The 113,834-nt window shown below is 64.8% G+C and carries 98 protein-coding genes, 3 tRNA genes and 4 pseudogenes (1 of these 105 running past the window's edge); 49 read left to right on the top strand and 56 right to left on the bottom strand.

The genetic code is table 11. From position 1 onward, the window contains the following. The 6 genes and pseudogenes from ACUCV0_RS16735 to ACUCV0_RS16710 form a co-directional block, all read left to right on the top strand. Positions 1 to 529, top strand: a pseudogene (locus ACUCV0_RS16735) (2Fe-2S iron-sulfur cluster-binding protein); it begins 1,497 nt to the left of the window's first position. A 76-nt stretch (positions 530 to 605) separates the two neighbouring features. Then, the gene (locus ACUCV0_RS16730; RefSeq protein WP_482213195.1) at positions 606 to 1,508 is read left to right on the top strand and encodes a LysR family transcriptional regulator; all 903 of its coding nucleotides are present in this window, start codon (positions 606 to 608) and stop codon (positions 1,506 to 1,508) included. Between the two features lie 141 nt (positions 1,509 to 1,649). Next, a complete protein-coding gene (locus ACUCV0_RS16725; protein WP_482213194.1) occupies positions 1,650 to 3,113 on the top strand; it encodes an NAD-dependent succinate-semialdehyde dehydrogenase in 1,464 nt (487 codons plus the stop codon). A gap of 143 nt (positions 3,114 to 3,256) precedes the next feature. Next, on the top strand, positions 3,257 to 4,546 hold the full coding sequence (gabT, locus tag ACUCV0_RS16720) for a 4-aminobutyrate--2-oxoglutarate transaminase (protein WP_482213193.1): 1,290 nt from the start codon (positions 3,257 to 3,259) through the stop codon (positions 4,544 to 4,546). 196 nt (positions 4,547 to 4,742) lie between these two features. Beyond that, the gene (locus ACUCV0_RS16715) at positions 4,743 to 5,432 is read left to right on the top strand and encodes an HAD family hydrolase (RefSeq protein WP_454252938.1); all 690 of its coding nucleotides are present in this window, start codon (positions 4,743 to 4,745) and stop codon (positions 5,430 to 5,432) included. Positions 5,433 to 5,461: 29 nt separating this feature from the next. After that, the gene (locus tag ACUCV0_RS16710) at positions 5,462 to 5,953 is read left to right on the top strand and encodes an Lrp/AsnC family transcriptional regulator (RefSeq protein WP_007161776.1); all 492 of its coding nucleotides are present in this window, start codon (positions 5,462 to 5,464) and stop codon (positions 5,951 to 5,953) included. 52 nt (positions 5,954 to 6,005) lie between these two features. Here the strand turns inward: ACUCV0_RS16710 and ACUCV0_RS16705 are convergent, their stop codons facing one another. Further along, positions 6,006 to 6,719, bottom strand: a complete 714-nt coding sequence (locus ACUCV0_RS16705; protein WP_482213192.1) for a cupin domain-containing protein — start codon at positions 6,717 to 6,719, stop codon at positions 6,006 to 6,008. Between the two features lie 231 nt (positions 6,720 to 6,950). Between ACUCV0_RS16705 and ACUCV0_RS16700 the strand changes: the two genes are divergently transcribed. Next, the gene (locus ACUCV0_RS16700) at positions 6,951 to 7,877 is read left to right on the top strand and encodes a 2-hydroxyacid dehydrogenase (protein WP_482213191.1); all 927 of its coding nucleotides are present in this window, start codon (positions 6,951 to 6,953) and stop codon (positions 7,875 to 7,877) included. Between the two features lie 18 nt (positions 7,878 to 7,895). Here the strand turns inward: ACUCV0_RS16700 and argE are convergent, their stop codons facing one another. The 11 genes from argE to ACUCV0_RS16645 all read right to left on the bottom strand — a co-directional run bounded on the left by argE (position 7,896) and on the right by ACUCV0_RS16645 (position 21,407). Continuing rightward, positions 7,896 to 9,047: an acetylornithine deacetylase gene (argE, locus tag ACUCV0_RS16695; protein WP_482213190.1), complete on the bottom strand. Its 1,152-nt coding sequence runs from the start codon at positions 9,045 to 9,047 to the stop codon at positions 7,896 to 7,898. Further along, positions 9,044 to 10,204, bottom strand: coding sequence for an NAD(P)/FAD-dependent oxidoreductase (locus ACUCV0_RS16690; protein WP_482213189.1), 1,161 nt, complete (start codon positions 10,202 to 10,204; stop codon positions 9,044 to 9,046). The genes argE and ACUCV0_RS16690 overlap by 4 nt, the downstream gene beginning before the upstream one ends. After that, on the bottom strand, positions 10,201 to 11,616 hold the full coding sequence (locus ACUCV0_RS16685) for an FAD/NAD(P)-dependent oxidoreductase (RefSeq protein ID WP_482213188.1): 1,416 nt from the start codon (positions 11,614 to 11,616) through the stop codon (positions 10,201 to 10,203). The genes ACUCV0_RS16690 and ACUCV0_RS16685 overlap by 4 nt, the downstream gene beginning before the upstream one ends. After that, positions 11,601 to 11,906, bottom strand: a complete 306-nt coding sequence (locus ACUCV0_RS16680) for a (2Fe-2S)-binding protein (protein ID WP_059314807.1) — start codon at positions 11,904 to 11,906, stop codon at positions 11,601 to 11,603. Before ACUCV0_RS16680 ends, ACUCV0_RS16685 begins: the two co-directional genes overlap by 16 nt. Continuing rightward, a complete protein-coding gene (locus ACUCV0_RS16675) occupies positions 11,903 to 13,747 on the bottom strand; it encodes an ABC transporter ATP-binding protein (RefSeq protein WP_482213187.1) in 1,845 nt (614 codons plus the stop codon). The genes ACUCV0_RS16680 and ACUCV0_RS16675 overlap by 4 nt, the downstream gene beginning before the upstream one ends. A 1-nt stretch (position 13,748) precedes the next feature. Then, positions 13,749 to 14,651 (bottom strand): ABC transporter permease, encoded by a 903-nt coding sequence (locus ACUCV0_RS16670; RefSeq protein ID WP_482213186.1) that lies wholly within the window; start codon positions 14,649 to 14,651, stop codon positions 13,749 to 13,751. Beyond that, complete coding sequence (locus tag ACUCV0_RS16665; protein ID WP_059314804.1) at positions 14,648 to 15,604, bottom strand: ABC transporter permease; 957 nt, start codon at positions 15,602 to 15,604, stop codon at positions 14,648 to 14,650. Before ACUCV0_RS16665 ends, ACUCV0_RS16670 begins: the two co-directional genes overlap by 4 nt. Positions 15,605 to 15,677: 73 nt before the next feature. Continuing rightward, on the bottom strand, positions 15,678 to 17,315 hold the full coding sequence (locus ACUCV0_RS16660; RefSeq protein WP_059314803.1) for an ABC transporter substrate-binding protein: 1,638 nt from the start codon (positions 17,313 to 17,315) through the stop codon (positions 15,678 to 15,680). Positions 17,316 to 17,775: 460 nt separating this feature from the next. After that, on the bottom strand, positions 17,776 to 19,068 hold the full coding sequence (locus tag ACUCV0_RS16655) for an NAD(P)/FAD-dependent oxidoreductase (protein WP_482213185.1): 1,293 nt from the start codon (positions 19,066 to 19,068) through the stop codon (positions 17,776 to 17,778). 27 nt (positions 19,069 to 19,095) lie between these two features. Next, positions 19,096 to 19,767: a haloacid dehalogenase type II gene (locus ACUCV0_RS16650; protein WP_059314801.1), complete on the bottom strand. Its 672-nt coding sequence runs from the start codon at positions 19,765 to 19,767 to the stop codon at positions 19,096 to 19,098. Between the two features lie 164 nt (positions 19,768 to 19,931). After that, on the bottom strand, positions 19,932 to 21,407 hold the full coding sequence (locus ACUCV0_RS16645) for an aldehyde dehydrogenase family protein (RefSeq protein ID WP_482213184.1): 1,476 nt from the start codon (positions 21,405 to 21,407) through the stop codon (positions 19,932 to 19,934). 183 nt (positions 21,408 to 21,590) lie between these two features. Between ACUCV0_RS16645 and ACUCV0_RS16640 the strand changes: the two genes are divergently transcribed. Beyond that, entirely contained in the window at positions 21,591 to 22,436 is an 846-nt protein-coding gene (locus tag ACUCV0_RS16640; RefSeq protein WP_482213183.1) for a GNAT family N-acetyltransferase, read from the top strand. A gap of 70 nt (positions 22,437 to 22,506) precedes the next feature. Here the strand turns inward: ACUCV0_RS16640 and ACUCV0_RS16635 are convergent, their stop codons facing one another. The 7 genes from ACUCV0_RS16635 to ACUCV0_RS16605 form a co-directional block, all read right to left on the bottom strand. After that, positions 22,507 to 22,911 (bottom strand): hypothetical protein, encoded by a 405-nt coding sequence (locus tag ACUCV0_RS16635; RefSeq protein ID WP_482213182.1) that lies wholly within the window; start codon positions 22,909 to 22,911, stop codon positions 22,507 to 22,509. A 79-nt stretch (positions 22,912 to 22,990) separates the two neighbouring features. Further along, the gene (locus ACUCV0_RS16630; RefSeq protein WP_482213181.1) at positions 22,991 to 24,127 is read right to left on the bottom strand and encodes a glycerate kinase; all 1,137 of its coding nucleotides are present in this window, start codon (positions 24,125 to 24,127) and stop codon (positions 22,991 to 22,993) included. A gap of 87 nt (positions 24,128 to 24,214) precedes the next feature. Beyond that, complete coding sequence (locus ACUCV0_RS16625; protein ID WP_482213180.1) at positions 24,215 to 25,303, bottom strand: CdaR family transcriptional regulator; 1,089 nt, start codon at positions 25,301 to 25,303, stop codon at positions 24,215 to 24,217. Between the two features lie 90 nt (positions 25,304 to 25,393). Beyond that, positions 25,394 to 26,473 (bottom strand): 4-hydroxyphenylpyruvate dioxygenase, encoded by a 1,080-nt coding sequence (hppD, locus tag ACUCV0_RS16620; RefSeq protein ID WP_482213179.1) that lies wholly within the window; start codon positions 26,471 to 26,473, stop codon positions 25,394 to 25,396. A gap of 137 nt (positions 26,474 to 26,610) precedes the next feature. Beyond that, complete coding sequence (maiA, locus tag ACUCV0_RS16615; RefSeq protein ID WP_323148056.1) at positions 26,611 to 27,249, bottom strand: maleylacetoacetate isomerase; 639 nt, start codon at positions 27,247 to 27,249, stop codon at positions 26,611 to 26,613. 102 nt (positions 27,250 to 27,351) lie between these two features. Continuing rightward, the gene (locus ACUCV0_RS16610; protein WP_482213178.1) at positions 27,352 to 28,611 is read right to left on the bottom strand and encodes a dihydrolipoamide acetyltransferase family protein; all 1,260 of its coding nucleotides are present in this window, start codon (positions 28,609 to 28,611) and stop codon (positions 27,352 to 27,354) included. Between the two features lies 1 nt (position 28,612). Further along, a complete protein-coding gene (locus tag ACUCV0_RS16605) occupies positions 28,613 to 30,709 on the bottom strand; it encodes an alpha-ketoacid dehydrogenase subunit alpha/beta (RefSeq protein ID WP_482213177.1) in 2,097 nt (698 codons plus the stop codon). Between the two features lie 148 nt (positions 30,710 to 30,857). Here ACUCV0_RS16605 and ACUCV0_RS16600 point away from each other — a divergent pair, with 148 nt between their 5' ends. Beyond that, entirely contained in the window at positions 30,858 to 31,340 is a 483-nt protein-coding gene (locus ACUCV0_RS16600; protein ID WP_482213176.1) for an Lrp/AsnC family transcriptional regulator, read from the top strand. Positions 31,341 to 31,343: 3 nt separating this feature from the next. On the opposite strand, the gene fahA is transcribed toward ACUCV0_RS16600, so the two are convergent. Then, on the bottom strand, positions 31,344 to 32,642 hold the full coding sequence (gene fahA / locus ACUCV0_RS16595; protein ID WP_482213175.1) for a fumarylacetoacetase: 1,299 nt from the start codon (positions 32,640 to 32,642) through the stop codon (positions 31,344 to 31,346). Beyond that, a complete protein-coding gene (hmgA, locus tag ACUCV0_RS16590) occupies positions 32,639 to 33,961 on the bottom strand; it encodes a homogentisate 1,2-dioxygenase (protein WP_482213174.1) in 1,323 nt (440 codons plus the stop codon). Before hmgA ends, fahA begins: the two co-directional genes overlap by 4 nt. Positions 33,962 to 34,059: 98 nt before the next feature. Here hmgA and ACUCV0_RS16585 point away from each other — a divergent pair, with 98 nt between their 5' ends. Both ACUCV0_RS16585 and ACUCV0_RS16580 read left to right on the top strand, forming a co-directional pair. After that, the gene (locus ACUCV0_RS16585; RefSeq protein WP_482213173.1) at positions 34,060 to 34,833 is read left to right on the top strand and encodes an IclR family transcriptional regulator; all 774 of its coding nucleotides are present in this window, start codon (positions 34,060 to 34,062) and stop codon (positions 34,831 to 34,833) included. Between the two features lie 152 nt (positions 34,834 to 34,985). Beyond that, entirely contained in the window at positions 34,986 to 36,017 is a 1,032-nt protein-coding gene (locus tag ACUCV0_RS16580) for a GGDEF domain-containing protein (RefSeq protein ID WP_482213172.1), read from the top strand. 18 nt (positions 36,018 to 36,035) lie between these two features. Here ACUCV0_RS16580 and ACUCV0_RS16575 read toward each other — a convergent pair whose 3' ends face one another. Continuing rightward, positions 36,036 to 37,706: a methyl-accepting chemotaxis protein gene (locus ACUCV0_RS16575; RefSeq protein ID WP_482213171.1), complete on the bottom strand. Its 1,671-nt coding sequence runs from the start codon at positions 37,704 to 37,706 to the stop codon at positions 36,036 to 36,038. 162 nt (positions 37,707 to 37,868) lie between these two features. Between ACUCV0_RS16575 and ACUCV0_RS16570 the strand changes: the two genes are divergently transcribed. After that, on the top strand, positions 37,869 to 39,068 hold the full coding sequence (locus ACUCV0_RS16570; protein WP_482213170.1) for an MFS transporter: 1,200 nt from the start codon (positions 37,869 to 37,871) through the stop codon (positions 39,066 to 39,068). 7 nt (positions 39,069 to 39,075) lie between these two features. On the opposite strand, the gene ACUCV0_RS16565 is transcribed toward ACUCV0_RS16570, so the two are convergent. Together ACUCV0_RS16565 and ACUCV0_RS16560 are read right to left on the bottom strand one after the other, a co-directional pair. Next, positions 39,076 to 39,339 (bottom strand): hypothetical protein, encoded by a 264-nt coding sequence (locus ACUCV0_RS16565; protein ID WP_271654749.1) that lies wholly within the window; start codon positions 39,337 to 39,339, stop codon positions 39,076 to 39,078. A 49-nt stretch (positions 39,340 to 39,388) separates the two neighbouring features. Then, complete coding sequence (locus ACUCV0_RS16560) at positions 39,389 to 39,841, bottom strand: MarR family winged helix-turn-helix transcriptional regulator (protein ID WP_059314783.1); 453 nt, start codon at positions 39,839 to 39,841, stop codon at positions 39,389 to 39,391. A gap of 178 nt (positions 39,842 to 40,019) precedes the next feature. On the opposite strand from ACUCV0_RS16560, the gene ACUCV0_RS16555 reads away from it, so the two are divergent. Further along, positions 40,020 to 41,252 (top strand): MFS transporter, encoded by a 1,233-nt coding sequence (locus ACUCV0_RS16555; protein WP_059314782.1) that lies wholly within the window; start codon positions 40,020 to 40,022, stop codon positions 41,250 to 41,252. A gap of 89 nt (positions 41,253 to 41,341) precedes the next feature. Continuing rightward, a complete protein-coding gene (locus tag ACUCV0_RS16550) occupies positions 41,342 to 41,998 on the top strand; it encodes an ion channel (RefSeq protein WP_271654748.1) in 657 nt (218 codons plus the stop codon). On the opposite strand, the gene solA is transcribed toward ACUCV0_RS16550, so the two are convergent. From solA to ACUCV0_RS16505, 9 genes and pseudogenes are all read right to left on the bottom strand, one after another. Next, complete coding sequence (gene solA, locus ACUCV0_RS16545) at positions 41,995 to 43,164, bottom strand: N-methyl-L-tryptophan oxidase (RefSeq protein ID WP_482213169.1); 1,170 nt, start codon at positions 43,162 to 43,164, stop codon at positions 41,995 to 41,997. The two genes, ACUCV0_RS16550 and solA, sit on opposite strands and share 4 nt — an antisense overlap. A 292-nt stretch (positions 43,165 to 43,456) precedes the next feature. Then, a pseudogene (locus ACUCV0_RS16540) lies at positions 43,457 to 44,730 on the bottom strand (TRAP transporter large permease). Further along, the gene (locus tag ACUCV0_RS16535) at positions 44,727 to 45,368 is read right to left on the bottom strand and encodes a TRAP transporter small permease (RefSeq protein ID WP_271654745.1); all 642 of its coding nucleotides are present in this window, start codon (positions 45,366 to 45,368) and stop codon (positions 44,727 to 44,729) included. The pseudogene ACUCV0_RS16540 and the gene ACUCV0_RS16535 overlap by 4 nt, the downstream one beginning before the upstream one ends. A gap of 55 nt (positions 45,369 to 45,423) precedes the next feature. Then, the gene (locus ACUCV0_RS16530; protein WP_271654744.1) at positions 45,424 to 46,425 is read right to left on the bottom strand and encodes a TRAP transporter substrate-binding protein; all 1,002 of its coding nucleotides are present in this window, start codon (positions 46,423 to 46,425) and stop codon (positions 45,424 to 45,426) included. A 91-nt stretch (positions 46,426 to 46,516) separates the two neighbouring features. Continuing rightward, a complete protein-coding gene (locus tag ACUCV0_RS16525; RefSeq protein ID WP_482213168.1) occupies positions 46,517 to 47,380 on the bottom strand; it encodes an HpcH/HpaI aldolase/citrate lyase family protein in 864 nt (287 codons plus the stop codon). After that, positions 47,377 to 48,576, bottom strand: a complete 1,200-nt coding sequence (locus ACUCV0_RS16520) for a CaiB/BaiF CoA transferase family protein (protein ID WP_482213167.1) — start codon at positions 48,574 to 48,576, stop codon at positions 47,377 to 47,379. The genes ACUCV0_RS16525 and ACUCV0_RS16520 overlap by 4 nt, the downstream gene beginning before the upstream one ends. A gap of 16 nt (positions 48,577 to 48,592) precedes the next feature. Beyond that, on the bottom strand, positions 48,593 to 49,942 hold the full coding sequence (locus ACUCV0_RS16515) for an MmgE/PrpD family protein (protein ID WP_482213166.1): 1,350 nt from the start codon (positions 49,940 to 49,942) through the stop codon (positions 48,593 to 48,595). Between the two features lie 10 nt (positions 49,943 to 49,952). After that, positions 49,953 to 51,116 carry an acyl-CoA dehydrogenase family protein gene (locus ACUCV0_RS16510; RefSeq protein ID WP_434776495.1) on the bottom strand — a complete coding sequence of 388 codons (1,164 nt, stop codon included), beginning with the start codon at positions 51,114 to 51,116 and terminating at the stop codon, positions 49,953 to 49,955. Positions 51,117 to 51,150: 34 nt separating this feature from the next. Next, positions 51,151 to 51,978, bottom strand: coding sequence for an HTD2 family dehydratase (locus ACUCV0_RS16505; RefSeq protein ID WP_482213165.1), 828 nt, complete (start codon positions 51,976 to 51,978; stop codon positions 51,151 to 51,153). A gap of 125 nt (positions 51,979 to 52,103) precedes the next feature. Between ACUCV0_RS16505 and ACUCV0_RS16500 the strand changes: the two genes are divergently transcribed. Continuing rightward, positions 52,104 to 53,018, top strand: coding sequence for a LysR substrate-binding domain-containing protein (locus ACUCV0_RS16500; RefSeq protein ID WP_271654739.1), 915 nt, complete (start codon positions 52,104 to 52,106; stop codon positions 53,016 to 53,018). Between the two features lie 273 nt (positions 53,019 to 53,291). Here the strand turns inward: ACUCV0_RS16500 and ACUCV0_RS16495 are convergent, their stop codons facing one another. Beyond that, the gene (locus ACUCV0_RS16495; protein ID WP_482213279.1) at positions 53,292 to 54,188 is read right to left on the bottom strand and encodes a fatty acid desaturase; all 897 of its coding nucleotides are present in this window, start codon (positions 54,186 to 54,188) and stop codon (positions 53,292 to 53,294) included. A 408-nt stretch (positions 54,189 to 54,596) separates the two neighbouring features. Between ACUCV0_RS16495 and ACUCV0_RS16490 the strand changes: the two genes are divergently transcribed. From ACUCV0_RS16490 to ACUCV0_RS16480, 3 genes are all read left to right on the top strand, one after another. After that, complete coding sequence (locus tag ACUCV0_RS16490; RefSeq protein ID WP_482213164.1) at positions 54,597 to 54,938, top strand: hypothetical protein; 342 nt, start codon at positions 54,597 to 54,599, stop codon at positions 54,936 to 54,938. Further along, positions 54,935 to 56,158 carry an acyl-CoA dehydrogenase family protein gene (locus tag ACUCV0_RS16485; protein ID WP_482213163.1) on the top strand — a complete coding sequence of 408 codons (1,224 nt, stop codon included), beginning with the start codon at positions 54,935 to 54,937 and terminating at the stop codon, positions 56,156 to 56,158. The genes ACUCV0_RS16490 and ACUCV0_RS16485 overlap by 4 nt, the downstream gene beginning before the upstream one ends. 103 nt (positions 56,159 to 56,261) lie before the next feature. Further along, positions 56,262 to 56,396, top strand: coding sequence for a hypothetical protein (locus ACUCV0_RS16480; protein WP_257721115.1), 135 nt, complete (start codon positions 56,262 to 56,264; stop codon positions 56,394 to 56,396). Between the two features lie 103 nt (positions 56,397 to 56,499). Here the strand turns inward: ACUCV0_RS16480 and ACUCV0_RS16475 are convergent, their stop codons facing one another. Then, the gene (locus tag ACUCV0_RS16475) at positions 56,500 to 56,871 is read right to left on the bottom strand and encodes a response regulator (RefSeq protein WP_059314778.1); all 372 of its coding nucleotides are present in this window, start codon (positions 56,869 to 56,871) and stop codon (positions 56,500 to 56,502) included. Between the two features lie 337 nt (positions 56,872 to 57,208). Here ACUCV0_RS16475 and ACUCV0_RS16470 point away from each other — a divergent pair, with 337 nt between their 5' ends. From ACUCV0_RS16470 to ACUCV0_RS16425, 10 genes are all read left to right on the top strand, one after another. Further along, the gene (locus ACUCV0_RS16470) at positions 57,209 to 58,330 is read left to right on the top strand and encodes a mechanosensitive ion channel family protein (protein WP_482213162.1); all 1,122 of its coding nucleotides are present in this window, start codon (positions 57,209 to 57,211) and stop codon (positions 58,328 to 58,330) included. 345 nt (positions 58,331 to 58,675) lie between these two features. Continuing rightward, positions 58,676 to 60,259, top strand: a complete 1,584-nt coding sequence (glgA, locus tag ACUCV0_RS16465) for a glycogen synthase GlgA (RefSeq protein ID WP_271654735.1) — start codon at positions 58,676 to 58,678, stop codon at positions 60,257 to 60,259. A gap of 159 nt (positions 60,260 to 60,418) precedes the next feature. Further along, positions 60,419 to 62,224, top strand: a complete 1,806-nt coding sequence (gene treZ / locus ACUCV0_RS16460) for a malto-oligosyltrehalose trehalohydrolase (protein WP_482213161.1) — start codon at positions 60,419 to 60,421, stop codon at positions 62,222 to 62,224. Then, positions 62,221 to 64,287: a 4-alpha-glucanotransferase gene (gene malQ / locus ACUCV0_RS16455; protein ID WP_482213160.1), complete on the top strand. Its 2,067-nt coding sequence runs from the start codon at positions 62,221 to 62,223 to the stop codon at positions 64,285 to 64,287. Before treZ ends, malQ begins: the two co-directional genes overlap by 4 nt. Then, positions 64,284 to 67,091: a malto-oligosyltrehalose synthase gene (treY, locus tag ACUCV0_RS16450; RefSeq protein ID WP_482213159.1), complete on the top strand. Its 2,808-nt coding sequence runs from the start codon at positions 64,284 to 64,286 to the stop codon at positions 67,089 to 67,091. Before malQ ends, treY begins: the two co-directional genes overlap by 4 nt. After that, a complete protein-coding gene (locus tag ACUCV0_RS16445) occupies positions 67,088 to 67,576 on the top strand; it encodes a DUF2934 domain-containing protein (protein ID WP_482213158.1) in 489 nt (162 codons plus the stop codon). Before treY ends, ACUCV0_RS16445 begins: the two co-directional genes overlap by 4 nt. A 249-nt stretch (positions 67,577 to 67,825) precedes the next feature. Next, entirely contained in the window at positions 67,826 to 70,015 is a 2,190-nt protein-coding gene (glgX, locus tag ACUCV0_RS16440; RefSeq protein ID WP_237140591.1) for a glycogen debranching protein GlgX, read from the top strand. Further along, complete coding sequence (locus ACUCV0_RS16435; protein ID WP_059314772.1) at positions 70,012 to 70,773, top strand: endonuclease/exonuclease/phosphatase family protein; 762 nt, start codon at positions 70,012 to 70,014, stop codon at positions 70,771 to 70,773. The genes glgX and ACUCV0_RS16435 overlap by 4 nt, the downstream gene beginning before the upstream one ends. Beyond that, complete coding sequence (gene clsB, locus ACUCV0_RS16430; RefSeq protein WP_482213157.1) at positions 70,770 to 72,017, top strand: cardiolipin synthase ClsB; 1,248 nt, start codon at positions 70,770 to 70,772, stop codon at positions 72,015 to 72,017. The genes ACUCV0_RS16435 and clsB overlap by 4 nt, the downstream gene beginning before the upstream one ends. After that, complete coding sequence (locus tag ACUCV0_RS16425; RefSeq protein WP_482213156.1) at positions 72,014 to 73,063, top strand: lysylphosphatidylglycerol synthase transmembrane domain-containing protein; 1,050 nt, start codon at positions 72,014 to 72,016, stop codon at positions 73,061 to 73,063. The genes clsB and ACUCV0_RS16425 overlap by 4 nt, the downstream gene beginning before the upstream one ends. 7 nt (positions 73,064 to 73,070) lie before the next feature. On the opposite strand, the gene ACUCV0_RS16420 is transcribed toward ACUCV0_RS16425, so the two are convergent. The 8 genes and pseudogenes from ACUCV0_RS16420 to ACUCV0_RS16385 form a co-directional block, all read right to left on the bottom strand. Continuing rightward, positions 73,071 to 73,799: a polysaccharide lyase family 7 protein gene (locus tag ACUCV0_RS16420; RefSeq protein ID WP_482213155.1), complete on the bottom strand. Its 729-nt coding sequence runs from the start codon at positions 73,797 to 73,799 to the stop codon at positions 73,071 to 73,073. A gap of 86 nt (positions 73,800 to 73,885) precedes the next feature. Continuing rightward, positions 73,886 to 76,105: a 1,4-alpha-glucan branching protein GlgB gene (gene glgB, locus ACUCV0_RS16415; protein ID WP_482213154.1), complete on the bottom strand. Its 2,220-nt coding sequence runs from the start codon at positions 76,103 to 76,105 to the stop codon at positions 73,886 to 73,888. Continuing rightward, entirely contained in the window at positions 76,102 to 79,431 is a 3,330-nt protein-coding gene (gene treS, locus ACUCV0_RS16410) for a maltose alpha-D-glucosyltransferase (protein WP_482213153.1), read from the bottom strand. The genes glgB and treS overlap by 4 nt, the downstream gene beginning before the upstream one ends. Positions 79,432 to 79,565: 134 nt before the next feature. Next, positions 79,566 to 81,569: an alpha-1,4-glucan--maltose-1-phosphate maltosyltransferase gene (locus tag ACUCV0_RS16405; RefSeq protein ID WP_313647576.1), complete on the bottom strand. Its 2,004-nt coding sequence runs from the start codon at positions 81,567 to 81,569 to the stop codon at positions 79,566 to 79,568. 459 nt (positions 81,570 to 82,028) lie between these two features. After that, on the bottom strand, positions 82,029 to 82,859 hold the full coding sequence (nadE, locus tag ACUCV0_RS16400) for an NAD(+) synthase (RefSeq protein ID WP_482213152.1): 831 nt from the start codon (positions 82,857 to 82,859) through the stop codon (positions 82,029 to 82,031). After that, the gene (locus tag ACUCV0_RS16395) at positions 82,856 to 83,365 is read right to left on the bottom strand and encodes a CinA family protein (protein WP_059316868.1); all 510 of its coding nucleotides are present in this window, start codon (positions 83,363 to 83,365) and stop codon (positions 82,856 to 82,858) included. The genes nadE and ACUCV0_RS16395 overlap by 4 nt, the downstream gene beginning before the upstream one ends. A 210-nt stretch (positions 83,366 to 83,575) precedes the next feature. Beyond that, positions 83,576 to 84,013: pseudogene (locus ACUCV0_RS16390) on the bottom strand (nucleotidyltransferase family protein); the annotation flags it as partial. 2 nt (positions 84,014 to 84,015) lie between these two features. Next, positions 84,016 to 85,005 (bottom strand): XdhC family protein, encoded by a 990-nt coding sequence (locus ACUCV0_RS16385; RefSeq protein ID WP_434776481.1) that lies wholly within the window; start codon positions 85,003 to 85,005, stop codon positions 84,016 to 84,018. Between the two features lie 145 nt (positions 85,006 to 85,150). Between ACUCV0_RS16385 and ku the strand changes: the two genes are divergently transcribed. From ku to ACUCV0_RS16355, 6 genes are all read left to right on the top strand, one after another. Next, positions 85,151 to 86,026 carry a non-homologous end joining protein Ku gene (gene ku / locus ACUCV0_RS16380; protein WP_482213151.1) on the top strand — a complete coding sequence of 292 codons (876 nt, stop codon included), beginning with the start codon at positions 85,151 to 85,153 and terminating at the stop codon, positions 86,024 to 86,026. A gap of 11 nt (positions 86,027 to 86,037) precedes the next feature. Further along, positions 86,038 to 88,614, top strand: coding sequence for a DNA ligase D (ligD, locus tag ACUCV0_RS16375; RefSeq protein WP_482213150.1), 2,577 nt, complete (start codon positions 86,038 to 86,040; stop codon positions 88,612 to 88,614). Between the two features lie 117 nt (positions 88,615 to 88,731). Then, complete coding sequence (locus ACUCV0_RS16370) at positions 88,732 to 89,745, top strand: acyl-CoA dehydrogenase (RefSeq protein WP_420480515.1); 1,014 nt, start codon at positions 88,732 to 88,734, stop codon at positions 89,743 to 89,745. After that, entirely contained in the window at positions 89,733 to 90,494 is a 762-nt protein-coding gene (locus ACUCV0_RS16365; RefSeq protein ID WP_313647570.1) for a PIG-L family deacetylase, read from the top strand. Before ACUCV0_RS16370 ends, ACUCV0_RS16365 begins: the two co-directional genes overlap by 13 nt. Next, positions 90,491 to 91,090 carry a methyltransferase gene (locus tag ACUCV0_RS16360; RefSeq protein ID WP_482213149.1) on the top strand — a complete coding sequence of 200 codons (600 nt, stop codon included), beginning with the start codon at positions 90,491 to 90,493 and terminating at the stop codon, positions 91,088 to 91,090. The genes ACUCV0_RS16365 and ACUCV0_RS16360 overlap by 4 nt, the downstream gene beginning before the upstream one ends. Continuing rightward, on the top strand, positions 91,087 to 91,743 hold the full coding sequence (locus ACUCV0_RS16355; protein WP_482213148.1) for a glycosyltransferase family 2 protein: 657 nt from the start codon (positions 91,087 to 91,089) through the stop codon (positions 91,741 to 91,743). The genes ACUCV0_RS16360 and ACUCV0_RS16355 overlap by 4 nt, the downstream gene beginning before the upstream one ends. A 3-nt stretch (positions 91,744 to 91,746) precedes the next feature. Here ACUCV0_RS16355 and ACUCV0_RS16350 read toward each other — a convergent pair whose 3' ends face one another. Beyond that, a complete protein-coding gene (locus ACUCV0_RS16350) occupies positions 91,747 to 92,541 on the bottom strand; it encodes an AraC family transcriptional regulator (protein WP_482213147.1) in 795 nt (264 codons plus the stop codon). A gap of 76 nt (positions 92,542 to 92,617) precedes the next feature. Here ACUCV0_RS16350 and ACUCV0_RS16345 point away from each other — a divergent pair, with 76 nt between their 5' ends. After that, positions 92,618 to 93,625 (top strand): bile acid:sodium symporter family protein, encoded by a 1,008-nt coding sequence (locus tag ACUCV0_RS16345; protein WP_482213146.1) that lies wholly within the window; start codon positions 92,618 to 92,620, stop codon positions 93,623 to 93,625. A gap of 23 nt (positions 93,626 to 93,648) precedes the next feature. Here the strand turns inward: ACUCV0_RS16345 and gorA are convergent, their stop codons facing one another. Both gorA and galU read right to left on the bottom strand, forming a co-directional pair. Then, on the bottom strand, positions 93,649 to 95,022 hold the full coding sequence (gene gorA, locus ACUCV0_RS16340; protein ID WP_313647568.1) for a glutathione-disulfide reductase: 1,374 nt from the start codon (positions 95,020 to 95,022) through the stop codon (positions 93,649 to 93,651). Positions 95,023 to 95,148: 126 nt separating this feature from the next. Next, entirely contained in the window at positions 95,149 to 95,979 is an 831-nt protein-coding gene (galU, locus tag ACUCV0_RS16335) for a UTP--glucose-1-phosphate uridylyltransferase GalU (RefSeq protein WP_059314756.1), read from the bottom strand. 239 nt (positions 95,980 to 96,218) lie between these two features. On the opposite strand from galU, the gene ACUCV0_RS16330 reads away from it, so the two are divergent. Both ACUCV0_RS16330 and ACUCV0_RS16325 read left to right on the top strand, forming a co-directional pair. Then, on the top strand, positions 96,219 to 96,701 hold the full coding sequence (locus ACUCV0_RS16330; protein WP_482213145.1) for a hypothetical protein: 483 nt from the start codon (positions 96,219 to 96,221) through the stop codon (positions 96,699 to 96,701). Between the two features lie 151 nt (positions 96,702 to 96,852). Continuing rightward, on the top strand, positions 96,853 to 97,227 hold the full coding sequence (locus ACUCV0_RS16325) for a hypothetical protein (protein ID WP_482213144.1): 375 nt from the start codon (positions 96,853 to 96,855) through the stop codon (positions 97,225 to 97,227). Here ACUCV0_RS16325 and ACUCV0_RS16320 read toward each other — a convergent pair. From ACUCV0_RS16320 to ACUCV0_RS16310, 3 genes are all read right to left on the bottom strand, one after another. Beyond that, complete coding sequence (locus tag ACUCV0_RS16320) at positions 97,193 to 97,534, bottom strand: antibiotic biosynthesis monooxygenase family protein (protein ID WP_482213143.1); 342 nt, start codon at positions 97,532 to 97,534, stop codon at positions 97,193 to 97,195. The genes ACUCV0_RS16325 and ACUCV0_RS16320 overlap by 35 nt on opposite strands. An 11-nt stretch (positions 97,535 to 97,545) precedes the next feature. After that, positions 97,546 to 98,250 (bottom strand): glutamine amidotransferase-related protein, encoded by a 705-nt coding sequence (locus ACUCV0_RS16315; protein WP_482213142.1) that lies wholly within the window; start codon positions 98,248 to 98,250, stop codon positions 97,546 to 97,548. Positions 98,251 to 98,447: 197 nt separating this feature from the next. Continuing rightward, positions 98,448 to 99,485 carry an NADP(H)-dependent aldo-keto reductase gene (locus tag ACUCV0_RS16310; protein ID WP_059314751.1) on the bottom strand — a complete coding sequence of 346 codons (1,038 nt, stop codon included), beginning with the start codon at positions 99,483 to 99,485 and terminating at the stop codon, positions 98,448 to 98,450. A gap of 192 nt (positions 99,486 to 99,677) precedes the next feature. Here ACUCV0_RS16310 and ACUCV0_RS16305 point away from each other — a divergent pair, with 192 nt between their 5' ends. From ACUCV0_RS16305 to tcyN, 5 genes are all read left to right on the top strand, one after another. Further along, positions 99,678 to 100,331 carry a 7-cyano-7-deazaguanine/7-aminomethyl-7-deazaguanine transporter gene (locus ACUCV0_RS16305; protein WP_482213141.1) on the top strand — a complete coding sequence of 218 codons (654 nt, stop codon included), beginning with the start codon at positions 99,678 to 99,680 and terminating at the stop codon, positions 100,329 to 100,331. 68 nt (positions 100,332 to 100,399) lie between these two features. After that, on the top strand, positions 100,400 to 101,392 hold the full coding sequence (locus ACUCV0_RS16300; RefSeq protein WP_482213140.1) for a D-cysteine desulfhydrase: 993 nt from the start codon (positions 100,400 to 100,402) through the stop codon (positions 101,390 to 101,392). Positions 101,393 to 101,503: 111 nt separating this feature from the next. Continuing rightward, complete coding sequence (tcyJ, locus tag ACUCV0_RS16295) at positions 101,504 to 102,301, top strand: cystine ABC transporter substrate-binding protein (RefSeq protein ID WP_434776469.1); 798 nt, start codon at positions 101,504 to 101,506, stop codon at positions 102,299 to 102,301. Further along, the gene (gene tcyL / locus ACUCV0_RS16290) at positions 102,298 to 102,972 is read left to right on the top strand and encodes a cystine ABC transporter permease (RefSeq protein WP_059314747.1); all 675 of its coding nucleotides are present in this window, start codon (positions 102,298 to 102,300) and stop codon (positions 102,970 to 102,972) included. Before tcyJ ends, tcyL begins: the two co-directional genes overlap by 4 nt. Next, positions 102,969 to 103,733: an L-cystine ABC transporter ATP-binding protein TcyN gene (tcyN, locus tag ACUCV0_RS16285; protein WP_482213139.1), complete on the top strand. Its 765-nt coding sequence runs from the start codon at positions 102,969 to 102,971 to the stop codon at positions 103,731 to 103,733. Before tcyL ends, tcyN begins: the two co-directional genes overlap by 4 nt. Here tcyN and epsC read toward each other — a convergent pair. Further along, positions 103,724 to 104,668 (bottom strand): serine O-acetyltransferase EpsC, encoded by a 945-nt coding sequence (gene epsC / locus ACUCV0_RS16280; protein WP_059314745.1) that lies wholly within the window; start codon positions 104,666 to 104,668, stop codon positions 103,724 to 103,726. The two genes, tcyN and epsC, sit on opposite strands and share 10 nt — an antisense overlap. Before the next feature lie 114 nt (positions 104,669 to 104,782). On the opposite strand from epsC, the gene sseA reads away from it, so the two are divergent. The 6 genes from sseA (at position 104,783) to ACUCV0_RS16250 (ending at position 109,498) form a co-directional block, all read left to right on the top strand. Further along, on the top strand, positions 104,783 to 105,634 hold the full coding sequence (sseA, locus tag ACUCV0_RS16275) for a 3-mercaptopyruvate sulfurtransferase (RefSeq protein ID WP_434776467.1): 852 nt from the start codon (positions 104,783 to 104,785) through the stop codon (positions 105,632 to 105,634). 168 nt (positions 105,635 to 105,802) lie between these two features. Then, positions 105,803 to 106,366, top strand: coding sequence for an alkyl hydroperoxide reductase subunit C (gene ahpC / locus ACUCV0_RS16270; protein ID WP_482213138.1), 564 nt, complete (start codon positions 105,803 to 105,805; stop codon positions 106,364 to 106,366). Between the two features lie 83 nt (positions 106,367 to 106,449). Then, complete coding sequence (gene ahpF / locus ACUCV0_RS16265) at positions 106,450 to 108,009, top strand: alkyl hydroperoxide reductase subunit F (RefSeq protein WP_482213137.1); 1,560 nt, start codon at positions 106,450 to 106,452, stop codon at positions 108,007 to 108,009. Positions 108,010 to 108,221: 212 nt separating this feature from the next. Beyond that, a complete protein-coding gene (locus tag ACUCV0_RS16260; protein ID WP_482213136.1) occupies positions 108,222 to 108,887 on the top strand; it encodes a gamma-glutamylcyclotransferase in 666 nt (221 codons plus the stop codon). Then, on the top strand, positions 108,884 to 109,111 hold the full coding sequence (locus ACUCV0_RS16255; RefSeq protein ID WP_482213135.1) for a TIGR02450 family Trp-rich protein: 228 nt from the start codon (positions 108,884 to 108,886) through the stop codon (positions 109,109 to 109,111). The genes ACUCV0_RS16260 and ACUCV0_RS16255 overlap by 4 nt, the downstream gene beginning before the upstream one ends. A 126-nt stretch (positions 109,112 to 109,237) precedes the next feature. After that, positions 109,238 to 109,498 (top strand): hypothetical protein, encoded by a 261-nt coding sequence (locus ACUCV0_RS16250; RefSeq protein WP_059314739.1) that lies wholly within the window; start codon positions 109,238 to 109,240, stop codon positions 109,496 to 109,498. Between the two features lie 43 nt (positions 109,499 to 109,541). Here the strand turns inward: ACUCV0_RS16250 and ACUCV0_RS16245 are convergent. The 6 genes from ACUCV0_RS16245 to gacA form a co-directional block, all read right to left on the bottom strand. Next, positions 109,542 to 109,628 (bottom strand) — tRNA-Leu (locus ACUCV0_RS16245). Positions 109,629 to 109,733: 105 nt separating this feature from the next. Beyond that, positions 109,734 to 109,807, bottom strand: a tRNA-Cys gene (locus tag ACUCV0_RS16240). A 36-nt stretch (positions 109,808 to 109,843) separates the two neighbouring features. Then, positions 109,844 to 109,919 (bottom strand) — tRNA-Gly (locus tag ACUCV0_RS16235). 61 nt (positions 109,920 to 109,980) lie between these two features. Beyond that, complete coding sequence (pgsA, locus tag ACUCV0_RS16230; protein ID WP_059314738.1) at positions 109,981 to 110,541, bottom strand: CDP-diacylglycerol--glycerol-3-phosphate 3-phosphatidyltransferase; 561 nt, start codon at positions 110,539 to 110,541, stop codon at positions 109,981 to 109,983. A 31-nt stretch (positions 110,542 to 110,572) separates the two neighbouring features. Continuing rightward, positions 110,573 to 112,399 (bottom strand): excinuclease ABC subunit UvrC, encoded by a 1,827-nt coding sequence (gene uvrC, locus ACUCV0_RS16225; RefSeq protein ID WP_482213134.1) that lies wholly within the window; start codon positions 112,397 to 112,399, stop codon positions 110,573 to 110,575. A gap of 1 nt (position 112,400) precedes the next feature. Continuing rightward, on the bottom strand, positions 112,401 to 113,045 hold the full coding sequence (gacA, locus tag ACUCV0_RS16220) for a response regulator transcription factor GacA (protein WP_059316865.1): 645 nt from the start codon (positions 113,043 to 113,045) through the stop codon (positions 112,401 to 112,403). 362 nt (positions 113,046 to 113,407) lie between these two features. Here gacA and ACUCV0_RS16215 point away from each other — a divergent pair. Then, positions 113,408 to 113,515, top strand: a pseudogene (locus tag ACUCV0_RS16215) (tRNA 5-methoxyuridine(34)/uridine 5-oxyacetic acid(34) synthase CmoB); the annotation flags it as partial. Between the last annotated feature and the right edge of the window lie 319 nt (positions 113,516 to 113,834).

Here is a 113,834-nt window from a genome sequence, read left to right as displayed (position 1 = left end):
GAGCGATCCCGCGGACGCCATCGCTGAGGTCGACTATGACGCCGCCGGCCGGATCGATCCGGCCCTGCTCGGGCGCTACCTGCCCTTCGGCGACTACGACTTCTACCTCTGTGGTCCGGCCGCCTTTACCCAGGGCCTCTACGACGGCCTGCGGGGTCATGGCATCGAGGATGGCCGTATCCATGCCGAAGCCTTCGGTCCGGCCGGGCTGGTGCGCACCCTTGCCGCAGCTACGCAGCCTGCACGTCCCGTGGCGTCCACGGCAGCCGTCCCGGTGCGCTTCACGGCGTCCGGCCGGGAGACCCAGTGGATACCCGCCACCGGCAGCCTGCTGGCGTTGGCCGAGGCCCAGGGACTAGAGCCTGCGTTCAGTTGTCGCGAGGGGCACTGTGGCAGCTGCCGCACCCGGCTGCTCAAGGGCGTCGTTACCTACGCCAAGGAACCCGCCGCGGCGGTGACCGCCGAGCAGGCCCTGCTCTGTTGCGCACTGCCGGCTGCCGGGTCCGCGCCGCTGGAATTCGACCTCTAGGCTGGTCAGCCAGGGCGTGTCGACTACCATGGGCGTCTGGCCGGCCCTCTCCGGCGTCGTGAGGAAAACCCCGCAGATGGATCGTTGGCAGGCGATGCGCGTGTTCGTGAAGGTGGCCGAAACCGAGAGTTTCGCCCGTGCGGCCCGGGAAATGCACCTGAGCGCCCCGGCGGTGACGCGCCTGGTGGCCGGCCTGGAGGCGCTGGTCGGCGCCCAGCTGCTGGTGCGTACCACCCGTTCGGTGAAGCCCACCGAGGCCGGTGCCCGCTATCTGCAGGATTGTCGGCGCATCCTCGGCGAAATCGCCGAGGCGGAACTGGCGGCCGCGGGACACCAGGCCAGGCCCTCGGGAACCCTGGCGATCACCGCGCCCATGTTGTTCGGGCAACTGCACGTGCTGCCCCTGGTGCTGGACTTTCTCGCTCGCTATCCGGAGATGCGTGTCCGTACCTTCTTCGTCGATCGCCAGGTCAATCTGCTGGACGAAGGCATGGACGTCGCCTTGCGCATCGGCCAACTGCCGGACTCGGGTTTCACCGCCGTCCAGGTCGGCCGCGTGCGGCGGGTGGTGTGCGCCGCCCCTGCCTATCTGGACGCCCAGGGCATTCCCACCACGCCGGCAGCTCTGCGCGAGCACCGCATCCTCGCCTGCCAGGGTGCCTGGGCGTCGCCGGAATGGCGTTTCGCCCAGGGTCAACGGGTAGTGGTGGATCCGCTGCTGCTGTGCAACACCAACGAGGCCGCCATCGCCGCTGCCCGGGCTGGGTGGGGCCTTACCCGGGTGCTGCACTACCAGATCGCCCCAGCGCTGGCCGACGGCTCCTTGCGCCTGGTGCTCGAAGCCCATGAAGAGGCGCCTCTGCCGGTGCATCTGGTCTATCCGCAAGGCCGTCAGGCGGCGGCCAAGGTCAGACTCTTCGTTGCGCTGGCGGCGGCCGCGCTGCGTGCCGATCCGCTGTTTGGCGAAATGCCCGGTTGACCAAGCCGGATAGCCGCCGCACAAACTGCGGCCAGGGCGCGCCGAACGCGTTCTCCCGCCGCTCGCATGGGGCCAATTCGGCATCCGCCGCCGCCGCCGCTCCCTAGACTCAGGGCCTGACCTGCCATTGGGAGCGCCACCATGCCGCTGCACCTCGATCTGCAAGACCCCCGCCTGTTCAAGGAATCCGCCTATGTCGACGGCCACTGGATAACCGCCGACAACGGCGCCACCTTCGCCGTGGAAAACCCTGCCACCGGCGAGACCATCGCCCAGGTAGCGGCCCTGGAGGCTGCGGAAACCGCCCGCGCCATCGCCGCGGCGGAAGCCGCCTGGCCAGCCTGGCGCGAGCGTCCGGCGGCCGAGCGCGCGGCGTTGCTGGAGCGCTGGTACGCCCTGATGCTGGAACACCAGAACGATCTGGCTCTGCTGATGACCCTGGAACAGGGCAAGCCGTTGGGCGAGGCCCGTGGCGAGATCGCCTATGGCGCCAGCTTCGTCAAATGGTTCGCCGAAGAAGCCCGGCGCGCCTATGGCGATATCCTACCCGCCCCGGCGCGCGATCGCCGTGTGCTGGTGCTCAGGCAGCCGGTGGGCGTCGCCGCCGCCATTACCCCGTGGAATTTCCCCAACGCCATGATCACCCGCAAGGCCGCGCCGGCCCTGGCGGCCGGCTGCCCGGTGGTGATCAAGCCTTCGGACCTCACCCCGCTCTCGGCCCTAGCGCTCGCCGAATTGGCCGACCGCGCCGGCTTTCCGCCCGGCGTATTCAATGTGCTCACCGGCATGCCTGCCGGCATCGGCGGCGAACTGACCCGTAATCCGGCGGTACGCAAGCTGTCCTTCACCGGCTCCACCCGCATCGGCCAGCTGCTGCTGGCGCAATGCGCGGCCACGGTGAAGCGCACCAGCATGGAACTGGGCGGCAACGCCCCCTTCATCATTTTCGACGATGCCGACCTGGACCTGGCCGTCGCGGGGGTGTTGCAGAGCAAATTCCGCAACGCTGGCCAGACCTGCGTCTGCGCCAACCGCATTCTGGTACAGGACCGCATCCATGATCGCTTCGCCGAGCGCCTGGCCGCCGAGGTCGCCAAGTTCAAGGTGGGCAACGGCCTGGAGGCCGGGGTGACGCTGGGTCCGCTGATCAATCGCCAGGCGGTGGACAAGGTGGCCCGCCACGTCGACGACGCCCTGACCCAGGGCGCCAAGGCCCTGTTCGGCGGCCTGCCCAGCGGCCGCGACCAGTTCGTCGCCCCCACGGTGCTGACCGGCGCCACGGCGGACATGCTGCTGGCCAGCGAGGAGACCTTCGGCCCGGTGGCGCCGCTGTTTCGCTTTCGCGACGAGGCCGAGGCCCTGACCCTGGCCAATGCCACGCCCTACGGGCTGGCTGCCTACTACTACACCCAGGATCTGCGCCGCGCCTGGCGGGTGGGCGAACAGCTGGATTTCGGCATGGTGGCGCTCAACACCGGCACCCTGTCGATGGAAGTCGCCCCCTTCGGCGGCGTGAAGCAGTCGGGACTGGGCCGCGAGGGTTCGCACCTGGGATTGGACGAGTACCTAGAGGTCAAGGCCTGGCACCTGGGCGGGCTCGACTGAAATCCCACGGCGGCGAGCAACCGAAAATGCCGTCACCCCTGATCAAAACAGCCGATCGCGATGCGGGGGCCGGCAACTTCAGCGTTACCGACCCCACGGCCTGCGTAGGCTGGAACTCTCGCCCCTGCCTGGAGTATCGCTGCATGAATTCCGCTGCCAAAGCCACCGAACGTCTGTTGGGTTATCGCGAACAAGGCGTTCCCCGCGGCATCATCACCGCCCACCCCGTCGTGGTGGCCCGCGCCCAGGGCAGCGAAGTCTGGGACGTGGATGGTCGCCGCTACCTCGATTTCGTCGGCGGCATCGGCGTGCTCAACGTCGGCCACAATCACCCGCGGGTGGTGGAGGCCGTCCGCCGCCAGGTCGGGGAGATCTCCCACGCCAGTTTCCAGGTGATGGCCTACGAGCCCTACCTGGAACTGACCAGCCGCCTCAACACCCTGATCGGCAATGGTGAGGCCTACAAGACGCTGCTGCTGACCTCCGGGGCCGAAGCGGTGGAGAACGCCATCAAGATCGCCCGTGCCCATACCAAGCGGCCGGGGGTGATCGCCTTCCGCGGCGGCTTCCATGGCCGCACGCTGCTGGGCGTGACCCTGACCGGCTTCGCCCAGCCCTACAAGCAGAACTTCGGCCCCTTCCCCGGCGACATCTATCACGCGCCCTACCCCGATCCCTTCCACGGCGTGGACACCCAGCAGGCCCTGGCCGGCCTGCGCGAAGTGCTCGCCACCCAGGTCTCCCCCGACCAGGTGGCCGCCATCCTGATCGAACCGGTACAGGGCGACGGCGGATTCCGTCCGGCGCCGGTGGAATTCCTCCAGGGGTTGCGCGCGCTGTGCGACCAGCACGGTATCGTCCTCATCGCTGACGAGATCCAGACCGGCTTCGGCCGTACCGGCAGCCTCTTCGCCTTCCAGCAGACCGGCATCCAGCCCGATCTGGTGACGGTAGCCAAGAGCCTGGCCGGCGGCCTGCCGCTCTCCGGGGTGGTCGGTCGCGCCGCCATCATGGACGCGCCCCTGCCCGGCGGCCTCGGCGGTACCTACGGCGGCAACGCCCTGGCCTGCGCCGCAGCGCTGGCGGTCCTGGACATCTTTGAAGAGGAGGACCTGGTCGCCCGAGGGGTCGCCCTGGGTGAACAGCTGCGCAGCGGTCTGCTCGACCTGCAACGCCGCCATCCGCGTATCGGCGAGGTCCGCGGCCGCGGCTTCATGCTGGCGGTGGAGATGGTCGGCGCGGACGGCAGGAGCCCGGACGCCGCCCTCGCTCAGCAGGTCATCGAGGGCGCCCGTCAGGCCGGATTGCTGGTGATCAAGTGCGGAGTGGAGCGCAACGTCATCCGCTTCCTGGCGCCTCTGGTCACTACAGAAGCACAACTGGCCGAAGCCTTGCAGATGTTCGGCCAGGCCCTCGCCCAGGCCAGTGCCTGAGAAGTTGCTCACGGTCTCGCGAGCTAGAGCCAAACAAGGCGAAAAGGCCTGAGAAAGCGCAGTTTACAAGTGGTAAATGAGCATTTCGAAGGCGTTTTCAACGAAGTTTGGCCGACGCGCAGCAGATCGTGAGCGGCTTCTGAGGTCGAACGTAACGCCGCCCGGCCCCACTGTCGCGGCGAAGGGGAATCCGACCATGAGAATCACGCGTTACCAGGCCATAGGCTTTTCCTGCTACGGCACCCTCGTCGACCGTGAAGGGGGCATCCTCGAAGCCCTGCGCCCCCTCGTGGCGCAGGCGGGGCTGAGCACCCATCCCGACTGGCTGCTCGGCAGCTATCACCGCCTGGCCCGCGAACTGCGCCAGACAGCACCCACTGCCAGTCAGATCAGTCTGCATCTGCGCATTCACCAGCGACTGGCGCAGGAGTTGCAACAGGAAGCAGACCTGGATGCCAGCGTGGCTTTTGGAAACGCCACGGCGTGCTGGCCGGTGTTCGAGGATGCTCCGGGCGCGCTGCAGTACCTGAGCAAGTTCTATCGATTGGTGTTGCTCGCCTCGCCCGATGACGGCGAGGCGGCAGCGATCACGGCGCGGTTGCCTGAGGTGTTCGCCGCCGTCATACCCAACCGGGGTGGCGATCTGCGCCTGGCGCTGGATGGCACCCTGGAAGAACTTGGCCTGGTGCGTGGGGACTTGCTGCCGGTAAGAGGCAGCGAACCGGACGATCCCTGGAACCCCCTGGTGGATTTTCCGCTGTGTACCCTGCGCCGTGATCGCTCGCGGCCCTGGAACCTTTCGCGGCAGGCCCTGGATGGCACGCGGTGCGAGTACGCAAGTCTCGCCGATCTGGTACACGCCCACCAGACCGCCCTGCGTGCCTAGCCTGCCGTTCACGATTGCGAGGAACGACGATGGACGCCGCAACAAAACTGGATCGCATCGACATCAACATCCTGGTGCAGCTGCAGAAGGATGGCCGGATGACCAATGTCAGTCTCGCCGAAGCCGTGGGCCTCTCTCCCAGCCCCTGCCTGCAGCGGGTCAAGCGCCTCGAGGCGGCCGGCTACATCAGTGGCTACGAGGCCCACGTCAACCTCGCCAAGATCGCCAACTCGGTGACGGTGTTCACCGAAGTCACCCTCTCCGACCACAAGCGCGCCGACTTCGTGAAGTTCGAGTCCTTCATCCGCGGGGTCGATGAGATCCTCGAATGCCACCTCATCAGTGGGGGCTACGACTACCTGCTGCGGTTCATGTGCAGCAGCATCGGTCACTACCAGGAATTGATGGAATCCATCCTCGACCGCAACGTCGGGATCGAGAAGTACTTCAGCTACATCGTCATCAAGTCGCCGGTGGTCAAGAACGCCCTGCCGCTGCGCAGCCTGATCAAGGCAGGCTAGTACTTCGCACCTCGACGCTCCGCCAGCACCCCGCTGCCGGAGCGCGCCGTTCCTAGCGCAGGATGCAATAGAGCTTGCGCACCGTCTCCTGGCTGTCCCAGGCCATGGGGGTCTCCGCGGGTACCAGCACCGCCTCGCCCGCCCTGATGCTGCAGGGCGCTTCACCCTCAACGGCCAGGGTCACCGAGCCGGCATAGAGCAGCATCAGTTCGCAATGGGGATTGGTCACTGCCTTGCGCACGTAGCCGGTGCATTCCCACATCCCTACCCGCAAGGCGCCGCCGCCGCTTTCGAACAGGTCGCAGCCCGTGGCAGTGGGCGCCGGGCTGAGCAGCACGCTGGCGGCCGGTGGCGGCGAAGGCTCACGCACGGCGGCCGGATCCAGCAGTAATGGCGCCGACGGCATCGGGCCTTCGCTGGCGCGGCCGGGAAAGGCCATGAACAGGCGGCGTAGCTCGCCACTGTGGCGCCAGCGGCAACTCAGGCCACGCGGCAGGATGAAAGCATCGCCGGCCTTGAGCTGCAGGGCGCTACCGGCCCACTCCAGCTGCAACTCGCCCGCTTCGAGAATGCTCACTTCCACCCAGGGAAAGTCATCCAGCTGGCAATCGGCGGAGTGGCTGGTGGCGCTGCCCATGACATAGCCCAGGCGGCCGTCGTGCAGGTGCAGTTCCCGGCCAGCGGCCAGGGGATCACCGTGCAGGGGTTGCAGCGCGCGCGGCAGCTGGCGGTCATTGGGCGGTTGGCAGTAGTGCAACAGGGGCATGGCGAATCCTCACGACCAGAGGCGCGGCGGGCATGCCGCGGACAGGGTCAGTATCGACCGCCAAGACGGCCGGGATATGGCGTTTCCGGCGAGACGCAACACAGAAGCTGCCGTTTTTCCCAGATGCGGCGCAGTTTCCGCCGCACCACCGATCATGACGGCGACGCCTGGGATTTCAGGACAAACTACCGCCCCCTTGCGCCATCCTTGAGCTTTGCCGGAGACCTTCCCATGACGCTGCTCTACAAGGCCGATCCCGAACGCGGCCAGGCCTGGCGCCGCCTGTTCCAGGAACGCGCGCCCGATATCGAATTTCGCCAGTGGCCAGAGGTGGGCAACGCCGACGAGGTCCGCTACCTGGCCTGCTGGCAACCACCAGAAGACCTCGCCAGCCGCTTTCCCAACCTGGAGGTGTTGTTCGCCACCTCGGCCGGGGTCGATCAGTTCGACCTGAGCCTGCTGACTGCCGACCTGCCGGTGGTGCGCATGCTCGATCCCGGCATCGTCGCCGGCATGGTGGAGTACGCGACGCTCATGGTCCTGGCGCTGCATCGCCAGCTGCCGCGCTACCTCGACCAGCAAGGTGCGGGGCGCTGGCAGGAACATGCCCTGGTGACAGCGGAGAACAGACGCGTCGGGGTGCTCGGCCTTGGCCAGATCGGCCAGGCGGTGCTGGAGCGCCTGACGAGCTTTGGCTTCGCGCTGTCAGGCTGGTCACGATCGTCCCATGAGCTGCCAGGGGTACGCTGTCATGCCGGCCCCGAGCAGCTGCCTGCCTTTCTTGCCGACTGCGAGATTCTCATCTGTTTGCTGCCGCTGACCCGGGAGACGCGTGGAATTCTCGATGCCGAACTGTTCGCCGCCCTGCCCCGTGGCGCCAGCCTGATCAACCTGGGACGTGGCGCCCAGCTGGTGGAGGCCGATCTGCTGGCGGCGCTGGACAGCGGTCAGCTGAGCCAGGCGGTGCTGGATGTGGTGGAGCCGGAACCGCCCGCGGCCGACCATCCCTTCTGGCAGCACCCGCGCATCTGGTTGACACCCCACGTGGGCGCCATGACGGTGCCGGAAACGGCCTTCACGGTCTTGCTGGAGAACATCCGCCGCCACCAGCGCGGTGAGCCGATGCAGGGTTTGGTGGATCGGCAGCGGGGGTATTAGCCGAGGCTCCGGGTGGCCTTAGCCCAAGGCCACTCGCAACCGTCCGAGCAAGGCATCGCAGGCCTCCAGCTGGCTGATCTCGACGTATTCATCGGGCTTGTGCGCCTGTTCGATGCTGCCGGGCCCGCAGACCACCACCGGGGTGTCCAGACGACTGGCGAAGAGGCCGCCCTCGGTGCCGAAGGCCACCTTGAGCTGGGCAGTGCCGGGCTCGACCAGGGTCTGCAGAAAGCGCACGGCCTCGACGCTGGGATGGGTATCTAGTCCGGGATAGGCGTTGACCGTCTCGATCTCGATGGCGGCCTTTGGCGACAGCTGCCGCGCCTGGGCGACCAGGGCGTCCGCCGTGTCCTGCAGCGTGGCCACCAGGCTCGCGGGATCGTCCGCCGGCAGGTGGCGGATCTCGAAATCCAGGGTGCAGAGATTGGGCACGATGTTCAGCGCCTTGCCGCCATCGATCCGGCCTACATGCAGGGTGGTGTAGGGAATGTCGTAGGCCGCGTCACGGGTGCCCTCTTCCGCCAGGCGCCGCTGGCTGGTGCGCAGGGCCGTGACCAGATCGCTGGCCAGGTGGATGGCGTTGACGTGCAGCGGGGCGCGCGAAGAGTGCCCTTCCTGGCCATGGCAGTTAGCCCGCAGCGCCGCCTTGCCCTTGTGGCCAAGGGCGACCTGCAATTGGGTGGGTTCGCCGACGATGCAGAGGAAAGGCCGCACGGTTGCCAGTTCCAGCACCTCCAGCAGTCGCCGTACACCGACGCAACCGATCTCCTCGTCATGGGAGAGCGCCAACTGCAGGGGTCGTTTCAGCGGTTCACCACGAGCGGCATCCAGCAGGGCGACCACCGCGCAGGCGACGAAACCCTTCATGTCGCAGGCGCCGCGCCCGTAGATCCGACCGTCCTGCAGGGTGCCGGCGAAGGGTGGCAAGGTCCAGGCCTGGCCTTCCACCGGCACCACATCGGTATGCCCGGACAACAGCACCCCGGGTACGTCGGCAGGCCCCACGCTGGCGTAGAGATTGGCCTTGCGGCCGCTCTCGTCCAGCACCAGCCGGCAGGCGATATCGGCCGCTTCCAGCAGCCCCTGCACATGCCTGATCAACGCCAGGTTGGAGTCGGCGGAAACGGTGGGGAAGCCGATCAGGGTGCGCAGCAGATCCTGGCTGTTCATCCGGCAAGGCTCTCCTGGCGCGGTTGCGCGAAACGGGCCACATCGAAGGCCGCCAGGGGGGTGTCGGTACGGCCGGTGGCGATCAGCTCGGCCATGGTGTCCCCTACCCCCGGGCCGAGCTGGAAGCCGGCGCCACAGAAGCCGAAGGCGTAGTAGAGCCCCTCGACCTGGCTGCTGGGACCCATGATCGGCAGGTCGTCAGCGATGTAGCCCTCGACCCCGCTCCAGGTACGGATCACGTTGACCCGCCCCAGGGCCGGCGCCAGGCGGCGCAGCTGGGTGAGCTGATTGAGCAGGCCGTGGGGTTCGGCGCGGGCCAGTCGGGTGTCCAGATCCGGCCGGGTACGGAAGCAGCCGCCGAAGATCACGTTGCCCCGCGGGATCTGGCGGAAGTAGATGGTCTCGCTCACCAGCGGCGAAGACACGCCCACCGCCTCCCTGAAGACATAGGGCAAAGGCTCGGTGACCCCCATTTGCGGGCCATGGGTCTCGATGGGCACCGGCTCGCCGAACTGGCTCGACAGCCGGCTGCCCCAGGCACCGGCGGTGATCAGCAGCCGTGGCGCCTGATAACGGCGGCCATCGGCGGCCTGCACCAGGAAGTCACCGCCCGGCTTGGTGACCTGGGTGATCTCGACCCCTTCCTGGAGATTGGCGCCTTCGCGCACCGCGGCGCGGGCGAACGCCGGGGCCGCCAGGCGCGGATTGGCATGGCCATCGTGGGGTGCATAGGATCCCGCCACCACCTCGGGGCCCAGGTAGGGAAACTTCTCGTGCAGCGCCGCGCCTTCGAGCACCTGCAGCTCCAGGGCGGCGGTCTCCGGCGCCTGTGCATACTCGTGCAGCATGGCGATGCGCGACGGATCGTAGACCACCCGCAGATGACCGCCTGGAATGAACTCCAGATCATCTCCGATAAGCTCCGGTAGCCGACCCCAGACCCCCCGCGAGCGCGTGGCGAGCGCTACCTGACTCAGGTAGCGCCCCTGACGGCGGACATTGCCGAAATTGGTGCCACTGGCGAAGCGCCCGACCTGGTCACGCTCCAGCAGGAGCACCGACAAGCCCCGGCGACGCAGGAAAAAGGCGCTGGCGCTGCCCATGATGCCGGCGCCGACGATGATGACGTCGGCCTGGTTGGCGGCATTCTGGCTCATGATGAAACCTCCTCTTCGCTGGTAATGATCCCCAGCGGCAATGGCCGGACCGGCGCCTGGCCACGCAGGCGGCCAACGGTCTCGACCGGCACCCCGGATTCGGCGGCGATGATCTCCGCACCGGCCTGGGCGCAATAGCGACCCTGGCAGCGACCCATGCCGACGCGGCTGAAGGCCTTGGCGCGATTGGCCTCGCGAGCGCCCTTCTCACGAACCACGGCGCGCAACTCGCCGGCGGTGATGCCTTCGCAGCGGCAGACCACCGCCGTGTCCGGCAGGCTCGCCATCTGCCTGGCCGGCCAGGGAAAGGCTTCCGCGAGGCCCAGGCGAAAGCGCTCCTGCACCGCCAGGCCCTCGCGGCAGCGCTCGGCGAGCCCCGTGGGCGGCGTGAACTGGAGGTCCGCCAGCACCGCGCAGGCGGCCAGTCGGCCGGCCAGCTCGGCCCCGTCGGCGCCGCGCACCCGGGCGCCATCGCCCGCGGCATAGACGCCCGGCATGGAGGTTCGCCCCTCCCCATCCAGTTGCAGCACCCATTGGCCAGTGGCCCGCTCGAACTCGAAGGCGCAGCGGGCCAGGTCGGCCAGCTGGGTTTCCGGACGCAGGTGGTAGCCCAGCCCCACGGCGTCGCCGACCACCTCCTGACGCAGTCCGCGGGCATCGGCGAAGGCCACGCCACGCACGCCCTGCTCGGCATCGCCCAAGATCTCCAGCGGGGTGACGCCCAGGTGCAAAGGCACACCGGCGCGCTTGAGCGCGACCATGAGCTGCACGCCCTTCCAGGCCACCCCTGGGCGGGCCAGCAGCTTGGGCGTCGCCAGGGCGCGCAGGCGCAGGGGCGCGGTATCGAGCACCGCCGCCACCGTGGCCCCGGCCTGCTGATACTGGCTGGCGACCAGATAGAGCAAGGGACCGCTGCCTATGAAGATCACCCGCCGGCCGATGGACACCGCCTGGGCCTTGAGGGCGATCTGCGCGCCGCCCAGGGTATAGGTGCCGGCCAGGTTCCAGCCCGGTACGGGCAGCAGGCGGTCGCTCGCGCCGGTACAGAGCACCAGGGCGTCGAAGTCCAGGGTCCGCTGGCGATTGCCCTGCACCGTGTAGAGGGTGCGCTCGTGCAGGTGCCAGGCCAGGGTGTCGGGGTGGTAATCGAGGCGTCCGCGCAGGCCGTCGAAGGTGCGATGCAGGTCCTCTGCCTTGGCCGCCTCGCTGCCATAGAGGGTGGCATAGGCCCGCTGGAAGCCCTCGGGCTGGCGACGATAGATCTGACCGCCGTCGCGCTGATTCTCGTCGATCACCACCGGGGTGATACCGGCGGCCAGCAGGGTCTCGGCGCACCGCACGCCGGCCGGACCGGCGCCGACGATAACCACCCGGGGAGTGCTCTTGCCCGGTTGGGCTAGGCCAGATTCCATATGGCCTCCGGTTGCGCGGTGAGGATCTGCAGTCCTTCGCGGACCTCGGTGCCGCAGGCACGCAGGCGCTCGCCCTCGGCGGTCCACACCCAGCAATCCTGACAGGCGCCCATCAGGCAGAAGCCGGCACGGCGCTCGTCACCGAATTCGGAACGCCGCAGCGCCGGACCGTTGGCGAGCAAGGCGACCATCAGGGTATCGCCGGCCAGTGCCGTGACCGGCAGGCCATCGACGGTGAGACTGACCTGCGGCCGGCCGGTTTCGGCGAGTCGCTGGAAGCGGGAAGTCATGCGCGAACTCCTTGGGAATGCAGCACGGCGCCACCCTGCAGACGTTGCAGGGTCTCGCCATCATGGTGACAGAGGATGCGGTTGCCGCCGGCCAGCGTCTGGGGTCGTGGCGGCACCCGGTCGCAGCGCCCTTCCAGCCGTACCGGGCAACGCTGCAGGAAGCTGCAGAGGCGTCCGCTGGCCGGAGCCGACGAGGCCAGGGGCAGCAGCGTGCGGACCGGTTGTTCTTCCAGCCAGCCCTGGCGCAGCGCGGGCACCGAGGCAGTGAGCAATTCGGTGTAGGGATGCAGCGGTGGATGCTGCAGTGTGGAGGGGGTGCCGAGTTCCACGGGCTGCCCGGAATAGAGCACCAGCACCTCGTCGCAAAGGCTGCGCACCGTGGAGATGTCGTGGCTGATGAACAGATAGGCCAGCCCCAGTTCGCGGCGCAGTTCGGCGAGCAGGTCGAGAATGGCCGCGCCGACCACGGTATCCAGCGCCGAGGTCACCTCGTCACAAAGAATCAGCTCAGGTTCGGCGGCCAGGGCGCGTGCCAGGTTGACCCGCTGCTTCTGGCCGCCGGACAGCTCGCCCGGTCGCCGGCTGGCCAGACTGGCCGGCAGCTGCACCCGGTCGAGCAATTCGCGAACCTTGCGCTGACGGGTGGCCTTGTCGAAGGCGTGATAGGTCTCCAGTGGACGCGTGAGGATGCGCTCCACGCTATGGGCCGGATTGAGCGCCGTGTCGGCATTCTGGTAGACCAGCTGCACCCGGCGGAACTGCTCGCGGGTGCGTCCTTCCAGGCCCGGCGGCAGGAGTTCGCCACCCAGGCGCACGCTGCCCTGGGCCGGCGGCAGCAAGCCGGCAATGACCCGCGCCAGGGTCGACTTGCCGGAGCCGGATTCGCCGATGACCCCCAGCGCCTGGCCGGCGCCGATACGCAGATCGATACCCTCCAGCACCCGATAACGCGGCAGGTCGTCGGCGCCGATGGGGCCATAGCCGGCCACCAGGTCCTTGATCTCCAGCACCGGCGCCTGGCTGTCGACGGTCGGCAAGCCACGTTCCGCCAGGGGTTCCGGCTGGGCCGCGGCCAGCAGGCTGCGGGTATAGGGATGGCGGGCGCTGGCGAGCAGCCGCTCGGTGCGGCGATTCTCATAGACCTCGCCGCCGTTGAGCACCAGGATGCGGTCGGCCATCTGGGCCACCACGGCCAGGTCGTGGGAGACGTAGATGGCGGTCACGCCACGCTCGCGGACCACCTGCTTGAACACCCGCAGCACCTCGATCTGGGTGGTCACGTCCAGCGCCGTGGTGGGTTCGTCGAGGATCACCAGGGTCGGATCGGTGATCAGCGCCATGGCCGCCATGAGCCGCTGCAACTGACCGCCCGAGACCTGGTGCGGATAGCGCTCGCCGATATGCTCCGGATCCGGCAGCGCCAGCTCCTTGAACAGTTGCAGGGCGCGCGCCTCGGCCTCCTGCCGGGTCAGCACGCCGTGAATCAACGCGCTTTCGATGATCTGCGCCATCAGCCGGCGTGACGGATTGAAGGCCGCCGCGGCGCTCTGGGCGATATAGGCCACGGTGCGGCCGCGCAGGTGGCGCAGGCCGCCGGCGTCCAGCTCCAGCACCTGGGTGTCGCCCACCCGGATCGAGCCGCCGGCCAACCGGCATCCCGCCCGGGCATAGCCGAGCATCGAGAGGGCAATGGTGGTCTTGCCCGACCCGGATTCGCCGATCAGCGCCAGCACCTCGCCCTTGGCCAGGCTGAAGCCGACGTCCTTGACGATGGGGGTTTCGCTGCCGTCCTCGTTCTCCGCGACCACGCGCAGGTCCTTGACCTCTACCAGGAGCACCATCTCAGCGCCCTCCCCGACGTCGGGCGCCGAACCGGTCGATGAGCAGGTTGACGCCCACGGTCAGGGTGCCGATGGCCAGCGCCGGCATCAGCACCGCTGGGGCGCCGTCGGCCAGGCCACCGATGTTTTCCCGCACCAGGGAGCCCAGGTCGGCATTGGGCGGTTGCACGCCGAGGCCGAGAAAGCTCATGCCGCTGAGCAGCAGCACGATGTAGACGAATCTCAGGCCCAGGTCGGTGAGCAGCGGCAGGCGCATGTTGGGCAGGAGCTCCATCAGGGCAATGTACAGCCGGCCCTCGCCGCGGGTGCGGGCGACCTGGACATACTCCATCTCGGTCAGATTCATCGCCAGACTACGCGAGATGCGATAGCAGCCCGGTGCGTAGCCCACTACCGCCATGACGATCAGTAGCGGCACCGACGAGCCGAAGGCCGACACCATGACCAGCGCCAGCATCTTGCTCGGCAGCGAGATCAGCGCATCGACCAGCCGCGACAGTGGCTCATCCACCCAGCGCCCGGACAACGCCGCCAGGAGACCGAGCCCGGTCCCCAGCACGCAGGCCAGCATCGCCGCCGCCAGCGCCAGGCCCACGGTGAAGCGGGCACCATCGAGGATGCGGCTGAGCACGTCGCGGCCCAGGTAATCGGTGCCCAGGGGATGCGCGGCGCTGTAGCTCGCGAGTATCGCGCTGTCACCCAGGGCGCCCGGGTCATAGGGCGCCAGCCAGACGCCGAAGGCCGCGATGAACAGCCAGAAGACCACCAGGATGCCACCGAGCAATCCGGTCAGGGACCAGCGCGCGCGGCGACGGGTGCGGGGCGGCGACAGCTGGGTGTCGAGCGTCTTGCCATCCACCGGCAGGACGGCTGCGCCTCGTACGGGAGTCAGGGGTCGGGTCATAGCGTTCTCAGCCTCGGATTGGACAGGATGGCGCAGAGATCCGCCAGGGTCATGAGGACCAGGTAGGCGCAGCAGAACAGCATGGCGCAGGCCTGGATCAGGGGCAGGTCGCGACTGGCGACGCCGTCCACCATCAACTGGGCGATCCCGGGATAGTTGAAGATGGTTTCGACGATCACTACCCCGCCCATGAGGTAGGAGAGACTCAGAGCCACGGCGTTGGCGATGGGTCCCACGGCATTGGGCAAGGCATGACGCAACACGGCGCGCACCGGGCCGACACCCTTGAGCCTGGCCATTTCCACATAGGGACTCTGCAGCTGCTCCACCAGGGCCGCCCGGGTCATGCGCGCCATCTGCGCCACGATCACGCAGCACAGGGTGCCCACCGGCAACGCGTAGGCGCGCAGGAAGTCCAGGGGGCCGTCGATGTCGTGGGCGAAGGTCAGCGCCGAGGTCCATTGCAGGTGGACGGCAAACACCAGTACCGCCAGGGTCGCCACGAGAAATTCCGGCACGGCGACGATGCCCAGGGTGAAGACGTTGAGCGCGCGGTCCAACCGGCCTCCGGCGTTCATGGCCGAGACGATGCCCAGCCCGAGCGCCAGGGGCACCGACACCAGGGCCGTCACGCCAGCCAGCATCAGCGAACCGCCGAGCCGGTCGCCGATCATGGTGGTGATGGGCATCTGGCTGGCCAGGGACTGGCCCAGATCACCGTGCGCCAGACCGCCGAGCCAATGGAAGTAGCGCAGCAGCGCTGGCTGGTCGAGGCCCATCTGGGCGCGCAGCGCCGCGACCTGCTCGGGCAGCGCGAACTGGCCCAAAGCCTGCTGCGCGGCGTCGCCCGGCAACAGCGCCGAGACGAAGAACACCAGCAGCGAGACGATGAGCAGGGTCAGCAACCCGCCCCCGACCCGTCGGGTGATGAGGGAAAACACGGAAAGGTCCAAAGCCACCTCCTGCTTGAGCGTGGAGCGGCGAGCGCGGTCACGGCGGACCGCACGCGCCGTCAGGCACCGAGCGTCAGGCCTCCAGCCAGACGTGTTCGGCGAACATGTAGCCCATGAAGCCGCCGATGGGGATGATTCCGTAACCGCCGAGCTTGGGCGAATGGGCATCGATGGAACTGGTGAAGATGGGCAGGCCGATGCCGCAGTGCTGGTGGATCAGCAGCTGCATGTCGGCGTACATCTGCTTGCGCTTGGCCAGGTCGGTTTCGCCGCGGGAGGCCACCAGCAACTGGTCGAACTGCTCGTTCTTCCAGCCCGACTCGTTGAAGGGCGCATCGGACTTGAAGAATTGCGACAGCAGGATGTTGGCGGTAGGCCGGGCGTTGATGTTGCCGAAACCCAGGGGATCCTTCATCCAGTGGCTGTTCCAGTAGCCATCGGCGCTGACCCGGTTGACCATCAGGTTGAGCCCGGCCTGGCGCGCCGACTGCTGCAGCACCAGGGCCATCTCGTTGGCGTTGTCGGCGGCGGTGGAGGTCACCAGCGGCAGCTTCGCCCCGGCGATGCCGGCCTTCTGGAAGAGGAACTTGGCCTTGTCCGGATCGTAGGGGCGCTGCGGCAGGTCCGCGGCATGATAGGGCGTGCCGGGCATGATCGGCTGGTCGTTGCCGATGGTGCCGTAGCCCAGGAACACCGACTTGAGGATCTGCTCGCGGTCGAACAGCAGCTTCATGCCCTCCACCACGTTGGGATCGTCGAAGGGCCGGTTGGGAATGCGCATGATCAGGTCGGTATAGCTGCCGGAGGTGTTGGCCACCACCTTGAGCTTGCCGCTCTGCTTGAGACGTTCGGCGGAGCGCGGATCCACCGAGACGGTGAGCTGGACGTCACCGGCCAGCAGCGCATTGACCCGCGAGGGTTCGTCGCCGATGCCGATCAGCTCGATCTCGTCCAGATAGGGCTTGCCGGATTTCCAGTAGTTTTCGTTGCGCACGCCCACGGTGCGCACGCCTGGCTTGAACTCCTTGACCTTGAAGGGTCCGGTGCCGTTGGCGGTCGAGAAGTCCTTGGTGCCATCGGCGATGATCAGGAAGGGCGAGATCGCCAGCACCGCCGGCAGCTCGGAGTTCGGCGACACCAGGCGGATCCGTACCTCATCGGGCGCGACCGCGGTGATCTCGGCGAATTGATCGGCCAGCGCCTTGACCTTGGAGCCTACCGCCGGATCCTTGTGGCGCAGCAGCGAGTAGACGACATCGGCGCTGTCGAAGGTCTTGCCGTTGTGGAATTGCACGCCCTGGCGCAGCTTGACCGTCCAGGTCAGGGCGTCCGCGCTTTCCAGGCTGGTGGCCAGGGCCATCTGGGGCTCGAGATGGCTGTCGAACACCGTGAGACCGTTATAGAAGAAATACTGGCGGGTGTAGTCACCGGAAAAGGCGCCACGGGCCGGATCGAGGGTATCGGCGGTGGACGAACCCGCCGCCGCGGCGCGTACCCGACCGCCCCGGCGCGGGGTGCCACTGACCGCGTCCTCGGCCGCGAACACCTGGCCATCGCGGCCGAGCAGACTGCCCACGCCACTCGCCAGCAGTCCTGCGGCGCCCAGCAGGCGGAGCGCATCGCGCCGCGAGACACCCCGATGCAGGGCCTCGAAGGCACGCACGCTTTCAGCAGCACCTATCAGGGGACTTCCAGTCTTTTTCTCGGTCATGTCGGCTCGCTCGTTGGGGGCTCTGTCACCAGGGCCGCGTGCCCCTCCCCGGGCCCGCGGCGCTGTCCTCGTGGCCGCCGTGTCGCACGGCCTGGTTCATTACAGCACCGGCCCCTCGTCGAATACCGTCGAATTGGGTGGGCGACGAGACAGAAAAGACCGTTTTGGCCAAGCCGCTCAGCATTGTTTGCGGTGTGCGTCGCCACAGCGCAGCGGGGCCGCCCATGCCCGGGTTTGGCGCGCCGCCAGGACGCCTGGCTGGCCAGCGGGGTGCCGTTTCCGACCAGGCGCAGGGCGCGTCCTTCTGCGAACGGCCGGCTCTCGCGGCAGTTTCCACGCCGCGCGCCTGCCAGACACAGAAGAAAATGTCAGGGTGCCCGCTGGCCTGCAGAAACGACAAAACCGCCCGCCCGGACACTGCGATTGGCAGGGTCCGGGCGGGCGGTTCGCTGATCAGGACCTAGTGCAGGCGATCCTGGACCCGGTAGTACAGCCCCACCAGGGGCAGGAACCAGGGCTTGCCGAAGTGGCCGGGGATGGCCGGCCAGTCCAGCACCCGCCAGGGGTTGGCCTGGCTGCGCCCTTCCAGCACCTCGGCCATCACCCGGCCCATGTGTACCGCCATCTGCACGCCGTGACCGCTATAGCCCATGGCATAGAACAGGCCGTCCTGCTCGCCGGCACGCGGCAGGCGGTCGGCGGTCATGTCCACCAGCCCGCCCCAGCAATAGTCGATGGGCGCCTGGGCCAGGTTGGGAAACAGCTGCCCCAGGGCAGCGCGCAGCACGGCGCCGCTTTTGGCGTCCTGGCGTGGATCGGACAGCGCGAAGCGCGCCCTTCCCCCAAAGATGAGACGGTGATCCGGGGTGGTACGAAAGTAGTTGCCGATGATGCGGCTGGTCACATAGGTCCGACGATTGGGCAAAAGCTCATCCAGCTGCGCCCTGGGCAGCGGCGCGGTGGCGATGATGAAGCTGCCCACCGAGGCGATGCGTCGGCGAAACCACTGGAAGGGACCAACCCGCGCATTGCCGGTGGCCACCAGGACCTGACGGGCGCGCAGCTCGCCCTTGGCGCTGAACACGCGAAAGCTGCCATCGGGCAGCCGCTGCAGATCACTGACTGCCGCGCCTTCGTACACCTGGGCGCCACGCCGGACCGCCGCCTCCGCCAGCCCCACGCCGAAGCGCCCCATATGCATCTGGGCGCCGTTACGCTGCAGGAGTCCCCCGTGGAAGCCGTCGGAGGCCACCTCGACGCGCACCTGGGCGGCGCTGAGCAGCTCCACGTCCGGGTCCACCTCCTGGCGGATCAGCTCGCAGGTACGCGCCAGATTGTCATAGTGCTGCGGCTTGGCCGCCAGCTTGAGCTTGCCGGCTTTGTGGAAATCGCAGCCGATACCCTCCTCGGCGATCACCGCCTCCACGCTGGCCACCGCATCGGCATAAGCCTGGTAGAAGGCCCGCGCGCGCTCTGCACCCAGGCTGGCATGCAGGGCCGCGTAATCCTGGGCGACGCCGGTGTTGCAGTGTCCCCCGTTGCGCCCGGAGGCTTCGCCGATCACCCGTCCGGCCTCCAGCACGGCCACGCTGGCACCGCGCCGGCGCAGGGCCACCGCGGCCGAGAGCCCGGTGAAGCCGCCGCCGATGACGACGACATCCACCTCGCCCGCCACCGGCCCCGGGGTGGCCCCGGTAAAGCCCGGCGCGGTCGCGAGCCAGTAGGAATCGGACGATGCAGGGCCAAGACTCATGGGCAGGCGCTCCGGCGGCTCAGGGTGTTATTCGAGACCGACCACAGCGGCCAGGCCGCCGATGTCCTTGATCTCGGTGTTGCTGTAGAACGGCGTGCTCGGCTCGTGACCGCGATTCACGAACACCTTGTTCTTGATGTTCATGTAGTCGGCCGGGATGAGGTCGTAGCGGAAGCTCGACGACACGTGCAGCACGTCTTCCGGACCACAACCAAGGGTGTCGAGCATGTATTCGAAGGCCTGCAGGCGTGGCTTGTAGGCCTGGCCCTGCTCGGCGGTGAAGACCCGGTGGAAGGGTACGCCCAGCTTGTCGACGTTGGACATGATCTGCTCGTCGGCGGCGTTGGAATAGATCACCAGCGGGATCTTGTCGGCGATCTTGGCCAGGCCCGCGGTCACGTCGGGATGCGGACCCCAGCTCGGCACCGCCTCGTAGTAGGCATTGGCCTCGGCGTCGGTGAAGGAAATGCCCCAGCGCTTGCAGGTACGCTCGACCGCTGCGTACAGCACCTCCGAATAGGGCTTCCAGGCGCCGAGCACCTCGTCGAAGCGATAGCCGTTGAAGTCCTTGCAGAACCTATCCATCGCCTCGGCCGGGATGCGGTCGGCGAACATCTCGCGGGCCATGTCGGACATGCGGAAACGGGTCAGGGTGCCGTAGCAGTCGAAGGTGATGTACTTGGGCCGAAAGGCGGTCATGGCAAGGATCCTTTGACGGGAATGGTAGGTGAAGGTCGGAACGCCGGTGGCGCCCCTGGCAAGCATTACAGCATTGGCGGGCCTGACAGTTGTCCGCTTTCAGACGCCGCGGGAGATAGAAAAAACCGTTTTACCGGTAGGGCCCAGCATTGTTTGCGGTGTGCTCAGGAATGCTCCAGATCGATCAGCACACTCTTGCTGCGCAGCGTGGCCTCATAGGCGGCGCGGCCCAGGTCCTTGCCGATGCCAGAGCGCTTGTAGCCGCCGGTAGGGATGATCCAGTCGTGGCTACGGCCATAGCGATTGACCCAGACGGTACCGGCTTCCAGCGCCCGGGTCAGGCGCAGCGCCCGGCCGAGGTCGGCCGTGTGCACGCCGGCCGCCAGGCCGTAGGTAGGGTGGTCGGCGAGCGCCAGGGCCTCGGCTTCATCGTCGAACACCTGCACGGTCAACACCGGGCCAAAGATCTCTTCGCGCACGGCGGGATTGTCCGCGCCAACCCCGGTGATCAGCGTCGGCTGATAGTAGGCGCCGCCCAGTCCCTCCTCCAGCGCGCCACCGACCAGGATCTCCGCGCCGGCCGCCTGGCTGCGGGTGACGATGTCCTGGATACGTTGGCCCTGGCGCTGGGAAATGATCGGCGACAGCGTCGCTTCTGCCGACCAGGTCGGCCCGGGATGCAAGTCGGCGAAGGCCGCGCGGATGCTTTCCAGCATCGGCTCCAGGGCGGCGCGCTGCACCAGCAGCCGCGAACCCGAGACGCAGACCTGGCCGGCGTTGCCAGTGATGGCCGCCGCCACGCTGCGGGCGGTCCGCGCCAGATCCGGGGCATCGGCGAACACCAGCTGCGGACTCTTGCCGCCCAGCTCCAGGGTCACCGGCTTGGGGCCGCTCTCGGCGCAGGCGGTCATGATGGCCGTGCCGGTACCGGTGGAGCCGGTAAAGGTGACCTTCCCGATGCGCGGATGCCGGCACAGCGCATCACCCGTGATACGGCCATCACCCTGAACCACGCTGAGAATGCCAGCGGGCAGCCCGGCCAGGGTGGCCAGTTCGGCCAGGCGCAGGATGGAAAACGGCGTCAGCTCCGACGGCTTGATCACCACCGCATTGCCGGCCGCGAGCGCCGGCGCGATCTTCCAACCGGCCATGTTCAGCGGAAAATTCCACGGGGCGATGGCGCCCACCACCCCATAGGGTTCGGTGATCTGCAGACCCAGGTGACTGGTAGCGGTGGCCGCCACCTCGCCGCCGTGCTTGTCGGCGAACTCGGCGAAGAAGCGGATGCCCTCGGCGACATAGGGAATGTCCCAGGCCAGCACCTCACGCAGCGGACGGGTCGAACCCACCGCCTCCAGCGGGCCGAGGATTTCACCGTCGGCTTCGACCAGATCGGCCCAGCGACGCATCACCCGCGCGCGTTCGCGCGGCGGCCGACTGGCCCAGTCGCTGGCCTTCCAGGCGCGCCAGGTGCCTTCCACCACCTCATCCACCAGATCCGCCGAGGCGCACGGTAGTCCGCTCTGGAAGCCACCATCGGAGGGCCGGAACACCTCCAGTTCGGCACGGGCATCGCGGCTGCGGCCGCCGATGAAATGGGCACAACGAACCGCAATTTCTCTGGGGTCGAACGAGGCCATGGCGCGCTCCGCTAGGGCTGTGGGCTTGGCTCCATGCTAGGCTGGCGGGCCGCCATCTTTTGCCGAACTGGGCCGGACCTTCGGCGCCTCACGCCGCTGCGTCCTGCTACCGGCAACCGAATCTGCCGTCGGGCCTTGCTAGGCTGACGTCTGCATCAGCCAGACCCGAACCGGAGCCCCGCCGTGTCCCACGCCACCCTGAGACCCCTGCGCGAAACTGACCTCGCTACCGCCTACCGCCTGTCCCAGGCGCTGCACTGGCCCCATCGGCTGGAAGACTGGCAATGCCTGTTCCATACCGGAGAAGGCCTGGCGCTGGAGGACGACCAGGGGGTGTTCGGTACCGGCTTCTGCGTCCCCCAGGGCGATTTCGCCACCATCGGCCTGGTGATCGTCGCCGACAGCCACCAGGGCCAGGGTCACGGTCGCCGCATCATGGACGGTCTTATCGGACTGGCCGGCACCCGCACACCACTGCTGGTCGCTACCCTGCGCGGTGCCCCGCTCTACCGCAGCCAGGGCTTCGTCTCCTACGAGCGCATCTATCAGCACCAGGTCGCCACGTTGCCTGCCATGGACGAACAGCAACACCCGCTGGAAAGCCAGGTTCTGGAGTTGACCCTGGACGCTGCCCCCCAGCTTCAGCTTCTCGCCCAGGCTGCTACCGGCCTGGACCGCACCACCCTATTACAGGAGCTGCTGCCGCAGGCCGAGCGCATCGTCGGTCTGGAGCGTGACGGCCAGCTGCGCGGCTTCGCCTTGTTGCGCCCTTACGGTCGCGGTCTGTCGGTCGGCCCGGTGATCGCCGAATCCGCCGACCAGGCCAGGGCGCTGATCCTTGCCCTGCTCCGTCACGCCGAAGGACGTTATGTACGCTTTGATGTGACGGCTCGTAGCGGCCTCAATCCCTGGCTCAGCGAGCTGGGCATCCCCCAGGTCGATGAGGTCGAGCAGATGGCCAGGGGCGAGGCACCGGTGTCCCGCGACGGGGTGGATCAGTTCGCACTGCTGACCCAGGCGTTGGGCTGAGGGGCAACCTACCCGGCAGCGCGGCTCAGACCTTGCCCGGGCCAGCTGCCCGGTCCATTCAACTCGACACCTAGCGCCACTCGCACCCCGCCACACGATTGCAGCTGGTGCGGGCGCGGTCGCCCTGGGAGGTGGAAAAGCGGCTGATGACGTTCCAGCCCAGCTGGCGGGTGCGACCCAGCCAGAGATTGCCGTCGCTGGTCAGGCCGCTGAAGAACTGCAGCCTTCCGAGGCGGGTGCTGGTCTGGGACCAGGACAGACCCGAGACCGGATCATAGCCGCGCATTAGGGTGTCATTGCCCTGCACCATCACCCCGTACCAGCCTCCCTGCCCGTCCTGGCAGCGCAGGACGAAGGCGCTACGCACGCAGGTATTGGCGGGCTTGAGGCTGGGAATCACCGCCTGGGCGGAATGCAGCGGCAGCACCAGCGCCAAAGACAGCAGGCCGGTACGCAGGATCGCAGTCGGGGTCATCACGGCAATCGATCGAGAACGGGACGCCAGCATGAGGTAAATCCGGCCGCCCTGCCAGCCATCATGAAGGGCTCTGGCCTCAGCTTCTGGCGGTCCGCCAGAGGCGGCCGATGTCGCGGGCGGTACGCTCCAGCAGTACCTCGGCCTGGGCCAGCGCCTCGTCCAGGCTGAGCGGCCCGGGGACCAGGCTGAAGGCCGCTGTCAGGCCCTGCTCATAGAGGGCGTCGTAGCCCTCGCCCAGGGAGCCAGCCACGGCCACCACGGGCACGCCCTGGCGCTGCGCCAGGCGCAGCACGCCGACGGGCGTCTTGCCCCTCAGGGTCTGGCCATCGAGCCGCCCTTCCCCAGTCAACGCCAGATCAGCGCCCACCAGCGCTTCCTCCAGCCCCACCAGGTCCGCCACCACCTCGATACCGGGGCGGAAGGTCGCCCCGAGAAAGGCCAGGGCGGCGAAGCCCACACCGCCGGCAGCGCCGGCACCGGGCTGCTCGCGGACATCGCGGCCAAGCGTGGCGGCGGTGATCGTGGCGAAATGCGCCAGCGCGCCATCGAGTTCCTGTACCTGTTCGGGCGAAGCACCCTTTTGCGGCCCGAAGACGTGGCTGGCCCCCTGGGGGCCGCAGAGCGGATTGTCGACATCGGCGGCGATGACCACCGCCACCTCAGCCAGACGCGGGTGCAGAGCCGCCAGATCGATGCTCACCAGGTTGGCCAGGGCCGCACCACCGGGTGCCAGCGCTTGCCCCTGGGCATCCAGCAGCCGCGCGCCCAGGGCCTGCAGCAGCCCCGCGCCACCGTCGTTGGTAGCGCTGCCGCCGATGGCCAGAACCAGACGCTCGGCCCCGGCATCCAGTGCCGCCTGCAAGAGCTCACCCGTCCCTCGGGAGGTCGCCACCCGGACATCGCGACGCGCCTTCGGTACCAGCTCCAAGCCACTGGCGCTGGCCATCTCGACGAAGGCGGTGCGCTGCTCCGCCAGCCAGCCCCAGCGGGCGGTTACCGCTTCGCCCAGGGGGCCGGTCACCTGCGCCTCGCGCACCTCGCCGTCAGTAGCCGCAAGGACCGCGTCCAGGGTGCCCTCACCGCCATCGCCCAACGGGCACTCGATCAGCTCCGCCTCCGGCAGGGCCTGGCGCAGACCTCGGGCCAGGGCGCGGGCGACACCGGCGGCCGACAAACTTTCCTTGAAGGAATCAGGGGCGATGACGATCTTCATGAGCGATTCTCCGTTGTTGTGCGCCGAGTGTTTCCCGGATCAGGCGGCACTACAACAGGACGAATGCCCAGCAGAGATGGATCATGACTAGGCGTCTGCCCAGTGATGATCCATCAGCAGCAGCGCGCAGTACAGTTCGGCGGCGTCGGCGAAGCGACGTGGATCCCGGCCCGTCAGCGCCTGGATACGATCGAGTCGATGACGCAGGCCGTTGCGGTGCAGCCCCAGCGCCTCGGCGCAGGCCTGGGGGCTGGCATCCTGGGTGAACCAGCTGTGCAACGTCGCCAGCAACTGACCCTCTCGATCAGCCTGGCGAAGCCGCAGTAGCGGTTCCAGCAGCCAGGCGCCGTCCGTGCGGGAGACCTGCCCCTGCAACCAGGTCGGCAAGGCCAGGTCATCCAGGCGCACCTGAAGGCGTTGCGGTCGCAGTCGCCTTGCCACCGCCAGCAGATCCAGCGCGCGCAGGGTGGTCTCGGCCAGCCCTGTCCAAGGCCGTGCCTGGGGAATCCAGGCGCTGCGTGCGAGTGCCCAGCCCTGGGCCGGCAATTCCTCCAGGAGCGCCTCAGGGGCCTCCGCCCCTGGGCGATACCAGAGCCACTGACCGTCCTCACGCGGCAGGCACCAGCTGTCGGGCACTCGCCGCTGTGCCCAGTCGCCAAAATCTGGCGCCGGCTTGGCGAACGCCAACAGCAAAACGTCCCGCGGCAGGTCCGGTTTCAGGCCGAGCAGAGTGGCATGGCGACCCAGCTCGACTGTCGCACCCGGTGCCAGCAGCTGACGCAGCAGGGGCGTAGTCATGATGGGCGTATTGGGCAGCTGCCCGGCTGCCTGTTCGATGAGCATTTCGGCCGTCAGCCGCAAGAGCTCGGCCGGCAGACGCAGCTGCTCGGTGTCTTCGCCTGTCACCCCGAGCACCCCAACCAGCTCGCCCTGGCGATACAACGGCAGGTTGATCCCGGCCTGGGCGCCGGGCAGCCGGGCAGCGGCAGCCCGATCCAGGGCCACCGCGCGCCCCTCGGCGATCACCTGACGCGCCCCGGCATGACGAGTGAACAACCGTGCGGGATCACCCGAGCCGATGATCAGCCCGGACGCATCCATGACATTGACGTTGCCCGGCAGGATGCGCATGGCGCGCTCGACGATTTCCTGCGCCAGGGTCTGGCTCAGTTCCATGGCCACCTCTAGAGTTGAAGAGCGCCTGCATGGCGCGCCGTCACCTTAGAGGCCTCCCCACCGCTGGGCAAGCCGACGGGGAGCCAGGCGCTACTCCGCGGTGCTCAGCACCCCACGTCGCACCTGGTCGCGCTCGATGGATTCGAACAGCGCCTTGAAGTTGCCCTCGCCGAAACCGGTGTCGCCCTTGCGCTGGATGAACTCGAAGAACACCGGCCCCAGCACGGTCTGGGAAAAGATCTGCAGCAACAGCCGGCGCTCGCCACCTTCGGCGCTGCCGTCGAGCAGGATGCCGCGGGACTTCAGCTCCTCCACTGGCTCGCCGTGGTTGGGCAGGCGACCTTCGAGCATCTCGTAATAGGTCTCCGGCGGTGCCGTCATGAAGCGGGTACCGCAGGCCTTGAGGCGATCCCAGGTGGCGATCAGGTCGTCGGTGAGGAAGGCCACATGCTGGATGCCCTCGCCGTTGAACTGCATGAGGAATTCCTCGATCTGCCCGGCGCCGCGCGAGGATTCCTCGTTGAGCGGAATGCGCACCAGGCCATCCGGCGCGGTCATGGCCTTGGAGGTGAGGCCGGTGTATTCGCCCTTGATGTCGAAATAGCGCAGCTCGCGGAAGTTGAACAGCCGCTCGTAGAAGTCCGCCCAGTAGGCCATGCGTCCGCGATAGACGTTGTGGGTCAGGTGGTCGATGACCTTGAGACCGGCGCCCACCGGCTTGCGCTCGACCCCGTCCAGAAAGACGAAGTCGATGTCGTAGATGGAGCTGCCTTCTTCGAAGCGGTCGATCAGGTACAGCGGCGCGCCGCCGATGCCCTTGATCGCCGGCAGGCGCAATTCCATGGGGCCGGTGGGCATGTCCACCGCCTGGGCGCCAAGTTCGAGGGCCTTGGCGTAGGCGTGGTGGGAATCGCGGCAACGAAAGGCCATGCCGCAAACGGATGGGCCGTGCTCCGAGGCGAAATAGGCCGCATGGCCGGTCTTCTCGCGGTTGACGACGGCGTTGATGTCGCCCTGACGGAACAGCAGCACGTCCTTGGACCTGTGGTTGGCGACGTGACTGAAGCCGAGGCTTTCCAGCACCGGCTCGATGACATTCGGGGTGGGCGAGGCGAATTCGATGAACTCGAAACCCATGAGGCCCATGGGGTTCTCAAACAGATCGGCCATGATTGGCTCCTTGACTGGCGACGGGACGGACGATGCCGGTAACGCGGTCTAGCACCAGGTCAAGGGCGGCGCGCAGGAGAGGCCCCGCACGCTGCGGGCGAGGAAGTCACCAAGGAGGAGCTGGCAACCGAGGAATTTCACGAGGCCACCCGCTCCGGGCTATCCGGTTGCATCGCGGGGTGGGCCTGTTGAAAGGCGGGATCGGCTGCGGCCAAGGCCTCCACGCGCAGCAGGCGCGGGTAGACCGACAGGTCCACCTGGAAACGCCGCGCGGCATAGAGCTGAGGCAGCAGATAGACGTCGGCCAGCCCCCGTGCGCCGAAACAGAACCCGGTATCGCCGACCTGCGCCTCCACCGCGGCCAGCCCCTCGCCTATCCAGTGGGCGATCCAGTCGAGAATTGCCGGTTCATCCAGGCCCAGGCCGCGCAGGCGATTGAGCACCGAGACGTTATGCAGTGGGTGGATATCGCAACCGATCAGGGCCGCGATACCGCGATGGCGGGCGCGCAGCAGTGGATCCGGCGGCAGCAGCGGCACCGCTGGATAGCGTTCTTCCAGGTATTCGATGATGGCGGGTGACTGGTTCAGGACTTCGCCGCCGTCGAGGCGCAGGCTGGGCAGCCGCCCCTGGGGGTTGAGCGCGCGGTAGGCGGGCTGGCGCTGCTCGTCGCTCAGCAAATTAACCGGCACGGCGCGATGGTCGAGCCCCTTCAGGGCCAACGCGAGGCGGACCCGGTAGGACGAGCTCGAGCGGTAATAGGTGTAGAGGTCCATCAGGGCTGCCCCGCGATCGCCTTACCATTTCTTGTTTTTGCGTAATTGAATTACGTTAAGTGGAATCTGCTCCTGCTGCGTGCGTCTTGTCAAGGCTGGTCGCTACTCCAGCGGCCAGCCTTCGATCACCTCGATGAAGCGCGTCAACCAGGCATTGGCCTGACTGCCATCCAGCACCCGATGGTCGATCGTCAGGGATACATAGGCCTTGAGCCGCGCCTGGAAGGTGTCGATACCCTCGATCTCTCGTACTGCCACGCGCTTTTCCAGGGCGCCCACGCCCAGAATGGCGGACTGCGGCTGGTTGATGATGATGGGCGTGGCCAGCAGCGAACCGGAGACGCCGTGATTGGACAGGGTGAAGGTGCCGCCGCGGACCTCTTCCGGCCGGAGGAAGCCGCCGCGTGCGGCATTGGTCAGCTCCTGCAGGCGGGTGGCGATGCCCAGCAGCGACAGCCCCTGCGCCTGGTGGATGACCGGCACGATGAGCCCCTGCTCCCCCAGGGCGGTGCCTATGCCCAGGTTCACATCGGCGAACACTTCCAGGTAGTCGTCATGCCAGTGGCTGTTCACCTCCGGCACCCGGCGCATGGCCGTCACGGCGGCCATGACCAGGTAGGCCGTGTGGGTCAGCCGTACGCCCTGTTCCGCGAACCGCGGCTTGTGGCGACGCCGGTGCGCCTCGACGGCGGTAAAGTCGGCTTCGAAGACGGTCGTCACATGGGGCGCGACCGTCACCGACTGTTGCAGGCGCTGGGCGATGGTCCGGCGCAGGGTGCTGTGCGGGACCTGAGCGGCCACGCGGGGACCCGCTGACGGCGCCGGCCGTTCCGGTGCGGCTTCCTCGGTGACCGCTGGCACCGGCTGTTTTCCTGCCGGCTGCGTGCGCTCGGCAATGACCTTGAGCACGTCCTCGCGGGTCAGGCGGCCGTCGCGCCCGGTGCCCTGCTCCGCCAGCGCCTCCGGGTCCAGGTGGTGCTCCGCCAGCAGGCGGCGCACCACCGGCGACAAGCGCAACGCGGGATCGAAACGGACCCGCTCGCTCTCTGACGATGGCGGGGCTTCCGCATTTGGCGCCGGCTGGGGTTCGAGCGACTGCCCTGCGCCCGCGCCAATACGGCCGAGTACGGCCCCCGGTTCGACGTCGCCGCCCGCCGCCTCAAGTATCTCCAGGATACCGGCCGCCGGTGCGGCGACCTCCACCACCACCTTGTCGGTCTCCAGCTCGACCACGGGCTCGTCCTTGGCGACTGGCTCACCGCTCTCCTTCAACCAGCGGCGGACCTCGGCCCTGGTGCCATCGCGCTCCAGCGGCGCGCGGATCTCCACCGTTGGCGGGTTCTGCACGGTCAGATCGTTCATGTCAGAACCCCACCAGTTCGTCGATCTTGGCCTGGATCCGCGCTACCGAAGGCAAGACGAATTCCATCAGCGTCGGATGATGCGGACTGGGGATGTCGGGCATGGTCAGCCGGGCCACGGGGGCGTCCAGTTGCAGAAAGGCCTGCTCGGCGACCACAGCGGCGATTTCAGCGCCGAAGCCGGCCGTGCCCAGATCCTCATGGACGATCAGGCACCGATGGGTGCGGTTGACCGAGGCCAGTACCGCCTCGCGGTCCCAGGGCATCAGGGTGCGCAGGTCGATGACCTCTACCGAGCGACCCTCGGCGGCGGCCTCACAGCGCTCTACCATGGCTCCCCAGGTCACCAGCGTCAGGGCGTCGCCGGCTACCACCGTGCGCGCCTTGCCGAAGGGCAGCACGAAGTCGTCACCAGGATAGGGCCGCCGCGCCGAAGCGGCGTCGAGCATGGCGCGGTGCTCGAAGAAGATCACCGGGTCATTGCCCCTCAGGGCCGTACGCAGCAGGCCGACGGCATCCTCGGCATTGGACGGCACCGCGACCCGCCAACCGGGCGAGTGCACGAACTGGACCTCGTTGGTCTGGCTGTGCCAGGGATCGCCGCACTTGAAGAAGCCGCCGGGGATGCGGACCACCATGGGCGCGGCGAAGCGGTTATGAGTACGCCAACGCATGGTGCCGCAGTCGTTGATCTGCTCCATCGCCGGGTCGGCATACTTGCGGAACTGGATCTCCGGCACCGGCATCAGCCCCGCCAAGGCCATGCCCACCGCCCGGCCGATGATGCCCTCCTCCGACAGGCTGGTGTCGAAGACGCGCTCGGCACCGTACTTCTCCTGCAGCCCCAGGGTCACCGCATGTACACCGCCCTTGGGTCCGACATCCTCTCCGAACAGCGCGATCCGTTCGTTCACCGCCAATTCGTGATCAAGAGTGCGGCGGATGGCGGCGACCATGTTCAGTCGCTGGCCTGCGGGGGTGGGTGTTTCGCTGACCGGTGGCGGCACATAGCCTTCGGGATGCTGGCCACCCCGGAGCTGCGGTTCACCCTCGAAGAACACGTGGCGGGTCACCTGCTGCGGATCGCTGACCGGTCTGGCTTCGGCCGCTTCCCGCGCCGCCTCGACGGCCTCGTGGGCGGAACGTTCCAGCGCCTCCCAGGCATGCGCCGACAGGCTCGCCGGCACCAGGAAATCGCGCAGGCGCGGCAAGGGATCGCGCGACCACTCGCGTTTCACCGTCGCCGCGCTCTTGTAGGCCTGGGTGTCCTGGAAGCTATGCCCCTGCAGGCGAGGCACCTTGAGCCGCAGCAGGCAGGGACCCTGGCGGTCGCGCACGTGGGCGATGGCCTGCTGGATCAGGGCCGCGCTCTGCTGGGGATCGCAACCGTCGCCAGACAGCACATGCAGACCCTGAAAGCTGGCGAGGTTCCGGGCGATATCCGCGCCCGGGGTCTGGAAGGTCGAGGGGACGGAGATGCCGAAGCCGTTGTCCTCGATGTAGAACAACATGGGCAGCTTCTGGGTGGTGGCGATGGTCAGGGCGGACCAGAAGCCGTTGGTGGCGACCGAGCCATCGCCGCCCATCACCACGCTGATGGAGCGGGCAAAGCTCGCGTCGCCCATCACCCGGGCGCGGTACTCGACAGCCTGGGCCCAGCCGGCGGTGGGCGTGTACTGGGCACCGACGCCGCCGCACATGGGCAGCGCCGTGGCACCCCCCACATTGGGATGATTGAACACCACACCGATGTCGCGACCGTCGGAATAGCCCCCGGCGCGGGCCATGGACGACCCCAGGGCGTCGGCCAGGTCCACCCCGAGCGCCAGCAGCATCGGCCGCGAGCGGTAGTAGCCGCAGGCCGCGTCGTGGACATCGGTGAGGGACAGGCCCAAAAGAATCTGCGCCAGATCATGGCCGCGCGCGGAAAACTGGTAGAGCACCTTGCGCTCGGGCACCAGCCGCGTTTCCTCCAGTTCGTCGAGGGCGCGCGAGACCAGCATCAGGTAGGCCACCCGCTGCCAGTCATAGGCGGCGTGAGGAGCAGGCGCTGCCGGTACAGGCGCGGCCTGGCGAGGCTTCTTCTGAATCACCGTCATCTTGTTCTTGTCCTGTGGTGAGTGCGGTGCCGGCGGCGGGCGCGCCGAATCCCTAGGACAGGATGGTAAGAGCCGGGGCGGAGAAAGTGCTTTTCCGTTTTCTCGGAAAACGCATAATCGGAGCAAGAGCAGGTACGGAAAACAACAAATGAAAAATGAATCTACTCGCGACAGCTATTCGCTGAAAATTCTCGCCGCCTTGCAGCAGGACGGCCGCCTCTCGGTCCAGGACCTGTCCCAGCGCATCGGCCTGTCCACCACGCCCACCTGGAAACGGCTCAGGACCTTGGAGAAGGACGGCGTCATCCAGGGCTATACCACGGTGGTCGACCGCACTCGTGTCGGGCTGGCCACCTGTGTGCTGGCCGAGGTGAACCTGTCACGCCACGTGGAAAACGTGGTGGAGGAATTCGAGCGCGCGGTGCAGGACTGCCCCGCCATCATCGAATGCTTCAGCACCACCGGTCAGGCCGACTACCTGCTCAAGGTGGTCACCGCCGACATCGCCAGCTACGACGCCTTTCTGCACAGCGTCATCTTCAAGTTGCCGGGGGTGAGCGAGATCCGTTCCGCCGTGGTGTTGCGCGAGATCAAACGTCCCTCACCCCTGCCCCTCGATCAGCTGGGCTGACGCCTAGTCCGCCGCCTGCACCCGGCCGCGGCACTCGCCGAAGCCGATCGCAGGCAGGCCGGGCTTGCGGCAGCGTGCCCTGAGAATGACCTCGTCGCCGTCCTCCAGAAAGGTGCGGGTTTCACCGCCGGGCAGCTGCAGGGGCTGTTTGCCGCCTTGGGTGACTTCCAGCAGGCTGCCGCAGCTGCCCGCGTCCGGACCGGACAGAGTGCCGGAGCCGAAGAAGTCCCCCGGATTCAGGGCGCAACCATTGACCGTGTGATGGGCCACCATCTGCGCCACGGTCCAGTACATGTTCAGGGTGTTGCTCAGGGCGATACGCTGGGCGGGTAGCCCCTGCTGCGCCATGAGCGGTGTGTGCAGCAGCACCTCCAGCTCGATATCCAGGGCGCCCCCGGCCTGATCGTCCTCGTCGAACAGATAGGGCAACGGCTGTGGATCACCGGCCGGTCGCGCCGGTTGCGCCGTGCGATAAGGCGCCAGGGCTTCTGCGGTCACCACCCAGGGTGACAGGGTGCTGGCGAAGCTCTTCGACAGGAAGGGACCCAGAGGTTGATATTCCCAGGCCTGGATATCCCGCGCCGACCAGTCGTTGAGCAGACAGAAACCAGCGATATGCTCCGCCGCATCAGCGATGGCGATGGGCTCGCCCTGGGCATTGCCCGGCCCGATCCAGATGCCCAGTTCCAACTCGTAGTCCAGCCGGCGACAGGGTCCGAAGACGGGCGCCTCCTGTCCGGGCGGCAGCGTCTGGCCCCTGGGGCGCTTGAAGGCTTCGCCGGAGACGCCCAGTGTCGAGGCGCGCCCGTGGTAGGCGATGGGCACGTGCTTGTAGTTGGGCAACAGCGGATTGTCGGGGCGGAATAGCCGACCGATCTGGGTGGCATGATGGATGCCGACATAGAAATCGGTGTAGTCGCCCACGCGCGCCGGCAGGTGCATCCGGCAGGCACTCTGGGGGGGCAGCAAGTGCTCACCCAGTTCCAGGAGCTGGTCACGTTGCGGATGATCGGCCCGCAGCAGCGCCTGCACCGCCTGGCGCAGGGCGATCCGTGTCGCCTTGCCTGCAGCGAAGAAGGCATTCAGCGTCTCCTCGCCAGCCAGTTCCGCGGCCCGCTGCGCCTCGCCCTGGAACAGCCCGGCTTCGAGGGCGAAGCGCAGATCGAGGATGAAATCACCCACGGCCACCCCGCCACGCGGCGTCTCCTGGCCGCGACTGAACACGCCCAGGGGCAGGTTGTGCAGGGAAAAATCGGGATGATCATTGGCCGAGTCGACCCAGCTGAGTCCATCGGCGGTCATGGTTGCGGTACTCCGGAAGGTGCCACGAAGGACTTGGCCAGATCGGCCCAGCAGGCGTCATAGTCAGGCTGCAGCTGCGGCGAGGCGAGCGCGTGACGGGTTGGCCGCAGGACGCGACCGGTTTCGAACATGAAGGCCATGGTGTTCTCGATCTTGTGCGGACGCAGCTCCGCGGCGATGGCGTTCTGCGTCGAGAGGTGATCCGGGCCATGGGCGCTCATGCAGCCATGCAGGGACGCCCCGCCCGGCGCGAAGCCATCGGCCTTGGCGTCGTAGGCGCCCTGGATCAGGCCCATGAATTCGTTCATCAGGTTGCGATGGAACCAGGGTGGGCGAAAGGTGTGCTCGGCCACCATCCAGCGTGGCGGAAAGATCACGAAGTCGATGTTGGCCATGCCTTCGCTGGTGCCCGGAGCGGTCAGCACCGTGAAGATCGAAGGGTCCGGGTGATCGAAGCTGACCGTGCCCAGGGTATTGAAGTGGCGCAGATCGTAGCGGTAGGGCACGTTGTTGCCGTGCCAGGCGACCACGTCCAGGGGCGAGTGGTCCAGCTCGGTTTCCCAGAGCTCGCCGAGAAACTTCTGTACCAGGCGCGTCGGCACGTCCCGATCTTCGAAACGTGCCACGGGTGCCTGGAAATCCCGCGGATTGGCCAGGCCGTTGCTGCCGATGGGCCCCAGCTCGGGCAGCCGCAGGCAGCGCCCGTGGTTCTCGCAGACATAACCGCGGACCGGTCCGCCCTCGGGGATCTCCACGCGGAATTTCATCCCGCGCGGAATCACCGCGATCTGCAGCGGCTCGATGCGCAACAGACCGAGTTCGGTGACCAGATCGAGTCGGCCCAATTCCGGCACGATCAGCAATTCACCATCGGCGTCGTAGAACACCCGCGTCATGGAGATGTTGGCAGCATAGCGATAGATGCTCGCGCCTTCGGCCTGATCACCCGCGGCGGTCGCCACGAGCCGTTCCAAGCCGTCCAGGAAATCGGTAGGGGCTGTCGGCAACGGCAAGGGATTCCAGCGCAGCCGATTCGGCGTCGCCTCGCCCGGTTCATCTCCGGTCAGCTGCCTCGTCGAACGCAGGAAGCGGCCGTGAGCCGCCGAGGGCCTCAGCCGATACAGCCAGGAGCGACGCGCCTCGGCACGCGGCACGGTGAAGGCGGTACCGGACAGCTGCTCGGCATAGAGGCCGAAAGGTGCCTGCTGTGGTGAGTTTTGCCCGATCGGCAGCGCGCCGGGCAAGGCTTCCGAGTTCAGGTGGTTGCCGAAGCCCGACTGGTAGGTCGCTGACCTATCTTCTTCTCGTTGTACGTTCAACTGGATCACCTATTTGCGTAACAGGTTTACGCAAAAAGTAAATTGAACCCAGGAGAGCGTCAAGCTATAACGCTGCCTTTACCCAGTCGGTCGAGCAGATGACGAATACCTCCGAAGAAGCCCCGCCACGGCGGCAAAAGGTCCAGGCCGCGAAAGTCGGTACCGACATCCTCAAGGCGCTCGCCGAGTTGGCGCCCTCCACCTCGCTTTCACGCCTGGCCAGTCACCTGGACATGCCGGCGAGCAAGGTCCACCGCTATCTGCAGGCGCTGATGGCCAGTGGCTTCGCCGAGCAGGATCCGCGAACCAACCACTACGGCCTCGGCCAGGCCGCGCTGTTCGTCGGCCTCGCGGCATTGGGCCGCCTGGACGTGGTGAAACTGGCCGCGCCCGTGCTGGCGGCGTTGCGCGACGAGGTCGGCGAGACCTGCTTCCTGGCGGTCTGGGGCAACAAGGGACCAACCGTGGTTCTGGTCGAGCAGGCAGTCCGCGCCGTTACCCTGGTGACCCAGGTCGGCTCGGTGCTGCCCTTGCTCGGCTCCTCCACGGGCCTGGTGTTCAACGCCTTTTTGCCAGATGCCGAGACCGCCGCGCTGCGGGAAGAAGAACTTCGGCAGCCGCAGGCCCCCTCGCCTGCCAGCCTGGACGACAGCACTCGCCGACTGCGCGAAACCCGCCTCCAGCCCGTGCATGGCCTGCTGATGGCCGGCGTCAACGCGCTCTCCGCACCGCTGCTGGGCGTCGGCGGAAGCCTCGCGGGGGTGTTGACGGTGGTAGGTGCGGCCCCTGGTTTCACCGCGGATACCGAAGGTGAGGCCGCGTCCCGCCTCGAGGCCGCTGCCCAGGCCATCAGCGCCCGCCTGGGCGGCTAGGCCGGCCTGCGCGGTGAGCAGAGGGCTCGGCAAGCTCCATTGAGCCCTTTCTCTACTCCATTCGGCTAAAGGATTACTCAGGCTGGCCGTTTGCCATTAAGCTTATTATTTAGCGCGTTTATCATTGGCGCACTGCTTTCTGGTGACCCTTCATGAGTGCTCTTTCCCATCGCGATCGCAACCAGGCCCTGGAGCATTCGCTCGAACGTTTCTGGGACGTGGCCAAGCCCGTGGTCCAGGCGGCCATGTGCATCCACGTCGCCCTGCTGGTGGTTTTCGTCCTGCTCGACCAGGCCCTGATGGCCTGGGCCAACGTGTGCAGCGTGGCGGCCTACGTGGGTTGCCTGGCGGCCCTGCGTCAGCGTCGCTATCGCGTCGCCAGCCTGACGATGAGCTGTGAGATAGTCGCCCACGCCTGGATCGCCACCTGGCAGCTGGGCTGGGACAGTAATTTCCATTACTACGTACTGTGCATCCTGCCAATCGTCATCTACAACTACCGCACCGCGCCCATACGCCACCTGCTGCTGGTGATCGGCATCCTGGTGACCCTGGCGGGTGGCTACCTGCTGCATCCCGCCACCAGCCTGGCGCCCCTGGCGATCAAGCTGTTCGGCACGGTCAACATCATTTGCGCCCTGGTCCTGCTGCTCTACGGCACCGGTGCCTCTTTCCATCACAGCACCAAGATGCAGCTGGATCTCCTGCATTCCGCCAGCCACGACAGCCTCACCAACCTGTACAACCGTCGGCGCATTCTTCACCAGGCGGAGCAGCAAGCCGGCGTGAACGGCAGCCTCATCCTGTTCGATGTGGATCACTTCAAGCACATCAACGACCGCTTCGGCCACGACTGCGGCGATCTGGTGCTGCAGCGGATCGCCGATGTCATCCGCTGCGAGGTCCGGCATACGGATCTGGCTGCGCGCTGGGGTGGTGAGGAATTCCTGGTGTTGCTACCCCAGGCCCGGACCGAAGTGGCCTGGAGCGTAGCGGAACGGATTCGCCAGCGGCTAGGCGAGGTCACCCAGTCCCTTGAACGCGGTCCCACGCGGGTCACGGCGACGCTGGCGGTCTGCGAGATCCGTGACTGCGAAGCCTTCGCCAGCGCCCTGGAGCGCGCCGATCAAGCGCTCTATCGCGGCAAGCAGGAAGGCCGCGACCGGGTGATGCTGGCGGCCTGAAGCAACGCCGCTCGCGCCCTAGACCTCGAAACGCTGCAGGGCGCCGTGCAGATCGGCGGCCAGGCTCGACAGCTGCTGGCTGCTGGCACTGGTCTGCTGGGCACCGGCAGAGGTCTGGGTCGCCGCATCCCGGATCAGCGTCAGATTACGGTCGACCGCCGCGGTGGTGGCGGTCTGCTCTTCGGTGGCGGCCGCGATGGCGTCGTTGCGCTGACCGATCGCGGTGATCGCCTGGGTGATGCCCTCCAGCACCTGCCAGGTCGCCTCTGCCTGCTCGCGGGTATGGCTGGCCTGGATGCGACTGTGATCGAGCGCGATCACGGTCTTTTCGCTCACCTGCTGCACGCCGTCGATCAGGCCTTCGATTTCCCGGGTGGACTCGCCGGTGCGCCGCGCCAGGCCTCGCACCTCGTCGGCCACCACGGCGAAGCCGCGCCCGGCATCACCCGCACGGGCGGCTTCGATGGCGGCGTTGAGCGCCAGCAGATTGGTCTGCTCGGCGACGTTGCGGATCACGTCGAGCATTTTGCTGATGCCCTTGGATTGCTCGGCCAGATGATCGGCCTGGGCGGCGGCTTCATCCACATTGCCCACCAACTGGGTAATGGCCACCAGGGTCTGCTGGACCTGCGCCTGGCCTTGCTGGGCCTGCTCGACGCAGAGCCGTGATTCGGCAGAGGTGGACGTCGCGTGCTCGCACACGGCCTGAACCGCCTGGTTCAGTTGAGTGACCGCATTGGCCGCATCCTGGATGTCGGCGGTCTGCTGCTCCAGACTGCGGCAGCTTTCGTCCATCACCGCACTCATCTGTGTCGACGCCGACGCCAGCTGCTCGGAGGCATTGCCGGTGTGTACCAGTACCTCGCGCAGATTGCCCTGCATGCGCTCCAGCGTCAGCAGCAGCTGGGCCGCCTCGTCACGGCCCTTGGCCTCAATGGTCTGGCGCAGGTCACCCGCGGCAATGCCACTGGAGATCTCCAGCGCCTGGCGCAGCGGTTGCACCACGCTACGGGTCAGGCGCCAGGCCAGCAGCAGCAATAGCACGATGGCGCCACCGATCACCGACCAGACGATGGCGCGAGCCTGGATGAACTGGACGTTGGCCACCTCCCTGGCTTGGGCGGCGCCCTGCTTGTTCAGCTCGCGCAGGAGCTGCACCTGCATGTCCATCAGATCGCCCTTGAGGCCCACCACGGTATCCAGCTGCATCCGCGCGGCCGGGATCTTCTGCTGCTCGATCAGCTGTACTTCCTCGCGCAGACCGTCCACGAATGGCAGATAGGCCTCGTGCAGCGCCTTGATCGAATCGCCCTCGGTGGCATCGGTGATCACCGGCTCATAGTCGCGAAACAGCTGATTGGTCTCGTTGACCAGCTGCTCCAGGGTGATCCTGCTCATGGCCACGGCGCCCGGATCCTCGGCGTTGAGCAGGACCACCGAGGCCTGATTGCGCAGCTTGCCAAGATTGATCGCCAGGGAATCGGCGATGGCGATGCTCGGCAACCAGTCCTGCTCCATGCTCAGGGCCTGACGGCGCAACTGCTGCATCTCCCACAGGGAAAAGCTGCCGAGCCCGGCGAGCAGTACGGCCGCGAAGGTAAAGGAGCATAGCATTCGCGGGCCGGTCTTGAGGACTCTCAGCCAGGAGCGGCGGGACGGACGGCGAAAGCGTGCGAGGAAACGAAACATGGAGGCGCCACTGCAGAAAGACGGTCGAGCGGAGCAGCCTAGGCAAGCGAGATGTCGGATTGATTACAAACTGCCGTCCCGAATAAAGATCTGACGATTGCAGGCCTTGGCTACTGGGGCTAAGGTCCGCAACCTCCACTCGCTTCCCCTATCGCCGCACCCATGTCTCTTGCGCCATCCAAGGCTTCGACCTTCCAGATCCTGCTGCTCGGCATCGGCCAGATTCTGGTCTGGGGCGGCTCCTTCTTCATTCTCGCGGTGCTCGCCGATCCGGTGGTACAGGAAACCGGCTGGTCTCGCCAATGGGTCTATGGCGGCCTCTCCCTTGGCGTGCTGGTCTCCGGGCTGCTGGCACCGGCCTGTGGGCGGCTGATCGCTCGCCGGGGCGGGCGCACGCTGCTGTCGCTGAGCGGCCTGGGCGTGGCGGCTGGTTTGATCCTGATGGCCAGTGCCCAGCATCTGCCGCTGTTCCTGCTGGCCTGGGTGGTGATGGGCATCGGCATGGCCGCCGGTCTGTACGATGCGCTGTTTGCGACCCTCGGCACCTGTTATGGCGCCCAGGCACGCTCGGCGATCAGCGGCATCACCCTGGTATCCGGCTTCTGCACCGCCATCACCTGGCCCGTCGCGGCGCTGTTGGTCACCCACCTTGGCTGGCGCGGCGCCTGCCTGGCCTATGCCGCGGTCCTGCTGCTGACCATCTGGCCGCTCTACCGTCGCGCCTTGCCCGAGCCCGTAGCCAAGGGATCGGTCGCACGTTCGACCCAGGCAGCCGCGCCATCCGCCCCGGTGAACCAGGCGCTGTACACGGTGCTCACGGCGTTGTTCACCCTGGGTGCGGTGCTGATGACGGCGATCTCCATCCAATTGATCACCCTGCTGCAAGGCATTGGCTACAGCCTGGCAAGCGCGGTAGCCCTGAGTGCCTGCCTGGGCCCAAGCCAGGTGGCTTCGCGGATCATCGACCTGCTGAACCGCAACGGACATCCCCTGTGGACGGCCCTGGCCTCGGTAGTCTGCACGGCGGCCGGACTGCTGCTGGTTACCCTGGGACCCGCAGTCATCTGGGTCACGGTGACGGGGCTGGTGATCTTTGGCGCAGGCAATGGCCTCAGGGCCATCATTCGCGGCGCCCTGCCCTTGGTGCTCTGGAGTCCCGCGGACTACGCCACCGTCCTGGGGCGGATGGCGCGCCCAGCGCTGCTCGGCCAGGCGGCTACCCCCTTGCTGTGCGGCTACCTGCTGGAGCACCACGGCCCTCGGGCCGTGCTGGGGCTGCTCTGCCTGCTGGCGCTGGTCAACATGGCGCTGGTCGCCTGGCTGTTCAGGAGGCTCTTCGGCAACCGCGAGCGTCCACGCTGAAACGATCCTAGTCGCAGGCGAGCTCCAAAGGCACCAGGCGCAAGCGGATGCCGGTACGGCGCAAAGTCAAAATATCCCCCTCGCGCTGGCCGACTTCGTCGCCCAGGGTACTGCGCAGGGTTTCATCCGACAGGCATGCGTAGGTCCGTGGATCCTCGCCATGGCAGCTCTCGGCGATATGCAGCTCGCCGCGCAGCAACTTGCCCGCTGTACGCCCGCTGGTGAGATCCACGAGCAGATAATCTTGGTCGGGCTGATAGGTGAAGGTCATACAAACTCCCGGCGGCTGTAGCCATGGGAACCGCTCACCCGCCGATGGTTCAGGCGCTCGACGTGCCTTCTTCGTCCAGGCGATTGCGCAGCATGACCAGGGTTTCCCGCAGATCATCCAGGCCGGCATCACCCAGGGCGCAGACTTCCCGGACCTGGCTGTTGACGCCGCTGGCCTGCTCCCGCAGGGCGCGTCCGGCGGGCGTGAGCTCGATCGACAGGTTGCGCTCGTCTTCCGCGCTGCGGCGCCGCGTGACCAGTCCGGCCGCTTCGAGGCGCTTGACCACCGGGGTCAGGGCGCCCGAGTCCTGGCGCAGGCGGTTGGACAATTCCTTGAGCGTGAGGCCGTCGTGCTCCCAGAGCACCAGCATGATCAGGTACTGCGGAAAGGTCAGCCCCATGCTCTCGAGCAGAGGCTTGTAGAGCTGCGTCATCGCGAGCGAAGCCGAATAGAGGGAAAAGCACAGTTGTTGGTCGAGAAGCAGTGGATCTTTGGCTGTCATGGGATTTGCCATTACAAAAAGCGTGAAAAGAATGGACAGTGCCAACGACCCAAACCAGGGTGAAGACCGTGGTTACTAGGCGTCAGCTACCAGAAACATTCGGTAACTGGCACTGGATTCCGATAGCACAGGATGCCACAGTGAGCGGCTGGACATAAATAATAAGGGTAATACCTGCATGGCCGTTTCCTCTGCCGCGCCAGCGTCGCCTGGCGAAACCCCGACCGCCGCCGTGGCCGGCGCCTCGCCCCTGGTGGCCGGTATTCTTGCCTCCTGTGCCCTTGCCCACCTCATCAACGACCTGATCCAGTCTGTCCTGCCGTCCATCTACCCGATGCTCAAAGACAGCTATGGTCTGACTTTTACCCAGATCGGCCTCATCACCCTGGCCTTTCAGATCACCGCGTCCCTGCTGCAGCCCTGGATCGGTTTCCATACCGATCGCCATCCCAAACCCTATCTGCTTCCCGCCGGCATGGTCTGCACCCTGATCGGCGTGCTGCTGCTCGCTTTCGTCGGCAGTTTTCCGGCCATCCTGGCCGCCTCGGCCCTGATCGGAGTCGGCTCGTCCACCTTCCATCCCGAGACATCGCGGGTGGCACGCCTCGCCTCGGGAGGCCGCTTCGGCCTCGCGCAATCCACCTTCCAGGTGGGTGGGAATGCCGGCACGGCCATCGGACCGCTGCTGGCGGCGGCCATCGTCATTCCCTACGGCCAGACCCATGTCGCCTGGTTCGCGGTCTTCGCTCTGTTCGCCATCGGCGTGCAATACGGGCTGTCACGCTGGTACCGCAACCACCTGCGCAGCGCCAAGGGACGCAAGGCGGCTCCCGTGAGTCATGGTCTGTCGCGCCGGCGCGTGACCTTTGCACTGATCATTCTGGCGCTGCTGGTGTTCTCCAAGTACATCTACATGGCCAGCATCACCAGCTACTTCACCTTCTACCTGATCGAGCGCTTCGGCTTGTCGGTGGCCAGCTCCCAGCTGCACCTCTTCCTGTTTCTCGGCGCCGTCGCGGCGGGCACCTTTTTTGGCGGCCCCATTGGTGATCGTATCGGCCGCAAGGCGGTCATCTGGTTCTCGATTCTGGGGGCTGCGCCCTTCACCCTTGCCCTACCCTACGTCGACCTGTTCTGGACCAGTGTGCTTAGCGTCATCATCGGCTTCATCCTGGCCTCGGCGTTTTCGGCTATCGTGGTCTACGCCCAGGAACTGGTGCCAGGCAACGTGGGCATGATCGCCGGGATCTTCTTTGGTCTGATGTTCGGCTTCAGTGCCATCGCCGCGGCGGGCCTGGGCAATCTGGCAGACCATCGCGGCATCGAGTACGTGTATCAGCTGTGCTCCTACATGCCGCTGCTGGGCGTGCTCACCATCCTGTTGCCCTCCACTCGCCGCAAGGCCAGCTGACGACGGCGCCACGGGAGGCCCAAGCTCCCGTGGCTAACCGCTTCGGCACCCGCTACGCTGGCCGCCCCTGAGCCATCCGCCGAGTCGCGATGAAGAGCCCGCTGCACTACCTGGTCCGCTACCCCTCCGCCAACCTGCTGTTCATCCAGTTGCTCGGTCTGCTCCTGTATCCCTTCGTGGAACAGGAAGAGCACGGGCGCGCCATCATCGGTGCCTTCGGCATCATCGTCCTGGCCACGGCGCTGCGCATGGTGCGCCGCAGCCCGACCATCCAGTGGCTGGGCTTTATCCTCGCCGGCTGCATCCTGGTGCTCACGGTACTGGTGGAATGGCATGGCGATCGGCACCTGGTGGTGTCCCTGGCCATTCTCGACGCGATCTTCTATTTCTATGCTGCCGGCAGTCTCATCGCCTACATGATGGAAGACCAGCGCGCGACCACCGATGAACTCTTCGCGGTAGGCGCGACCTTCACGCTGCTGGCCTGGGCCTTCGCTCACGCCTACTCGGCCTGCCAGATCCTCCAGCCGAACAGCTTCACCGCCGCCAACGACCCCATGGCCGCACGGACTTGGACGGAGCTGCTCTACGTCAGCTTCGCCATCCTTTCAGGCGTCGGCCTGAGCGATATCTATCCGGTCAAGCCGATGGCGCGCTCACTGGTCATGCTGGGCCAGTTCTCCGGCGTCATGTACATCGCACTGGTGGTCACCCGCCTGGTGACCCTCACCGTACGCAGCCGCTAGCCGAATCGCGCCAGGGAGAAGCTGCCGAGATCGATGTCGCTGCGCCCGGTGGTCACCCGCTGGGCGAGCGCCTCGCCCAGCGCTGCCGAGTGCTTGAAGCCATGTCCCGAACAGGCGCTGACCACGGTCACGCCGGGCAGCCTCGGATGTTCGTCGATGATGAAGCCGAAATCCGGGGTGACGGTGTAGGCGCAGACGGCACTGCGCACTGCCCGCGCAGAGAGACCGCCAATCCACCTTCCCACTTGATTACTGAACAGCTGGCTCGATTCATCAGGATGAGAAAATCTATCAATCCCCATAGGGGTGGTATTATCTTGATACTGTTCCGTGGCGACCTTGATGGCGTTTTCATCCGGCAAGGGTGGGAAGCCATAGAAGAGATCGCTGTCGCCGCTGCCGTGGGCCAGGACGAAGCTGGGTGAATCAGGCGGAAACAGCGTGGGATTGGCGACTTCGAACCAGTGCAGAGTCTGACGGCAGACGCGCAGCAGCCGGTCGAAAGACGCACCCAGCAGCTCGGAGCTCCACATGCCAGCCGCGACGATGACCCGCTTGGCTCGCCAGCTGCCTTGCGCCGAATGCAGCCGCACGCCCTCCTCGTCTTGCTCAAGACCCTCGATGACGGTATCGATATGAATCTGCGCACCCCGCTCCCGAGCCGCGTTTAGCTGCGCCTGGATGCAGGCTTCCGGGTAGAGGTAGCCACCACCCGGTTCGAAGTAGCCCAGGGCGTCGTCCGCGACGCGAAATTGGGGAAAGCGCTGGCGGATGGTGGCGCCATCCCACTGCTGATGCTGGATGCCGTATTGACGAGCCAGCTCCAGGGTGGTCCGGGTGAAGTCCGGGCGGCCGTGGTGGGAGGTGGCCGTGGTCGTGGCCGTCATGATCAAGACGCCGCACTGCTCGAAGAGATTGACGCCCTGCTCCGCTTCCAGCTCGCGCCAGAGCTGCTGCGAGCGGATCGCGAGCGGAACATAAGCCGCTCCCTCGCCCACCGCCTGGCGGGTGATCCGGGTCGCCCCATGGCTTGAGCCCAGGTCGTGGGGCGGTGAATAGCGATCAATACCTGCGACCCTCACCCCACGCTTGGCCAACTGATAGAGCGTGGCCGCGCCCATGGCGCCTAGCCCGACAACAACGACGTCATAAGTCGCGATGGTCATTTTATCCCCTGCCTTTTCTGCTCAAGGATCGAACGCTATCAAGACGGGTCGCCCAGGGCCAAGGCCGGAATCCGAGACAGGATCCTGATCGTCTTGATAAACCGCCATTGCAGGGAGATGGTTAATTGAAATCCAGTAATACCAGGGGTGGTATTAAGCTGGATCGATCTTGAGGGAGTAGGCACCAAAACGGCTAGGCCAGTGAATGTGCTCAGGGCGCCGCCATCATCAGCAAAGCAAGGAGTCCGGTGAATGATCACCGAACTCCTTCACACCGCCACCCTCCTCCACCTCAGGTCATGCCCAACCAATTAGGCAAGGCGAGGGACACATAGGGCACGTAGGTCACCAGGATCAGGAAGGCCAGCATCACCAGCAGCCAGGGGGAAACGGCCTTGATGGTGGTGGTCAGCGGCATGCCGGTCACCGCTGAGGTAACGAACAGGTTGAGTCCTGTCGGCGGTGTGATCAGGCCGATCTCCATGTTGACCACCATGATGATCCCCAGGTGGATCGGATCGATACCTAGCTGTACCGCGATCGGGAACAAGATGGGCGCCAGGATGAGGATGATCGCTGATGGCTCCATGAAGGTACCGGCGATCAACAGCACGATGTTCACCACGATCAGGAACTCCACCGGCGAGAAGCCCTGGTCTACCACCCAGCGGGTGATCGACTGGGGAATCTGCTCGGTGGTCAGGACATGGGCGAACAGCATGGCGTTGGCGATGATGAACATCAGCACCACGGTCAGCTTGCCCGCATCGATCAGCACCCGATGGCATTCATGTCCTTGTGCACGAAGACGGCGATGATGGCCGCATAGATCGCCGATACCGCCGCCGCCTCCGTGGGCGTGAACATGCCTGAATAGATGCCACCGAGGATGATCACGATCAGCATCAGACCCCAGATGGCACGCCGGCCGGTGCGCAGCACCTCCTGGAAGGACGCTCGCGGCAGCGCCGGAATGTTCTTGATGCGGGCGATGACGTAGATGGTCACCATCAGCACCAGCCCCAGCAGCAATCCCGGCACCACACCCGCCATGAACAGCTTGCCCACCGAGGATTCCGTCGCCGTCGCATAGACCACCATGACGATGGAGGGCGGAATGAGAATTCCCAGGGTGCCGGCATTGCAGACGATGCCGGCAGCGAATTCGCGCTTGTAGCCCGAACGAACCATGCCAGCGATGACGATGGAACCTACGGCGGCGACGGTCGCCGGCGAGGAGCCGCAGAGGGCTGCAAACAGCATGCACGCCAGGATCGCGGCGATGGCCAGGCCGCCCCTGATGTGGCCGACGCAGGCGTTGGCAAACTCGATCAGCCGATGGGCCACCCCGCCGGTGGTCATGAAGGCGCCGGCCAGGAGAAAGAACGGAATGGCCATCAGGGTGTAGTGCTCGCTGGTCTCGAACAGCTTGATGGCCAGCGAGCGCACCGAGTCGTTGCTGAACAGCAGGATGGTGAGGGCACCGGAAAGGCCCAGTGAAATGGCCACCGGAATGCCGATGAACATGAGGACGAACAGCGCAAGGAACAGGAAGGTGATGGTCATGGCTGGCGCTCCGTGCCGTGCTGCCCGTCGACGAGCTTGAGGGCGTCCTCGGCTTCACTGTGTCCACCGAAGCCGGTCTGCTCGTTGCGCAGGATGCGCAGGAACACTTCGAGGAAGCGGATCAGCATGAGCGCGAAGCCGATCGGTACGATCATCACGATGTGCCACTGGCGCAGGCCGAAACGATCGAGGTCCTCGGCGCCGATGTTGGCGGTCATCAGGGCGGACACCCATTGCTGACTGGAGTAGGTCATCAGCCCGCAATAGAAGATACAGATGCCGACCGCCACCAAGGCAACCGCCTTGCGCAGGCCGGGAGGAAAGGTCTTGACCAGCAGATCGACCCCCAGGTGGGCGCCGATGCGCACGCCCCAGGCTAGGCCGATAAAGATCAGCCAGCCGAACACGGCCTTGGTCAGGGCGATGCTCCAGGTCATTTCCTGGGAGATGAAGAGGATGCCGTCTCCCAGGGCGAACAAGGGCCTTTCCAGGAAGGCGATGCGATCGGCGAGATAATAGAAAACGGCGTAAACGTTGTTGACCACCACGTAGACGAAGGTGATCAGGGTCATGACCGCCAGCAGGAAGGCGACGAGCGCCTCCTCTAGCCGGCCCCAAAGACGTGTCACGGCGGACATACGAACCTCCGACAACCACTGACAGGGGACGAAAGGAAGAAGCGCTCGCGGGTCTTCAGCTGGCTTTGTTGGCGTTGACCGCCGCCTCGATCACCTCGCTGCCGATCTCACCTTCGAACTTCTTCCAGACCGGCTGCATGGCCTTGCGCCAATCCTCGCGTTGCGCGGGGGTCAGCTCGATGATCTCGCTGGTGCCGGCCTTGGCGATGGCGCTGCGGGCTTCGTCGTTGAGCGCCTGGGCCTGGCGGTTCACCTCGACAGTGACTTCGCCCATCACCTTGTTCAGCTCGGTGCGCACGTCCTCGGGCAGGCCCTGCCAGAACTTGGTGTTGGTGATGACCATGTAGTCGATCAGGCCGTGGTTGGACTCGGTGAAATAGGGCTGAACCTCATGGACCTTCTGGCTGTAGTAGTTGGACCAGGTGTTCTCGGTGCCATTGACGACCCCGGTCTGCAGGCCTTGGTACACCTCGGCGAAACTCATCTTGCGGGGCGCGGCGCGCAAGGCCTTGAATTGCTCGTCGAGGACGGCGGACGCCTGCACGCGGAATTTCAAGCCGCGGGCATCCTTGGGCTCACGCAGTGGCTTGTTGGCCGAGAGCACCTTGAGGCCGTTGTGCCAGTAGGCCAGACCGGTGATGCCCTTGCCTTCCATGCTGGTCAGCAGCGCCTTGCCCTGAGGACCGGCCTGGAAGCGGTCGACCGCAGCCATGTCATCGAACAGGAACGGCAGATCGAAAACCTGCACCGCCTTGGCGTAATGCTCGAACTTGGCCAGCGAGGGCGCCAGCATCTGGACATCGCCCAGCAGCAGGGCCTCCATCTCCTTGCCGTCGCCGAACAGCGAGGAGTTGGGATAGACCTCGACCTTCACCCGGCCGGGCAGGCGTTCTTCCGCCAGCTTCTTGAACAGCACTGCGCCCTGCCCCTTGGGCGTGTGTTCGGCGACGACGTGGGCGAATTTGATGGTGATGGGGGCTTCATCTGCAGCGTGCAGCGAACCGGCGAAGGAAAACACGGCGGCACAGAACAGCGTCTTGAAGGGAAATGTGGGCATGGCGACACCTCATCTTGTTTTTGTAATCAGGTCGGGGTTATTTAACGCGCCCCCTTACCAGGGGGGAATTCATCATTGCCCAACAGGGCCTTCAGCTCTGCCTAACACTGGACAATGTTCGTCCGAGGCGCCTTAGCAGCCGCTGTGCACGCCCTATGACCGGCGCATCGACCATTTTTCCATCGACGACGAAGACCCCCAGGTCCCCCTGACTCGCGGCGATCACCCGCTGTGCCCAGTCGATTTCCGTCTGCGTCGGGGTCAAGGTGTCGTGCACCACGGCGACTTGGCGGGGATGAATGCACAGCAGGCCACCGAAGCCCTGGTCGCGGGCACTGCGGGTGGCCGTTGCCAGACCAGGCAAGTCGTCGATGGCCGGAAAGACGCTGTCCAGCGGCGCAGGCAGCCCGGCCAGTCGCCCTTCCAGCAGGAGCCGGAAGCGTGCCTGATCCAGCAGCCGTTCCGCTGCCGCCGTACCACTTTCAAGGCCGAGATCGAGGCCGAGGTCCAGACCGCCGAGTACCAGGCGCTCCACCCCGGCAGCCTTGGCAATCTCCTTGAGGCGATCCAGGCCGCAGGCGCTCTCGATGATCGGCCAGACGGGCTTGGCCGTCACGGCCAAGACGTGGTCGATCTGGGCGGCGCTTTCCGCCTTTGGCAGCACCACCCCGCGCACCTGCTCCAGCCGCTGGCACAGCGCCAGGTCCGCGCCGTGCGCCGGGTGAGCGGCGGAATTGATGCGCACCCAGACCCTGAGCTCAGGCGCTGCGAGCAGTGCCTGTTCGAGGTCAGCGCGCGCCGCCGTCTTGGCGGCTTCGGCAACCGCATCTTCCAGGTCCACGATCACCGCATCGGCGCCACTGGCCAGGGCCTTGGCGATTCGCTCCGGGCGGGTCGCCGGTACGAACAGGGCAGAGCGAGGGTCGTCTGGCCTGAGGTCGACAGCCTCGGTCATAGCACACCTCGCTGGCGCAGCGCGTCCAGCGCGGCCGTGTCATATCCAAGCTCCTGCAGCACCGCCTCGGTGTGCTCGCCCAGGCCAGGAACCGGGTCCATGCGGGGGTCGAAGGCGTTGTTGCTAGCCGGGGGCAACAACGCCGGCAAGGGACCGGCCGGGCTGCCGACCTCACGCCAGCGATCGCGGTCACGCAACTGGGGATGCGCCCAGACCGCCGCCATGTCGTTCACCTGGGCATTAGCGATCTGCGCGCGCTCCAAACGGGCAATGACCTCCTCGGTCTTGAGCTGCGCGAAAGCCTCGACGATCAGAGCACGCAGGACGCCCCGATTCGCCGAGCGCTTGAAGTTGGCGGAAAACCGCGGATCCGCGGCCAGTTCCGGCTGCAATAGCACCTGCTCGCAAAACAGCTGCCACTCCCGCTCGTTCTGCAGGCCCAGCATCACCGTGCCGCCATCGCCGGCCGGAAAGGGGCCGTAGGGGTAGATGGTCGAGTGAGCGGCACCGGCGCGTGCAGGTGCGGGCATACCCGCGTACGCGTAGTACAGCGGATAGCCCATCCACTCCACGAGACTCTCCAGCATGCTGACCTCGACGCGACTGCCCTCCCCGGTCCGCTCCCGCAGCAGCAGGGCCGAGAGGATGCCGCTGTAGGCATACATCCCGGCCGCGATGTCGGCGATCGAGCAGCCAGCCTTGGCCAACTGGTCATCCTCAGGGCCACCCGTCACCGAGAGAAAGCCCGCCTCGCTTTGAATGAGCAGGTCATAGGCTTTCTTGCGTTCGTAGCTGCCACCGGCGCCATAGCCGGACACGTCACAGACGATCAGCCGGGGGAAGCGCTGACGCAGCGCCTCGAAGCTCAGCCCCAGCCGACTCGCCGCGCCCGGCGCCAGGTTCTGCAACAGGACATCGGCCTGGGCAAGCAGCTTGTCCAGCACGGCCAGGGCGTCGTCCTGCTTGAGATCCAGGGCCACGCTCTCCTTGGAGCGGTTGGTCCAGACGAAGTGGGAGGCGAGACCCGCGACGCGCTCGTCATAACCGCGGGCGAAGTCGCCGCTGCCTGGCCGCTCGATCTTGATGACCCGGGCGCCCAGGTCAGCCAGTTGCCGGGAGCAGAACGGCGCGGCGATCGCATGTTCGAGACTCACGACCGTGATGCCATCCAGGGGACGAGGTTTTTCGACAGCCATCTTGGGGCACTCCAGATCAGGTGAAGCAGTAGAGGTCCGCACACTCGTGCAGCCGCCAGGCCTGGGCGATCAGCGCATCGGCCTCGGCAGGTGGGCGTTTGCCGGCGAAGGCGACCAGGCGGCGAAACTTGTCTTCCAGTTCGGTCCTGTCGAGGGTATTGCCGGGATCGCCCTTGGGTTCGTCGATCCGTCCCTGCAGGACGGCACCTTGGCGAGTGGTCACCTCGACCCGTCCCAGCCAGCGCTGGGGATAGGCCGCATCGACCTCAGGGTCCAGCCGCATGCCCACTCGCGCGCGGAAGGCCGTGACCGCGGGATCGCTCAGGGCCGAATGCGCGAACTCGCCCAGTTGGGCCTTGCCGTGGACAGCGATCAGGCCCAGCACCGTGCCCATGGAAAATTTGGCCTGGTGCACGGTACGAGGCACCTCGACCCGCCCCAGCACGTCCAGGGCGCCCTGGTGGACCCGCGCCGTCACCTGGGCGATGTCCTCGGGCGCCAGTCGCTCGCGCTGCATCAGGTCCAGCAGGGCATCGGCCGCGGGATGGGTATGGCGACAGGACGCATGAAACTTGAAGGAGGTTTCCAACAAGGCCCAACGGTGCCCCAGACCATCGCTCAGACGGCGGGCATCGGCATCGCTGGAAAAACCGGCGGCCATACCCTGCTCACCTTCCAGAATGTTGCGCGCACCGGTCAGCCCCTGGGCCGTGAGATAGGCCGCCAGCAGTCCATCCGCTGCCGCCTTGGCAGTGTGCAGCTGCTTGGAATCGGCGGCGTCGCGCAGGAACTCCCAGAGACCCGCAGCCTGGGTACCGGCGTTGCCGAGCACCTGGATGAATTGCTCCCGGTTGAAGCCGAGCAGCTTGCCGACCGCCACGGCCGCGGCCAGGGTGCCGACCGTAGCCGTGGTGTGGAAGATCCGGTAGTGGGAGCGCCCGAGGAATTCACCGATGCGAATACCCGCCTCGTAGCCGGCGACTGCGGCAACGATCAGCTCCTGTCCGCTTTTTCCCAGATCCTGGGCCGCGGCCAGGGCGGCGGAAAAGACCACCGTGGCGGGGTGCAGCACCGAACTGTTATGCAGATCGTCCTGCTCCACCAGGTGGGAGGCTGCGCCATTGACCAGCGCCGCAAAGTAGGCCGAGGTGCCGTAGGGTGCGACCAGCACTCGGGCACGCCCCTCGGTGGGTCCCATGGTTTGCGCATAGGCATGGAACAGTGGAATGGGATGGCTGCCGTCGCTGGCCAGGGCGGAGCCCAACCAATCGAGAAACAGCTCTTCGGTCCGGGCCACGACGTCGTCCGGCAGATCCGCGTAGGCCAGCTCGCCGAGAAAGGCTGCCAGGCGTTCGGTATGGGTCATGCAGGTCACCCTAGAACGAGCGCGGCAGTTCGAGCAGGTGCTCGGCCACGTAGGAAAGAATGAGGTTGGTTGAGATAGGTGCGACCTGGTACAGGCGTGTCTCGCGGAATTTGCGCTCGACGTCGTACTCAGTGGCGAAGCCGAAGCCGCCGTGGGTCTGCAGGCAGGCATTGGCTGCCTCCCAGCTGGCCTTGGCCGCCAGGTACTTGGCCATGTTCGCCGCCGCACCTGCGTTTTCGCCACGGTCGTACAGATCGCAGGCGTGCCAGCGCATCAGGTCGGCGGCCTCGATCTCGATATGGGCCTCGGCGATGGGAAACTGCACGCCCTGGTTCTGCCCAATGGGCCGGCCGAACACCACGCGGTCGCGGGCATAGTGACTGGCCTTCTCGACGAACCAGCGACCATCGCCAATGCACTCCGCGGCAATCAGGGTGCGCTCGGCATTGAGGCCATCGAGGATGTAGCGAAACCCCTTGCCTTCTTCCCCGATCAGGTTGCTGGCAGGGATTTCCAGTTCATCGAAGAACAGCTCGTTGGTCTCGTGGTTGACCATGTTGGGGATAGGCCGAACCGTGAGCCCCTTGCCGATGGCCTCGCGCAGGTCCACCAGGAAGATCGACATGCCCTCGGACTTGCGCTGCACGGCTTCCAATGGTGTGGTCCGCGCCAGCAGGATCATCAGATCGGAATGCTGCACCCGGGAGATCCATACTTTCTGCCCATTGATCACATAGCGATCGCCCTTGCGCACCGCGGTGGTCTTGATCTTGGTGGTGTCGGTGCCGGTAGTGGGTTCGGTCACGCCCATGGACTGCAGGCGTAATTCGCCGCTGGCCAGTCGAGGCAAATAGGTGCTCTTCTGCTCCTCGCTGCCGTTCCGCAGCAGGGTGAACATGTTGTACATCTGCCCATGGATGGTGCCGGAATTGCCGCCGCAGCGATTGACCTCTTCCAGGATGATGGAAGCTTCGGCCAGGCCCAGACCCGAGCCGCCATAGGCTTCCGGAATCATCGCGGACAGCCAGCCCGCCTCGGTCATCGCCTGGACGAAGTCCTGGGGAAAGCCCTTCTGCTCGTCGAGGCGGCGCCAGTATTCGGCGGGGAAACCGGTACACAGGCCGCGTACTCCGTCGCGAATGGCGGCGAATTCCTCTTGTCGTTCGTCCAGCATAGGGCTCTCCTCTCTTGTTGTATGGGCGCCGCTGTCATTCGAAACGCAGTTGGGCGACCTGGGCCACACCGTCGGCATTGCCAGCCCACAGCTCGGCCTGGCCGGGTGCGACGACCTGACCACTCAGGGTGAAGGGGGTGGGCGCGATCAGCGGACGCAGGCCGCGATAGCTGAATTGGCGTAGCCGGGCAGCGGGATGGGCGCGCTGAAAGCTGCTCAGCAGCAGGGTTGCGATGAGCGGGCCATGGACGACCAGACCGGCGTAGCCCTCCTGCTGCGTCGCGTACGGCCAGTCGTAGTGAATGCGATGGCCGTTGAAGGTCACCGCGGAATAGCGAAACAGCAGGGTGGGTTCCGGTACCACCTCTTCCGCCCAACTGCCGAGGGCGATGGCTTCGCCGCTTCCAGCCTTGGGCGCACCAGGCTCGCGATAGACCAGATCCTGCTCTTCGCGCAGCACCAGCTCGTCCTGCTGAAAATAGCGATGCTCCACGGTCACGAACAGCAGGCTACCGCTACGGCCGGCCTTCTCTTCGACCTGCAGCAGGGTCGAGACGCAGCGGACCTCTTCGTCGACGCGCAGCTCGCCAAGAAACTCCAGGCGTCCGCCTGCCCACATGCGATTGCGCCCTTCTGCCGAGGGCAGGAAGGTGCCCCGCGAGGCGTGACCGTCTGGCCCGAGCTGGGCGCCTGCCACAGGGTTGTCGAAGAAAGCCCAGTGCCAGAGCGGCGGCAGCGCCTCGCCAGCTGCCAAGGGCAGCTCGTCAAGGGTATGGGCGATGCGGGCGACCTGGCGTTGTCCCAAGAAATCCCGGGTTTCGAGCGTTCTCCCTACCCAGGCTGCAGCCGACGTTTTGTTCATGCTTGACTCCCCTCGATGGGCTCACGACCAGCTTGCGGGGAGTTGTTTCGTTCTGTGAATTTACATTTGTGTAAGCCGGCATTCGGCTAGGCTGAACGCCCGAAAGGCGCACGGAGCACAAGAGCATGCATTTTGACCTGCCTGACCTGCGGCTTTTCATCCATATCGCCGAGTCGCCCAGCCTGACCCAGGGCGCACGCCGCGCAGCGCTCTCGCCAGCGGCCGCCAGCGCCCGGGTGAAGGCCCTCGAAAGCCAGTTCGGTATCCGTCTGCTATACCGTGACAGCCGCGGCGTAGAGCTCACGCCCGCGGGCCAGCGCCTGCTGCAGCATGCCCGCCTGGTGATGCGCCAGGTCGACTTTCTCAAGAGCGAATTCACCGAATACGGCAGCGATGCCACCGGCCATATCCGGATCTTCGCCAACACCACGGCGGTCACCGAATTCCTGCCAGGCCTGCTGGCCGGCTATCTCGCTGATCGCCCAGGCGTGACGGTGGACCTTCAGGAGCGCCTTAATCGCGACATCGTCAGGGGCGTCATCGATGGCGCCGCCGATCTGGGTATCACCGCCGGCCTGATCGAGGCCAACAACCTGCAGATCCTGCCCTACAGCATGGACCGGCTGGTGCTGGTGGTACCGATTGACCATCCCTTGGCGAACCAGCGTCAGGTCACGCTGAGTGAGACCTTGGCCTACCAGCACATCTGCCTGCGCGAGGGCACCAGCCTGCTGAATTTTCTCCAGGATCAGGTGGAGCGACTGGGCGCCACCCTGAACATGCGTATCCAGCTCTCCAGTTTCGAGGCCGTATGCCGCATGGTAGAAGCTAAGGTTGGCATCGGCATCCTGCCGGAATCCGCTGCCCAGCATCACGGCCAAAGCATGCAGATCCGGACAATAAGACTCGAAGAAACCTGGGCCCTGCGCGAGCGCAATATCCTGGTCAGGGACCTGGAGGCGCTGCCGGAAAGCGTCCGCGCCCTGGTCAGGCTGCTGCAGGGTTCGGCTAATGGCGGAAGGATTCAAAGACGTGCCTAGCGCTATGACACGGTAGCGTCCCCCCTCTCCGCCGCCAAAGGCGCTCCCTGGCCATCAGCATCGGGCGGCTTTTCATTCGGGCCCGCTGATCCGTCTGGTAACGGCGGTAGCTCCATTACGTTCAACCTGGCCGCTCCGGCCATGACCGCCCACCTCTCCTGCCTGATCGCCATGGCAGAGGAGTAAGACAGGGCTAATCAATCCTCATGGGGTGGTATTATCAAGATCCAGGCTGATATGAGTAGCCTGGATCCATAAGCCATGTATCCAAGGCTACGCAGTGGGATGCAGCGGCCCATCGATGGCACGCCAGGCAAAACGTCGCCCTAGTTCGCGATAACCCGAGAACACGAAATCACCGCTGCGCATCCTGTAGGCCGTGCGTCTGGCACGGTAGACCCGCGGGATGAGATACCAGGGCAAGCCGGGCAGATCGTGGTGAACCAGATGCAGGGTGTTGTTGAGAAACAGCCACCGCAGCGCCCCGCCGCTCTCATTGAGTACGCAGCGCTGGGCAGGATCCTGTGCCGGCCGATGTTCGTAGAAGGACCTGATCAGCGCCACGGCCAGGCCGGGCCAGGCGATACCCAGGGCATAGACCGCCGCGGGCATTCCGGACAGTTCTTGAACCGCCACCAGCAGGCCAGCGCCTAGCACCAAGTGGACCAGCCAGACGCGCAGCACGCCAGGCTCGCCGCGTCGCCAGCGGCGGACTTCATGATCGAGCATGCCGTGCAGCGCCAGCGCCGGACCTACCAGGATCCGTCCGATCAGCGTCTTGTCTAGCCAGAGCAGCGCGCGTCCGGCCTGCCCTCTCCGCTCCCAGAGCTCCGCATCGACATAGCGGCTCTCGGGATCGAGTCGTGGATCAGTGAGCGTCTCGCGGTGGTGGTGAGCCAAATGACTGTCGCGATAGAGCGGAAAGGGAAACCAGAGCCCGAGGGGCGGATAGGCAAGCATGGCGTTCGCACCCGGCCAGCGCGTGGGATGGCCATGGATCAGCTCGTGCTGCAGGGACTGATGGAGTACAACGACCAGTATCAGCGGCGGCAGCGTCCAGTAGCCGAGCGACTGCCAACCACAGAGGAGCGTCAGCCAGCTGCCGTAGACGCCGAAGACCAGCGCCCAGGTAGGCCACTCACTGCGGGCGGCAAAGGTACGCGAGAGCATTTTGACCAGGCGGCGATGCCGCGCATCCAGATAGACAGTCACCGCCAGATCCCAAACAGGACAATCGAGCGACAACACTAGCTACGGTCGAGAACGACGCCAAATAATATTTAGGTATTACCTCATGAAAAGAGCAGCGCTGGCTGACGACCGATAGGCTTCGCACTGTTGCCCATTGGACAGTGATAAATGAAACAGCTTTTCTCTTCATTTTTAACGTAAAAAATCACCACCAAATCAGTTAGTTATTCAAATTATAAATATTTCGCCGGTTTCGACGCTGTTGCGCAGTGGACAGTGATATTGATATTCGAAGCCGGTGCATATGCTTAGCAGTTTTGAGCATTGGTCGATCGCCAGGTTGTATTTCTAGACTTTGGCAACCTCCCTAGTGGCCATGAACTCACCATGCTCTTTTTTACTCGCTCTTCTTATGCCGACAATGTCACGCAAACGCCCATCGCGAACCATGCCACCGAATGGGAAGAATCCGGGCATCCCCGGGCGGGTTCGGTAATAGGCCAACGGCCCCAGGCCGGACTCGCAGAGGCAAAACAAGGCCTCACCAGTTGCCGCCTGCCTTTATCTCGGGGGTCGTCCATGGCGCTGCTCGGGGCGCCAGGCCAACATTTTATTGCGGCTGCCCTCCTGATCGGCCGTACCGACATGGCGCACACGGCGATGGCCCGTATTGGCATCACCCAGCTTGCGACCTGGCTGACAGGATCTGAAGGAGCCCCGTTCGCATGAGTACCCTTTGCGCAGGCTGGGGCGCAGGCCCTTCCGATCGATACGCCGAACTCTCGGCGCAGTTTCAGCCGCTGTTCCAGCGCATCCGCGAGGAGGCCATCGCGCGTGAAGTACAACGGCGCCTACCCGTCGAGGAGCTTGGCTGGCTGAAGGCGGCGGGGTTCACCGCCTTGCGTCTGCCGATCGAGTACGGCGGAGCAGGCATCACCCTGCCGGAGCTCTTTGCCCTGCTCATCGAACTGGGCGAGGCGGACTCCAACCTGGTCCAGGCCCTGCGCGGGCATATGGGCTTTGTCGAAGGGCTGCTGAACAGCGAAGACGAGGCGCGGCGCAGGCGCTGGTTCGCCCGTATCTCCGCCGGCGAGACCCTGGGCCCGGCTTCAAGCGAAGTGGGTGACGCCCGGCGTGCCGAGTTCAGTACCCGCCTCTGCCGGGACGGAGATTCCCTGCTGCTTTCCGGCACCAAGTTCTACACCACCGGCTCGCTCTATGCCGACTGGATCGACGTGGGCGCCACCGACGACGCGGGCAACAGGGTAACGGCCACCCTTCGCCGCGACGCCGCCGGCGTGGAGGTAGTGGATGACTGGAACGGCTTCGGCCAGACCCTTACCGCCAGCGGTACAGCGACCTTTACCAGTGTTCGGGTAGCGCCCGAGGACGTGGTGCCGGTGGGCGAGCGGTTCCGTTATTCACCCGGATTCTTTCAGGTGTTTCACCTCGCCAATCTGGCCGGCCTGGGACGCGCCATGAGCGGCGAGGTCGCCGCAGCAGTGGCCGCCCGCACCCGTACCTTCACCATCGGCAATGCCGACCGGGTCAGCCAGGATCCGCAGGTGCTGGCCGTGGTGGGTCAGGTGCGCAGCGCCGCCTACTGCGCCGGGGTGATCACCCTGAAGAATGCCGAGGCGCTGCAAAGGGCCTATGACCTCAGGCACGCAGACGATCCCGCCGCTGAGGATCGCGCGGTGGACCTGGCCGAATTGGAGGTCTGCCAGTCGCTGAATGTGGTTACGGACCTCATCCTTGACGCCTCCGGCCGCCTGTTCGACGCCCTGGGCGCATCGGCGACGCTGAAGCCTCAGGGGCTGGATCGCTTCTGGCGCAATGCTCGCACCCTCGCCTCCCACAATCCGCGCATCTACAAGGACCGGATCGTCGGTGACTTCGCGGTCAATGGCACTGTCCCGCCACCCCAATGGAAGATCGGTGTTGCCTGAGCATGCATGGCAGTCGGAAACGGCGAAGCGAGCCGCCCTGCACCGCTGTTCGCCGCCCTCGTCGATGCGCTAAGCTCGCCGGCTTCCCCCTTGGAGCGCCGTCATGGAAAGGTCTCGCCGTAATCGTCAGGTCATGTGGAAGGCGATCAAGGATCCGCGCTTCATCCCCGTCGCGGTCGCGGCGGTGTGCATCGTGCTGTTTTTCGTGCTGGGCCTGATCGACGTCCTGGGCGACTGATCCATCCGCACTCAAAGTGCCGAAAGGCCCCTGAGCACGGTCAGCCTGGTGCTCTCTGCGCAGGCCGCTTCGCGCGGCCTGCCTCCCATCAACGGGACCGCCCTCAGCCCTTGCGCTGATTGAGAAAGCGGAAGCAGCCGGCCAGCAGGTCGTCGAAGCGCCAGGGCTTGGGCAGGTAGTAGATGTCCGGTGCGCGCTCGGGCTGCAGCTCTTCGAAGTATCCGGAAGAGACGATGATGGGCAGGCCCGGCAGTTGTTGCTTGACGCGACGAGCCAGCTCCAGGCCGTCGATGGCGCCCGGCATGCGGACATCGGTGATCAGCAGGTCCGGCGTGGGTTGCGCGCTGGACAGGTGTTCCCAGGCCAGGTCCGCAGTACCGAAGGTCCGTACCTCAAAACCTTCCCCTTCGAGCACTTCTTCCATCAGCCCGAGCAACATGTTCTCGTCTTCGACGACCACTACCACTGGTTTCATAAATCCGTCTCGATCTCCGCAGGTCCGCCATCTGACTGGACGTGTCTCGTTGGGGCGCGAATTCTACTCCTATCCTGCGTCCGCTGCGCAGTCTCCTCTCAGCTTAGACCGGAGGTGCGACATCCTGCCTCACTGCTCGACAGAAAAAGGCAGAGGGGATACGCACACGGCTAGACACTATAGGGGTGGTATTAACTCCTGAAGGGGTTTCGGCGGGTGATCAGGGAACCGCGGGTGGCCGCTCCAGTCGGAATCCAGGTATCTCGAAGGGCTTCCCGCGATTCAGGCGCGTCAGCTCTCAGGATCATGGGAAGCCGTCTGCCATAGGAGAAAGCGCATGACGGCCATCGACTGGACGGGTTGGCTCACCGCCCCCTGGATCACCACCCTGATCGCGGCGGCGGTCGCCCTGCTGATCAGCACCATTGCCCTGATCCTGGCCTTCGCCGCCATCCGCCGCCTGGCCAACCCTTTCCTGCTCGCTCGCAACCTGGTCAAGTACGCGGAGAAGCCCGCACGCCTCGCCGTGCCACTGGTCGTGCTCCAGGGTGTCTGGAACTCAGCACCCGATGCCCTGCCGCTGTTGCGTGCGGTACAGCATGTGACCGGGCTATTGAGCATCGCCGCCTTCACCTGGCTGGGCCTGCGCATGGTCAAGGCGGTGGGCGCCACCATCGCCCTGCGCAATCCGGTGGATGTGGTCGACAATCTGCGCGCCCGCCGGATCCAGACGCAGAGCCGGGTACTGGTGCGCAGCCTCAGCTTCGTCGTGCTGCTGATCGGTATCGCCCTGATGCTGATGACCTTTCCGGCCGTCCGGCAGGTGGGTGCCAGCCTGCTGGCCTCGGCTGGCGTCGCCGGCCTGGTGGCCGGTATCGCGGCGCGCCCCGTGCTGGGCAACCTCATCGCCGGCTTGCAGATCGCCGTGACCCAGCCGATCCGGCTGGACGACGTGGTCATCGTCGAGGGCGAATGGGGCCGGGTGGAAGAGATCACCGGTACCTACGTGGTGGTACGCATCTGGGATGATCGCCGGCTGGTAGTGCCACTCCAGTACTTCATCGAGACACCCTTCCAGAACTGGACTCGCTCCTCCTCCAGCCTGATCGGCTCGGTATTCATCTGGGTGGATTATTCATTGCCGCTGGCGCCGATCCGCACCGAATTGGAACGCGCCTGTGCCGAAGTGCCCCATTTATGGGATGGCCGCGTCTGCGTGCTGCAGGTCACTGATACCTCGAGCGAATCCATGCAGGTTCGAGTGCTGGTGAGCTCTGGCGACTCCTCGAAGAACTGGGACCTGCGCTGTTTCGTGCGCGAACGGCTGATCACCTATGTCAACCGCGAATTCCCCCTCTGCCTGCCCAAGCTGCGAACCGAGCTGGGCCGTCGCGATCATCTCCCTTCATTACATTCCGACGAAAGGCATGAACCTGCGGTGCGACAGCCAGAAGTCTGACTTGGTAGTCATCTACGGCGATCTGGTGCGCAAAAAACGCTTCACTTGCCATTTATTCCTTAGCGCACCAGAGATGATCGTCAGCTTTGGGCACGCATCTGGCAATACGAAGGATAACGGCAACATTCGCGCGGGAAACTTGTGACGTTGTCCATGAGTCAGTGCGAGAGCAATCTGGAAATCCGCGAAGCAGTTCTCGCCCAATTCCAGACATCTCAGAAGAGATGACCGGCAAAAAGGCTGTAGCAGCTCGGCTGTAGGCGTTTTTGAACCAGGAGCATCGAGCTTCAGGAAGAAGCAATCAGGTAAACCTCAGTCTCGAACTTGCTGCATTGGGAGCGCACCATGGCAAATGCCGTCGTGGGGAAATTTGGGGCTCTGGAGCCCGTAGAAACTGCCACTCGCACCACCAGATCCAGCTCTCCTCACAAGCGTATTGAAGAGCCTCAGCTGACGCTGAGCTCCGTTGTTGAAAGCCGCAAGCGTATTCTTTTCGTTACCCCGGAGATTTCCGACTTCGTCAAGGCCGGCGGCCTGGGCGAGGTATCCGGCGCCCTGCCCCGCGCCCTCGCCGCCTCCCATGACGTTCGGGTACTGATCCCTGGTTATCGTCAGGTGATGGCCGCGATCAAGGACCGGGTACAGATGGTCGGCCGCATCGCCGCCCGTGCTGCCATGCCGGCCTGCGACATCGGTCGCGTCAATCTGGACGACGGGCTGGTCGTCTATGTATTGATCTGCCCTGAGCTTTACGAGCGCTCGGGCAATCCCTATGGCGACCTGAACGGCGCCGACTGGGCTGACAACCATATCCGTTTCGGGCGTTTGGCCAGCGCCGCTGCCGATTTCGCCCTGGGCGACGCCTCCATTCGCTGGGTGCCGGATCTGCTGCACCTCAACGACTGGCAGACGGGCCTTGCCGCCGGCTACCTGCGCTGGAAGGGTGCCACTACCCCCTGCCTCACCACCATCCACAACCTGGCGTATCAGGGCCTGTTCCCGGCCTCGGTCATGGCCGACCTGGATATTCCCGCCCATGCCTTCCAGATGGAAGGCCTCGAATTCTGGGGCAAGGTGTCCTTCCTCAAGGCCGGCCTGGTCTACGCCGACCACATCACCACCGTCAGCCATACCTATGCCCAGGAAATCACCACCCCGGAATTCGGCTGCGGGCTGGAAGGCCTGCTGCAGGTCAAGGCTCGTCAGGGCAAGCTGACCGGTCTGCTCAATGGCATCGACGATGGCTGGAGCGCCTGCAGCGATCCGCACCTGTGCCAGCAGTTTCACGAATCCGACTGGGACGGCAAGGCGGTCAACGCTGCCCGCATCCGCGAGGAATTCGACCTCGAGCCGTCCAATGGCCCGTTGTTCGCCGTGGTCTCGCGTCTGGTCCAGCAGAAAGGCATCGATCTGACCATCCAGGCGGCCGATCACATCGTCGCCCGCGGCGGCCAGTTGATGATCATCGGTTGCGGTGAGCCGCACATCGAGCGGCAGGTGCGTGCCCTTGCTCTGCGCTATCCAGGTCGTGTCAGCGCCCACATCGGCTTTTGCGAGACGGAAGCCCGACGCATGTATGCAGGCAGCGATTTCCTGCTGATGCCCTCGCGCTTCGAGCCCTGCGGCCTGAGCCAGATGTATGCCCAGCGCTTCGCCTCACTGCCAATCGCTACCCGTACCGGCGGCCTGGCTGACAGCATCGAAGACGGCACTACCGGCTTCCTGTTCGCCCCGCTGTCGCTGGAAAACTACATCGGTGCGATCGATCGCGCCCTGGGCGTTTTCGAACGCCAGGGCCTGCTGCTGGCCATGCGTCACAGGGCCATGCAAGGGCCGTTCTTCTGGTCCGAATGCGCCAAACCCTATGCCTCGCTGTACCTCGATCTGCTCCAGGCCACCGCTCACCAGGAGCGTCACGTCGGCGTCTGATGTCCGACGTGGCTACCAAGCGCTTTTCCCTGGCCAAAAGGCCGACGAAAAGCGCTCACCCCGCCCAACTTTGAGCAACTCTCACCGGTCATAACAGCAACTGCGGCCAATTGGGCCGCAGTGCCTTTTTTGCCGTCCGGTTTCGGGAGTTCTCCATCCATGACTGATATTTCGCGCGACGCAGCCGCGGTGACCGGGGGCTACGCCTGGCAAACCCGCGCCGGTGCCACCCTGGTGAGCAAGGACCGTACGCTGTTTCACTTCTGGGCGCCCAGCGCCGACGCCGTGTCGGTGGTGCTGGAAGGCGGCATGACCATCCCCATGGAAGCCGAGCAAGACGGCTGGTTCGCGGTGGAGGCGCAGTGCGGTGCCGGCACCCGTTATCGCTATCAGATCGAAGATCTGCTGGTCCCGGACCCCGCTTCCCGCGCCCAGGCCGGCGATGTGCACGAGCCGAGCATCGTCATCGACCCCACCACCTACCACTGGCAGTCCGTCGAGTGGCAGGGTCGTCCCTGGCACGAAAGCGTCATCTACGAATTGCATGTCGGCACCCTGGGCGGGTTCTCGGGCGTGGAGAAATTGGTACCCCGCCTGGCCGCGCTGGGCGTCACCGCCATCGAACTGATGCCCCTGTCGGAATTCCCGGGCAGTCGCAACTGGGGCTATGACGGCGTCCTGCCCTATGCCGTGGAAGCTTCCTACGGCACCCCCGACGATCTCAAGTCGCTGATCGATACCGCCCACGGCCATGGCGTCATGGTCTATCTGGACGTGGTCTACAACCACTTCGGCCCCGACGGCAACTACCTGCACGCCTACGCCGAGCGCTTCTTCCGCGAAGACATCCATACCCCCTGGGGCGCCGCCATCGACTTCCGCCAGGATGCCGTGCGCCGCTACTTCATCGACAACGCCCTGATGTGGCTGATGGAGTACCGCTTCGACGGCCTGCGCTTCGATGCCGTCCACGCCATTGGCGACAAGGGCTTCCTCGAGGAAATGGCCGAGGAGATCCGCAGTACCGTCGAGCCGGGTCGCCACATCCACCTGATGCTGGAAAACGAGGACAACACCGCTACCCTGCTGGGCGGACAGCATTACGATGCCCAGTGGGCGGATGACTGGCACAACGTCATGCACCCGCTGCTGACCGGTGAGAACGAAGGGTACTACCAGGACTTCACCGAGGATGCGACCGCCAAGCTGGTGCGCTGCCTGGGCGAGGGCTTCATCTATCAGGGCGAGCCGACCCGTCATGGCAAGGCCCGGGGCGAACCGAGCAAGAACCTGCCCGCCTCGGCCTTCGTCATCTTCCTGCAGAACCACGACCAGGTGGGTAACCGCGCCTTCGGTGAACGCCTGACCCGATTGGCGCCGGAACCCGCACTGAAAGCCGCTACCGCCCTGCTGCTGCTCAGCCCGATGATTCCCTTGCTGTTCATCGGTGAGGAATGGGGCAGCCGTCAGCCCTTCCTGTTCTTTACCAGCCACAACGACGAGCTGGCCGAACTGGTCCGGGATGGTCGCCGCAACGAGTTCAAGGACTTCGACTTCTTCACCAGCGAAGAGCATCGCCAGCAGATCCCTGACCCGAATGCGCCCAAGACCTTCGAAGATTCCAAGCCCAATTTCGGCGAGGCCGATCAGCCCGACCATGGCGCCTGGCTTGGCCTGTATCGCGAGCTGCTGGAGATCCGTCGCCGGGAACTCTTCCCGCGCCTGGAAGGCGCCCGTGCCGAAGGTGCCGAAGCCCTGGCCGACCGTGCCGTGCGGGCACGCTGGAGCCTGGCCGATGGCAGCCGCCTGACCATCGAACTCAACCTGAGCGAGAACGCCGTGCAGGTCGACGAGGCGCCCCAGGGTGAATTGCTGCACAGCAGCGACGCGGCGGCGACGCCAGCCCGGCAGGACGGTCAGCTGGCTGCCCACTGCGCACTGGTCTGGCTGGAGAAACAGGCATGAGTGGAGATCGTCTGGAACAATTGGCCAAGGCCGCCGGTATCGCCATCGAATGGACCGCCTACGATGGCCAGCGCCAACGGGTGAGCCCCGACGCCCTACGCAATCTGCTCAAGGCCATCGAGCTACCCGCGGACAGTGACGCGGACATCGATGCCAGCCTGCGCAAGCTGGCCGAGGTCGGCGACAAGGATCACCTGCCTCCACTCCTCACGGCCGTGGTCGGTAAACCCGTCGGAACACCCGACCAGTTCAAGCGTGGCGTCCGCTATGAGGTGCAGTTGGAAGACGGCGAGCGCCTGGAGGGTCAGGTAGATGACCAGGGCCAGCTCGCGCCCATCAGTGCCGTCGGTTATCACCAGGCAGAAATCGGTGGTGAAGCCCTGACCCTGGCCGTTGCGCCGGAGCGCTGCTTCACCATCGCCGACGCTACAGGCGACGAGCAGGCCCGGCTCTGGGGCCTGGCCGTGCAGCTCTACAGCCTCAGACGCGACGGTGGCAGCGGTGCGGGCGATTTGCAGGGTCTGGTGCAGCTCGCCAAGGCAGCTGCCGGCAAGGGCGCCGATGCCCTGGCCATCAGCCCGCTGCACGCCATGTTCAGCGCCGATGGCAGTCGCTACAGCCCCTATTCGCCGTCGAGCCGGGTGTTCTTCAATGTGCTCTATGCCGCGCCAGAGCTGGTGCTGGGCGCCGAGCCCGTGCGTCAGGCCATGCAGCGCGCCGGCCTGCAGGCGGAAGCCGAGCGCGTCGAACAGCTTGAGCTGATCGACTGGCCGGCCCTGGCCAAGCTGCGGCTGCGCCTGCTGCGTACCCTGCACCTGGAGTTTCGCACCGCCGCCGGCACACTGCGCGAGCGCTTCGAGGCCTTCCGCCGCGACGGTGGCGAAGCCCTGGAGAATCACTGCCGCTTCGAAGCCCTGCATGCCTCCTTCACCCAGGGCGATGCCTCGCCGAGCTGGCAGCATTGGCCGCAGCAGTATCGCGACCCCAAGAATCCTGCCGTGGCTGAGTTCGCCGAACGCCACGCCCAGGACGTGGAGTTCTATGCCTTCACCCAGTGGCTGGCCAGCGAAGGGCTGTCCGCCGCCCAGAAGCAGTGCCGCGAATCGGGCATGAAGATCGGTCTGATCGCCGACATCGCCGTGGGCGCGGATGGGGGTGGCAGCCAGGCCTGGAGTCGTCAGGAAGAGCTGCTGGCTTCGGTCACCGTGGGTTGTCCGCCGGACCTGCTCAACCAGAAGGGCCAGGGCTGGGGCATTTCCGCCTTCTCGCCCACCGGGATGGTCAAGCACGGCTTCCGCGCCTTCATCGAGATGCTCAGGGCCAACTTCGCGCACGCCGGCGGTGTGCGCATCGATCACGTAATGGGCCTGCAACGCCTCTGGCTGGTACCCGAGGGCGCTTCCCCGGCCGACGGTGCCTATCTCTCCTACCCCATCGACGACCTGCTGCGGCTGGTCGCCCTGGAGTCCTGGCGCCATCGGTGCGTGGTCATGGGCGAGGACCTGGGCACGGTGCCCGAGGGGTTCCGCGAACGCCTGGCCGAGCGCGCCGTCATGGGTATGCAGATACTGCTGTTCGAACGCGACGACAAGGCCTTCAAGCCCGCCGCGGGCTGGTCGGACACCGCCATGGGGATGCCCACTACCCACGATCTGCCAACCCTCACCGGCTGGTGGCAGGGCCGTGATGCCGACTGGCAGGAAAAGCTCGGCCTGCTGCCCGACGGCACCACGCGCCAGGACCGGCTCGACGAGCGCGCCGAGGATCGCCAATACCTGGCCAAGGTGCTGAAGCTGGACGATACCCGCGAAAGCAATGTCGAACAGGCCGTCGACGCCGCCATCGAGTTCATCGGCCGCACCCCTGCGCCACTGATCATCCTGCCGGTGGAAGACGCCCTGGGTCAGCTGGAACAGGCCAACCTGCCCGGCACCACCAACGAACACCCCAACTGGCTGCGCCGCTGGGACGCTCCTGCGGAGCACCTGCTGGACGCAACCACCCCTGAACGACGCCTAAGCGTGCTGAGCACTGCCCGTAACAATCCGGAGAACACTCGATGAGTCGCTTGCGCGCTACCGTACGCCTGCAGTTCCACAAGGATTTCACCTTCGACGATGCCCTGCCCCTGGTCGATTATTACGCCAAGCTGGGCATCAGCCATGTCTATGCATCCCCCATCACCACCGCCCGTGCCGGGTCCGTGCACGGTTACGATGTGGTCGACCCGACCCGGGTCAACCCTGAGCTGGGCGGTGAAGAGGCGTTGCGTCGCCTGGTAGCCCGCCTGCGCGAGCACGGCATGGGCCTGATCGCCGACTTCGTGCCCAACCACACCAATGTAGGTGGCTCGGAAAACGCCTGGTGGCTGGACATCCTCGAATGGGGACGCCAGAGCCGCTATGCCAGCTTCTACGACATCAACTGGTACGGACCGGACCCGGATCTGCAGGGCCAGGTGCTGCTGCCCTTCCTGGGAGATGCCTATGGCAACGTGCTGCAGGCCGGCGACCTCAAGCTGGTGTTCGACGCCGAGCAAGGCGCCTTCCGCGTGGAGTACTACGCCCACCACTTCCCCATCAACCCGGGCACCTATGGCCAGATCCTGCGCGAGAGCGACCTGCCTCAACTGAGCCTCTTCGCTGATGCCTTCTCGGCGCGTGCCAAGGACCTGGAAGAAGCCCGCGGCGCCCAGCGCCAGCTGGCGGACGCCGCCAAGGACCCGGCTGTGGCAGCCGCCATCGAGAAAGCGGTCGCCGCCTTCGACGGTAGCCAGCCCGCCAACCAGGAACGCCTGCACGCCTTGCTGGAAAGCCAGCACTACCGCCTGGCCAGCTGGCGTACCGCCTCGGACGACATCAACTGGCGACGCTTCTTCGACATCACCGAACTGGGCGGCCTGCGCATGGAACGCCATGAGGTGTTCGAGGAAACACATTCGCTGATCTTCCGCCTCATCAGCGAAGGCCTGCTCGACGGCCTGCGCCTGGATCACATCGACGGCCTGGCCAATCCCCGTGCCTATTGCCGCAAGCTACGTCGCCGCGTGGACGACCTCTGCGCCAGCCGCAGCGGTGGTGCGCCGGAAGATGGCTTCCCCATCTATATCGAGAAGATCCTGGCCGACGGCGAGCAGCTGCGTGAAGGCTGGGGCATCGATGGCACCACCGGCTACGAGTTCATGAACGAGGTCTCGGCGGTGCAGCATGCCGCCAGCGGCGAAGCGCCCCTGCGTCAGTTCTGGGCCGAGCAGACCGGTCGTACCGAGGACTTCCTCGAAGAGGTACGGGAAGCACGGCGCCTGGTGCTCACCGGCGCCCTCTCCAGCGAATTCGAATCGGCCGTGCATACCCTGCACCTGCTGGCCCAACAGGACTGGCGTACCCGTGACACCAGCCAGGGCGCCATCCGCCGGGTGCTGCTGGAGCTGATCGTGCAGTTCAAGGTCTATCGCACCTATGCCGGCGCAGCCGGTTTCGTCGGTGCCGATGCCCAGTGGTTCGATACCGCGCTGGAAGCGGCCCGCCCCCACGTCAGTGAAGCGGAACAGCCGCTGCTGGAGCAATTGCGCGCCTGGCTGGGTGGCGATGCACCGCGGCACAAGCCGGTGGGCAGCGTGGCCCGTCGCGAACAGCGTCGCGCCATCACCAAGTTCCAGCAACTCACCTCGCCCATCGCCGCCAAGGCTGTGGAAGACACCGCCTGCTATCGTTCAGCCCCTCTGCTCTCGCGCAACGATGTGGGTTTCGATCCCCAGCATTTCGCCCAACCCGTGAGTGCCTTCCACAAGGCCAGCGGTTGGCGCGCCGAGCACTTCCCGCGCAACATGCTGACCACCGCGACCCACGACCACAAGCGCGGCGAAGACACCCGTGCGCGTCTGGCGGTGGTCTCCGAACGACCGGATGCCTATATCGCCCAGGTCAGTGGCTGGATGAATCAGGCGGCGCCCCTGCGTGGCCAGTGGAACGATGCTCCCGCGCCGACGCCGGGCGATGAGCTGATGCTCTACCAGACCCTGCTCGCCAGCTGGCCGCTGCACCTGGAAGCCGACGATCAGGCCGGCCTGCAGGCCTATCTGGAACGCCTGCTGCAGTGGCAGGAAAAGGCCCTGCGTGAAGAGAAGCTGGAGTCCGACTGGTGGGCGCCGAACGGCGACTACGAGGCAGCCTGCAAAGCCTTCCTGGAAGGCCTGCTGACCAACGACGACTACCGCGCCCTGCGCGGCGAGATCGTGACCGCCGTACGCGAACTGGCGCCTGCCGGCGCGCTGAACGGCCTGGTGCAGATGCTGCTGCGCAACACCGCGCCCGGCGTTCCCGACCTCTACCAGGGCGGTGAATTCTGGGACTTCAGCCTGGTGGAACCCGACAATCGCCGCGCCGTGGACTATGCCCCGCGCCAGCGGGCCCTGGCGCAACACGCCTCTGCCAGCGCGGCACTGGACGCCTGGCAGGACGGCGCGGTCAAGCAACAGGTGCTGGCCACCGTGCTGCAACTGCGCAAGCAGCAACCGCAGCTGTTCACCGAAGGTACCTACCTGCCGCTTACCGTAGCGGGAGCCCATGCCGATCAGGTGCTGGCCTTCGCCCGTACCTGGGAGCAGCACGCGGTGATCGTCATCGTGCCGGTACATGCCTCCGACCTGCTGGAAACCGCTGGGAAGCTCACCTTTTCTGCAGAGGCGTGGCAGGACACCCGGATAAAACTCCCGGAAACCTTGTCCATGTACCGTTTTGGGGAAACTTTTGCCCCTTCGTCTGTCCATGACCAGAAGAAAGAGCTTTCTGTCGGCGAGGTTCTGGCACGTTTTCCGCTTGGATTGCTCAGCACACAAGACATCACTCAAGGAGCCGCACCGCAATGACCCAAAAAGACGAACGCATCCAGCAGCTCGCCTATCAGATCTGGGAGTCCGAAGGACGGCCGGCCCACGAACATGATCGCCACTGGGAGATGGCGACCCGCTTGTACGAAGCCGAACAGGAAGGCGTCGCCAAGAAGACCGCTGCCAAGAAACCGCGCGCTGCCACGGCTGCAGCGAGCGCGGAAAGGCCCGTTGCAGGCAAGGCGCGCACCACTGGCAAGACCAAGAGTGGCAGCGAAAAGGCTGCCACCGAGGCCGCAGCCGCTGGTGAGTCGGTGACCGAGAAGGTCGAGTCGGCCGCCAAGAAGGTCGCCTCCAAGGTGAAGCAGGCGGTCAAGCCCAGTGCAAGCAAGACCACAGCCAGCAAGGCTAAAGCCGATGCCAATGTCGAGGCGACTGGCGTAGGTGTGGCACCTGCCACGCCGAAGAAGCCCCGCGCTTCCCGCGCCAAGTCGGCGACGGCCAAGCCCGCCGCCAGCGAGTGATGTGATGTTCGGCCTGGCCAATCGGCCAGGCCTTCCCCCTGCCGCCTCGCTGCGGCCTTCGTGCAACTGCCTTTTTCCTCATTTTTTCTTGAAAAAACAACGCTTTGTCGGTTAGCCATCAGGGCTTGGAACTGCGCTGCGTCGGGCCTTTCATATACAGGTAGCCGGATCTGTATCGATTCAGCCACCGGCAGGTATTGAGAGCCGAGTCAGAGCTACTTCCTTCCTAGCTATCCCGAGAGCGTCGAAATGACTTCAACTGATTCCAACAAGCCCTTAACCGAAGCGACCACTTTCATCAGTAAGTCCAAGTCTCGTGTTCGTGAAGGCCTGCCCTACCCCCTGGGCGCTACCTGGGACGGCTCCGGCGTGAACTTCGCCATCTTTTCCGCCAACGCCACCAAGGTCGAACTTTGCCTCTTCGACGATGAAGGCAAGGAAGAAATCGAGCGCATCGAACTGCCGGAATTCACCAACGAGATCTGGCACGGCTACCTGCCCGATGCTCGTCCTGGCACTCTCTACGGTTACCGTGTACACGGCCCCTACGAGCCGCAGAATGGCCATCGCTTCAACCACAACAAGCTGCTGATCGATCCCTACGCCAAGCAGATCGTCGGTGAGCTGGAGTGGAACGATGCCCTGTTCGGCTACACCATCGGCCATGCCGATGGCGATCTGTCCTTCGACGAGCGTGACAGCGCCCCCTTCATGCCGCGCTGCCGGGTGATCGACCCTGCCTTCACCTGGGGTAACACCACCCATCCGCGTGTCCCGCGTGATCGCACCGTGTTCTATGAGACCCACGTCCGCGGCTACACCATGCTGCACCCGGCAGTGCCCGAGAATGCCCGAGGCACCTTCTCCGGTCTGCAGGAAAGCGAGGTGATCGACTACATCAAGTCCCTCGGCGTGACCTCCGTCGAACTGATGCCGATCCACTACTTCCTCGACGACAACCACCTGCTGGAAAAGGGCCTGAGAAACTTCTGGGGCTACAACACCCTGGCGTTCTTCGCCCCGCATTCGCGCTACATGGCCAGTCAGTCCATTGGCGAATTCAAGGTGATGGTCGCGCGCATGCACAATGCCGGCCTCGAAGTCATTCTCGACGTGGTCTACAACCACACCGCCGAAGGCAACGAGATGGGTCCGACCCTCTCGCTCAAGGGCATCGACAACGCCAACTACTACCGCCTGATGCCCGATGATGCGCGCTACTACATCAACGACACCGGCACCGGTAATACCCTGAACATGAGCCACCCCTGCGTCCTGCAGATGGTGACCGACTCGCTGCGCTACTGGGCGACCGAAATGGGTGTGGACGGCTTCCGCTTCGACCTGGCGACCATCCTGGGCCGTGAGCCGGACGGCTTCGACGAAGGCGGCGGTTTCCTGCATGCCTGCCGTCAGGATCCGATCCTGGCCGAGACCAAGCTCATCGCCGAGCCCTGGGACTGTGGCCCCGGTGGCTACCAGGTCGGCAACTTCCCGCCCGGCTGGATGGAGTGGAACGATACCTTCCGCGACACCGCGCGTGCCTTCTGGAAGGGTGACGAAGACAAGATCGGCGATTTCGCGAAGATCCTCCTGGGCTCCGGCGACAAGTTCAACCGCCGTGGTCGCAAGCCCTATTCTTCCGTGAACTTCGTGACCGCCCACGATGGCTTCACCCTGGCCGACACCGTGTCGTACAACGACAAGCACAACGAGGCCAATGGCGAAGGCAACAACGACGGTCACTCCCATAACCTGTCGTGGAACTGCGGTGTCGAAGGCGAGACCGACGATCCGGAAATCATCGAGCTGCGCTATCGGCAGATGCGCAATCTACTGGCCACGCTGTTCCTCTCCCAGGGCACGCCCATGCTGCTGGCGGGTGACGAGTTCGCCCGTACCCAGGGCGGCAACAACAACGGTTACTGCCAGGACAGCGAAATCGGCTGGGTGAACTGGGAAATCAGCGACAAGAGTGCCGAGCTGCAAGAGTACGTGCGCAATCTGATCGACTTGCGTCGTCGCTATCCCCTGCTGCGTCGTAGCCGCTTCTTCACCGGTGCCTACAACGAGGAACTGGGCGTCAAGGACGTCACCTGGCTGCAGCCCGGTGGTACCGAGATGGGCGACGAGCAGTGGCAGGACGGCAGCAACAAGTGCATGGGCATCCTGCTTGATGGCCGGGCCCAGCCGACCGGCATTCGCCGCAAGGGCGCGGATACCTCGCTGCTGATTCTGGTCAATGCTCACTATGACGTGGTGGATTTCACCCTGCCGGAAGTCCCCATGGGCGAGCATTGGTCCCTGCAGCTGGATACCAATCAGCCTGACCTGGATACCGGCGACGTCTTCAAATTCGGAGAAACCTATCAGGTCACCGGACGCTCGGTATTGCTGTTCGAGCTGACCCAGACCAAGCGGAGGAAGCGCCAGGCATGACGAATGCGCAACAGGGTTTTTCGTTCAAGGTCCTGACCATCAACACGCACAAGGGCTTCACGTCCTTCAACCGCAAGTTCATCTTGCCGGAGTTGCGCGAAGCGGTGCGGACGGTGTCAGCGGACATTGTCTTCTTGCAGGAGGTGTTGGGCACCCACGAGAAACACCCGTTGCGCTTCGAGAACTGGCCGGCTGCGCCGCAGTACGAGTTCCTGGCCGATTCGATGTGGACCGATTTCGCCTACGGGCGAAATGCGGTCTACCCGGACGGCCATCACGGTAATGCGGTGCTGTCGAAGTTTCCCATCGTCAGTTACGACAACTTCGACATTTCCATCGCCGGTCCGGAAAAACGCGGGATGCTTCACTGCGTCCTGCGCATTCCCGATCAGGCCCTGGATCTGCATGTCATCTGCGTCCATCTGGGTCTGCGCGAGAAGCATCGCCAGATGCAGATGAAGCTGATCTGCGAACACATCAATTCCCTGCCCAGCGACGCGCCTGTCGTGGTGGCCGGGGATTTCAACGACTGGCGGCAAAAGGCCAATGACATCCTTGGCCAGGGCGCAGGCCTCGAAGAAGTGTTCATGAAGACCGCGGGACGGCTACCCAAGACCTTTCCGGCGAAGCGTCCCCTGCTCTGCCTGGATCGCATCTATACCCGCAATGTCAGTGTCGGTCGCCCACAGGTGCTGGGCAATCAGCCATGGTCGCACCTGTCCGACCATGCCCCCTTGGCTGCGGACTTCCATCTATGAATTTCGAATGGCGGGACGGAAACCGCATCGCCCTGCTGGAAAACGGCGAAGACTTCTTTCCACGGGTCTTCGAAGCGATCCGCGAGGCCGAGCGTGAAGTCATCATCGAGACCTTCATTCTCTTCTATGACAAGGTCGGCAAAGCCCTGCAGCAGGAGCTGGTAACCGCCGCCAAGCGTGGCGTCCAGGTGGACATCACCGTGGACGCCTATGGCTCTCCCGATCTGCCGCGGGAGTTTCTCGACGAGATGGTCCATGCCGGTGTCCGCTTCCGCTACTACGACCCGCGCCCGCTGGTGATGGGAATGAGGACCAACCTCTTCCGCCGCCTGCATCGCAAGATCGTGGTCGTGGATGCCCGGTTGGGTTTCATCGGTGGCATCAACTATTCCGCCGAACACCTGGGCGACTTCGGACCGGAAGCCAAGCAGGATTATGCCGTCGAGGTGGAAGGTCCCATCGTCGATGACATCCACCGTTTCGCTCGCGATGCCATCAACTCTCCCGAGGAAACCCACCGCTGGTGGGGCAAGCGCTCGCAGAAGCCGGCCAACAACCGCAATCCGGGCAATGCCCAGGCGCTGCTGGTATTTCGCGACAACGACGACCACCGTGCCGATATCGAGACGCACTACCTGGAGATGCTGCGCAACGCCAAGCGCGAGGTGGTGATCGCCAACGCCTATTTCTTCCCGGGCTATCGCCTGCTGCGAGAGATGCGCAATGCGGCGCAACGTGGCGTACGGGTCGTCCTCATCGTCCAGGGCGAGCCGGACATGGCCATCGTCAAGGTGGGCGCCCAGATGCTCTACAACTACCTGGTCAAGGCCGGAGTGGAGATCTATGAGTACTGCCTCAGACCCCTGCATGGCAAGGTGGCGACCATGGACGAGCACTGGTCCACGGTAGGATCGAGCAATCTCGACCCCCTGAGCCTGTCGCTCAACCTGGAATGCAATCTGATCTTTCACGACCACGCCTTCAACCGTGGATTACGCGGTCGCCTGGAATCCCTGATCCAGAATCACTGTGAGCACGTCGACAGCAACAAGGTGCCCAAGCGTACCTACTGGCACCTGGCCAAGACGATGCTGGTCTTTCACTTCCTGCGCCATTTCCCTGCCTGGGTCGGCTGGCTGCCCGGTCACACGCCCAAGATCGAACTGGTGAGCCCACCGGTTCAGCCCGAGCTCGAAACCCAGGACCGCGTGGACCCCACGATTTCAAGGTATCCCCAACGATGAGCAGCCGCAGCGACACCCTCGAACATACCGAGGGCGACGAAGACCATCAGCAGACCGCGGACAAGCCGCAGAACAGCCGCTGGGCCCTGGCCAAACGCATCCTGGCCTGGGTCTTCCTGATCGCGGTCATCGTCCTGCTGGTGATTTACGCCCGCAAGGTCGACTGGGGCGAAGTCTGGAAAGTATTCACCGGCTACAAGATCACTACCCTCGCCATGGTCGGGGGCCTGGTGGTGCTGTCGTACGTCATGTACGGCTGCTACGACCTCATCGGCCGCGCCTACTGCGGCCACAAGCTGGTCAAGCGCCAGGTGTTCCTGGTGTCCTTCATCTGCTACGCCTTCACCCTCACCCTAAGTACCTGGGTGGGTGGCATCGGCATGAGGTATCGCCTCTACTCAAGATTAGGACTTTCCAGCGGCACCATCACCCGGATCTTTTCGCTGAGCATCGCTACCAACTGGCTGGGCTACGTCCTGTTGGCCGGCGGTATCTTCGTCAGCGGTGTGGTGGACATGCCGCCCAACTGGTTCGTCGGCGATACCACCTTGCGCCTGATCGGCTTCGGCCTGCTCGCCTTCATCGTCTTCTATCTGGGGGTGTGTACCTTCGCCAAGCAACGGGAGTGGACGATCCGCAAGCAGCGTCTCGCCCTGCCCTCGCTGCGCATGGCCTGCCTGCAACTGCTGGTGTCGTCGGTCAACTGGATGGCCATGGCGGCGATCGTCTATCTCTTCCTCGGCCGCCAGGTGGACTATCTGCATGTGCTCGGGGTGCTGTTGCTGTCCAGCATCGCCATGGTCATCGTCCACATCCCAGCCGGTGTAGGGGTGCTGGAGACGGTATTCATCGCCCTGCTGGCCAATGACGGCCTCTCCCAGGGCAAGATCATCGCCGCCCTGCTTGGCTATCGGACGCTGTATTTCATCGTCCCCCTGCTTATCGCTGCCGTGCTTTACTTCGCCCTGGAAAGCCGCGCCAAGAAGCTCAAGCGCAGCAACGACCGCCGGGAAGAACGCAAGCAGCATGAACAGGGTGCACGCTGAAGCAGCCTCAACGGTTGTTGGGCTGGTGCATCGAAATCAGGCGGTAGAACAGCACCCGCCCGCCTTCGTTGGCGGGCCCCTCCCCATCGCGCAAGCGGGCGCCTGCCTTGAAATACAGGTGGTGGTCGCTCCAGGCGCCATCCAGTTGCAGACCCAGGTCTCCCGTGCGGGAACCCGCGCCGTGGGCGCGCACGGTGAGTACACCGGTGCGCGCCAGCTTGATGTCGTAGCTGAAACGACTGTTGAGTGGCAGGCGTTCCAGCAGAATGACCTCCTTGGGACTGTCGCTGGGGCTCTCCCTTAGCCGGGCGATCAGCTGGCCTTGCGTCGTCTGACCCCGATCCTCTTCGGTCGAGCGCTCCACCTGGTAGACCAGTTGCAACAGCGGTTCGGGTGCGGCGGGCACCCGGGCCTGGTCCTCGATCTCGCTGATGACGACCTCTGGACGCGACGGCACCTGCTGTACGGCGACTTCCGCCTGCAACAGCGCATCGGCATCGCGGTACTTCCACGCATAGGTGCTGCCATCCGGTCGCGTCTCGCGCAATTCGGTGGCGGGATAGTCATCGAAGGGTTGCGGGGTGCCCGTCACCGGCACCCAGAACAGCAAGGTGCCGCCCTGGCCCCGCATGAGATAGGGACTGCGAAAACCGCTGCTGTTGAGTTCGGCGGTCTGTACCTGAGCCACAGGCATGGGTACCGGTACCGTCAGATTCCATTCGGCGAGATCGATCATGGGCTTCTCGGTTGCCAGATGCCTGACAAGCATCACCCAGACAGGTGATGCTTGTCAGCCAGAGCGCCCGCGGAAGGCGCTCCGGATCAACCTTGCGGCTTGAACACCAGCAGGCCGAGGGGCGGCAGGTTCAGGTTGAGGGACGCCGGTTGGCCGTGGGCCGCGACCTCCTCCGCCGTCACGCCGCCGCCATTGCCCAGGTTGGAGCCGCCGTAGCGCTCGGCATCGCTGTTGAAGATCTCCTGCCAGTGACCCAGCGCAGGCACGCCCACGCGATAGTCGTTGCGCGGTACCGGGGTGAAGTTGGCGATCACCAGGAGGGGCCGCTGCTGGGCATCCCGCCGCAGCCAGGCGAAGACGCTGTTGCCGTTATCATCGCCCACCACCCAGTCGAAGCCCTCGGGCAGGTGGTCGCGCTCGTGCAACGCCGGCTCGTGACGATAGAGATGGTTGAGATCGGCGAGCAACTGCTGCACACCGCGATGGGTGCCATGCTCCAGCAGGAACCAGTCCAGCTCGCGGTCGTGGCTCCATTCGCGCCACTGGCCGAACTCACAGCCCATGAACAGCAGCTTCTTGCCCGGGTGAGTCCACATGAAGCTCAGGTAATTGCGCAGATTGGCGAATTTCTGCCAGACGTCACCTGGCATCTTCTCGATCATCGAGCCCTTGCCGTGTACCACCTCGTCATGAGAGATGGGCAGCACGAAACGCTCCGACCAGGCGTACACCAGGCCAAAGGTCATCTGGTGATGATGGTACTGGCGATAGACCGGGTCCTCTTCCACATAGTGGAGGGTGTCGTTCATCCAGCCCATGTTCCATTTGAAGTCGAACCCCAGGCCACCTTCGCTCACCGGCGCGCTGACGCCCGGCCAGGAGGTGGATTCCTCGGCGATCACCAGGGCACCCGGCGCTTCTTCATGGACCACCTCGTTGAGATGACGCAGGAAGGCGATGGTCTCCAGGTTCTCGCGGCCGCCGTGAATGTTGGGGATCCACTCGCCCTGCTTGCGCGAATAATCGCGGTAGAGCATGGAGGCCACGGCGTCGACCCGCAGGCCGTCGATGTGGAAATGCTTCAGCCAGTGCATGGCCGAGGCCAGCATGAAGCCATGCACCTCATGGCGCCCCAGGTTGTAGATGTAGGTGTTCCAATCCTGGTGGAAGCCCTCGTAGGGGTGTTCGTACTCGTACAACGCGGTGCCGTCGAAGCGGGCCAGGCCGTGTTCGTCGGTGGGGAAATGCGCCGGTACCCAGTCGAGGATGACACCGATGTCCGCCTGGTGGCAGGCATCGACGAAGGCGGCAAAATCAGCCGGCGAGCCGAAACGCGAGGTGGGCGCGAACTGACCCAGTGGCTGGTAACCCCAGGAGCCGCTGAAGGGGTGCTCCATGATCGGCAACAGCTCGATATGGGTGAAACCCATTTCGCGAACGTAGGGAATCAGGCGCTCGGCCAGCTCGCGCCAGTTGTACAGGCGACCTTCGTCACCGCCCTCCCGGCGCCAGGACCCAGCGTGCAATTCGTACACCGATATCGGCGCCTCCAGGCCCTGGAGTTCACGGCGCCGAGTCATCCAGTCCTGGTCGTGCCAGGTGAAGGGCTTGTTGTCGGCGACCACCGAAGCGGTACGCGGGGGCAATTCCGCCGCCAGGGCGATGGGGTCGGCCTTGAGCGGCAGCACACCGTGCTGGCCGAGGATCTCGTACTTGTAGGCCGTTCCCACCGGCAGGCGCGGCACGAACAGTTCCCAGACGCCGCTGTTGGCGCGTAGGCGCATGGGCAACCGGCGCCCGTCCCAGCTGTTGAAGTCCCCGACGACCGAGACCCGACGGGCATTGGGTGCCCAAACCGCGAAGCGTACGCCCTCCACGCCGTCGACCTGGCAGCGCTGGGCGCCGAAGGTCTCGCCAAGGTTGCGGTGACGCCCCTCGTTGAACAGATAGAGGTCGGTTTCTCCCAACAGCATCCCGAAGGAATAGGGATCCTCGGTTTCCTGCACACCGCTGGGCCAGCGGATCATCATCTTGTAGGGCGCGGCATATTCCAGCCGCGCGACGAACAAGCCGGGCACCCGTCCCGGTTGCATCTGGGCCAGCGGCCGACCGCTCACGCGATCGACCAGCTCAGCACCCAGGGCGTTGGGCAGGAAGGCGCGGACGATCACGCCCTCGCCATCGGGATGGGGACCAAGCACGGCGAAGGGATTGCCGTGCTCGCCGCGGGCCAGCGACTCGGCTTCGGCAGCCGAGAGCCGAGCGTCGTCCAGGGGAGCGACGGAGGCGGTGGTGTGATCGGTCATGCGCGGGCTCCAGACAAGAGGGTCTCGACAATGGCGACGACGCCACGTAGCGGGATGTTGATCCAGGTGGGTCGGTTGGCAGCCTCGTAGCCTATCTCGTAGACGGCCTTCTCCAGGCTGTAGAGATCCAGCGCCGCCTGTTCGCCCCGCTCGCTCCACTGGTGGCCAATGTCGGCCGCTGCGGTGCGATAGGCTTCCAGGAAGGCTGCATAGGACGAATTCCGGTAGGTTTCCGCAGCCTTGGCACGCAGACGCAGATTCTCGTCCGAGGTATCGGCACCGGCATTGCTGGACTGGGTAACCATGGCTGCGGCGTAGTCGAACGAACGCAGGACCCCGGCGACATCCTTGTGCGGACCGTACTTGCCACGCCGCTCTTCCAGCGAACGCGCCGGCTCACCTTCGAAGTCGATGAGGATGGCATCGTCCTGCGCCACCAGTACCTGACCGAGGTGCAGGTCGCCATGGACGCGGATGCGCAGGCCCCCTTCCACATCGGCCGCCAGCGCCTCGATGCGCTTGGCCAGCGCCTCGCGCTTGCCGACCAGCCCTTGCAGCAATTGCTTGCCGGTGGCATCGAGCTGATCGCCCATGCCTTGCAGGGTATCCAACGCGCCGTCCACCTGAACGCGGACGCGATGCGCCAGCTCCTTGGCCGCCTGGGCGTCCACGGTTTCCGGGGCGAAGGCCGCATCGTCAGTGGGCTGAGCGAGCACCAGGTGCATTTCACCCAGGCGCTTGCCGAGCACGCCAGCAAAGGCGGCCAGGTCGCCCATGGCGGTGAACTCGTTCTCCACGTCGGAGATGCCGCCACTGAGCAGATCACGCGTGACCCGATCCAGCCCGTCGAGGCTCCAGGTCCAAGCATCACCTTGGTTGTGGATGTGTTGCTGCACGAGCATCAGCACATGCGGCGTGCCATCGGCCGCGATGCGCTGGGCCACGGCGTGGGTGGCGGCGATATTGGCGAACCCAGCCTGGGCCAGATAGCGCCCCATTTCCACTTCCGGATGGATACCCGGCGCCACCTTGCGGATCAGCTTGAGCATCAGGTGGTCGCCGACGATCAGCGAGCTATTAGACTGCTCGACACCCAGGTGCTTGATCTCGATGTCCGGATCCAGCGCGAAGTCCTCGACCTGATCATAGACCTCGAAGCTCAGTTCACCCGCGGGCAAGGCGAGCTTGGCCCCCTTGTGGAAGGCGTCGAACACGCCATGCACGAAGCTGGTCAAGGCGAAGGCATCGGTCACCAGGCCAACGCGGCGCACGTGCCGGATGCGGGAGATGGCCAGCTGGGTCGCCAGCGGGCTGCAGTGCTGGTCCTCTTCGGCGAGGAAGCCCAGCGGCAGCGCATAACGCTCCTCGCCCTTGGCGTTGGTCACCACCACTTCGCTGAACATCACCGGCAGCTTGGGGGTATTGATCTGGGCGGCGTAGTCCAGACGCACGCCAGTGATGGCCTCGTCCTTGGAACCGAACCAGCGGCGCTTGGGCAGATAGACCGGCAGCACCTCTTCGAAGATGCGGCGCGGCTCGCCGTCGAGCAGCTCCTGCAGATTGCGCTTGATCACTACCGTCTGGTAGTCGGGCATCGGCGCCGGGGGCTCGGTGTGCCAGGAGGGCATTTGTTCGTTGCCGGCCAGGTAGAACCAGTAGAAGCCATAGGGCGGTAGGGTCAGCATGTAGGGCAGCTGGCCGATAGGCGGGAAGGCACTGCCGCCGATCATCTCCACTGGTACCTGACCGGCGAAGTTGGACAGGTCCAGCTCTACCGCCTGGGCAGCGCGGGAGACGTTGGCCACGCAGAGGATGGTCTCGTGCTCGCCCTGGGCGTTGGTGAAGTCGCGCAGGTAGGCCAGGATGCGTCTGTTGGTGGGCGACAGCATCTTCAGGGTGCCACGACCAAAGGCCTTCTGCTGCTTGCGCACGGCCAGCATGCGCCGCGTCCAGTTGAGCAGCGAATGGGGATCGCGGGACTGGGCCTCGACGTTGATCGCCTGATAGCCGTAGAGCGGGTCCATGATCGACGGCAGCACCAGGCTGGCTGGGTCGGCGCGGGAGAAGCCGCCGTTGCGGTCGACCGACCACTGCATCGGGGTACGGACGCCATCGCGATCGCCCAGGTGGATGTTGTCACCCATGCCGATTTCGTCGCCGTAGTACATCGTCGGGGTACCGGGCATCGACAGCAACAGGCTGTTGAGCAGCTCGATACGGCGACGGTCACGTTCCAGCAGCGGCGCCAGACGCCGACGGATGCCGAGGTTGATACGCGCGCGGCGATCCGAGGCGTAGTAGTTCCAGAGGTAGTCCCGCTCGCGATCGGTCACCATCTCCAGAGTCAGTTCGTCGTGGTTGCGCAGGAAGATCGACCACTGGCAGTTGGCCGGAATCTCCGGGGTCTGGCGCAGAATGTCGGTGATGGGGAAGCGGTCTTCCTGGGCGATGGCCATGTACATACGTGGCATCAGCGGGAAGTGGAAGGCCATGTGGCATTCGTCGCCATCACCGAAGTACAGCTGGGTGTCTTCCGGCCACTGGTTGGCCTCGGCCAGCAGCATGCGGTCCGGATAGTTGGCGTCGATCTCGGCGCGAATCTCCTTGAGCACCACATGGGTCTCGGGAAGGTTCTCGTTGTTGGTACCGTCGCGCTCCACCAGATAGGGAATCGCGTCCAGGCGCAGACCGTCGACGCCCAGGTCCAGCCAGTACCTCATGATCGAGATGACCGCCTTCATGACCTGGGGATTGTCGAAGTTCAGGTCCGGCTGGTGGGAATAGAAGCGGTGCCAGAAGTACTGGCCAGCGACCGGGTCCCAGGTCCAGTTGGACTTCTCGGTGTCGAGGAAGATGATGCGGGTGCCGTCGTACTTCTGGTCGTCATCGGACCAGACGTAGAAGTTGCGCGCCGCCGAACCCTTCTTGGCACGCCGTGCCCGCTGGAACCAGGGGTGCTGGTCGGAGGTGTGGTTGATGACCAACTCGGTGATCACCCGCAGGCCACGGGCATGGGCCTCGGCGATGAATCGCTTGGCATCGGCCATGGTGCCGTAGTCGGGGTGAATACCGCGGTATTCGGCGATGTCGTAGCCATCGTCACGACGTGGCGACGGATAGAACGGCAACAGCCAGATGGTGTTGACGCCCAGGCTGGCAATGTAGTCGAGCTTGTCGATCAGGCCCGGGAAGTCACCGATGCCATCGTTGTTGGAGTCGAAGAACGACTTCACATGCACCTGGTAGATGATCGCGTCCTTGTACCACAGCGGATCATCGATGAAGGCGGCAGGTTTGCGGGAACGAGCTTTATTAGGTTTTGCCATGTCGTCAGGTCCTTAACAGGGCGTCTGAATCAGATGCGTGCACCGGTCGTCCATGCCGCCCGGCGATGGGGACGGGCCGGACCAGGCAAGCCGGGATATTCCCTGGCTGCCTGGCCGACCCGCCTGAGAGGTCGCTAGTGGCCCGCCTGGATGCGCCAGATGCCGAAGGGCATCGACGGTTCCAGGCGCGTCCATTGGGTCTTGCCGTGCCAGGCCCAGCGATGCCCGGTCATCAGGTCCTCGCCGTAGGTGGTGGCGTTATCGTCCAGGCCGAGCTCCCACAACGGCAGTTCGAAGTGACCTTCCTGCGCGTTGAAGGGATCCAGGTTGATGGCCACCAGGATGAAGTTGCCCAGGTCATCGGTGCGCTTGCCGAAGTAGAGGATCTGGTCGTTCCAGCAGGTGTAGACCTTCAACCCCAGGTGGGTTTGCAATGCGGGGTTCTGCCGGCGGATCCGGTTGAGCTGGGCGATCTCGCCCATGATGTTGCCAGGCGCATAGAAGTCGCGCGGGCGCAGCTCGTATTTCTCCGAGTCCAGGTATTCCTCCTTGCCCGGGGTGAGGGGCGCGCCCTCGCAGAGTTCGAAGCCGGCATACATCCCCCACAGACCGGAACCCATGGTGGCCAGAGCCGCGCGGATCAGGAAGCCGGGACGGCCGCTGTTCTGCAGGAAGACCGGATTGATGTCCGGCGTGTTGACGAAGAAATTCGGCCGATAGCAGTCACGCAGCGGTGCTTCATTGAGTTCGGTGAGGTACTCGGTCAGCTCGGCCTTGGTGTTGCGCCAGGTGAAGTAGGTATAGCTCTGGCTGTACCCGACCTTGCCCAGGCGCGCCATCATGGCCGGCTTGGTGAAGGCCTCGGCGAGGAACATCACATCGGCGTCGCGACCACGGATATCGGCGATCAGCCATTCCCAGAACGGCAGTGGCTTGGTATGGGGGTTGTCGACGCGGAAGATCTTCACACCCTGCTCCACCCAGTGCCAAACCACATCGCGCAGCGCCAGCCACAGATCCGGCACGGCATCCTTGGCATAAAAGTCGACGTTGACGATGTCCTGGTACTTCTTCGGTGGGTTTTCCGCATAGCGCATGGACCCGTCGGGACGCCAGGAGAACCAGCCCGGATGCTCCTGCAGCCAGGGGTGATCGGGCGAACACTGGATGGCGAAGTCCAGTGCGATCTCCAGGCCATGGTCGGCCGCCGCGGCCACCAGGGCACGGAAGTCTTCAAGGTTACCCAACTCCGGATGCACCGCATCGTGACCGCCATCCGGGCTGCCTATGGCATAGGGGCTGCCCGGCTGATCGGCACCGGCGCCCAGGGTGTTGTTCTTACCCTTGCGGTGCGCCAGGCCGATCGGATGGATCGGTGGGAAATACAGCACATCGAAACCCATGTCGCGCACGCGCGGCAATTCGCCGATCACGTTGCGGAAGGTGCCGTGACGCTGGGGATCGTCGGTGATGGAACGCGGAAAGAGTTCGTACCAGCTGGCGAACTCGGCACGAACCCGCTCGATGTCCAGCGGATATTCGATGCTGTGGGTCAGATGGACATAGGCATCCACCGGCGTCATCGCCTGGCTCGCCTCGCCCGCCAGCAGCACGGCGACCTTGTCACCTTCGCTACCGGCCTGATCCAGCCGCTGCAGCAGGGCCTCCAGGGGACCACGCTGCTCGCCTTCGGCGCGGGACAGCGCCTGCTCCACATGGATACGGCCCTCCTGCAACTCCAGGTTCAGCCCGACGCCCGCGGCGTACTTCTTTTCGATCTCGTAGCGATAAGTACCCCAGACGTCCCACCAGGCCTGGACAACGAATTCATAGCGACCCACCGCTGGCGGCGTGAAGCGGCCCCGCCACAGGTCGTTGGTTTCCAGGGTCAACGGAGCCTGCTGCCAGTTCTCCTCGCCCTCCTGCCGCCAGAGCACGGTGGCGGCCAGCTTGTCGTGGCCGTCGGCGAAGATCTTGGCGGTCACCTCAATGACCCGGCCGGCGATACCCTTGGCGGGAAACTGGCCATTGTCGACGGTCGGCGTTACCGACTCGATGGCAATGCGTGGGGTCTGGGCAGCCGTGGCGGGATCGAGGGAAAGCGTGGAAAAAGAACCGGGGAGATCGGTGTTCGACATCGAGCCTGACTCCATCTAGAGACGCGTGAAAGGCCGCAACGCCCAAGCGATGCGACCTAGGTCATGAACCCGCTACTGCTCGGCTTACCGCCAAAGAGGCCCGGCTGGCCGACCCCCTGGGACAGGGGGTCGATAGTCCACAGCGATGCCTCGAAAGGCACCACTCCTGACAGCCGCGGCCCTACTGCTACCGGAATCGCTCACGCGGGTATGTCTGAAAGAGTCTGAGCGCCGGCAACGCGCAAAAGTTCAGCCGAACAGCGATGACTGAGACTTTCGAAAAATGCTAATAAAACCTTCTTATTCAATAGGTTGAACAAGAAATCTAAAGTCTTTTATAGCCTATAGCGCGAACGCTTCGGTATCGACTACAGCGCATCGAAGCGTCGCGCCTGAACACCCGAGCAATGGCCCTACAGATGAGTATCCACCTAAACTAAGTAGCCTAAGTCATTGAAATCAATGAAAAGGCGTATAGGGCAAGTCGCGCTTGTGTGCGCTACGGCGGTAGGTGTTGAGGATGATCTCCAGGGTCGCCGGACTCACTGCCTTGCCTTCGAGGAAATCGTCGATTTCCGCATAGGTGATGCCAAAGGCATCTTCGTCGGCCTTGCCTGGCGACAGGGATTCCAGATCAGCGGTGGGTACCTTGTGCACCAGATCGTCAGGCGCGCCCAGCCACTCGGCCACGGCCCGTACCCGCCGCTTGTTGAGGCCGTGCAAGGGGGTGAGGTCACAGGCGCCATCACCGAACTTGGTATAGAAACCCATCAGGGCCTCAGCCGCATGGTCGGTCCCTATCACTAGGCCCCGGCGCGCCCCGGCGACGGCGTACTGGGCGATCATGCGCTGACGCGCCTTGATGTTTCCCAAGGTGAAGTCTTCATGGAGCTCGTCATTGAAGGCCACCTTGGCTTCTCGGACCGAGGCGAGCATGGCGTCGCTGGCGGGCTTTATGTTGACGGTATGGGTCTCATCGGGCTGGATGAATGCAAGCGCGCGCTGGGCATCTTCCTCATCGCGCTGGACTCCATAGGGCAGGCGCATGGCGATGAATCTCAGGCGCGCGTTGCCGCTCTCTTCTCGCGCCCGCTCCACGGCCAATTGGGCCAGACGACCAGCGGTGGAGGAATCCACGCCGCCGCTGATGCCCAGTACATAGCTTTCCTGTTGGCTGTTCAGCAGGTAATCCTTGAGAAACTGGATGCGACGCTCCACTTCCTCGGCCGGATCGAAATGCTCCGGGACCTGCAAGGCTTGGATGATGTCGCGCTGAAGGGCTTCGGTCATCGGGCGTTCTCCTTGGATTCGCGTTCAAGACGTTGATGATAGGGCACCACGGCATCAAGACTATGACGAGCGGCGGCCAGCTGTACCGCCTCCCGATCGCCTGGGAAAAGCCGCGTTTCGGAATAGAGCACGATGTCTTCGTTCACCCGGTAACCCCAGGCGAAACAGACGGTTCCCTGGGCGATGCCGTCGGCACCCCCTGGGCCGGCCAGACCGGTATTGGCGATGGCTATCTGGGCTGGGCTGTCGCGCAGCGCGCCCTCGGCCATCTCGCGCGCGACCTCTTCACTGGTGAGGTTGTAGCGTTCGATGGTCTCGGGCTTGACACCCAACAGCCGTTGTTTGGCTTCGGGCGAGTAGACGACGTAGCCGGACTCGATGCAGCTCCCACTACCTGGGATTTCCGACAATAGTCCGACCACCTTGCCGGCGGTGCAGGATTCCGCCGTGGTGAGCTGCAGCTCGTGATCCTTGAGATAGTCCAGCATGGACTCGATGGTGTTCATGATCGTCTTGCTCCAAATAGCGTTCTCCTGCGTTGGAAGAACAGCGATTCGGGGAAGTTCGGGGCTGACCGGGGCCAGTTTTTCCAGATCGGCAGGGGTGTCGATGTCGCAGTGGATGCCGGGATCCATGACCTCCCGCTCTAGCACCTGGCCTTGGCGCAGGAGCCGTTTCGCTCCTTCGTCACCCTGGAGCTCGCTTAGCCCAGCGGCAAAATTCCGACCAAAGAGCACCGGATGACCGCGCCGCCCCTGATTCCGGGGCACGACGATACGCCCGGGCTCGTGCAGTTCCAGCAGCTGGCGAGCCGTCGATGGCTGGACGAAGGGCATATCACCGAGTGCGACCAACCAGCCTGTTGCCGTTGGGGTCGCCTGTACCGCGGCGGCCAGGCTGTCACCCATGCCGGTGGTGGGCAGGCTCAAGACCTGCAGTCCTTCCTGGAGCGCCAGCTCCGCGCGCCAGGGGGCGCTATCCGAGACCACGGCCAGGCACGGCAGACCCAGGCCCCTCCAGAGGCGAAAGGTCGTTTGCAATACGCTCAGTTGAGACGCGCCAGGCAGCATCGCCTGCAACTTGTCGCCGCCGCCTGCCGCGCGAAAACGACTGCCGACACCAGCCGCCAGGATTAGCACCTGTACCGATGCCATCCCTAGGCGACCTGCTCCACCGCCACCAGCGCGCGCTTCTTCTGGGTCAGGGCGATGCCATTCTTGACCGCCACGATCTCCGCCAGCAGCGACAGGGCGATTTCGGGCGGTGTATGGCTGCCGATGTGCAGGCCGATGGGGCCATGCAGCCGATTGATGGCGGCCACCGGTACGTCCAGTTGCAGCAGACGATCGCGGCGTTTGTCGTTGTTGCGCAGCGAGCCCAGCGCCCCCACGTAGAAGGCATCGGATTGCAGCGCGGTCAGCAGTGCCAGGTCATCCAGCCGAGGGTCATGGGTCAGGGCCACTATCGCGGTGCGCTCGTCTGGCCGGATCGACAGCACGGCGTCGTCTGGCATGCCGGAGATGAAGCGCGCCTGGCGCGTCTCCCACCCCTGGCGGAACTCCTCGCGGGGATCGCAAACCAGCACCTCGAAATCGAGCATGGCGGCCATGTCGGCGACATAGAGCGACAGCTGACCGGCACCGATGAGCAACAGCCGCCAGCGCGGTCCGTGCACCAGGCGCAGCAGCTGCTCGTCCAGGGAAACCGGCTCATCGCACTCGGCGCTGGAAATACGCACTTCGCCAGTCGCCAGGTCCAGTTCGCGCAACGCCAGTTGGTGATGCTCGCACCGCTCCAGCAGCTGCGCCACCCAGTCGGCATCCGCGACTCGCTCCTGCACCAGGCGCAGGGTGCCGCCACAGGGCAATCCAAAACGCGCGGCTTCGTCGCCCGAAACACCATAGGTGATCACTTCGGGACGGTCGCCAGCGAACTGGCCCGCATGTAGCCGGGCGATGAGATCGTCTTCGATGCAACCGCCGGAGACCGAGCCGCAGACCTGACCATCGTCACGCAGCGCCAGCATGGCGCCCGGCGGGCGTGGCGAACTGCCCCAGGTCTGGACCACGGTGAACAGGCTCACGCCATGACCCTCCCGTCGCCAGGCCAGGGTCTTGCGCAATACCTCTTGATCGACACTGTCCACGCCCTGCTCCTCTCTACCCTGCGCCTGTGACGGCGAAATCGTCGTTCCGGGGGTAGAACCCAACGACGGAGCGGGGTTCCCCAGCGGCGGAACCCCCGGGATCACCGGCCTATCCATAAGGGATACCCCCTTATGGAGAATGCTCATGCCACGCTCGATCTGGAAAGGCGCCGTCAGCTTCGGCCTGGTGCACATCCCCGTATCGGTCGTTTCGGCGACCCGGCAGTCGGGCATCGATTTCGATTGGCTGGACGAGCGCAGTCTCGACCCGGTGGGCTACAAGCGCATCAACAAGACCACCGGCAAGGAGGTGCCCAGCGAGCACATCGTCAAGGGGGTCGAACATGGCAAGGGCAAGTACGTGGTGCTCAGCGAGGACGAAATCCACAATGCCCTCCCCGAGGCCACGCGCACCATCGACATCCTCACCTTCGTCGAAGCCCGGGAGATCTCCATCCTGCACTTCGAGAAGCCCTACTACCTGGCGCCGGACAAGAATGGCGAGAAGGTCTATGCCTTGCTCAGGGATACCCTGAGCGCCGCTGGCAAGGTCGGGGTGGCCAACCTGGTGATGCACTCCAAGCAGCACCTGGCGGTGATCATGCCCCTGGGCAACGCTCTGGTGCTCAACACCCTGCGCTGGGCCGACGAGGTTCGATCCGCCGAAGACGTGGGGCTCGAAGGCCTGGACGCCAAGGTCACCAAGAAGGAGGTGGACATGGCCCAGCGCCTGGTGGCCGACATGACCGAGCAATGGGACCCGGACCAGTACCATGACACCTTCAAGGACAACGTCATGGCCCTGGTCGAGCGTAAGCTCAAGGACGGCAAGCTCGAAGCCGTCGCTGCGGAACCCGAGGCCGATGACAGCGGCGCCGATGTCATCGATCTGACCGAACTGCTGCGCCGCAGCCTGGGTGGCAAGAAGGACAAGACCAAGGATGCGCCCAAGCCCAAGAGCGCGGGTCGCTCGACTAGCCGACGTAGCCCGGCTGCCAGCCGTACGCGCAAGGCCAAGTGAGGAACGCCGCCATGGCCAGTTCATCCAGCGAATACAACCGCAAGCGCAACTTCGATATCACCGCCGAGCCGCGTGACGAGGACAGCCCGCGTCGGCGCAAGGCCAAGGGTGCCCTGAGCTTCGTTATCCAGAAGCACGATGCGCGCCGCCTGCACTATGACTTCCGCCTGGAACTGGACGGTACGCTCAAGAGTTGGGCGGTGCCCAAGGGCCCCAGTCTGGACCCCGGTGAAAAGCGCTTGGCGGTCCAGGTGGAGGACCATCCGATCGCCTACGGTGGCTTCGAGGGCAGCATTCCCGAAGGCCAGTACGGCGCGGGCGACGTCATCGTCTGGGATCGCGGCGAATGGCAGGCCGACGGCGACCCGGCGCAAGCCTATGCCGCTGGCAAGCTCAAGTTCGAGCTCAGGGGCGAAAAGCTCCGTGGCCACTGGACCCTGGTACGCACCCGCTTGCGGGGCCATAGCGACAAGCCTCAGTGGCTGCTGATCAAGGAGCGCGACGATCAGGCACGGGATACCGCCGAGTACGACATCACGGTGGAGGCGCCTGACAGCGTGCTGAGCGACAAGACTCTGCCGCGCCTGGCCAAGGGTACCAAGGCCAAGGAAGCCAAGGCTTCCACCCAAGCGGCCAGCCCCAAGGCACCAGCGCGCAAGACCACCGCCAAGGCTCGAAAGGCCGACCTGCCGGCGACCCTGGAGGCCCAGCTGGCGACCCTGGTCGACAGCCCACCGGCGGGAGACTGGCTGTACGAGGTGAAATACGACGGCTATCGCCTGCTCGCCCATATCGAGGGCAGCGCGGTCAGTCTGTTCACCCGCAGCGGTAACGACTGGACCGAGCGCCTGCCGGACCAGGCCAAGGCCCTCGCCGCCCTCGGCCTCGACAATGCCTGGCTGGACGGCGAGATCGTGGTCAACGACGCCCATGGGGTCTCCAGCTTCCAGGCGCTGCAGAATGCCTTCGAGACCGGCAAGGACAGCCGTATCGCCTATTACCTCTTCGACCTGCCCTATCTCAACGGCGCGGATTTGCGCGAGGTCCCGGTCGAGCAACGCCGTGAGCTGCTGGGCAAATTGCTGGAGAACGGCAACGAGAGCGACCTGCTGCGCTTTTCCGCCGCCTTCGAGGTACCGGCCGATCGCATCCTGGCCAGCGCCTGCGAACTCGGTCTGGAGGGCGTGATCGGCAAGCGCCTCGGCAGCCCCTATCGCTCCCGCCGCAACAAGGACTGGATCAAGCTCAAGTGTGCCCATCGCCAGGAATTCATCATCGTCGGCTATACCTCACCCAAAGGGAGTCGCCAGCACCTGGGCGCCCTCCTGGTAGCGCTGCATGATGAGCAGGGAGCGCTGCACTATGCCGGCAAGGTCGGCACCGGCTTCACCGCGGCGATGCTCAAGCAGTTGCACGCCAGATTCCAGCCGCTGATCGTAGAACGGCCACCGGTGGTGGATCCGCCCAAGGGCGCCGCCTATCGCGAGGTGACCTGGCTGAAGCCGGAACAGCTGTGCGAGATCGCCTATGCCGAGATGACCCAGGATCGCATCGTCCGTCAGGGCGTCTTCCACGGTTTGCGCGAGGACAAGCCAGCCCAGGAGATCGGACTGGAAGAAGCGGCACCAGCGCGCGAAGCTGAACGATCCGGCCCCTTATCCTCCTCTAGCCGAAAATCCTCGCGCACGTCCAAGGATGCCACTGTAGCTGGCGTGCGTATCAGCCATCCGGAGCGAGTGATCGACGAGGCCAGCGGCGCGACGAAGCTAGACGTCGCCCGGTACTACGAAGCCGTGGCGGACTGGATGCTGCCCCATCTGGCCGATCGCCCCGTAGCGCTGGTGCGTACCCCCGAAGGCATCGCCGGCGAGCAGATCTTCCAGAAGCACAAGCAGACCCTGGCCATTCCCCACATCCGCGAACTGGATACGGAGCTCGATCCCGGTCATGCACCGTTGATGGTCATCGACAGCCGCGATGCCCTCATCGGTGCCGCCCAGATGGGTACCGTGGAATTCCACACCTGGAACGCCACCGCCGACCGCATCGACCGACCCGACCGCTTCATCCTCGATCTCGACCCTGATCCCGCGCTGCCCTGGTCGCGCATGGTGGAGGCGGCAGAACTGGTGCTCACCCTCCTCGACGAGCTGGGGCTACAGGCCTTCGTCAAGACCAGCGGCGGTCGCGGCCTGCACTTGGTGGTCCCCCTGGATCGGCGGCAGGACTGGGAAACGGTCAAGGGCTTCGCCCAGGCCGCGGCGCAGCACCTGGCCACTACCCTGCCCAAGCTCTTTGCCGCCAAGATGGGCGCGCAGAATCGGCAGGGCCGGATCTTCGTCGACTACCTGCGCAACCGCCATGGCGCCACCACGGTCAGCGCTTTTTCCCTGCGCGCCCGCCCGCACCTCGGTGTTTCGGTACCCATCGCCCGCGGCGAGCTGTCGACCCTCCAGGCCAGCGACCAATGGCGCTTCGATACCCTGCTGCAGCGCCTCGAAGGGCTCAAGGACGACCCTTGGGCAGGATATGCGAAGGTACGCCAGGGGCTGACCCGGTCGCGGCGCGAACGTTTGGGCGCGGATTAGCGACGCGCCTATCGTCGGCCAGCGTACCGCCTAAGCGAAACCCCTTATCGCTACCCGTGGTCTGCACTAACGAGCGTTGTCGTGGACAGCGCCGTCGCCAGCCACGGGATGGAGCCGATGTCGATCGATCTGGATAGCCTTCAGGACACCCTGGACGAGTGGGCCTATGAAGAGGTCACTCCTGTACTGCTGCAACACCGCCTCCAGATTCTCAATCAGCGTGGTCTCGACCGCCTGCCGCTGCCAGGCCAGGGTCAGACCCTGGATCGCTGGCGCGCCCTGGCCAAGGTGGCCAATCACGACCTGGGTCTGGTCAAGCTGTACGAAGGCCACACCGATGCCCTCGCCATCCTGAGCGAACTGGATGGTTTCGTACCATTGCCCGACAGCCTCTGGGGTGTCTGGGCGGCCGAACCGCCGGATGCGCGCCTGTTGGTCCGCTATGGCGCCGACAGCATGGTCACCCTGCATGGCCGCAAGTCCTGGTGCTCGGGCGCTTCGCTGGTCAGCCACGCGCTGGTGACCGCCTGGATGGACGATCATCCGATGCTGGTCGCCGTGGAAATGAATCAACCCGGCGTCGAGGTGACGCAGGACGGCTGGCGCGCCGTGGGCATGCAGGCCACTGGTAGCGTCGACGTCCTGTTCGACGGCGCCGCGGGCGTTCTCGTTGGCGCGCCGGGTCGCTATCTGCATCGTCCCGGCTTCTGGCATGGCGGTGGCGGCATCGCGGCCTGCTGGTATGGGTCGGCTACCGCCTTGGCCGATACCTTGCGGGCCCATTGCAAGCGCCATCGCGAACCTCACGCCCTGGCCCACCTGGGGCATGTGGACGCCGCCCTGCTTGGCGCGGCGACCGCGCTTCGCCAGGCGGCCGCCTGGATAGATCGCGAACCCACCGCAGACGCCCGCTATCCCATCTGCCAGTTACGTGCCGTGGTGGAACAGTGCTCGGAGATCGTTATTCGCCATGCCGGTCGCGCCTTTGGCGCCGCTCCGCTGTGTCGTGACGCCTATTGCGCGCGCCATATGGCGGACCTGCCCGTCTATCTGCGCCAGAGCCACGCCGAACGCGACCTGGCCGTGCTGGGTGATCTCAATCTGCTGGAGGGTGCTCCTTGGCAACTGTAGGTGATCGTCAGATTCAAGGAACAGGCACCACACCCGAAGCCTGGCTGCAGTGGAGCGGCTTTGCCGACATGCCGGCCGTGGAAGCTTCCCAGCTGGTACCACCGGGGCACCGGGCGGTGGTCGTCGCCCCTCACCCGGATGATGAGATTCTCGGTTGCGGCGGGCTGCTCTGCCTGCTGGGCGAATTGGGTCGGCGCCTGGCGCTGGTAGCGGTCACCGACGGCGATGGCAGCCATCCGCAATCGACGCTGTGGCCAGCCAGCCGACTACGCAACACTCGACCACTGGAAACCCGCGAGGCCCTGCGCCGTCTGCAGCTGGAGCGTACCACCGTGACCCGGCTGGCGATCCCCGATGGCCAGGTGAGCGAGCAGGAAGACCTCCTGTGCCAACGCCTGCTGGATTTCCTCACGCCCGAGGACGTGGTCTTCGCCACCTGGCGCCTGGATGGCCACCCCGATCACGAGGCCACCGGCCGCGCCGCAGTGGAAGCCTGCCGGGTGCGGGGAGCCCGTTGCATCGAGGTGCCGATCTGGACCTGGCACTGGGCGGCGCCCGGCGATGCCCGGGTACCCTGGGCCCGCGCCCAGCGCCTCGATCTGGAAGACGACGTCGTGGCGCTCAAGAAGCAGGCGGTGAATGCCTTCGGCAGTCAGTTGACCGAGGACAGCAGCACGGGCCAGGGGCCGATTCTGCCGGACACCGTCGTCACCCGCCTGACGCGTGCCTGGGAGGTCTACCTCACATGACCGTCTCCATGAACTATTTCGACTCGCTCTACGCCGACAGTGAAGACCCCTGGGACTATCGCCACCGCTGGTACGAAGCGCGCAAGCGCGACCTGACCCTGGCCATGCTGCCTCACCAACGCTATGCCCAGGGCTATGAACCGGGTTGCTCCACCGGCGAATTGTCACGCCGCCTGGCCGAGCGCTGCGACCGGCTGCTGGTGAGCGACGGCAACGCCTCGGCGGTGGCCACCGCCAGCGAACGCCTGGCCGACCAGGGCCATGTCGAGGTGCGTCATCTGCTGCTGCCCAGCGCATGGCCGCAAGGCAGCTTCGATCTCATCGTCATCAGCGAGATCGGCTATTACCTCGGCACTGACGGTCTCGACACCCTGCTGGCGCAGGCGCAAGGTGCCCTGCTCCCTGGCGGCGTACTGCTCGGCTGCCACTGGCGCCATCCCATCGAGGGGTGCGCCCTGACCGGCGACCAGGTCCACGCGCGAATGGCCGCTCTGCCCGGCCTGCACCGCCTGAGCCAGCTCGAAGAAGCCGATTTCGTCCTTACCCTCTGGTCCTCCGACCCCACCTCCGTCGCCCGCCGGGAGCAGCTTCTATGATAGGTGCCGTGATACCTGCCCATAACGAAGAGCAACACGTCGAACGCTGTCTGCAATCCGTTCTACGCGCCGCACGGCATCCGGCCCTGCTGGGTGAAGAGGTCCAGATCGTCATCGTTCTGGACAGCTGCACCGATGGCACCGCCGACATCGTCCGGCGTCTGCCGGTGACCGCCCTGGAGGTCTGGGCGTGCAACGTGGGCCTGACCCGGGCGACGGGCGCGGCCCATCTGATCCAACGCGGCGCCCGCTGGCTGGCCTGCACCGATGCGGACTCCGAGGTGGCGCCGGACTGGTTCGCCGCCCAGCTCGCCTATGGTGCCGACGCGGTCTGTGGCGTAGTCGAGGTGGACGACTGGGCTCCCCATTCGCCCAGCCTGAGAGCCCGCTACGAGGCGGCCTATCATGACCGTGAAGGCCATCAGCACATCCATGGCGCCAACTTCGGCATCTCGGCGACGGCCTATCTGCAGGCTGGGGGCTTCCCGTCCATGACCGTGGACGAGGACGTCAGCCTGGTCACGGCGCTCAAGACCCAGGGCGCGCGGATCGCCTGGAGCAACAGCGTACGCGTCCGTACCAGCTCGCGGCTGGATTGCCGCGCCCGGGGTGGCTTTGGTGATTACCTGAGCCTCCTCGGCGCCACCGCCTGATCCCTAGACGCCCAAGGCGAAAGCCCCGGGTGTCGCGCCGAACTGCCGGCGAAAGGCGGCGATAAAGGCCGACGGTGAGTTGTAGCCGCAGTCCAGGGCGACTTCCGTGACCGCAACGCCCTGCTCTAGGCGCTCCAGCGCACTGATCAGCCGCAACCGCTGCCGCCAGGTTCGGAAGGTCAACTCGGTATCACGCAGGAAGGCCCGACTCAGGGTCTTTTCCGAAGCCCCCAGCACCCCTGACCACTGCGCCAGGGTGCGTTCGTCCGACGGATTGGCCGCCAGCGCCTCGCACAGCAGACGCAACCGACCGTCCTGCGGCGCCGGCAGGGACAGCCCCACTTTCGGCGCCGCCTGCAACTGGTCCAGCATCACCGCCACCAGCCTACCCTCGGGCCCTGCTTCGTCATACTCCCGCGCGAAGCCACTGAAGGTCTTGATCAGCTCGCGAATCAACGGACTCACCGCCACCACCCGACAGCGCTCGCCTACGTAGGGCGCCGCCTCGGCGCCCACATAGAGACTGCGCATCTCGGCCTTGGGCGAAGAGCGCACCTGGTGCTCGACGTCGGCGGCGATCCACACCGCCCGCTGTGGCGGTGCCACGTAGCTGCCTTCGGCCGTGGTCACCGTCAGCACACCCTTGATGGCATAGGACAGCTGCCCCCAGGGGTGCCGGTGCCAGGGCGTCCAGGCGGGTTGCGCCAGGGATTCGACCCGGGCATAGAGGCGCCGCGGCAGGTTGGTGAGTTCGGGAACGGGACGTTCGACCGCAGACTGTCCGTTTGACGACATCATTGGGGCTTTTCGCGTTAGTCGGCTAGGTCAGGAGACGATAGCCTTGAGGCTATTCGCAGACAACCCGAGAGAGACCATGGCTCGTCCCCGCCTGATGCCCGATAACTTCACCCTGCTGTTGGTCGCCACGGTGATCCTCGCCAGCGTGCTGCCCTGCCGCGGCCTCGCGGCCCAAATCGCCAACGTGGTGACCAACATCGCCATCGGCCTGCTGTTCTTCCTGCACGGCGCCAAGCTGTCGCGCCAGGCACTGGTGGCGGGCATCACCCACTGGCGGCTGCACCTGCTGGTGTTCGCCTTCACCTTCGTCACCTTTCCGCTGCTCGGCTGGGCGTTGCAGCCGCTGCTGGCGCCCCTGGTGACGCCGGAGCTCTACCTGGGTGTGCTGTTCATGTGCGCCCTGCCGGCCACGGTGCAGTCTTCCATTGCCTTCGTTTCCATGGCCCGCGGCAATATGTCGGCGGCGGTCTGCAGTGCCTCCCTGTCCAGCCTGCTAGGTATCTTCCTCACGCCGCTACTGGTACGGCTGCTGCTCGACGCCCATGGCGGCTCGGACGGCCAGAGCACCCTGGATGCCATCGTCAAGATCTGCGTCCAGTTGCTGCTGCCCTTCGTCGCCGGCCAGCTGCTGCGTCCGGTCATCGGCCACTGGGTGGACCGCCACAAGGGCAAGCTCAAGTTCGTCGACCAGGGTTCCATCCTGCTGGTGGTCTATACCGCCTTCAGTGCCGCGGTGATCGAAGGCCTGTGGCGAGAAACGCCGATGCTGTCGCTGGTGGGCCTGGTGTTCATCTGCGCGACCCTGCTGACCCTGGTGCTGCTCGCCACCTGTTACAGCGCACGGCTGCTGGGCATGAGCAAGGAAGACGAGATCACCGTGGTCTTCTGCGGCTCCAAGAAGAGCCTGGCTACGGGCGTACCCATGGCCAAGGTGCTGTTCGCCGGCAGCACCATGGGTCCGGTGCTGCTGCCGATCATGCTGTTCCACCAGATCCAGCTGATGGTCTGCGCGGTGCTGGCGCAGCGCTATGCCCGGCGTGAGGCGGTGGAAGCCGCGCCCGTCGCGGCGCCGCTTCCCAAGTGATCCCCTGGAGGTGAGGCGCCTGACTAGCGCGCCTCGTCCTCGCGGACCGGCTTGCGCATCGTCACCCACTCCTCCGCGGCGGTGGGATGGATACCCAGGGTGTCGTCGAAGCAGGCCTTGGTCGCCCCGGCCTTGAGGGCGATGGCCAGGCACTGGATCTGTTCGCCGGCGTCCGGTCCGACCATGTGGCAGCCCAGTACCTGATCGCTGTCGGCATCCACCACCAGCTTCATCAGGGTGCGCTCCTGCACCTCGGTCAGGCTCAGCTTGGTGGGCCGGAAGCTGCTCTGGAAGATCTTCAGCCGATGGCCCCGTTCGCGGGCCTCCTCCTCGCTCAGGCCGATGCTGGCCAGGTTGGGCAGGCTGAAGACGGCGCTGGCGATCAGATCGTAGTTCAGCGGACGATAGCTGTCCGGACTGAACAGGTGGCGCGCCAAGGTCATGCCTTCGGCCAGGGCAACGGGAGTCAGCTGCACCCGGCCAATGACGTCGCCGATGGCATAGATCGAGGGCTCCGAGGTCTGGAAGGTCTCGCCCACCTCGATGAAGCCGCGCTCGTCCAGGGCGACGCCCGTGTTTTCCAGGCCCAGGTCATCCAGCATCGGCCGGCGGCCGGTGGCGTAGAAGACGCAATCGGCTTCCAGGACGCGACCGTCCTTGAGCGTCACCTGCAGGCTGCCATCAGCGGCCTTGTCGATCCGCGCCACGTCGGCGTTGAATTGCAGGTCGTGGCCACGCTTGAGCATCTCGTCGCGCAGATGTTCGCGCACCCCGCGGTCGAAGCCACGCAGGAACAGCTCCCGGCGATACAACAGGGTGGTCTTGGCACCGAGCCCCTGGAAGATCGACGCGAATTCCACGGCGATGTAGCCACCGCCCACCACCACGACCCGCTTGGGCAGCTCAGGCAGGTAGAAGGCCTCGTTCGAGGTGATGGCGTGCTCGCGCCCCGGGAAGTCGGGTACGTCCGGCCAGCCACCGGTGGCGATGAGGATGCGCTCGCACCGGTAGCGCTGGCCTTCCACCTCGACGGTATGGGGGTCGAGGATGCGCGCGTGGGCTTCCAGCAGGGTCACCCCACTGTTGACTAGCAGCGCCCGGTAGATGCCATTCAGCCGGCGGATCTCGTGGTCCTTGCTGGCGACCAGGGTATTCCAGTCGAAGGCCGGCACCTCGGCATCCCAGCCATAGCCACGCGCCTGGCGGAATTCATCGCGAAAGGAGGCGCCGTAGATGAAGTACTTCTTGGGCATGCAGCCCACGTTGACGCAGGTGCCACCCAGGTAGCGGCTTTCCGCTACCGCCACCCGGGCACCGAGGTCGGCGGCGAAGCGCGCGGCACGCACCCCGCCCGAACCGGCGCCTATCACGAAGAGGTCGAAATCATAGGTCGTCATGAAGCTTTCTCTCTGCTGCTGCTGGCGTCAGCATAACGCAAGCTACCCTATGGCGCGGTGCCAGTGGCCAGCCGCCAGAAACGACAAGGCCACCCGTAGGTGGCCTCCTCGACTGCACGCAGCGGCTTACAGCGCCTTGTACAGATTCTCGAAGCAGAAGTTGGTGGCTTCGACGAAGCCTTCCGCGCTACCGCAATCGAACCGCTGACCCTTGAATTTGTAGGCCAGCACGCAACCGTCCTGAGCCTGCTTCATCAGGGCGTCGGTGATCTGGATCTCGCCACCCTTGCCCGGCTCGGTCTGCTCGATCAGGTCGAAGATGTCCGGCGTCAGGATGTAGCGACCGATGATCGCCAGGTTGGAAGGAGCATCTTCCGGCTTGGGCTTCTCGACCATGTTGTTCACGCGGTAGATGTCGTCACGGATCATCTCGCCGGCGATCACACCGTACTTGTTGGTCTCGTTGGCCGGGACTTCCTGGATGGCCACGATGGAGCAGCGGAACTGGTTGTAGAGCTTGACCATCTGCTTGAGGACGCTGTCGCCGTCGAGGTTCAGGCAAAGGTCGTCCGCCAGCACCACGGCAAAGGGCTCGTCACCGATCAGCGGACGGCCGGTCAGGATGGCGTGGCCCAGGCCCTTCATCTCCACCTGACGGGTGTAGGAGAAGGTGCAGTTGTCGATCAGTTTACGAATGCCGACCAGGTACTTTTCCTTGTCGGTGTTCTTGATCTGGCTTTCCAGCTCGTAGCTGATGTCGAAATGGTCTTCCAGCGAACGCTTGCCACGGCCGGTGACGATTCCGATTTGATGCAGGCCCGCCTCCAGAGCTTCCTCCACGGCGTACTGCACCAGAGGCTTGTTCACGATGGGCAGCATTTCCTTGGGCATGGCCTTGGTCGCGGGGAGAAAACGAGTGCCATAGCCGGCTGCCGGAAACAGACATTTGGTGATCATGGGAGTCCTTTGATCTGTACGTGAAGGCGAAACGAACGGCGGTCTATCCAGCCGCTTGTCGCATACAATGCCCGAAGCGCGCGACGCTGGAAATAGCCAGGCATGGGCGCTCAGTGGACGTGCGGATACGACTCCAGGATTGGCTTCCGGTTCTGCGCAAAGCGCCAAAGAACTGCTATCGTCCAAAGTTTGGAACCAGCGTCACGACTCCGCGGATAGATCTCGATATGAAGAAATGGATGCTCCCGTTGCTGTGTGTTTCACTCGCCGGCTGCTCCCTGGGCGGTCACCACGAGGCCGAGGAGATGCGCCCGCTGACCGCGGAACAGACCACCCTGCTGCGCCAGAACGACCTCTTGCAGGCCAAGCTGCTGGTGCTGGGCGGCAGTGAAGAACAGCTCAAGCTCGCGGATGCCCTGCTGTTGCGCAACGGTGGCAGCAGTGCCGATGGGGAGGTGGAATTCTACCGGGCGATGGTGGCCATCAAGCAGGGGCCGCAGACCGACGATGTACTGGAACTGCTGAACACGTCGGCCAGCCACCACTATCCCCTGGCGTACGCCCTGCTCTATCGCATGTACACCGATCCCTTCCTGGTGCCCGAGGCGGATCCCATCCAGGCGCAGACCTACAAGAGCGCCTATGCGGAGCTCGCGGTGGCCAAGAGCGGCTATCCGTCCTTCGACAAGGCCGTGGAAGTCACTCGCCAACTGGCCCCTTGAGGCGGCCTCTCTAGCCGGCTGCTTTGCGGCCGGTCACACTCTGGCACTGGCGAATGAGTAGCCGTTGACCTTTCGTTCATTCGAATGATGTCAATTGGCCGCCTGACGGTAGCATTCAAGCTCCACCGTCCTGCCGCCCAGAGCCTTTTCCATGTCCTCGCTTGGAAAGCTGTCACCCGATATCGCCGCCGCCCGCACGGTGACGCATCGTTTCGTCCTGTTGTTGCTGGGGTTCTTCGCGCTGGCCATCGTGCTGACGCGCCTGCCCACCTTCATCAACGCCTCCAGCGGCGAGACCTGGCAGATTCGCGGCGGGCAGATTCCGTTGATGCAGTATCCCTCCATGCCGGAACGTAGCGTGGTCGCCAACCGCCAGCTGATCACCCTGCTCAACCCCGGTGATCGCATCCTGGTCCTGGACAGCGCGCCCTTTCGCCCCTGGAAGAAGGTCATGCTGATCGGTGAAGACAGCCGCGTCGGCTGGATTCGCGTCACGCCGGCCCTGGGGGCGGTTCGGGTGGAGTGACGGCGGCCCCGGACCGCGACGACAGCAGCCGCATGACCCGGGTGTCATGCCAGCGATACCAGCGTTCATGGCCCAGCCGTTGCGCCTCGCGATGCTCCGGATGGGTGCCCCAGGCCGCCGCGGAGGCCTGGTCGACCCAGTAGGACAGCGTGATGCCCAGGCCATCGGCGTCACGCACCGACTCCACCCCCAGAAAGCCCGGCTGCTCCTGCGCCAGCTCCAGCATGCGCCTGGCCATCCGCTCATAGCCGGGATCCTCGCCCGCGCGCTGTGAGACGAAGGCGACGACTACGCAGTCCTCAGGCACGGCCACCCGGCTCATGGCTGCCCTGCCCGGGCGGCGATAACCGCCTTCAGCCAGGACCGCACCGCCACCGGCACCTGCCCGGCCAGCGCTTCGCGTTCCGGCTGGTAGAGGGTGCCGAAATGACAGGGATGGGTCTGGAGTTCGAAGGCGACCGGCAGCTCTTCGTCATCCCAGGCCAGCACGCGCCAGCCCGCGGCGAGCAGCGCCGGCAGGTATTCGGCATTCACGCCGAAGCGACAATGATAGGCAGCCCGGGCCCGCTCGCTTCCGTCCAGCCCTATCAGCCGCGAATCCGGTAGCAGACGGAGTTCATTGTGAAATTCAACGCGGGCACAGCTCAGCGGCGCCAGCAATGCCCGTGTCGTCAATGGATTTTCCTCGGCGTGGGCGGCATCGGCCCAGCCCAGCACCGAGTGGGCGTATTCCAGCAACGCATACTGCAGACCGCCGCAGGTACCGAGAAACGGAATCCGCTGCTCCCGGACCGTGCGGATCGTCGCCAGGACACCTTCACGATTACGATAGGGGCTGCCCGGGACGCACCAGAGCCCGTCACAGGCGCGCAGCGCGCCATCCGCCTCCACGCTCGGCAGCCAGCGCGACCGCAGTACGACGCCAAGCTCCGTGGCAGCCAGCGCCAGGGCCTGTGGAATGGCCTGATGAGCGAGGATGGAAGCATCCTGATCACCCAGGAGCACGATCTCGTATGACGCCATGGCGGACACCTGCACGCGTGAGGAAAGGTCCGACTCTAGGGCGTCAAGGCCAAGGTTTTAATAGGCGTCAGGGTCAGCAGGCCTTGCGCCGCTGCCCTGTCGAGCGCAGCCGTACCGACTGCCCCTGTTGGCCACTGGATCTCCCCAAAAAACACGCCCGGTACAGTGCTGTACCGGGCGTTGGCGTGCCGCGTGGATCAAGGCGCCGGATTGGGCTGGGCGACGTGGATGGCTTCGATGGCGGCCAGCGTTTCGCTGTCCAGTACCAGTTCGCTGCTCGCCAGATTGCTTTCCAGCTGGGCGAGCGAGGTGGCGCCTATGATGTTGCTGGTCACGAAGGGGCGGCTGGTGACGAAAGCCAGGGCCATCTGCGCCGGATCCAGACCACGGTCCCGCGCCAACTCGACATAGGCCTGGGCGGCACGCTGCGCCTGGGGATTGCTGTAGCGCTGGAAGCGCTCGAACAGGGTCAGCCGGGCACCGTCCGGACGGGCGCCCTGCAGGTATTTGCCAGCCAGCACGCCAAAGGCGAGCGGCGAATAGGCCAGCAAGCCCACCTGCTCACGGATGGCCTGCTCGGCCAGACCGACTTCGAAGCTGCGATTGAGCAGGTTGTAGGGATTCTGGATGGAGACCACCCGTGGCCAGCCCCGAGTCTCGCTCAGGTGCAGAAACTGCTGTACGCCCCAGGGCGTCTCGTTGGACAGGCCCACATGGCGGACCTTGCCCGCGCGCACCAGGCCGTCGAGGGCTTCGAGAGTCTCCTCCAGGGGCGTGAAGGCCGCCTCGCTGTGCTCATAACCCAGCTGACCGAAGTAGTTCGTCCGGCGATCCGGCCAGTGCAGCTGGTAGAGATCCAGGTAGTCGGTGTTGAGGCGCTTGAGACTGGCATCCAGCGCCGCGGTGAGATTGGCCTTGGTGAACGCCAGCCCGCCCTCGCGGATATAGTCCATGTCGCGCCCGGGGCCGGCCGCCTTGCTGGCCAGTATCCAATCGGCGCGGTCACCCTGCTGGCGGAAATAGTTGCCGATGATGGTTTCGGTACGGGTATAGGTTTCGGCGCGCGGCGGTACCGGATACATCTCCGCCGTGTCGATGAAGTTGACCCCGGCAGCCTTGGCAGCGCGCAGCTGCTCGAAGGCCTCGGCTTCGGTGTTCTGCTCACCCCAGGTCATGGTGCCCAGCGCGATGGCGCTAACCTTGAGATCGGTACGACCCAGCGATCGAAAGTGCATCTGGAAGCTCTCTGTTCGTGCGGAAGTCGTACAAGTTATCAGGAGCCCGAGGGGTCTGCCCATCGCTCAACGGGGTCTTTTGGTCATCCCCCGCCGGGCCGCACTCGCCAGGGGCATTATGAATCCGTAGAATGCCGCCCCGCCTCAGCGCCCTGGGTTCCCTCACCCCAGGTAATCAAAAAAGGACTGCCCATGTCTGCCTTGCCTGCTACGCCGCGGCGTGCCCTGGTGGCCGCCCTCGTCGGTTTCCACATCCTCATCATCATCGCCAGCAATTACCTAGTGCAGCTCCCGCTGCAGCTCTTCGGCTGGCATACCACCTGGGGCGCCTTCAGCTTCCCCTTCATCTTCCTGGCCACCGACCTTACCGTCCGGATAATGGGCAAGGCTCCTGCGCGCCAGGTCATCGCGCGGGTAATGGTCCCGGCGCTGGTGGTCTCCTACCTGGTTTCCGTGCTGTTCCAGGACGGCGGCTTCCAGGGCTGGACGGCGTTGGCCGTGGTCAACGTCTTTGTCCTGCGCATCTCGCTGGCCAGCTTTTGCGCCTACGTGCTCGGCCAACTGCTCGACATCCAGGTGTTCGACCGGCTGCGGCGCTCACCCCACTGGTGGCTGGCGCCAACCGCCTCGACCCTGTTCGGCAATGGGCTCGATACCCTCGCCTTCTTCTTCGTGGCCTTCTGGCGCAGCGACAACCCCTTCATGGCCAGTCACTGGCCGGAGATCGCCCTGGTCGACTATGGCGTCAAGCTGACGGTCAGCCTGCTGCTCTTCGTGCCGCTCTACGGGGTGCTGTTGCGCTCCCTGGTGCCCCGGGCCCTGGCGCGCCGCCCCGATCTGGCCTGAAGCCAGGATTGCTGGCGAGCGCGGCTTCGGCCTAGAGTGACGACTCGCTCCCCGCATCAGGCCTCGCCATGCTCGCCACCGCCCTCGCCCGCTTCCCGCGCCTGACGCTACAACCCTCGGCAACCCCGCTGGATGTGCTGCCACGGCTGTCGGCGGAACTTGGCCGACCGATCTATTGCAAGCGCGACGACACCACCAGCCTGGCCCTGGGCGGCAACAAGGTGCGCAAGCTGGAGTACCTCGTCGCCGAGGCCCTGGCTGCCGGTGCCGACACCCTGGTGACCGCGGGCGCCATCCAGTCCAACCACGTTCGCCAGACCGCGGCCGTCGCGGCCCAGCAGGGGCTGGACTGCGTCGCCCTGCTGGAAAACCCCATCGGCACAACAGATCCTGGTTATCTGCACGGCGGCAATCGCCTTCTACTGGAGCTGTTTGGCGCCCAGATCCGTTCGGTCGCGGCCCTCGATGATCCGCTCAATCAGCTGGAAGCCGAGGCCGAGCGCCTGCGCCAGCAGGGGCGCACGCCACGTGTGATCCCCATCGGCGGTTCAAGTGCCCTGGGCGCTCTCGGCTATGTCCGCGCCGGTCTGGAGCTGGCCGGGCAACTGGATGCCCTGGACCTGCAACCGGCCGCCGTCATTCTCGCCTCCGGCAGCGCCGGCACCCAGGCCGGGCTGGACCTCGCCTTCCATCATCTGCGACCGGGCATGCCGGTGATCGGCATCACCGTCTCACGCACTCAGGCCGAGCAGTTGCCCAAGGTAGCCCTGTTGCGCCAACACCTTGCCGAGCTGCTGGAAGTCACCGCGCCTGAGGATCCACCGGTGTTGCGCGACGGCTACTTCGGCCCACGCTATGGCGAACCCAATCCTGGCACCCTGGCCGCCATCCGCTGCCTGGGCCGCCTGGAAGGCCTGGTGCTGGATCCGGTCTATACCGGCAAGGCCATGGCCGGCCTGCTGGATCTGGTGACTACCGATGCCCTGCCACCCGGGCCAGTGGTGTTCCTGCACACCGGCGGGGCGCCGGGCACCTTTGCCTACGGCGATTGGTTGGCTTGATCGGCTAGCCAACTGACTGGGCGATGGCATAACGTCAGCAGTTTTCGGACTTGGGATGTCAGATCAGACACCCCCATAGTGGCGCACCCTCATACACTCAAGGATCACCTCATGCGCAAACCTCTCTCCCAGCGTCTGTTCCGTAGTGCTGCCCTGTTGCTGGCCCTGGGCCTGGCGCACCAGGCCACCGCTCAGGCCGAAGACCTGCTGCAGACCGTCAAGCAGCGCGGCCAGCTCGTCGTCGGGCTGGAGGGTACCTACCCGCCCTTCAGCTTCCAGGACGAGCAGGGCCAGCTGACCGGTTTCGAAGTGGACTTCGCCAAGGCCCTGGCCAAGGAACTGGGCGTCGATGCCAAGATCCAGCCCGGCAAGTGGGACGGCCTGTTGGCCGCCCTTGAGTCACGTCGCCTGGATGTGGTGATCAATCAGGTGACCATCAGCGAGGAGCGCAAGAAGAAATATGACTTCTCCACCCCCTACACCGTCTCCGGCATCCAGGCCCTGGTACGCAAGGACGACGTCGACAGCATCAAGACCGCCGCCGATCTCGCCGGCAAGAAGGTCGGCGTCGGTCTGGGCACCAACTATGAGCAGTGGCTGCGCCAGAACGTACCCAAGGCGGATGTCCGCACCTACGAAGACGACCCGACCAAATACCAGGACCTGCGCGTAGGCCGTATCGACGCCATCCTCGTCGACCGCCTGGCCGCCCTGGAGCTGCTGTCCAAGACCAAGGACCGCCTGGCACTGGCCGGCGAACCCTTCAGCCGTCAGGAATCGGGCGTCGCCGAGCGCAAGGGCGATCCGGAATTCCACGCCGCGGTCGACCAGGCCATCGCCAAGCTGCGCGCTGACGGCACCCTGGCGAAGATCTCCGAGAAGTGGTTCAAGGCCGACGTCACCCAATGAGTGGCACCCTTCAGCTCCTGCTCGATTCGCTGCCCTTCCTGCTGAAGGGCGCGATCTGGACCGTGGTCCTGAGCCTTGGCGGCATGTTCTTCGGACTGCTGCTGGGCTTCGGCCTGGCCCTGTTGCGGCGTTCATCCAATCTGCTGCTACGTAGCCTCGCGCGGCTGTACATCTCGTTTTTCCGGGGTACGCCGCTGCTGGTGCAGTTGTTCGTCATCTACTACGGCCTGCCCGAGCTGGGCCTGCAACTCGATCCGCTCCCGGCGGCACTGATCGGCTTCTCGCTGAACATGGCGGCCTATACGGCGGAGATCATTCGCTCGGCCATCGGTGCCATCGACCGCGGCCAATGGGAAGCCGCCGCCAGCATCGGCATGACGCCCCTGCAGACCCTGAGACGCGCCATCCTGCCCCAGGCCCTGCGCATCGCCCTGCCACCGCTGGGCAACAGCTTCATTTCACTGGTGAAGGACACCTCGCTGGCCGCCACCATCCAGGTGCCCGAACTCTTCCGCCAGGCCCAGCTGATCACCGCCCGCACCTTCGAGATCTTCAGTCTCTATCTGGCGGCAGCACTGCTCTACTGGATCCTGGCCAGCCTGCTGTCCACCTTGCAGAACCGGCTGGAACGGCACTACGGGCGCCACATCAACGAACGAGGCCAGTCATGATCCAGGTGAAGGGGCTGTCCAAGTCCTTCCGGCAGCAGACCGTGCTCCAGGCCATCGATCTGGAGGTAGCCCAGGGCGAGGTGGTGGCCATCATCGGCCCCAGCGGTTCGGGCAAGACCACCCTGTTGCGCTGCCTGAACCTGCTGGAAACGCCGGATGCCGGCAGCATCCGCCTGGGCGAGTTGACCATCGACGCGAGCCGGCCGCTGAAATCCCAGCAGGCGACCATCCGCCAGGTGCGCCAGCGCATGGGTTTCGTTTTCCAGAACTTCAATCTGTTTCCCCATCGCACCGCGCTGGAGAACGTAATCGAAGGCCCGCTCATCGTCCAGGGCGAGGACCGTGCCAGCGCCCTCGCCCACGGCCGCGAACTCTTGTCCAAGGTCGGCCTGGCCGACAAGGCCGACAGCTATCCAGGGCAGTTGTCCGGTGGGCAGCAGCAACGGGTCGCCATCGCTCGCGCGCTGGCCATGCGGCCTCAGGCCATTCTTTTCGACGAACCGACTTCGGCGCTCGATCCCGAGCGGGTCGGCGAGGTGCTGGAGACGATTCGTGGGCTGGCCCAGGAAGGCCGTACCCTGCTCATCGTGACCCATGAGATGGCGTTCGCCCGCGACGTCGCCCACCGCGTGCTGTTCATGGACGGTGGCCACATCGTCGAACAGGGCCCGGCGGCCGAGCTGTTCAATCGACCGCGGGAGGAACGAACCCGGCGTTTTCTTGCCAAGTTCGTTCGTGATAGCGCTGCCGACTACTCCTGAGCCAGACCGGCACACCCCTGCAGGCTGGCCTGACTGACGTTGCTGTTGGCTGGCACGCCATGGGTCAGCCAGACGTTGCCGCCAATGGTCGAGCCCTGGCCGATGGTGATGCGCCCGAGGATGGTGGCCCCGGCATAGATCACCACGTCGTCCTCGACGATGGGGTGGCGCGGATGCCCCTTCTTGAGGTTGCCCTCGGCATCGGCCGGGAAGCGCTTGGCGCCCAGGGTCACCGCCTGATAGATGCGTACCCGGTCACCGATGATGCAGGTCTCGCCAATCACCACGCCGGTACCATGGTCGATGAAGAAGCCTTCGCCGATCTGGGCGCCCGGGTGGATGTCGATGCCAGTGGCCGAATGTGCCCGCTCGCTCACCATGCGCGCCAGCAGCGGCAGCCCGCTGCGATAGAAATGATGGGCGATGCGGTGGTGGATCATGGCGTGGATGCCCGGATAGCAGAGCAGCACCTCGTCCACGCTGCGCGCGGCCGGGTCGCCCTGGTAGGCGGCGATGACGTCGGTGTCCAGCAGACGGCGCAGATCTGGCAGGGCCAGGGCGAAGGCCTGTACCAGCCGCCGGGCCTCGTCGGCGCGATCGACACCGTTCTCACCACGCTGTTTGCCGAAATAGTCGAGCTCCAGCTTCGCCTGGATCATCAGGGCATTGAGCGCGCGTTCCAGTTCGAAGCCGACATAGAAGTCCTCGCTTTCCTGGCGCAGCTGATCCGGTCCGAGCCGCAGCGGAAAGAGCGCGCCGCTCAGGGATTCGATCACGCTGGCCATGACACTGCGTGACGGCAGTTCGCGGCCGCTGAATTCACGGAAGCGCCCGTGCGTTTCGCGCCATTGGCTGCGTGCGGCATGCAGTTCGCCAACGATGCGACTCAGCTGCCAGTCGTTGCCACCCGTGGGTTGCCCATTAAATTCGCTCATAAGTCATCTATCCAGTTGCCAGGCTGACGAGGATAAAGTATCCGATCATCCCTGACAGCCTGCGTCGCACCAGGCGCGGTAAGCTGTCGCCCTTCGCCCATCAAGGAGTGCTCCATGATCGCCTCCCCGCTGGTCACCGCCGCCTGGCTGCAAGATCAACTCGGCCGCACGGATCTCATGATCCTCGATGCCAGTCTCTATCTACCGAACGAGCCTCAGGTCGCCGACGAAACCTATCGGCAGCAGCACATTCCCGGTGCCCTGCGTTTCGACATCGAACACTTTTCCGATCCGGATACGCCGCTGCCGCACATGGTACCCAGCGCCGGGCGCTTCGCCAGACTCACTGGCGAGCTAGGTGTCACACCCACGACATCCCTGGTGATCTACGACCAGAAGGGCCTCTTTTCCGCCGCTCGCGCCTGGTGGCTATTCCGCCTGTTCGGTCACGATCAGGTCGCGGTCCTGGATGGCGGCCTGCCGCTCTGGCGTGACCAGGGGCTGCCACTGGAAGCTGGCGTGAACCAGCCCGTGCCCCAGCCGCCCTATCCCACCATCCTCAACAATCGCCTGCTCTGCGGCCTGGGCGACGTCCAGACCGCACTTAGCGTAGGCCAGACCCAGGTGCTGGATGCGCGTGGCGCCAAGCGCTTCACTGGCGAGATCCCCGAGCCACGCCCGGGCGTGGCATCCGGCCATATGCCTGGTAGCCAAAGCCTCCCCTATGACAGCCTGCTCGCCGAAGACGGCACCCTGTTGCCACCCCAGGAATTGCGCCAGCGCTTCCAGGCACTGGGCGTCGATGGCCTGCATCCGGTGATCACCAGTTGCGGCAGCGGTGTTACCGCGGCGGTCCTGCTGCTCGCGCTCAATGTCGCAGGGCTGCCGGATGGGCGACTCTACGACGGCTCCTGGAGCGAATGGGGGCAGCACCCGGCCACCATCAAGGTCCTAGGCTCCGCCTAGCGCCGGGCTTGCCAGCGCTAAGACTCTGATTTCACACAAAACCTGTAGTATTCGATAGAGACGCCCAATCGCCGACATCGCCTTTAACAATGAGGTGAATCGTCGAAATGCGATTAGTATGCGTCCTATCGATTTCAACCCTGACTTAAACCCATCAAGGAGTCATCAATGTCCCTGATCAACACCGAAGCGAAGCCTTTCACCGCGACTGCCTACCACAACGGCAAATTCGTCCAGGTGACCGAGGCCGATCTGAAGGGCAAGTGGTCCGCCATCGTCTTCTACCCGGCTGACTTCACCTTCGTGTGCCCCACCGAACTGGAAGACCTTGCTGACCTGTACCCCGAGTTCCAGAAGCTGGGCGTCGAGATCTACGGCGTGTCCTGCGACACCCATTTCGCCCACAAGGCCTGGCACGACACCTCGGACGCCATCAAGAAGGTCAACTACCCGCTGGTTGGCGACCCCACCGCGCGCCTGGCACGCAACTTCGAAGTTCTGATCGAAGAAGAAGGCCTGGCCCTGCGTGGCACCTTCCTGATCAACCCGGAAGGCCAGATCAAGCTGTGCGAAATCCACGACAACGGTATCGGCCGTGACGCCAGCGAGCTGCTGCGCAAGGTCCGCGCTGCCCAGTACGTCGCCAACCACCCGGGCGAAGTCTGCCCCGCCAAGTGGAAAGAAGGCGAAGCGACCCTGACCCCCTCGCTGGACCTGGTCGGCAAGATCTAACGCCCGCCTGATCTAGCCCGAGCGCCCGGGCGCCTTGCCCGCGCGCTCTTTTTTTGCCCATTTTTTACGGAAGCCACGTCGCCATGTTGGACGCAAATCTGAAAGCCCAGCTCAAGACCTACCTCGAACGCGTCACGCGCCCCATCGAGATCGTCGCGTCCCTCGACGATGGCGCGAAGTCCCGTGAAATGCACAGCTTGCTGCAGGACATCGCCAGCCTGTCCGATCAGGTGAGCCTCAACACCGACGGCAGCGATGAGCGTCGTCCCTCCTTCGCCCTGCTGACCCCCGGCCAGAACATCAACCTGCGCTTCGCCGGTCTGCCCATGGGCCATGAATTCACGTCCCTGGTACTGGCACTGCTGCAGGTCGGCGGCCATCCATCCAAGGCCAGCCAGGACGTCATCGAGCAGGTCAAGGCCCTCGACGGCGACTACCAGTTCGAAACCTATTTCTCCCTGTCCTGCCAGAACTGCCCGGACGTGGTCCAGGCGCTGAACCTGATGGCCGTGCTCAATCCCCGGGTCAAGCACGTCGCCGTGGACGGCGCCCTGTTCCAGGAAGAAGTTGAGCGCCGCCAGATCATGGCCGTGCCTAGCGTCTACCTCAACGGCGAACCCTTTGGCCAAGGCCGCATGGGCCTGGAAGAAATCGTTGCCAAGCTCGACACCGGCGCCGCTGCCCGCTCCGCCGACAAGCTCAACGCCAAGGACGCCTTCGACGTCCTGGTCATCGGCGGTGGCCCTGCCGGTGCCGCAGCAGCCGTCTACGCTGCACGCAAGGGCATCCGTACCGGCGTCGCCGCCGAGCGCTTCGGCGGTCAGGTGCTGGATACCCTGGCCATTGAGAACTTCATCTCCATCAAGGAGACCGAAGGTCCCAAGCTCGCCATGGCGCTGGAAGAACACGTCAAGCAGTACGAAGTCGACATCATGAATCTGCAGCGCGCCGAGCAGCTGATTCCGGCTCATGAAGTCGGCGGCCTGCACGAAGTCCGCTTCGCCGATGGCGGCTCGCTCAAGGCCAAGACGCTGATCCTTGCCACCGGTGCCCGCTGGCGTGAAATGAACGTCCCAGGCGAACGGGAATACCGCAACCGCGGCGTGGCCTACTGCCCCCACTGCGATGGCCCCCTGTTCAAGGGCAAGCGCGTTGCCGTGATCGGCGGTGGTAACTCGGGTGTCGAGGCCGCCATCGACCTCGCCGGCATCGTCGCCCAGGTGACCCTGATCGAATACGACGGCCAGCTGCGTGCCGACGCCGTACTGCAGCGCAAGTTGTTCAGCCTGCCCAACGTGACCGTCATCACCAGCGCCCTCACTAGCGAAGTGAAAGGTGATGGTCAAAAAGTCGACGGTTTGGTCTACAAGGATCGCAATTCCAGCGAGTTCCATCACATTGAGCTCGAAGGCGTCTTTGTGCAGATCGGTCTGGTCCCCAACACCGATTGGCTCAAGGGCACCGTAGAGTTGTCGCCGCGTGGCGAGATCGAAGTGGACGCCCGCTGCCAGACCTCCCTGCCTGGCGTCTTCGCCGCAGGTGACGTCACCACCGTACCTTACAAGCAGATCGTCATCGCCCTGGGCGAAGGTGCCAAGGCGTCCCTGGCTGCCTTCGATCACATGATTCGTACCAGCGCCTAATCGATCCGCTCTGCTTTTCCAGCCCAGCATCTGCCGGGCTTTTTTTCATCTGCGTGTTTCCCAAGCGCCTTGGCATGTTTCTCGCTGCAACCTAACCAAGCGTCATAAAGATGGGCACGAACGGTCTAGGAGTTCTCCTCGGACTTTCGTTAGGATCTTATGGCCGGGTCCTGCAGACCTGGCAGCTCCAGCGGTTGAGGAACAGGCCATTCATGCACAGACAGATTTCTTCCAGCATCCACGACTCCTATCCACCCAAACTCGCGCCTGCCACGCCGCTCACCCATCCGCAGCTCGTCGCCTCTCTGGAAGCCACCCTGGCCCAACGCCAGCCTGGCCCCGTCTGGCTGTTCGCCTACGGCTCGCTGATCTGGCGCCCCGAGTGCCCGACCGTCGCCGTACGTCGCGCGCGGGTGCACGGCTATCACCGCGGCCTCTATCTCTGGTCGCAGCTGCATCGCGGTACACCGGAGCAGCCTGGCCTGGTACTGGGTCTGGATCGTGGCGGCTCTTGCTCGGGCTTCGCCTACCAATTGCCCGATGAACAGCTGGATGACCATCTGCTGGCCCTGTGGAAGCGCGAGATGCCGGATGGCTCCTACCGCCCCCGCTGGCTGCAATGCCACCTGGAAGATGGCAGCAAGGTGCAGGCGCTCGGTTTCGTGTTGAAACGCAACCTCCCCTGCTACGCGGGCAATCTGCCGGACGACATCCTCAATCGGGTGCTGACCGAAGCCTCCGGCCATTTCGGCACCACCCTGGAGTACGTCGAACGCACCATTTCGGCGCTCAGGGCCCATGCCATGCCCGATCGCAACCTGGAAGCCCTGCTGCAGCGTTATCGCAGCGCACCGCTGCTGGAGGCGATGCAGGGATGAAATCGCGACAGATCAACCCCAAGAAGCTGTTGCTGAGCAAGTGGACAGCTGTCCAACCACGCGAACGGCAAAAGCACTTTATCGTCACCCGCGTCCACCCCCCGGAAGTTGAGACCGACCCCATCTCGCAAATAGATCTACAAGCCGTTCTCACTCGTCACACCTGGACGCTGGACTGGCACGAGTTGCAGGATGCAGAATGCTGGCTGCAAGGCTGGCAATGAAACTCCGAACGCAGGGCCGGGATTTTGCGACTAGCATCGCGATATGACGGCACTGTTCTGCAAAGGTGAAACCCTGTAGCAGTCGATGCTGTCACAGTGCCACCTTTGAACAGGAAGCTCTTCCGGATGACCCTTTATGTCGAACTCGCCAGCGCCTTCAATACCCTGAAAGGCGGCTTCGAGCCGTTGCGCTGTGTGATTTCAACAAGAGATCAGCGAGCTTACGACGTCGAGGTCTTTTCCCGCAGCGGCCAGTCGGTACTCAAACGCCCCATCGCCCGTACCGAGCTGCTCGATGCCGCCATGCTCGAAGCCTTCATCTTCGACAGCCGCTCGCGCATCGAACGCGACGCCGACGAAACACCCTACTGGACGATTCCTTCCTAAACGAAAAAGGCCACTCATACAGGAGTGGCCTTTTTCAATTGGATGGTGCCCGAGGCCGGAATCGAACCGGCACGACCGTTAAGTCGAGGGATTTTAAGTCCCTTGTGTCTACCAGTTTCACCACTCGGGCAAAACCAAACCCACGTAAAGCAGGCTTGTAAAACGTGATCCAGTATTTATACATCCCTGGATGATGAAAAGCCCCGTAGACCTGAATCTACGGGGCTCTCAATAGTGGAGGCCGAGGTCGGAATCGAACCGGCGTACACGGATTTGCAATCCGCTGCATGACCACTCTGCCACCCGGCCTCAAACCTGAATGTCTTGCGACACTCATGTAAAACATGGAGCGGGAAACGAGACTCGAACTCGCGACCCCGACCTTGGCAAGGTCGTGCTCTACCAACTGAGCTATTCCCGCTTGGTGACGGGCGCCATTCTATATGAGCCACCCACCATGTCAAGCCATTGATTCAAAAAACTTATTTCTTTTTCTCAGCACTCATCAGATGGGGCCAGGCCGCCATTAGATAGGTGTACATGGACCACAGCGTCAGCGCCGCGGCGACGATGAGCAAGGTGTAACCGCTGATCACCCAGAAGGTCAATTGCGGCGGATTGGCCAGCAGGATGACCAGCGCGAGCATCTGCGCCGCCGTCTTCCACTTACCCAGATTCGATACCGCGACCTGTGCCCGGGCACCCAGCTCCGCCATCCACTCGCGCAACGCCGAGACCACTATCTCTCGCCCGACGATGATAACGGCAGGCAGCGTCAGCCAGGCATTGGCGTGCTCCTGAACGAGCAGCACCAGGGCCACGGCGACGATGAGCTTGTCCGCTACCGGGTCCAGAAAGGCACCAAAGGGTGTGCTCTGCCCCAGTCGACGAGCCAGATACCCATCCAGCCAGTCCGTCGCACAGGCAATCGCAAAGACGGTGCTGGCCGTCCAGTAGCTCCAGTGGACCGGCAGATAGAACAGGATGACGAAGAGCGGAATGAGAAAGACGCGCAGTACGGTAAGCAGATTTGGAATATTCATTGGCGCGGCTATTGATGAACGTGAGGCGATTCTACTCGCTGTGCAAGGCCGCATAAATCTGCTCGGCCAGCTTTTTGCTAATGCTTGGCGCTTTGGCGATTTCCTCGATACTGGCACGCTGCAACTCGCGTAGGCCACCAAAGTGCTTCAGGAGCTCCTGCCTGCGCTTCGGACCTATACCCGCGACCTCTTCCAACGATGACGTCCGCCGCGCCTTGCCACGACGTGCGCGATGCCCGGTGATGGCGAAGCGGTGCGCCTCATCGCGGATCTGCTGGATGAGATGCAGTGCTGGCGAATGAGCTGGCAGGGTAAATTCGTTCGAAGGATCGTCCAGATAAAGCACCTCGAGCCCAGGTTTACGGGTGACACCCTTGGCGACGCCGAGCAGGACCAGGTCCGGTACCGCCAGCTCCCTGAGCACTTCCCGCGCCATGGCCAACTGGCCCTTGCCACCGTCCACCAACAGAATATCCGGCAGCTTGCCCTCTCCCGCCTTCAGGCGACTGAAGCGTCGGGTGAGCGCCTGATGCATGGCGGCATAGTCATCACCTGCGGTGACGCCTTCGATGTTGTAGCGGCGATAGTCCGATTTCAGCGGACCCTCGGGCCCAAATACGACGCAAGACGCCACCGTCGCTTCGCCGCTGGAATGACTGATATCGAAACATTCCAGCCGCTGCGGCGGCTCGGGTAGATCCAGCGCTTGCACCAGGGCATCGAAGCGAACCCCCATGTGCTGGCGGTTGGCCAAGCGCGTGTTCAGCGCCTGCTCCGCATTGGTCACCGCCAACTGCTGCCAGCGCGCCCGGGTACCACGCACTCGATGGGTGATGACTAGTTGGCGCTTGTGTACCTCGGCGAAGGCATCGATCAGCGTGGCGAAATCCTCATGTACGGAATTCACGATGATCTCTTCAGGCAGATCGCGTTCCAGATAGGCGAGGTAATACTGTTCCAGGAAGGCAGCCAGGACTTCGCTGGAGTCTTCCTCGATACCCACCTCCGGAAAGAAATTCTTGCTACCAAGTACGCGCCCACCTCGGACGGTGACCAGATGCACACAGGCTCCACCAGGATTGACCAGGGCGGCTATGACATCGACATCGCCAGTACCACCCTCGATGCTCTGTTGGTCCTGCACACGACGGACGAGCGCTACCTGGTCACGCAGCTCTGCCGCTCGCTCGAACTGCAGATTGACCGAGGCGCTTTCCATCTTGACTTGCAGTTCTTCCGCCAGAGCGTTGCTACGCCCCTCGAGAAACATCGCCGAGTGACGCACATCCTCGGCGTACTCCTGCTCGCTTACCAGGGCGACACAGGGGCCCTTGCACCTCTTGATCTGGTACTGCAGGCACGGCCGCGTGCGATTACGGAAATAGTTGTCATCGCACTGCCGCACCTGAAAGGCTTTCTGCAGCAGATTGAGACTTTCGCGGATAGCTCCAGCACTGGGATACGGCCCGAAATAGCGCCCCCTCCCTCTCTTCTCTCCACGATGAATGGTCAGCCGAGGATACTGATCCTCGGTAGAGAGATAAACGTAGGGGTAGGATTTATCATCCCTTAGCAGGATGTTGTAAGGCGGACGCCATTGCTTGATGAGGTTTTGTTCCAGCAAGAGCGCTTCGGTCTCGTTGCCGGTGATGGTGGTTTCGACCTGGGCGATCTTGGACACCATGGACGCCGTTTTCGGCGCCAAACCAGTCTTTCTAAAATAGCTGGAAAGACGGTTTTTGAGATTCTTGGCCTTGCCTACATATAAGAGCTTACCGCCCTCATCGAACATCCGATAAACACCCGGACGTCCACTGCAGCCGGATAAAAAAGCTGCAGCATCGAAAGATTGGCTCATATCAACTCGTTGCATCTACCATGCCATGGCGAACAGCCAACATGGCCAGTTCGACATCGCTGGTAATCGATAATTTCTCGAAGATTCGATAGCGATAGGTGTTGACGGTCTTGGGCGACAGACAAAGCTTGTCGGATATCACCTGGACCTTCTGACAGCCAGCGATCATCAGCGCAATCTGGATCTCACGCTCGGACAGTTGATCGAAAGGAGAGGCTTCAGCCTTCGACTGGAAGGGCTTCAAAGCCAGCTGCTGAGCAATCTGCGCACTGATGTAACGGCGACCCGCGAAGGCCTGCTTGATGGCAGTGATCATCTCTTCGATGTCGGCCCCCTTGGTCAGATAGCCGGCCGCTCCTGCCTGCAGGAGGCGGGTCGGAAAGGGATCTTCCTCACAAGCAGTCACGACAACCACCTTCAGGTCGGATCGAGTGCGCAAGAGCTTGCGCGTGGCCTCAAGTCCACCGATGCCAGGCATTCGGACATCCATCAGAACGACATCCGGCTCAAGCTCACGAGCCAGCTTCAGTGCATTTTCACCACTGTCTGCCTGGCCAACGACCTGGATTCCTGCCACATCCGCCAACATCCTCACGATGCCAGTCCGAACAAGATCATGATCGTCGACAACCAGCACCTTGATCAAAATCGACTCCCCTTCGCTTGCGCTTTCATCGCTTGCGTCACCTAACAACTGTCCGCGGACCCTAACGTTCAAGGGATAAGATCCTAGGCTACGCTATAAATTTGATTGGTCATGCAAAGAAAAAGGGGTACGACGCTGCGCACCCCTTGCCTACCGGCCTTAGGCCACTGGGCATTGTATACCGAAAAAGCCCAGTGAAATGAAGCGGATCTCGGCTCATTCCGGCCCGAATACCAATGCTCTTACCAACGGTACCCTGAGCCCCGCCGTACCACTTCAGGTCCATCTGGAAGTCGTCGCAGGTTGGGCTGAGCACTGCGAAGCCCAACATGGGATCCACGTCAGGAGACAGCATTGGCTAACTGGTCCTGGAAACCCAGGTCGTCGAAGGCGCCCGCTACGATCCTGATACCAGGGGCAGTTATGCGCAGATGCGCAATGTCTGGTTACTGCCCTCCGTGGATGGCCTACGATTCAGCTCCATGGTCATCCATAGCGATAAACACCTGATCGCGGCCATGGGCTGCTCCTACGGTATGACTCCTTGTAGGAGCGGCCCATGGCCGCGAGGGCCATAACAGCCCGGCGCAGCCGGGCTGTTTTTTTTGCTTTTGCAGACCTCAAGCCGCACCTGATCCAGCAAGCGCCGCTTAAGCCTCAGCCGCACGGCTTCTAGTCCCCTCTCCCCCGGGAGAGGGTTAGGGCAGCCTCAACCGCATGGCTTTCCAGCTTTCCAGCTTCCGCCTGCAGGCCTCTCCGCCCAAATCCCTGGGCACTCCCGCCAAAATT

The organism is Pseudomonas sp. VMV1, from assembly GCF_056790235.1.
This window is presented reverse-complemented; position numbering and strand designations above follow the sequence as displayed.

Coding starts and splice junctions, on each gene's coding strand:
- ACUCV0_RS16660 (WP_059314803.1), bottom strand. CDS start 17,315: ATGACCGAGAAAAAGACTGGAAGTCCCCTGATAGGTGCTGCTGAAAGC.
- ACUCV0_RS16600 (WP_482213176.1), top strand. CDS start 30,858: ATGAAAAATGAATCTACTCGCGACAGCTATTCGCTGAAAATTCTCGCC.
- ACUCV0_RS16395 (WP_059316868.1), bottom strand. CDS start 83,365: ATGAACACCATCGAGTCCATGCTGGACTATCTCAAGGATCACGAGCTG.
- ACUCV0_RS16325 (WP_482213144.1), top strand. CDS start 96,853: ATGTCCTCGCTTGGAAAGCTGTCACCCGATATCGCCGCCGCCCGCACG.
- ACUCV0_RS16305 (WP_482213141.1), top strand. CDS start 99,678: ATGTCTGCCTTGCCTGCTACGCCGCGGCGTGCCCTGGTGGCCGCCCTC.
- ACUCV0_RS16480 (WP_257721115.1), top strand. CDS start 56,262: ATGGAAAGGTCTCGCCGTAATCGTCAGGTCATGTGGAAGGCGATCAAG.
- ACUCV0_RS16350 (WP_482213147.1), bottom strand. CDS start 92,541: ATGATGTCGTCAAACGGACAGTCTGCGGTCGAACGTCCCGTTCCCGAA.
- ACUCV0_RS16685 (WP_482213188.1), bottom strand. CDS start 11,616: ATGGAATCTGGCCTAGCCCAACCGGGCAAGAGCACTCCCCGGGTGGTT.
- ACUCV0_RS16330 (WP_482213145.1), top strand. CDS start 96,219: ATGCTCCCGTTGCTGTGTGTTTCACTCGCCGGCTGCTCCCTGGGCGGT.
- ACUCV0_RS16525 (WP_482213168.1), bottom strand. CDS start 47,380: ATGACCGAGGCTGTCGACCTCAGGCCAGACGACCCTCGCTCTGCCCTG.
- ACUCV0_RS16355 (WP_482213148.1), top strand. CDS start 91,087: ATGATAGGTGCCGTGATACCTGCCCATAACGAAGAGCAACACGTCGAA.
- ACUCV0_RS16580 (WP_482213172.1), top strand. CDS start 34,986: ATGAGTGCTCTTTCCCATCGCGATCGCAACCAGGCCCTGGAGCATTCG.
- ACUCV0_RS16530 (WP_271654744.1), bottom strand. CDS start 46,425: ATGCCCACATTTCCCTTCAAGACGCTGTTCTGTGCCGCCGTGTTTTCC.
- ACUCV0_RS16565 (WP_271654749.1), bottom strand. CDS start 39,339: ATGACCTTCACCTATCAGCCCGACCAAGATTATCTGCTCGTGGATCTC.
- galU (WP_059314756.1), bottom strand. CDS start 95,979: ATGATCACCAAATGTCTGTTTCCGGCAGCCGGCTATGGCACTCGTTTT.
- ACUCV0_RS16675 (WP_482213187.1), bottom strand. CDS start 13,747: ATGGTGCTCCTGGTAGAGGTCAAGGACCTGCGCGTGGTCGCGGAGAAC.
- clsB (WP_482213157.1), top strand. CDS start 70,770: ATGAATTTCGAATGGCGGGACGGAAACCGCATCGCCCTGCTGGAAAAC.
- ACUCV0_RS16650 (WP_059314801.1), bottom strand. CDS start 19,767: ATGACCGCCTTTCGGCCCAAGTACATCACCTTCGACTGCTACGGCACC.
- ACUCV0_RS16670 (WP_482213186.1), bottom strand. CDS start 14,651: ATGACCCGACCCCTGACTCCCGTACGAGGCGCAGCCGTCCTGCCGGTG.
- ahpC (WP_482213138.1), top strand. CDS start 105,803: ATGTCCCTGATCAACACCGAAGCGAAGCCTTTCACCGCGACTGCCTAC.
- treS (WP_482213153.1), bottom strand. CDS start 79,431: ATGGCAAAACCTAATAAAGCTCGTTCCCGCAAACCTGCCGCCTTCATC.
- ACUCV0_RS16730 (WP_482213195.1), top strand. CDS start 606: ATGGATCGTTGGCAGGCGATGCGCGTGTTCGTGAAGGTGGCCGAAACC.
- treY (WP_482213159.1), top strand. CDS start 64,284: ATGAGTCGCTTGCGCGCTACCGTACGCCTGCAGTTCCACAAGGATTTC.
- ACUCV0_RS16705 (WP_482213192.1), bottom strand. CDS start 6,719: ATGCCCCTGTTGCACTACTGCCAACCGCCCAATGACCGCCAGCTGCCG.
- maiA (WP_323148056.1), bottom strand. CDS start 27,249: ATGGACCTCTACACCTATTACCGCTCGAGCTCGTCCTACCGGGTCCGC.
- ACUCV0_RS16690 (WP_482213189.1), bottom strand. CDS start 10,204: ATGAGCCAGAATGCCGCCAACCAGGCCGACGTCATCATCGTCGGCGCC.
- ACUCV0_RS16535 (WP_271654745.1), bottom strand. CDS start 45,368: ATGTCCGCCGTGACACGTCTTTGGGGCCGGCTAGAGGAGGCGCTCGTC.
- ACUCV0_RS16405 (WP_313647576.1), bottom strand. CDS start 81,569: ATGTCGAACACCGATCTCCCCGGTTCTTTTTCCACGCTTTCCCTCGAT.
- glgA (WP_271654735.1), top strand. CDS start 58,676: ATGGCAAATGCCGTCGTGGGGAAATTTGGGGCTCTGGAGCCCGTAGAA.
- ahpF (WP_482213137.1), top strand. CDS start 106,450: ATGTTGGACGCAAATCTGAAAGCCCAGCTCAAGACCTACCTCGAACGC.
- ACUCV0_RS16505 (WP_482213165.1), bottom strand. CDS start 51,978: ATGAACAAAACGTCGGCTGCAGCCTGGGTAGGGAGAACGCTCGAAACC.
- ACUCV0_RS16575 (WP_482213171.1), bottom strand. CDS start 37,706: ATGTTTCGTTTCCTCGCACGCTTTCGCCGTCCGTCCCGCCGCTCCTGG.
- glgX (WP_237140591.1), top strand. CDS start 67,826: ATGACTTCAACTGATTCCAACAAGCCCTTAACCGAAGCGACCACTTTC.
- nadE (WP_482213152.1), bottom strand. CDS start 82,859: ATGACCGAAGCCCTTCAGCGCGACATCATCCAAGCCTTGCAGGTCCCG.
- uvrC (WP_482213134.1), bottom strand. CDS start 112,399: ATGAGCCAATCTTTCGATGCTGCAGCTTTTTTATCCGGCTGCAGTGGA.
- ACUCV0_RS16700 (WP_482213191.1), top strand. CDS start 6,951: ATGACGCTGCTCTACAAGGCCGATCCCGAACGCGGCCAGGCCTGGCGC.
- ACUCV0_RS16425 (WP_482213156.1), top strand. CDS start 72,014: ATGAGCAGCCGCAGCGACACCCTCGAACATACCGAGGGCGACGAAGAC.
- ACUCV0_RS16625 (WP_482213180.1), bottom strand. CDS start 25,303: ATGGAACTGAGCCAGACCCTGGCGCAGGAAATCGTCGAGCGCGCCATG.
- ACUCV0_RS16490 (WP_482213164.1), top strand. CDS start 54,597: ATGCTCTTTTTTACTCGCTCTTCTTATGCCGACAATGTCACGCAAACG.
- ACUCV0_RS16445 (WP_482213158.1), top strand. CDS start 67,088: ATGACCCAAAAAGACGAACGCATCCAGCAGCTCGCCTATCAGATCTGG.
- ACUCV0_RS16510 (WP_434776495.1), bottom strand. CDS start 51,116: ATGCTGGACGAACGACAAGAGGAATTCGCCGCCATTCGCGACGGAGTA.
- ACUCV0_RS16250 (WP_059314739.1), top strand. CDS start 109,238: ATGACCCTTTATGTCGAACTCGCCAGCGCCTTCAATACCCTGAAAGGC.
- ACUCV0_RS16495 (WP_482213279.1), bottom strand. CDS start 54,188: ATGCTCTCGCGTACCTTTGCCGCCCGCAGTGAGTGGCCTACCTGGGCG.
- ku (WP_482213151.1), top strand. CDS start 85,151: ATGCCACGCTCGATCTGGAAAGGCGCCGTCAGCTTCGGCCTGGTGCAC.
- argE (WP_482213190.1), bottom strand. CDS start 9,047: ATGAACAGCCAGGATCTGCTGCGCACCCTGATCGGCTTCCCCACCGTT.
- ACUCV0_RS16605 (WP_482213177.1), bottom strand. CDS start 30,709: ATGACGGTGATTCAGAAGAAGCCTCGCCAGGCCGCGCCTGTACCGGCA.
- gabT (WP_482213193.1), top strand. CDS start 3,257: ATGAATTCCGCTGCCAAAGCCACCGAACGTCTGTTGGGTTATCGCGAA.
- ACUCV0_RS16585 (WP_482213173.1), top strand. CDS start 34,060: ATGACGAATACCTCCGAAGAAGCCCCGCCACGGCGGCAAAAGGTCCAG.
- ACUCV0_RS16570 (WP_482213170.1), top strand. CDS start 37,869: ATGTCTCTTGCGCCATCCAAGGCTTCGACCTTCCAGATCCTGCTGCTC.
- ACUCV0_RS16300 (WP_482213140.1), top strand. CDS start 100,400: ATGCTCGCCACCGCCCTCGCCCGCTTCCCGCGCCTGACGCTACAACCC.
- ACUCV0_RS16260 (WP_482213136.1), top strand. CDS start 108,222: ATGCACAGACAGATTTCTTCCAGCATCCACGACTCCTATCCACCCAAA.
- tcyJ (WP_434776469.1), top strand. CDS start 101,504: ATGCGCAAACCTCTCTCCCAGCGTCTGTTCCGTAGTGCTGCCCTGTTG.
- gorA (WP_313647568.1), bottom strand. CDS start 95,022: ATGACGACCTATGATTTCGACCTCTTCGTGATAGGCGCCGGTTCGGGC.
- ACUCV0_RS16345 (WP_482213146.1), top strand. CDS start 92,618: ATGGCTCGTCCCCGCCTGATGCCCGATAACTTCACCCTGCTGTTGGTC.
- ACUCV0_RS16435 (WP_059314772.1), top strand. CDS start 70,012: ATGACGAATGCGCAACAGGGTTTTTCGTTCAAGGTCCTGACCATCAAC.
- ACUCV0_RS16470 (WP_482213162.1), top strand. CDS start 57,209: ATGACGGCCATCGACTGGACGGGTTGGCTCACCGCCCCCTGGATCACC.
- ACUCV0_RS16475 (WP_059314778.1), bottom strand. CDS start 56,871: ATGAAACCAGTGGTAGTGGTCGTCGAAGACGAGAACATGTTGCTCGGG.
- ACUCV0_RS16710 (WP_007161776.1), top strand. CDS start 5,462: ATGGACGCCGCAACAAAACTGGATCGCATCGACATCAACATCCTGGTG.
- ACUCV0_RS16420 (WP_482213155.1), bottom strand. CDS start 73,799: ATGATCGATCTCGCCGAATGGAATCTGACGGTACCGGTACCCATGCCT.
- solA (WP_482213169.1), bottom strand. CDS start 43,164: ATGACCATCGCGACTTATGACGTCGTTGTTGTCGGGCTAGGCGCCATG.
- ACUCV0_RS16680 (WP_059314807.1), bottom strand. CDS start 11,906: ATGACTTCCCGCTTCCAGCGACTCGCCGAAACCGGCCGGCCGCAGGTC.
- ACUCV0_RS16360 (WP_482213149.1), top strand. CDS start 90,491: ATGACCGTCTCCATGAACTATTTCGACTCGCTCTACGCCGACAGTGAA.
- tcyL (WP_059314747.1), top strand. CDS start 102,298: ATGAGTGGCACCCTTCAGCTCCTGCTCGATTCGCTGCCCTTCCTGCTG.
- epsC (WP_059314745.1), bottom strand. CDS start 104,668: ATGAGCGAATTTAATGGGCAACCCACGGGTGGCAACGACTGGCAGCTG.
- ACUCV0_RS16500 (WP_271654739.1), top strand. CDS start 52,104: ATGCATTTTGACCTGCCTGACCTGCGGCTTTTCATCCATATCGCCGAG.
- ACUCV0_RS16655 (WP_482213185.1), bottom strand. CDS start 19,068: ATGAGTCTTGGCCCTGCATCGTCCGATTCCTACTGGCTCGCGACCGCG.
- tcyN (WP_482213139.1), top strand. CDS start 102,969: ATGATCCAGGTGAAGGGGCTGTCCAAGTCCTTCCGGCAGCAGACCGTG.
- ACUCV0_RS16560 (WP_059314783.1), bottom strand. CDS start 39,841: ATGACAGCCAAAGATCCACTGCTTCTCGACCAACAACTGTGCTTTTCC.
- sseA (WP_434776467.1), top strand. CDS start 104,783: ATGATCGCCTCCCCGCTGGTCACCGCCGCCTGGCTGCAAGATCAACTC.
- ACUCV0_RS16635 (WP_482213182.1), bottom strand. CDS start 22,911: ATGACCCCGACTGCGATCCTGCGTACCGGCCTGCTGTCTTTGGCGCTG.
- glgB (WP_482213154.1), bottom strand. CDS start 76,105: ATGACCGATCACACCACCGCCTCCGTCGCTCCCCTGGACGACGCTCGG.
- ACUCV0_RS16485 (WP_482213163.1), top strand. CDS start 54,935: ATGAGTACCCTTTGCGCAGGCTGGGGCGCAGGCCCTTCCGATCGATAC.
- ACUCV0_RS16630 (WP_482213181.1), bottom strand. CDS start 24,127: ATGAAGATCGTCATCGCCCCTGATTCCTTCAAGGAAAGTTTGTCGGCC.
- ACUCV0_RS16515 (WP_482213166.1), bottom strand. CDS start 49,942: ATGACCCATACCGAACGCCTGGCAGCCTTTCTCGGCGAGCTGGCCTAC.
- ACUCV0_RS16315 (WP_482213142.1), bottom strand. CDS start 98,250: ATGGCGTCATACGAGATCGTGCTCCTGGGTGATCAGGATGCTTCCATC.
- ACUCV0_RS16555 (WP_059314782.1), top strand. CDS start 40,020: ATGGCCGTTTCCTCTGCCGCGCCAGCGTCGCCTGGCGAAACCCCGACC.
- ACUCV0_RS16550 (WP_271654748.1), top strand. CDS start 41,342: ATGAAGAGCCCGCTGCACTACCTGGTCCGCTACCCCTCCGCCAACCTG.
- ACUCV0_RS16520 (WP_482213167.1), bottom strand. CDS start 48,576: ATGGCTGTCGAAAAACCTCGTCCCCTGGATGGCATCACGGTCGTGAGT.
- ACUCV0_RS16715 (WP_454252938.1), top strand. CDS start 4,743: ATGAGAATCACGCGTTACCAGGCCATAGGCTTTTCCTGCTACGGCACC.
- ACUCV0_RS16310 (WP_059314751.1), bottom strand. CDS start 99,485: ATGCACTTTCGATCGCTGGGTCGTACCGATCTCAAGGTTAGCGCCATC.
- fahA (WP_482213175.1), bottom strand. CDS start 32,642: ATGACCGCCGATGGACTCAGCTGGGTCGACTCGGCCAATGATCATCCC.
- malQ (WP_482213160.1), top strand. CDS start 62,221: ATGAGTGGAGATCGTCTGGAACAATTGGCCAAGGCCGCCGGTATCGCC.
- ACUCV0_RS16255 (WP_482213135.1), top strand. CDS start 108,884: ATGAAATCGCGACAGATCAACCCCAAGAAGCTGTTGCTGAGCAAGTGG.
- ACUCV0_RS16645 (WP_482213184.1), bottom strand. CDS start 21,407: ATGGCCTCGTTCGACCCCAGAGAAATTGCGGTTCGTTGTGCCCATTTC.
- pgsA (WP_059314738.1), bottom strand. CDS start 110,541: ATGAATATTCCAAATCTGCTTACCGTACTGCGCGTCTTTCTCATTCCG.
- ACUCV0_RS16370 (WP_420480515.1), top strand. CDS start 88,732: ATGTCGATCGATCTGGATAGCCTTCAGGACACCCTGGACGAGTGGGCC.
- hppD (WP_482213179.1), bottom strand. CDS start 26,473: ATGGCCGATCTGTTTGAGAACCCCATGGGCCTCATGGGTTTCGAGTTC.
- treZ (WP_482213161.1), top strand. CDS start 60,419: ATGACTGATATTTCGCGCGACGCAGCCGCGGTGACCGGGGGCTACGCC.
- ligD (WP_482213150.1), top strand. CDS start 86,038: ATGGCCAGTTCATCCAGCGAATACAACCGCAAGCGCAACTTCGATATC.
- ACUCV0_RS16610 (WP_482213178.1), bottom strand. CDS start 28,611: ATGAACGATCTGACCGTGCAGAACCCGCCAACGGTGGAGATCCGCGCG.
- ACUCV0_RS16725 (WP_482213194.1), top strand. CDS start 1,650: ATGCCGCTGCACCTCGATCTGCAAGACCCCCGCCTGTTCAAGGAATCC.